The following is an 80937-nucleotide window of genomic DNA, read 5'->3' as shown; positions in this document are numbered from 1 at the left end:
GACAAGCAAATTAAAACAGCTCATGCCTGAACTGTATTAGTATTGTATCCTATTGGACTATAAATTGCAAGAGGATTTTTAATTATTTTTGGTAGTCGTCTCTGTAGTAATCAAACATTTGTGACACATAAGACGGAAAATAACATCGCAGTGCGTAGCTATAAAGTATTTTGATGTCAAAATACTTTATAGCCACGCAAGACTGTATGGTATCAACAAAAATAAGGGGTTACAGAATTATCTGTAACCCCTATTTAATCAACTTGGTGCGAATTGAGTGTTTACACTATAAATTTAGCACTATTGCTATATCATTTAACCTCTACATAAGAAAAGGGGCAGATAAGGGACAAACTATTATTTATAATTTATCGAACACAATGTAAAATTTCCTTACAAAAAGGACTATCATATTCGATAATCCTTTTGTAATTATTATTTTTCTAGTTTCCCATATAACCGTTCCATGCCTTGGCGTGTTACTAACCACATTTTACCTGATTTTCTACATTCTACATCTATTTCTAATCGTGGTGGGCGTCCTTGAACGCCCGTACATAGTCCCTTTAGTGTACTAGCTGATAGATTCCACTGTTCTCCTGCTTCTTGTGTTGTCATAATATCTTCTATTTTCATTTTTTCATAACCTTTATAACTGCCATTAATACTAATGTAGTCGCTAATACACCTGTTACAATTGATAAAACAAGTAAGCCTTGCATATTGCCTCCTTATATTTTAAAATATTATTAGAAAAGCGGAGGGGCTTTCACCCGCCCGCTTTTTAGTCTTTGCTAACAAGTTTTAAAATGATGATTGCTAGTGTCAGTAGCGTTAACTCATTTATTAAGCTTGTTAGCTCTTTTATTATGTCTATCATCATCACCTTCTTACACATATATTATATCGTATATGCGGTATAATATATGTGTTTTTTATTATATTTGCAAAAAAATAAGCCTACTAACATAGTTTTCACTCTATGCTAGTAGGCTCTTTTATTAGAACTAATTCTTTACAACCAAATATATGCCCGTTCACTTAATAAAATAGTAAGTAGTTTACTATTTCTACATTCTCTATTCACTCGTATAATTCTTTTTTTCTCATTTAAGTATGTTTCTGCTTTTATGAATCCGTTTTGTGTTATCGCTGACGATTCTTGTTGCTTTTAAAGTTCTAATTTACTAGTTCTAATTTCCTATTCTATTCGTTTATTATACGCTTCGTATGTATTACCATTAGACCATACCACCTTACGATATAAATTTAGTTTAGACTTGATAGAATCAAAATCTTGTTCACTAATGCATCCAATTGGCGACATATCCGAGACTGCCCATGTAAACTCAACATCATTTTCTTTTAATGACTTTAGCGGTCCTTGTGATTGGTTCAATGTGTCCTTGCTATACTTTACAGCTAGTTCCGCACCAGTATAGGCCAACGAACGAGGAAAGTCTGTTCTATGGCAATAGTCCATGCAATCCAGTACAAACTTTTCAGCAAAGGAAGAAATAAGCTCTAGGCTCTTTTTATCCATGGTCGTATCAAGCATAAACAACATTTGATTAGCTGTATCTGCAATACACTGTACCGTCTCTTCATAACTTATATACTTCACATTTGCCATACCCCACCTCCTTTTGGATATTAAAAAAGCAACCTATGCAGAGTGCTTAAACATATCATGATGTGCATTGTAAAATTGTTTAAATTCCATCGATGTATCTCTTAATAGGTATGCAAAATATTCCACCGCTTGGCTTTCATTATCAAAGTAGCGATTTTCATAAATCTCATTACGTTCAGTCCAGTACACGGATATGCCTCTAGGCGTATAATCTAATGCTATTGTCACTGGTGTAAGCGGTGTTCCATCATCATCTATATTATAAGTATTCTTAGGAATATGGTTCTCCACAAGTAATTGTTTGAGCTCTTTAACATTCATCTTACTATATCTCCTTTAAATACTTATTATCTAAATAATATTGAATACTTTCTTTGGTTTTATGCTGAATTTCTCCGCCAATTTTATTAAATGCTGGTGTAATAACGCTAGTTTGTACTGGTAGTGGCTTAACAACTATACACTGATGTTCATTATCAGTATATTCTGCTTCAGTATAAGGCACAGTTCTATTTACAAACGGTGTTCCTGCTGGTGCAGTATATTTTTCTCTAGTTCTACCATATCGAGTTATTTTAGTTCCTACCAACAAAACTTCAGTCCAAGTTTTACCAATTGCACCGCCATTAGTAGACTAGAGAAGAAACTCTTTCCCGTTTGAATCCGGGTAGGAAAACCATCTTTTTCCCTTATCTTTACCTAAAGTATAACCAAGCTCTTCTAACTCTTCAATAGCTTTTTATGACTTTCTTTTAATGACTTTAACGATCCTTGTGACGGGTTTAATGTGTCCTTGCTATACTTTACAGCTAATTCAGCACCAGCATAGACCAACGAACGGGGGAAGTTCGTTTTATGGCAATAATCTATACAATCTAGTACGAACTTTTCAGCAAAGAAAGAAATAAACTCTAGGTTCTTTTTGTCCATGGTCGTATCAAGCATAAACAATATTCGTTTAGCTGTATCTGCAATACACTGTACCTCCTCTTCATAACTTATATACTTCACATTTGCCATATTCCACCTCCTTTTGGGTATTAAAAAAGCACCCTATGCAAAGTGCTTGTTTTTTAAATAATTTTTGTAATCGGTACTAAGTCCTTCTAATAAATAAAGAAAATATTTGACAGCTGTCTCTTCTTCTTTAAAATATTTTATTTCATAATCTACATATCGTTCTGTATAATATACACAAATCCCTTTAGGAGTACTTTCTAATACAACTCCGCCAGAAGTAACTTCTGACCCATCATGCTCTATATTATATGAAGTTTTAAAAATGCCAATTCTTGGTAACAACTTTTGTAATTCCTTGATATTCATATCAAAATACCTCTTCTAAATATCCAGTGTTTAGATAGTGTAAAATTGGTTTATCAACTTTATACTGTATTCCACCGCCTACTTGATTAAATGCGGGTGCAACAACGCCTACCTTGACCGAGAAAAGCTTTATTACACGATATATATGCTTATTCTTAACATGTGTTTTCTCATCATGAGGCATTCCTCGATATGAGAATTCTGTTTCTAATGGAGCCGCATAACTTCCTGCTACCCCTCCATATCGAGATACACAACATCCGATGGGTAACTTACTATCCCATAACTCGCCTACAGCTCGATTATTTGGTGGATACAAAGGCATCCCCTTATCTGTAAACCATCGATTAACTTCACTTTTACCTATAATATACTCTAGCGGTTTAAACTCTTCAATAGCTTTTTATGACTTTCTTTTAATGACTTTAACGGTCCTTGTAATTGGTTTAATGTGTCCTTGCTATACTTTACAGCTAGTTCAGCACCAGTATACACCAACGAACGAGGGAAGTCTGTTCTATGGCAATAGTCAATGCAGTCCAGTACAAACTTTTCAGCAAAGAAAGAAATAGGCTCTAGGTTCTTTTTGTCCATGGTCGTATCAAGCATAAACAACATTTGATTAGCTGTATCTGCAATACACTGTACCGTCTCTTCATAACTTATATACTTCACATTTGCCATACCCCACCTCCTTTTAGGTACTAAAAAAGCACCCTTTTGATTTGGGTGCTTATGCAACATGATCCGCAGTATATTTTCTGTAAGCTTTAGAACTACCCTCTAGCAAATGCAAGAAATAATTAACCGCTTCTTGTTCATCTGCTATATCTCGCCGTTCAAACACTTCATTTTTTTCAGTCCAATATACCGAAAACCCTTTAGGAATTCTTTCAAAAATGATTGTACCTGGCACAATAGGCGTAGGACTGTTATCAATATTATATGAGCTTTTAGGTACGCTGATTTTAGGCAATAATGCTTTAATTTCTTTAATTGTCATAATAATCAATCTCCTTTAAATAGCCTTCATCTAAATAATACTGAATACTTTCTTTGGTTTTATACTGAATTCCTCCACCAACTTTATTAAATGCTGGTGTAATAACGCTAGTTTGTACTGGTAGTGGCTTAACAACTATATACTGATGTTCATTATCAGTATATTCTGCTTCAGTATAAGGCATAGCTCTATTTACAAACGGTGTTCCTGCCGGTGCAGTATATTTTTCTCTAGTTCTACCATATCGAGTTATTTTAGTTCCTGCCAACAAAACTTCAGTCCAAATTTTACCAATTGCACCGCCATTAGTAGGATAGAGAGGAAACTCTTTCCCGTTTGAATCCGGGTCGGAAAACCATCTTTTTTCCTTATCTTTACCTAAAGTATACCCAAGCTCTTCTAACTCTTCAATAGCTTTTTATGACTTTCTTTTAATGACTTTAACGGTCCTTGTAATTGGTTTAATGTGTCCTTGCTATACTTTACAGCTAGTTCAGCACCAGTATACACCAACGAACGAGGGAAGTCTGTTCTATGGCAATAGTCCATGCAATCCAATATAAACTTTTCAGCAAAGAAAGAAATAAGCTCTAGGTTCTTTTTGTCCATGGTCGTATCAAGCATAAACAATATTCGTTTAGCTGTATCTGCAATACACTGTACCTCCTCTTCATAACTTATATACTTCACATTTGCCATATTCCACCTCCTTTTGGGTATTAAAAAAGCACCCTATGCAGAGTGCTTAATTAATAATTTTATTATTCATTAAATATTGATTTATTTTTTTATTATACTGCATAAACTCCAAGAATTTATCACAAGCATCCTCTTCGTGGGTAAACACATCAAATTTAACAGGAATACCACGCTCTATTACAGAAACTTCAAATTGTTTCCCATTAAAAGCTATAGACACATATACTTCTGCCCAAGGTCCTTTTCCATGGTCCAAAATAAAATATTCATACTTATCTATGTTAAGGTTATCTAAAACCTTTCGTAGGTCGCCAATCTTCATCTACATACATCTCCTCTATATAACTTTCCTTGATTAACTCCCAAATAGACATCTCTAACTTATATTGAACTCCTTTACCTCTTTTAGAAAACCACGGCGAGATTAATGACTTACTCACCTTGATAGGTTTAATAACTTTATATACATGATATTCTATAGGTAATTTAGTGTACAAATCATCCATAGATCTTTTTGTATACGAAATTCCAACAGGGAAAGTATATCGACCAGATTCTTTCCCAATTCTATCAATTTTTGTTCCCACTGGCAAGTTGATGATTTTAGGTGTTCCAACACCGCCATCATTAGGTGTCCAAATAGGTTTTCCATCATCAGAATGATAAGAGTCTCTAGGTATAATATACCCCATACCCCTTTCTTTTGCCAATATTTTTATAAAATCAGCCGATGGCGGAATATAATTTAATCTCATTAATTCTATTTTACTTAATGATTTATGATTATCTACTATATTGATGCCATCATAATATCTTGCATCATGTTTTAATATTTTTTCTATTCTTGCGCCTTGTTTCCACTCATCAAACGTTTTAGATGTATCTACATACACCGCTTTCCAATCGTCATAGTCCATATTGCGAGGCACTTTCTCATATCGCATAGGTTCGCTCTTATTAGCTTTTTCAATTTTACCAATACGATAACCGCTAGTCGCTTTTTTATCTAGCGTACCTGCTATTGTGGATCTACATCGCGGATGCAGAGGCGGAACATTCGTTCCAACTTCGGCATCTGCAACAGAATATATATTGTTATCATGTTGACGGCAAGTCGACGATGTTCGCTTATCGAGCGTTGCTATAGACATGCTTCATTTTAGAATAATGGATATCTACTCATATGTAATACATAAAACGGAAGCTGATATGGCAGCTTATATCTATAAAGTATTTTGATGTCAAAATACTTTATAGCTACGCAAGACTGTATGGTATCAAACAAAAATGAGGGTTTACAGAATTATCTGTAAACCCTTATTTAATTAGCTGGTGCGGTCAGCGGGACTTGAACCCGCACGAGCGTTAGCTCACCACCCCCTCAAGATGGCGTGTCTGCCATTCCACCATGACCGCATGTTTATATGATTAAAGTCGCCAAGACGAGTGTCTCAAGTAAATGGTGCCTCAGGACAGAATCGAACTGTCGACACACGGATTTTCAGTCCGTTGCTCTACCGACTGAGCTACCGAGGCAACTTGGCGACCCCGATCAGATTTGAACTGACGATCTTCGCCGTGACAGGGCGACATGTTAACCGCTACACCACGGGGCCGCATAACAACTCTCGTTGACTACTTTGCTAGTATACCAAAGGTCAGAGATAATTGCAAGTGCCTTTTACATTTTTTTACAAAAAAATTATAAATTCATGCAACGCACTAATCATCTAGTCATAAATGGTTTTCCTATATCTCTTGCGCAGTCTGTTATCATACTAGCTCCTAATCATTGCATCCATATCCTTTCCTTATAGAAACTATTAGAACTATTATTTCTAATATCGAAATAAAATAACCTCACAAATAATAGACTATACCGTTTCTATAGAGCCATGCTACGTCATACACCCGCTCATATATGTATGATACGAAATAGTAACATAATCATGGCATTCACTACTAACTTACAATTGATACTACTAGCTGAAACTATGTAGTATAAACATACATTTTATAGTATAGCTCATTTCTTCAGCACATATGTCATACGTTATATACCAATCACGATACAAGTTAAGTGATCTTTATACTTTCAATACAGTCATCTATCTAATTTACTACCAACTATATACTGTCATATTTGCATATCACGCAATAAAAATCATGTACTAAATCACATAATTACTAATTGTACCTATATTTTAATGGGCCAATGTAAATTACATGTTCCATAACTAGGTTATATCATCAGTGAGTTTTCTTACATCTAAGGCATACGGAACATAACACGGCTATAGATTCCACTATATAATAGTGTTCCTTCTATTCATAACCGCTTCAATAAAAATGATTTCTCTATAAACCTATCCTCTTTTATTAATAAAAAAGCATCCTAATACTACAGAGAAATGAATCTAATCATCAAGCACTAGTCATCCTACTTATGTACTTCACCATATCTCATAAAAGTAAATGATGGTCCATTCCACCCGTTTATAAAGGCATTACATATCTTCTTTATGTGCAGATTCCAAAGCCTGGTTGTCAAGTAGTTGTTGACAGGATGCAACGAATCGATATTTAGCTTCTACTTTGGCCACATCCCAATCCGTCCCTTTAGGACACCATTCAGAAGGTAAGATGCCACACTTAGGAAAGTTAATAACAAATCCCATAGTATCCGCTTCATGACTTCCCCACCACGCACCGATTGCTTCTTCTGGGTCTAAATATACACTATGAAGGCCTGTATCTGCTAACCAGCCTTCAATTGTATCCCATAATTCTTGAGGTATACAACTATTAATTAAATATTCTCGTAAACTTACTTTAGCCACGTCTTGCAACTCAGATTCTACTGCCATGATCATCACCCTTTCTAATAATCAGTATCCTATGCTACGGTTAGTAAAACACATCGATATTTATTTTATCTAGTCCCTATAACACTATTAACTGTATACTTTCTACTATAGGTTATCGCGTGCTATAGTACTATCCCTTACGAGGAATAATAGCATTAACCGCAGTAATATAGGAAATTAATTGATCGTTCTCATCCACCATACGAATAGACCAAACATGTGTCCGTTTACCGTGTTTAATCAATTCACCATAAGCATAGAGATAGCCAGTTGATTGTTTAGAATTTACATGCTGTGCCGTTACTGTTTGTCCTACAGCCATTAATTTTTCATCAGGTCTATGCTGCTCTAAATAAGCAGTCGACATCATGCCACCTACAATTTCAGCAAATGCTAAGGTAGCACCACCGTTTAAATAGCCAAATGGTTGTGCATGAAAGCTTCCTAATTTCATACAACTTTCAAACGCATCATCTTCTAGACGAGCATATTGAATATCTAATCCTTCTAATAAATTCATGATCCATTCCTCATATACATTATATTTGCCACTACATGACTATGCTTCAATCGTCACTATAGCTTGTGCTTGCTCCATCAATATAGATTGATGAATCGACACACCCAATCCTACACCATTGGGGACTTTCATTATACCATCATTAAATACCAGTGCTGGCGTTGTAAGATCATCATAAAAATATCTACTAGAATCTGATAAATCTCCAGGCATATACGAATCGCCTAATGCAGCCAACTGTACATGAAGCATTTTAGAAATACTGCTCTCTACCATGCTGCCAATCCAGTAGTACACATTATGGCGCCGACAATAGTCAATCATTTGCTTAGCAGGGTATAACCCACCTAAACGACCAATTTTAATATTCATCACTTCAATAATGTCATGTTCTACGCCAAACTCCAACTCTGCCAAGGTTGACACCGTTTCATCAAAACAAAGCGGCGTAGTAATCGGCCAGTAATGATTGTATTTCAGATCGAAATAGTCTTCAATAGAAGTTACCTGAAATGGTTCTTCCATACACAATAATCCCAATTCATCAAAACGTGCCACTTCATCTACATCAGTAGGCGAAAAGCTGCGATTCGCATCGACTGATAAAGCTAGTGCAGGATATGCATCACGTACAGCAGCCACTTTTTCATACCCATCACGTGGATTAATCTTAATTTTAATTCGTCTACATTGCTGTTCCACTTGGGTGTTCACAAATTCCATCAATTCATCTAAAGGCATATCGCCAGCAACAACGCCCATAGGAATTATATCTGCCAATGGTTGTCCCATAACATGTGATACCGTATTATAACCATTACGTTCAGCTGCCAAATTAAGCAATGCATTTTCTAGTCCTGCTACAGCCATAGGTGCCTCTACATGTCCATCAGACAAGCGACTGATAATTAAATGCACTTCAAAGCCACTATCAAGTTCCTGTCCCACCACTGCTGGTGCATACTCTTTTGTTAGCTTTTCCCATGACACATCAAATGTTTCATTTGTATAAAAAGGTGTCGGAAAAGCAACTGATTCACCATATCCACGATTTCCCTGTTCATCTTCAGCGCAAATCACAATGGTATGACGATAGTCTACAAGACCTTGTGCTGTTTTAAAAGGAAATTTCATCGGCATTCCCACTTGATATAATGTAATCGATTGTATAAACATATACGACCTCTTTCTCTACAACGCTTTTCTTTATGATCCGCACAAGCCATATCATGTTTGCTATGATACGCTTATATGTCAAGGGCACTACAAATCATAAACACCTATTCATGACTAACTAGTAAGATGCACCTATACATGAAGCTGATTGCGCAAAATCTTACCTGATGCATTTCTTGGTAGGCGATTTCGCTTTACAATATACGTAGGCACTTTATACTTAGCTAGTCGCCCCTCCATATATGTACGAAGCTGTTCTTCGTCTAAAGATGTAACAATAAACAGAGCGGGTACTTGCCCCCATACCTCATTGAGTACAGGTACAACCGCACATTCAACAACATCCTCTAACCGATACAATACATCTTCTATCTCTTTCGGATAAATATTTTCTCCTCCGGAAATAATGATATCTTTCCGTCGATTTAGAATATACAAATATCCATCTTCATCTACATAACCAATATCATCCGTATTAAAGCTCTCACCAATAGGCTCTTTCCCAAGATACCCATCCATCAGCATAGGGCCAGATACATGAATTTCTCCTATGCCCTCTTCATCAGGATTGACAATGTGCACCTTCATAAAAGGTAATGGTTGTCCTACAGAATCCGCCTTATCTAAATGTTCCAATACAGAAAATGTCACATTTTGACTAAAAGTTTCTGTCATACCGTAGGTCTTAAAAATAGGTAACCTTTTTTGAACACAACTACGTATCAATGGCTGGGGAATAAACTCACCACCTAATAAAATCATACGTAACCGATGCCGTTCAATAAAAGGCACTAATTCTTTCAATATGGTTGGCACAAGAGAAACCATCGTGATTGTATTGTTAGTAATCAATCGTACAACTTCATCTCTGTCATATTTAGGGAGAATAGTGATGCGCGTCCCATTATACAAACTTCTCATAACAATGGATAAACCGCTAACATGAAAAATTGGCAATACAATGAGCCAATTATCATCTTCGCATACACCTAACCGCTGCATAGACGCCTTAACATGTGCCTCTATCTGTCGCCAGCGAATAGGCACCGACTTAAATTTTCCCGTAGTGGCACTGGTATTCATGATAACAGCAATTTGTTTTGGATCCATAGACCAATCAAATAAGATTGATGGGTTACTAGGTAATGCTGAAATGGCTGAGAATGACAATACTTGGTATGACCATGGTGTTGCTCCATCCACTCTAGGTCTATAGTGGGTAGTCCCCATTGTGGGATACTGTAACATTGCATGGGCCGTTGGCGCACTATGGTGCTTCTTAGTTGCAGCTACAACTGTTGCGTTCCCTTCCAAATCCGACTCCAGAGATTCTAATATATTCTTGCTTCGTCTGTCAGAAGTCAACACATAGGAAATATCCAGCCCTCTTATTTGTTCCATCATTTCTTTCTGCGTTAAGCGCACATTGAGTAGCAATACTTCTTTACGTAGCAACAATAGGCTAAACAAGACGATAACCATATCGGTCGAGTTATCGGATACTAGAGCGACTCTGGTTTCTTGTTGCAACACATTCGATAATCGCCTTGCTACATTTTCTACCTTCTCATATACATCACCAAATGTTAATTCATTCATATATAACTGATTTGGATTCTTTTTGTATTGCTCTTCTAGCCACTTCATAACTACGCTGTTACCCTTTCATTAAGGAAATTTAGGAAATTGTTTAAAATCCGGTTTACGTTTTTCCTTAAAAGCATCACGGCCTTCTTTTGCTTCATCGGTTGTATAATACATTAATGTTGCATCCCCAGCAAATTGTTGTAATCCGGCCAATCCATCTGTATCTGCATTAAATGATGCTTTCAACATGCGAAGCGCCATAGGAGATAATTGAAGAATTTCCTTACACCAAGAAACAGTTTCCGCTTCCAATTGATCAAAAGGAACTACCGTGTTTACCATGCCCATTTCATAAGCTTGTTGTGCCGTATATTGACGGCATAAGAACCAAACTTCGCGAGCCCTCTTATGGCCAATCATACGTGCTAAAAATCCAGCCCCGTAACCAGCATCAAAAGAACCTACGCGAGGACCTGTTTGACCGAATTTAGCATTTTCAGAAGCAATTGTTAAATCACAAACCACATGTAACACATGACCACCACCAATAGCATAGCCATTAACCATAGCAATGACTGGCTTTGGTGTAATACGAATCAAATGTTGTAAGTCTAATACGTTAAGACGAGGTATATTATCATCACCTACATAACCACCATTACCACGAACACGTTGATCTCCACCAGAGCAAAATGCTTCTTTGTCTTCACCTTGTCCATGATTGGCACCAGTCAATATAATAACACCAATTTCTGCATCATCACGAGCCACGGAAAAAGCGTCAATCAATTCCATAACCGTTTTGGGACGGAACGCATTACGCACTTCTGGACGATTAATGGTAATTTTAGCAATCCCTTCATAGGTTTCATAAATAACATCTTCATAATTACGATCCAATACTTGCCAATTAAATGTAGTAGCCATAATCTTCTCCTTATCTTACTCATAATATCTAAATAATCTCGTACTAACCATACTCAATTGTGTACATCAAACACTAATCGATTATAGTATATCATGTATACTCAATCATCTTCTAACTCATCATGTCTCTATGAGCCATTAGATGGACCTGTCGTAGTATGCAAAAATTGAGCAACTATACGTTCAAACTCTCTTGGTCGCTCCAAATGCGTATTGTGACCTACACCTTGAATTAAGGCCGTCGAAAACGAGCGCGCCTTTTTAAACACTTCTTCACCTAACAAACTATATTTTTTATCTAATGCACCACTAATATATAAACTAGGGCACATAATTTCATCAAGGCGATGGCCCACGTAAGGCATACACCCTTGCCCTGATCCCATCAATGTATGATGTAAGGCATACGGTTCATTATGAAAGCGCCGCCGTCGAATACTATCTTGTACGGATAGGGGTAATGTTTGTTGCGTCTTAAAAATAGGTAGTGCCGACCATGTATCTCTAAACCATGCACGCCCATTACGAACTATTTTTTTAGCTAATGCTTCATCTTGTAAAAACCTAAGTTTTCGTGCCGATGGGTCTTGAATACCCACCGATCCACTTTCTAAGATTAATGCTTCAATATCATGTTGATATTGCAAAGCATATAACAAAGCAATGCGAGCCCCCATCGAATAGCCCATCAAACTATACGATGCACCTACTGCCGCTTGAATCACAATATGTAATTGACGTAACAACTGTGGCAATTGATATATCTGTGTGTCTAGTGGCTTATCTGATTGCCCATGGCCAATAAAATCTAATCGATACATAGCATAGCCAGGAATCTCTATCCCGTCCCAGGTATTTCCCGACTCTGAAAAGCCATGAAAACACACAAGCGGTTTTCCCTGTCCTGTGACATGTATATAGTAAGAAACATCATCCACTACGATTCTCATGATATCACCGTATACTTTCCATATAAGGTAGCACTTGTCTCTTTATCTGTTGGCACTTCAATAATATGAACTTTCTTTGTCGCCATTGCGTCTTCTAACAACCGTTGGTACTCTTCATAGGATGTGGCACGACTATAAGAAAGGCCATACAAAATTTGTAATCCAGAAAAATCAATGCCATGTGGTGTAGAAAATAGTTCATCAAAATAGGGAACATCTTTCTGTGGCAAGCAATGGAAAATACCACCCCCATCATTATTAAATAAAATAATCGTGAGCGGTATATCATATAATTTTCCTAGTAACAAGCCATTGCTATCGTGGAACATAGACAAGTCCCCCGTCACTAGCACCGTAGGCGTCCCTGTACTGGCCAATCCAAAGGCCGTAGAAATAGTGCCATCAATGCCATTTGTTCCGCGATTACCATATATACACGCCTGTGATTTTCCTGCTTTCCAAAAATAATCTATATTGCGAATTGACATACTATTAGCCACTACCAACTGAGCCTCATCAGATATAACATCTTCTAAAATTTGCACACAGCGCCCTTCAAACAGAGATGTTTCTTCTCTTACCTGTTCTAACTGTGCTCGCCCCTTCCGATTCGCCTCAATCCACTCACATACATACGTATCATCATAGGATTGAACATCGATGGCTTTACAAAATTCTTCTATATCAGCCTCAATATATGTACTGGTCGTAGCCGCTGAATTGCGATACAATCCTGTGGCATCCACCTGTATATAAATTGCCTCTCTATGAAAGGCAATATACTGTTGCAACCGTTTCGATATACTCATTTGCCCAAATTGAATAATATAATCTGGCTGCAACCGCTCTATCATAGTAGAAGATTTTAAAAACACGTCGTACGCATCGATTATGAACGGGCTATCGCTCCTTCGCATATTCGACAAAGGATCTGCTAAAATAGGGGCGTATAGTCGCTCTGCCAAAGTAGTAATAGGTGCCATATCTTCTAATCTGTGGTTTGGTCCCACCACTATCACTATACGCCGATTCTGCCATTCTTCTATTCCGTTCAACTGAGATGATACATGAACATCACCTTTTAAAAAGCAAAATGGTTTCTTACTTCTACCCATTTCAAAATGTTTTTTCTCCAATTCTGGTATTAATGGATCGCATAAAGGCACATTAATATGAACTGGACCCGTCAGGCCATGCATAGCATTCATATACGCTTTTTGTGCTATAGTTCTTGGATATTGGTACAAGTCTACCCCATCAGGTTTTGATAATTCTTCATAATAACGAACCATAGAGCCCAATATTTTTTCTTGATCTACCGTTTGTGGGGCTCCCACTTTCTGTAATTTTGCTGGTCGATCCGCGGAAAGAATAAGTAGGGGGACACCTGTATAATACGCTTCCATAACAGCTGGCATATAATGACCTATCGCAGATCCAGAGGTGCACACCAATACGACTGCTTCACCGGTTTTCTTAGCAATTCCTAAGGCAAAAAAGGCGGCACTTCGTTCATCAATATTCATATAGGTTGTAAAGGATCCATAATACTTGAATAATAGTGCTAATGCAGTAGAACGAGATCCTGGACTACATACAACATGTCGTACACCTAATCTATATAATTCGTCCACTAAAGGAGCTAAGTATTCATTCATAAATTGTCCTCCTTTATTTTGACTATGGGCCTATCATCTCTTATAAACTTTCTAATATGGTACGCAATTTACTATTAGACTCTTTATATTCTTCTACGCAATCTGAATCTGCTACAATCCCGCATCCTACGTAGGCATATAAATGAGTATCTACAATAAGGGCAGATCGAATGCCTACTACACAAAGTCCATCACCATTGCCCTCAATTATTCCTAATGGCGATGCATACATACCTCTTTCATGGGATTCATACCGTTTAATCATATCTAGTGCCACAGCTGAAGGTGTTCCTCCCATGGCTGGCGTAGGATGCAACGCATGACACCAATCAACAATAGACGTTGACGCATCATGGGCGTCTATGATTGTTCGCAAGTGATATAAATTAGGTAATGTCATAATATCCATAGGTGCCACTGTCACCTGCGAAGTAATGCCTTGCATGGTATGAATAATCATATCTCGTACTAAGGAATGTTCATACACATTCTTAGGATCTTGTAGTAAGGCTTCTTTTTCCTGGTCATCACAGCCCTCTCTTGCACAAGTGCCAGCTAAGGCATAGCTCATAACATGAGATTGTTTCTTTTCCACTAACACTTCTGGAGATGCACCTAAAAATGTGTTACCTTCTTTCTGATACGCAAAAATAAAGCAACCAGAATTCCTAGTTACTAAATTATGTAGTATGCTTTCCACATGAAATCCCTGTGGCGAAGTAAACTCAACTTCACGAGAGGCTACTACTTTTGATACAGTTCCTTCATGAATCGCCTTTTGAATGGCGTGAAACAAAGATGCCCATTGCTCATAGTCATGACTGCTTTCATAAACGTCATGATGCACTAATTCACTTGTCTTATCATCAATAATCGGTAACGTATCCGCATATAAACAATAAGATTCATTGCCATCAACTACATAATAATAGGTAAACGCAATTAATTCATTTCCCATATGGTTCCAATGAGAAGGACGCGTTGTATCAAAAAAAGTACGTCCATAAAACACATAGGGATAGCGTCCTATTTCTTGTTCTGATGACAGTGCGATAAGTCGTTTCGCACCTATAATAATTCTATCATGTTGTGTATCACACCAATAGATGCGTTCTGTATCAGGAAAAGCATGCCAAAAAGAGAATGGATTCTCTAATCGCATAAATTGTTTTTTATACATCTATTTCACCTTGTATTGCTATTACATATTTTTTATTAACAATTTATTTTATCATTTCTTACGACAAATGCAAAACCTAAGAATCTACACCGTATCATTAATGGCCCTTTCTCTGACCAAGCAATCGATCAATCCATTCCAATCCCATGTGGCGCAACACGAGTATAGGTGAATCAAATAACAATCGTGGTCCGCCCCAACGCATCATTCTTTGAATCTTTTGGCGATATATTGGTTCATAACAATGAGTCTTACAACGAGAGCAAAATGTTTTTGTTGCCATATGTGGGCATTTCCTAATGCGCTGGGCGGCATAATCTCTCACTGCTTGACATTCTGTACACAATGAACCTAATGGTGTACCATGTTTGGCATGACAATATAAATGTATAATTTTTTCCATCGTGGTTAATTCTAATTGTCGCTTTTCTTCACAATTCATACCCACCCTCCTATCTACTATAATTGTATTATACCAAGCATTACTTTGAAATAAAAACAATCCATCAAGTACGCTCTTTCTTCTTTAAGTAATAGCTCTCTTTATTTTTTATGTAATAGCTCTCTTTCTTCTTTAGGTACTACGATTGTTACATCATGTATTGGCATCTCCCTCCTATGATGAAAGATTACAGCACACAACTAACTATATATGATTCCTAAAAATTTTGTTTTTCTAATATTACAAACGTTAATTACACTAGTCATGTATCATATTTATTAAATCGTTAAAAAGACTAAGCACCGATACAATGAAAATGGCCTTTTTTAATTAGCCCTAGAGCTAATCAAAAAAGGTCATTCCATTAATTCTTAGTTCTTACTATTGTCAATGTATTCCCTACACTGCACATATGAGCACAGTATAGGATATATTTCTACCCTCACTATCTATGATATGCCATGCTAAGTGCCATCCATGATACTGTATCTCCAATAGTTACGAGCAAGATACCGTACTGTATGTCCTTTTTCCCACATACCACATATGCATTGTATGATATTGTTACAAACTATCAATGCATGTATGTAACTCATTTCCGACCATCATCGGCTCATATCATCTTATATAGTCATTCTATCTAAAAGCTTTACGTCCAATATCCTTACGATATTGCATGCCAGAAAAACGAATCTTTTCTATGCGATGATACGCGCCTTGTAGCGCCTGTTCTAACCGAGGTGCTATACCGACAACGCCTAACACACGTCCCCCATCAGTAACAAATTCCCCCTTGTCTTTCTTAGTACCTGCATGGAAAATCAGCGTATTCTCTTCATCTGTAAGATTTCCTCTAATCACATCGCCCCGATGAGAGCTAATAGGATACCCCTTAGAGGCCAACACTACACACGCTGCACTTCTATCGTGCCAACTGACCATATCTTCTTGCAACGTTCCCGTCGCACAGGCCCACATAATAGCGCCCAAATCACTCGCTAATAAAGGAAGAATAACTTGCGTTTCTGGATCACCAAATCTAGCATTAAATTCTACTACCTTAGGTCCACTGTTAGTAATCATAAGGCCTACATAAAGACACCCCTTAAAGGGCATACCTTCTTGTGTCATCGCTTGTACAATCGGTAATAAAATTTTCTTCATCGCCTCTTGTTCTAAAGATTTCGTCAATATAGGGGCTGGTGCATACGCTCCCATGCCACCCGTATTAGGTCCTTGATCGCCATCAAAAATTCGCTTATGATCTTGTGCCGCCACCATAGGCACTACCACTTTGCCATCTACAAAGGCGAGTAAACTAACTTCTTCTCCCTCCATAAATTCTTCAACAACTACTGTACTTCCCGCCTTACCAAAGCGATTATCTGACAGCATGTCATCGATTGCTTCATACGCTTCTTCTTTAGTCATCGCCACGACGACACCTTTACCAGCTGCCAAGCCATCCGCTTTAATAACAACTGGAATACCATATGCATCAATACACGCCTTAGCGCTTTGTACATCATGAAACACTTCATACTTAGCAGTAGGAATATGATACCGTTCCATCATTTTCTTAGCGAAAACTTTTGAGCCTTCTAACTGTGCCGCCCGTTTCGATGGTCCAAATACAGCAATGCCTTCTCTTTCTAGTATATCAACTAACCCTTCTACTAACGGTGCTTCAGGGCCTACGACTACGAGATCAACTTGGTGCGCTTTCAAAAAACTGATTAATTCCTCACTATGATGCCAATCCATAGGGACTACCGTAGCAATGTTTGCCATTGCATCATTACCTGGAATAGCATAAATAGACTCTACACTAGCACTTTGTGCTAATTTCCAAACAATGGTATGCTCTCTACCACCCGTACCAATTACGCAAACATTCATGACATCCTCCTGTACTATGCATTGTAATTCTATCTATTATCATAGGTCTATCCATTCCGCAACTTACTACCAAGGCTTGTAAACTATTGGCATAATCACCATGCATCCATCATGACACTCTATAAAGTGCCTATAAAAGTATATACTAATACCTACATGTTAATGTTTAAAATGACGAATATGTGTGAATACCATAGCAATACCTGCTTCATCTGCCGCTTTAATTGATTCTTCATCGCGAATCGATCCACCTGGTTGAATAATAGCACGAATACCATGTGCAGCAGCAGTTTCTACCGTATCGCCAAATGGGAAAAATGCATCCGATGCTAATACAGCCCCTTTCGCCGCTTCCCCCGCCTGTGTTAGGGCAATATGCGCAGAGCCTACTCGATTCATCTGTCCTGCTCCTACGCCTAATGTCTGATGCGATGATGCTACTACTATGGCATTTGATTTAACATGTTTTACTAATTTCCAAGCAAAGCGCAAAGCCTCCCATTGTTCTTTAGTAGGCTCTACCTTCGTAACTACTTCATACGTAGATTCATCTTCTACTATGTTATCTTCTTCCTGTACTAATAATCCACCAGATACTTTTTTTAGTACCATCTGATGCGTATCTGGTTTATCTAACACAATGAGCCTAATATTTTTCTTCTTTTCCAATAACGATAAGGCCGCTTCATCAAAACTTGGTGCCATAATAACCTCTAGAAAAATCTTACTCATTTCTTTGGCCGTATCTATATCCACTGGACGATTTACAGCGACAATGCCACCAAAAGCAGATGTTGAATCGGCTTCATACGCTCGCACATACGCTTCATGTACGTCTACACCTATAGCAGCACCACAAGGGTTTGTATGTTTAATAATACACGCAGCAGGTTCAGAAAATTCCCATACCATATTCCATGCAGCTTCCATATCTACAATATTGTTATAAGATAATTCTTTACCATGTAATTGGTGCATGCCGCCCATTCCACTAGGCTTACCAAAGTCTCTATAAAAAGCTGCTTTTTGATGAGGATTTTCACCATACCGCAAATCACTAACCTTTTCATAGGCCCCTAAAAATTCTTGCGGCAGTGGCTGTTCGCCTACTTGTTTTGCCATATAATTGGCAATGGCTACATCATACGCCGCAGTATGAGAGAATGCTTCTTTTGCTAATTGAAGTCTAACCGATGCTGGTATTTCTCCATGCTCTTGTAGGATATGAATAATTTCATCATACCGATTAGGGTTAACGACAATACCCACATACGCATGATTTTTAGCAGCCGACCGAACCATAGTAGGACCACCAATATCAATATTTTCAATAGCTTCTTCTAAGGTAACATGTTCCTTAGCAATCGTTTCTCGAAAAGGATATAAATTGACGACTACTAGATCAATGGCTTCTATGCCATGGTCTTTCATAGCTTTTTTATGTTCCATATTATCACGGACTGCTAAAATACCGCCATGCACCATGGGATGTAATGTCTTCACGCGACCATTCATCATTTCAGGAAAATGAGTCAGCTCTTCTACACCATGAACCATAATTCCTGCATTTCGAATCACTTCTAAGGTACCACCTGTAGAATAAATGGTAATCCCCAATTTCACTAGTGCTTTAGCAAAATCAACAACTCCTGTTTTATCAGATACACTGATAAGTGCATTTTTTATCATAGATCCTCCTCAATGAATCATCCTATGACTAGTAAAACTACCCTATACACTAGCTAAAGGCATGCTATCCATAAAATAATCAACACTAACATAACGCCTTAGTGCGTACAAAACTATAGCCGTCTTACTAGGCCTTCACATTACCATACCAATCTTAGACCACTTTAACTATACATCAAACTTTCTTACATAGTGTGACTTCATTTTATAAGCCTTAGTTAAGTACTATAATGAACCACATGATTTTTAATGACTAATTTATCCTCACAGAACAAAGCTAACGCCTCTTGATATGTTCTATGCTCTATAGGCAATAATCGTGCTGCCAATGTATCTTCCGTATCAGTAGGTAACACCGGTACTGTATTCTGCATAATAATAGGCCCTGAATCCATACCGCTATCAACAAAATGTACCGTACATCCACTTATTTTAACGCCTGCTTCTATCGCTTGTCGTTGCGCATGGAGTCCTGGAAAAGAAGGTAATAATGCGGGATGAATATTAAGAATACGATGTTCATACGCCTCAATAAATGTAGGGCCTAATAGGCGCATATATCCAGCCAATACAACACCATCTACTTGATATGGTTTAATAGCCTCTAACAGTGCTCTTTCAAAAGCTTCTTTAGATTCATATCGGTTTCGAACCACTGCTATCGTTGGTACATGCCACGTCGCTGCTTTATGAAGTACTGGTGCATCTTCATGGTCACTAACAACAACATCTAGTGTGCCTTTAATATCTCCTCGCTTCATAGCCTCATATAATGCTTGTGCATTAGATCCGCGTCCACTAGCAAAAACAGCCAATCGCTTCACACCTAAGCCCCCTCTCACATACCGTCCTATACATAACCACTACTTGCCACGACTAGTAAATACGTCGCCCTCTAGTAGAACAGGCTGGTCGCCTGCTTCAATTGTGCCAATTGTATAAGCTACTCCACCTGATTCAGCAATCGTCTCTTTCGTTCTATCCACATCTTCTTGATGTACTACCAAAATCATGCCAATTCCCATATTAAAAGTACGATACATTTCACGCCAATCTACTTGTCCCCATTCTTGGAGTTTAGAAAACACGGGTAATCGAGGCCATGCATCCACATCAATGCGTGCAGTAAGACCTTTTGGAAGAATGCGTGGAATATTATCATAAAATCCACCACCCGTAATATGGACGAGTCCTAGCAGTAAATCCTTTTGAATTGCCGGCAATACTAAGCGCGGATATAAGCATGTAGGTCTTAACAATTCCTCACCCAGTGTACAACCAAACGCTTCTACATAATCGTCTAGCTTCATATGTTGTACATCAAAAACAATCTTGCGCACTAAAGAAAATCCATTAGAATGCACACCTGATGATGGCAATCCCAATACTACGTCCCCTACGCGAATCGATTCTCCCGTAATTAATTTCGATCGATCTACTAGTCCTACGGCAAAGCCAGCTACATCATAATCACCTGTATCGTAGAATCCAGCCATTTCAGCTGTTTCACCGCCTAACAAGGCGCATCCTGATTCTTCGCAAGCTCGTGCAACACCTTGCACAATAGTGGCTACTTGTGTAGGCGATAATGTGCCTACTGCAATATAATCTAAAAAGAATAACGGCTTGGCTCCTTGCACAAGAATATCATTTACGCTCATGGCCACACAATCTTGTCCAATCGTATCATGTTTATCCATCATAATAGCCAATCGTAATTTAGTACCTACCCCATCCGTACCAGATACTAACACAGGATCTTGACAGGGATAAGGGGCTAAGGAAAAGAGTCCACCAAATCCACCAATATCGCCTACTACCCCTTTTGTATAGGTTTTCTGCACTGCATGTTTCATTAATTCTACCGCTTGATTACCTGCATCAATGTCGACACCCGCATCACGGTACGTTAACCCCTTATTCAAGCACATATTTAACGCCTCCCTCTTGATCCATAGGAACGGGAACAGAATAGGTTCCATCAAAACAAGCGAAACATAATTCATGTTCTTCTAAATTAGAAATAGCACGACATAATCCTTCATGACTTAAATAATACAATCGATCGGCCTTAATATATTGACGAATTTCTTCTACCGAATGAGTAGCCGCGATTAACTCCTTGCGTACCGATGTGTCAATGCCATAATGACATGGATACAATATGGTAGGACTGCTAACACACATATAGATTTCTTTCGCACCTGCTTCTTTAAGCATCTTAACAATAATGGAACTCGTAGTACCACGAACAATCGAATCATCAACCAATACAATGCGTTTTCCTTTCACCACTTCTGGCACAGCATTTAATTTCATCCGCACCGCTAGATCTCGTTCATCTTGATTCGGCTTAATAAAAGTGCGTCCACTATAGCGATTTTTAATCAACCCTTCTGCAAAAGGAATTCCTGATTCACGAGCATAACCAAGTGCCGCAGTTGTACCAGAATCGGGGACAGACATAACGATATCTGCTTCATATCTCGTTTCTCTCGCCAATTCACGCCCCATATTCAATCGGGCTTCATACACGCTTTGTCCATCAATTTGGCTGTCCGAACGAGCAAAATAAATATACTCAAAAACACATAATTGTTTTTGTATCGATGAAGAATCGGTAATCAATCGGCTCCGCACACCTGTTTCATCAATGATTACCATTTCTCCCGGGTCTAAATGACGAATAAATTCTGCCTTAATCGCATCTAACGCACACGTTTCCGAAGCTAACACATATCCCTGTTTCGTTTTTCCTAAACAAAGTGGTCTAAATCCATGAGGATCACGTATGCCAATTAAAGATTGATTCGTCTGCATCACGATAGAGAACGCCCCTGTAATGCGGTTGACCGCTTCTATAATTCTTTCTTCTACTGTATTTTTTCGTGAACGAGCAATTAAGTTCACAATCACTTCCGAGTCCATCGACGTTTGAAATAACGATCCTGAATTTTCCAGTTCTCGACGAATCTCTAAGGCGTTCGTTAAATTCCCATTATGAGCAACCGCCAACTCACCACATTGATAGTGAATCACCAAGGGTTGTATATTTTTCGGATGATTCGACCCTGTCGTAGAATACCGTACATGGCCAACACCCATGTAGGCACCATCTAAGGTTGGCACAGTCTTAATGGCTTCCGTCAACAATCCCATCTGCTTGTGTAATGCCATCTCTCTACCATTCGAAATAGCAATGCCTGCACTTTCTTGTCCTCGATGTTGCAACGCAAATAATCCCCAATATATATATTTTCCTACCTCTAATGTTCGATCATATATACCAAAAACTCCGCACTCTTCATGCCATTTATCAAACACTGCATCGTAATGCATAGTATCTCCTTACCATCGCCATCATAAATCATCACATGCCATATACGTGATTGTATCATAGGTAGATACACAAATATACCATTGTATCGTACCAGTCTGATTATTTACTACGATGCGAGGCTAGTTCCATTTGCAATGCGTCATTATCTGCACATACAGCTTCTGCCATATGCGTGCGATATGCCTTATAAGCCTCACGGATGCGTTCATCGAGAAGACTACAAATTTGTACCGCCAATAAGGCTGCATTTTTACTTCCATCAATCGCCATCGTTGCCACCGGCATACCAGAAGGCATTTGTACAATGGCCAACAAAGAATCTAATCCTTGCATACCTGTTGCATTTAAGGGGATGCCAATAACTGGCAACGTAGTATAACTAGCAATGACACCTGGTAAATGAGCCGCTGCGCCAGCACCAGCTATAAAGGCAACAGCCCCTTCCTGTTCTAAGCGTGTTACAAATGCCTGTACCGCCGCTGGCGTTCTATGGGCTGATGCAATGACCATCTCATAGGAAATTCCAAAATCATCTAATATAGCGGCTGCTCGTTTCATACTATCCACATCTGATTTACTGCCCATGACAATACCAATTTTCATAATAGCCTCCTCAAATCTTAGACTTCCATAGTAACTAACCCATCATTAATATGATGCCTATCGTCGCAACTTACCCTGATAACGACATGCTATCTCAGAAACGATAAAAAGACCCAGCAAGTTTCTTTAACTGGGTCATATATGCAGACATATCCTGTAAACACATATAGTTATATACGCTTAGGTACACTATAGATTTCACGGATATCACCTCTCCTTTTTATCATAGTAAAATTGTACCAAACCACGCTATATCCGTCAATCTTTTATTTGAATATTTTATTTTTTATTTTCAATATAATTCGTTATATTCCGAACATTAAAACTTTTAACGTCAATATTTTTACATTATTCGCCTATTATCACGAACTTTTTTTTCAACTTGTAACAAGGGTTATACAATTACAACATGCCCCCTACATGCTAATAGAAAGCATCAATGATATCCAGATACAGTGATCAAAACTTCTCCTAAAAAAACAGACAACATGGGACTATTCCATTCCCATATCATCTGTTGTAGTACTATCAATGCATTATGCTACGACAATCATAGTCATTGCACAAAATAGTCATAATTCAGTTCTTAGTAATAGCATCGCTCTATGTATATGGTCATCTATCATACATAATATCACTAGCAATATGCTAGTCATGTCAATGATTGTATACAAACTATACAAATAGAACTAGTTCTTTTTATGCGTTGCCATTTCCGCTTTTACTTCTGCCACTCGCTCTTGAAAATGTTCTTGTGCATGCTGTTCTAAAGGACTCACAAAGCGACCTTCTAAATGAAATGCTTCTTTTAATTCTCCCACCACATGAGGAATATAATCAACCACTTGCGCCATTAATGCATATAATAAACCTGGTTCAAAAGCATCATCTGTACTCATATATACCGTATCCAAATATACACTATGATCGTCTATATCTACATATAGTTTGAAATTTTTGTAACAAGCATTTTCTCGATTTAACAAGCGATTAATGTCCTCCAAATTATCGGCTGTCACGATTTCCGGTCCTAACACGACACGAAGGACACCATAAATGCTGGAATCCAAAATAACAAATAACGGCATGTTGCCAATAGGACTTTGAATATACGAACGATACACTACGGTACCATCTTCATCTTTAAAGTCCTTACGTTCAAAACAATCGACTTGCTCTGATTTTAAAAATTCTTCAAAAGCTTGACTTTTTTGATTCATACTGACTCCTCATCTAGCAACTATTTTCTCGGTTTACGTCCCTTCGCTTTAGGTTTTCCACCTTGTGCTGTACTTTCTGCTGCTTGCGATTTTACTGCATCTCTTTGCGCCTTAGCCTTCGCCGCTTGTGCTTTCGTCATTACTATACTCATAATAGAACGATACATTTCTTCTAAATGAGGAATCGCAATGCCACTAATTAAGTGAAGCACTAAACTGCTATCGAACATTTTTGGCAAGCAAGGCACACTCATATCCATATATAAAATATCATCATAACTACTAATATAGTATTTAGATACTTTATAGCCATCATTTAATTTATTAAGTTTCACTAAAACCTCTTTTTGACGAGTTTTAGCAACAGACGTTTCAGTTACAGCGATACGAATATAGGAAAAGGCACTATCGTCTAATACCACGAATACTGGCAATTTCTGGTCTTCACAATCAATATAGGTTTTATAAAGAACAGTATGTAATTTATCATTTCGTTCCTCTTTAAGAAAACAATGAATATGTTCTTGTTTTAAATACGATTCAAAGGCTTTTGCTTTATCATTCATGACTACTATCCCCTTTATTTACTAGTACTTAATCTTCTACAAATATGCATCGATTATCTTCAAATCGTTCAATACGAATCAACGATTCTACATGATAACCAGCTCGTTCTAATCGTTCACGACCAGGTTGAAAGGACTTTTCGATAACAATGGCAATTCCTTCTACCGTATCACCAGCAGATTCTACCAATTTAGCAAGACCCATAGCCGCTTCCCCACTTGCCAAAAAATCATCAATGATTAACACATGTTCACCGGCTGGCAAAAACCGTTTCGACACAGTTACATCATAATTTTCTTCTTTTGTATACGAATATACTACAGAGTGATACACTTCATCAGTCATAAGAATCGATTTTTTCTTACGAGCAAACACCAATGGCACATTCATTTCAATGGCCGCCATGAGTGCTAACGCAATGCCTGATGCTTCGATGGTAACAATACGATCAATCTGTTTTCCTTCAAACCGTTTCGCAATTTCTTTGCCAATGGCTTGAAATAAAGCAGGATCAATTTGGTGATTTAAAAAGCTATCTACTTTTAACACACGATTATCTAGTACGCGCCCTTCTTCATTAATCCTCTGTTTTAGTATTTCCATTAAATAAATCCTCCAGTATTCTTTATGTGAGTCGCTATAGGATATATAAAAATAGATGTATTACCATCATAGATTAATACATCTATAGACTATTAATTTCTATATCCTTCTACATCATAGATAGTATTATATCATATACATTATACCTTTGTTAACAAATTAATAAAGTCTTCTGCCCCTTGTGATAGCGGTGTTCGCCGTGAACGAACTAACACAATCTGACGTGTTGGTAGGGATACAGTAGTATCAATCATGACTACACTACCATTATTAATTTTTTCTTCTACCATCATTAACGGCAATAAAGCAATGCCCATATTGATTTCAACCAAATCCAATATAACATCTAAGCTTCCTAGTTCAAAAGCCGGCTTATGACATGCGCCATTTGTTAAGTCATCAAAAAAAGTACGGCTAGCAGCCCCTTTTGATAATAACAAGAGAGGTTCTTCTAGTAATGCCTGTAAATCCAAAGTCCCCACATCACGATATGTACTGCCACCTACAAAACAATCTTGCACCGTCAATAAGGGAATTACTTCTAATTGTGGATTAGTAAGAAGTGCATCATAATGATTCACAATCGCCAATTGAGCTTCTTGTTGTAACACCATGTCCACACAATCTGGAGATGGACGATTTGTAATATGCAACCCACTTTTAGGGCTTGCCATTTTCCATTGTTGTAAATAGGGTAATAAAAAATGGCGACATAATGTATCTGGCACCGCTAACTGCAAACTTTCATATTGATTATGAATTCGTTCACGTAATTGAACGATACCATTATCTAATATGGCAAATGCCTGTGCCACCGCATCAAACAATTCTTTTCCCTCAGGCGTAAATGACACCGACTTGGTGGTTCTCACAAACAATTTCATCTCTAATTCGCTTTCCAACTGTTTAATACTTTGACTAATAGCCGATTGCGATACTCCGATTTCTTTAGCCGCCATGGAAAACGATAAATACATACCGACACTAAAAAATGTGCGATACAAATCAGTAGATATAGCCATAATACCTCCCTTACATCAATTCATGCTGCACTCTATATCTATACACGTTAACAAAAAGACCAGTAAAATTATATGCTAGCACATATACTAGCATACCTATAACACAACTTGCCTACTAGTAGGTGTATCGTATCTGTCATACAATAACCATCTAAACCTAGCGATACCCGATGTAGACAAACCATCATCATAGGGTCATACATTATATCCTCCTATGACTCATAGGTCTCTTTTATTATTATTTCTAATCCTTCAATTAACTTGTATTACCTTTACTTATAAGTCTAAACCGTTTATACTAAAATTGTCAATTGTACAGGCTATAATTGTGAGTAGAACCAATATATGCATATCACTACCTATACAATGCCTGTATCTTCATACTTCATTATCCAAAAGCACACTTAGGAGGTACTATGTCTATCTATCGTTTATTTGTTACCAAACGATCCGCCTTTGCCCATGAAGCAAAGCATCTATTAGAAACACTAACAAATGAATTATCCCTACCCGCTACATCTGTTACTATCTACGAACGTTATGATATAGAAGGTGTAACTGCGGATGATATGGATCGTGCTACACAGCTCATTTTCTCTGAACCACCTGTAGATGAAGTATTTCACGAGTTACCAATACCAACGCCATCCTTTGTTCTCGCTACGGAATATGTACCAGGACAATATGACCAACGAGCTGATTCTGCGGAGCAATGTATCAATATGCTCACATTACAGACAGGTCACACAGTCCGTACTGCACGCGTTTTCGTAATTGGTGGTACGTTTACGCCAGACGAAGAAACTACAATTCAGAACTACCTAATCAATCCTATTGATACTCGTCAAGCCTCGTTAGACATACCTACTTCATTAGAATGGCAAGAACTGGCGCCAAAATCTGTAGAAGTGCTACATAATTTTATCAACTATAGTCATAAAGAGTTATCTAGTATGCACGATAACTTACAATTAGCTATGACACTACGTGATCTAGAGGTCATTCAAGAATATTTCAAAGAAGAAGAACAACGAGATCCTTCTATCGCTGAAATTCGCGTTTTAGATACCTATTGGTCTGATCACTGTCGTCATACTACATTTATGACAGAATTAACCTCCATCGACATCGAACAGAAGCGCTTTACCTATCCTATTCAGCAAGCCTTTGATGAATATATGGCAGATAGATCATCTATCTATACAGAAACATCGAAACCTAGATCCTTAATGGACATGGCTACCCTTGCTATGAAAGAATTACGCCATCAAGGAGCGTTACAAGCACTTGATGAATCGGAAGAAATTAACGCTTGCACAATTGTTGTTCCCGTAGATGTGAATGGAGAAGAGGAAGAATGGCTCTTGCTATTTAAAAACGAAACACATAATCATCCTACTGAAATTGAGCCATTTGGTGGTGCTGCCACTTGCCTTGGCGGTTGTATTCGTGACCCATTAAGTGGGCGTGCCTATGTATATCAAGCTATGCGTGTTACTGGTGCAGGAGATCCACGAACACCACTATCGCAAACACTACGTGGAAAACTACCACAACGAAAAATCACACAAGAAGCAGCGCGTGGATATGCATCCTATGGCAATCAAATCGGTTTAGCTACGGGCGAAGTCAAAGAGTATTATCATGATGGCTTTGTGGCAAAACACATGGAAATAGGTGCCGTTATCGGAGCTGTACCACGGGCTAATGTACGCCGTGAAAGTCCTGTGCCAGGCGACGTAATCCTACTCATCGGAGGGAAAACAGGCCGTGATGGTTGTGGTGGTGCTACGGGATCCTCTAAAGAGCATACCCTAACATCGCTCGACACCTGTGGTACAGAAGTACAAAAAGGCAACCCTTTAACGGAACGCAACTTGCAGCGTCTATTCCGCCGCTCTGAAGTGTCCACCTTAATCAAACGTTGTAATGATTTCGGTGCAGGCGGTGTTTCCGTAGCCATTGGCGAATTAACCGATGGAGTCACTATTAATTTAGATGCAGTACCTAAAAAATATGACGGCTTAAATGGCACTGAATTAGCGATTTCAGAATCACAAGAACGCATGGCTGTAGTCATTTCTCCTGACGATGTACCAGCGTTCATCCAGTACTGTGAAGAAGAAAATATAGAGGCTACTGTAGTTGCCACCGTAACTGATACCAACCGATTAGTTATGACTTGGCAAGGTGTTCCTATTGTCGATATTAGTCGTGATTTTCTATCTACCAATGGAGCTAAGCAAACGCAAAATGCTACAATTACCGCTCCTACAGGGACCTATTTCAAAACAGGCCTAGCTAAAATCCAAAATTTTCATGATCAATGGATTGATGCAGTGTCTACTCTATCCGTAGCTTCTCAACAAGGATTACAAGAATGTTTTGACAGCACCATCGGTGCCAATACGGTGCTTATGCCATATAGCGGAAAGTATCAAAAAACACCCGTACAAGGCATGGCTGCCAAATTACCCGTTCTGCACGGTGAAACGACAACCGCTAGTATCATGACCCACGGCTTTGTGCCGGCCTTAGCAAATTGGAGTCCTTTCCATGGTGCACAATACGCCGTCTTACTCTCTGTAGCTAAATTAGTAGCCTTAGGGGGCCATCGTGAAGATGCATACTTAACATTGCAAGAATATTTTGAACGACTCAATGACAATCCACAATCATGGGGTAAACCAGTTAGTGCCTTATTAGGGGCCTACCAAGCGCAAAAGAGTTTATCCATTGCTGCTATTGGTGGTAAAGATTCTATGAGTGGCACCTTCATGGATATGACCGTGCCACCTACATTAGTATCCTTCGCCGTAACTACAGCGCCAGTAGATCGAATTATATCGCCCGATTTAAAAGATGTAAATCACCGTTTAATTTTATTACAAGTTCCTCGCACCTTTGATGATACGCCTGATTGGGAGGCTTTTAAAAAGAATTGTCAAATCTTGCAAAAAGAGATTGATCATGGCCGCGTATACAGTGCCTACGTGGTAGACGAAGGTGGTATTCCTGAAGCGGTTAGTAAAATGGCCTTAGGCAATCGTATTGGCGTTAAATTTGACCAGTATGCGGAAGGCTACTTATTCCAACCATCCTTAGGATCATTCTTGTATGAAGTAGATATTACCGCCATCAATCATTTGCTAGAAATCGATGAAGTGAAAATTATCGGTACCACTATCGACAAACCACATATTGAATGGAAGGATAATATAGTTACCCTCGATGAAATCCAACAGGCGTATGAAAAGCCATTATCATCGATTTTCCCAATTCATGCGCCTAATGGCTCAGGTGAAGCAGTCGCCTATATTCACGATCGTCATAGTAAAAAACTGGCTACCCCTAGTATCGGTAAACCACATGTACTAATCCCCGTATTTCCTGGTACCAATTGCGAATATGACTCTGCTCGCGCCTTTGAACAAGCAGGTGCTCACGTACATACGGTAATAATACGCAACCATACTATCGCTCAATTAGAAGAATCCATTCAAGTGCTAAAAAAACAACTGGACACAAGTCAAATACTCATGTTCCCTGGTGGCTTTAGTGCTGGTGATGAACCTGATGGAGCTGGTAAATTTATGGCCACTCTATTCCGCAACCAATACTTGAGTGAATCCCTAGAAAACTTGCTCTATAAACGAGATGGTTTAGTACTCGGTATTTGCAATGGCTTTCAAGCATTAATCAAATTAGGTTTATTACCAACAGGTCATATACATCCATTAACCGCAAACAGTCCAACCCTTACGTATAATACAATTGGTCGTCACATATCGCGCATGGTACATACTAAAATAATTTCTACCCAATCGCCTTGGATGTGCCAAATGAAAGCAGGAGATATTTACACCGTACCAATCTCCCATGGCGAAGGCCGTTTTATTGCTTCTCCTAAGCAAATTGTCGAATTTAATCGCACAGGTCAAATCGCCACTCAATATGTGGATATGACGGGTGTCGCATCTATGGATGCACAATATAATCCAAATCAATCCGTAGCTGCTATTGAAGGCCTTTTAAGTCCCGATGGCAAAGTATTTGGCAAAATGGCTCATGTAGAGCGCTATGGCTATGGCGTTCACAAAAATATTCCCGGTAATCTAGTGATGCCACTCTTCAGCTCTGGTGTATCCTATTTCAAATAAAACTCCTGACTATCTACTAGGATGAAAATATCCATACTATAATGACTATAGTTATTATCTGATTTCTGTCATGTATTGTACTTTCTTGTATACTGAACGCGAAGGGAGAGGATTTCCTCTCCCTTCACCACGCTCGTATCGTTTTGTTTTCTATGGTATTTGCAATGTAAAGGCTTTTCTTTTGCCTTTTGTGTGATGAATAAAAAAAATAGCCCTATACTGCGGTTCTTTCTCTATCGTTACATAACTCGTAGTTATCTATACAGTATGAAACCGTCATAATTTCGCCAAAATTAATATTGAAATTTTTCGAGAATGTTAGTATCATAAATAACATAGAATGTTACATAATTAGGAGTATTATGTGTTGTATAAGGTATGAGTGACTCTTTCTAAATCTAACTATTTAGCACACTCTACCACTTAACAAAGAGAGGATTATTATAATGCATTGTGCACAAAAAATTTCTGATAACATTTTTTGGATTGGTAGCAACGACTGGACAACACCTCGTTTTGAAAATCTATTTCCTATTCCCCATGGAGTCAGCTATAACTCCTATTTTATTGACGATGAAAAGACCTGCGTCGTTGACACTGTTGATAAAATGATTCGTGATGAATTTTTAAACAACGTACATCATTTATTAAATGGTCGTCAACTTGATTATATCGTAATCAATCACATGGAACCTGATCATTGTGCGGTATTATTGGATTTAGTAAAAGAATACCCTCATGTCACACTAGTTGGTAATGCGACTACTTTCAAAATGTTTGAACAATTCTATGGCACACCATGTCCCGATAATTACCATTTGGTAAAAGAAGGTGATGTACTCGACCTTGGTACTCACAAATTAACCACCTACACTATGCCAATGGTTCACTGGCCAGAAGTAACCGCTACCTATGAATCTACGACAGGCACCTTATTCTCTGCTGATGCCTTTGGTACATTCGGCACGGTTAATGGTAACATCTTTGCCGATCAAGTTGACTATAGTTTGAGCTATGAAGATGAAGCTCGTCGTTACTACGTGAATATTGTTGGTAAATATGGGCCACAAGTGCAAAATGCGTTACGTAAACTCGGCAAATTACCGATTAATATGATCGCTCCACTTCATGGACCTTTATATCGCACTCCAGAAACCATTAACTATATCATTGAAAAATACCAATACTGGAGTACCTATTCTGCAGAAAAACAAGGTGTCGTAATCGCTTTCGCCTCTATGTATGGCCATACTGCTAATATGGCACAACAATTAGCAAAACTACTATCCTCACGCGGTATTACAGATATTAAAATGTATGATGTATCCAAAACACATGCTTCGTATATTATTTCTGATGCGTGGAAATATTCTCACCTAGTATGCTTATCCCCTACCTATAATCTAGGTTTATATCTTGCTATGGATGCGTTTTTACATGAATTAGCAGCCCTTAACTTCTCCAATCATAAAGTATCCATTGTGGGAAATCACACTTGGGCCTCTGCTGCTATGAAGCGTATGACAGCTCTATTCACAGATACTTTTAAAAACATGGAAATCGTCGGCGAACCACTCGATATTAAAAGTGCCTTACACGAAGCACAATTGCCAGCATTTGAAGAATTAGCTGATACAATCGCTACTTCCATTAAAGAAACTGAAATTAAAACTTTCTAGTTATAGGCAATACTATTACTACATCACTGATGCCTAGTTGATTCGACTAGGCAGGCGTAATAAAAAATAACCATTATAACAAATAAACCACCCGTTAAACGGGTGGTTTATTTGTTATGCGTTCTACATAAGACTTAGCCATCAAATGTACATACACTCTATGACAAAATAATTATACGTGTCTAGTAAAACAACAAAATTACTTGCTATACCTCTATCATATCAAACTAATAATACCATCTACGAGAATCATAAAATAACTGCTACACCGCTACCATTACAATAGCAGGTAGAACAACATACCTAAGCTAACAATACAATAAATACGATAAAAATAGAGGAAAATTGATAGGAACTACTTAGTCACATGGTATTCCATGTGTAGTAGCAAATCAAAAAATCCAATCACCTTTCCTCTATTCTATGATGAGTATATTGTAGTATGGTCCTTACTTAACTATAGTACATCTAACATATCGTCTATACCTACTCTTCTTTTTTCTTCCTAGAAAACGGAAGTAGCGTAAGATGTTCAATCTTTTGAATCACTGACCATGATTCATATCGTCTAAACAAACGATATACGATAACACCCATAATAGCGCCCAGTAATAATCCTACTACTACATCTGATGGATAGTGAACGAACGCATAGACGCGAGAAAATCCTACCACCAGTGCAAATATGCCAGCAAGAATGCCCCATTTACGGTGATACATATAGGCCACTGCAGCCATAGCAGCGGTCACAATGGAATGGCCCGATGGAAAGGAAAAACTAGTAGCTTTCGGTAATGGTACGATGGGTAGCACATCTGCACCAGTAAAAATTGGTCGTGTCCGTTGGGCAATATGTTTAAGTATGCCATCACCTACAGCTAACGCTACGGCAGCAGCCAATAATATAACAATGGTCGCCATGCGCGTACGCTTACATACGAGTCCTACCAGAATCAAAATTCCCCAGAATAAAACACTATTAATTAGCTTTGTAAATAAAACCACAAAATTTGTTACTAAAGGATTCACAAGATGATAATGAATCCACCATAATAACTGATGATCAATCGATAATAACGCTTCCAAAACAAACTCCTTTACCAAAAATGCTACTTATATAGGATAGATGCACATAGATGACACGCTCCTAGAGATATGGCTAATCGTTTCCACCTATAGCAATAGTACTAACCACATGAAAATCGTAGACCTGTTCCCTAGTAGATACTATCATCATGCCACTTGCATACTCTCTACTATACCATATATAACCAACTATAGGCAAAATACTATACTCATTGTAACACAGACCTATCATTTCTTAAGCGACTGGTGACGAAAATTATCATACGCTTTTGCAAAAATAGGTGTATCTACGCCTACATTCTTGCCTTTACGCACCAAATCACCTAGTAAAATATCTAATTCCGTATCACGAGGATCCTTTCCGTCCAGCAAATCACGATACAAAGAAGTAATCGTTGTGCCTGGCATAGTATGAAAGGTTTGAATTAATGTGGCAATAAATTCTGGTGGTATAGTAACCCCATAGGCCTTAGCTACATCAACTACCTCTTGATGAGCCTTTTCAACTACAGTTTCATACCCCACTTGGCTCCGAACAAATGCTGTATCCCCCTTATAATAGCAAAAAATAGCGCCCATCGTACCCGTAATAGCAAACTTTTTCCAACTCTGTAACACAATATCATCGACTACAGTAGTTCGTATACCCGCTTCCTGTAGAATACGAGCAATATCATAAAAGATTGGCACCGTACGCCCATCTTTCATGCCGAAATAAATATCACATAGTCCTGCCTCTTGTATAATATACCCAGGAGATACGATATGACTAAAAATACGAATGGTACCGTCCGCTACAATACAAGGGGGGAGCCACTTTTCTAATACATCAGATAGCACTACGCCATTTAACAAGGGAATCACTACCGTAGACGGCGTAATCATGGGTGCTATACTATGACATACCTCCTCTAGTCGATTGCCTTTACAAGCCAATATAATGACATCCATCTTGCCCAATTCATGTACATCATCACTTACCAATTTAGGGTGTACCACCATGTTTCCCAATTTTTTAGAATCTAATCGCAATCCCTTTGTTTGAATCACTCGTTTTGCTTCATTTCGTGCATACAAATAGGTATCTTTGTAAGATCGTGCCAATGCGGCCCCTACGAATCCTCCTACGCCACCGACACCAAATATTAATACTTTCATACACTAACCTCATTTCTACCAAGAATATACCTATCACATACTATCTTAATTCCATTCTACACTATCTAAGGTAATAAGAAAATAACCAATACATCGACCATCCAATCCCCATAATCGCCCCCCCTATCATCATACATACATCAGCATCAATTGGTACGCCGTTTCCAATCCTTATACATACATGTGATTTCTACAAATGAATCCCCATCTCCTACATCGATAACAAATCGATACCCATAGTACGTGCCTGGCAAAATAATCTCTTGAATGATAACCTATTACAATCCGTCCCCACCATATAAACGATATATCCTATCGCCTATAAAATCACCTAGAAAACATATATTGATAAATACTATTAATATGTTATCATATACATATAGTATGATTTCACATGTAGTTCATAAAAAGAATCATATAATAGATTGATAGATTTCAATATTAAAAGAATAACTATGAATCTTCAACCAACATAAAGTATTTCTATAAAGTAACCAAGGAAAGGATGAACCGTATGCCAAAAAAAATTATTGCTGATATATTAGTTGATGTATTAGCCACTGCTGGAGTAGAACGCATTTATGGACTAACTGGTGATAGCTTTAATGCCATCAATGATAGCTTACGCCGCGACGGACGTATCCAATTTCAACATATCCGTCACGAAGAAACAGCCGCCTTTGCAGCAGGAGCCGAAGCAGCGATTACTGGAAAATTAGCAGTCTGCGCTGCCAGTTGTGGGCCTGGCAACTTACATTTGATTAATGGTTTATTTGATTGTCAACGTAATCATGTGCCAGTCTTAGCCATTGCTACCCACATTCCTTCTACGGAAATTGGACTCCACTATTTCCAAGAAACACATCCTCAAGAATTATTCAAAGAATGTAGTGAATTTGTGGAATTAGTGACGAATCCTAAACAAATGCCAGAAATTTTATACCGCGCTATGAACACGGCGATTGGTAAAAAGGGTGTAGCCGTTATCGTTCTTCCTGGAGATGTATCCATTATGGAAATGAAAGCGCCTGATACCGCCTTATGGAAACCACCAGTAGCGCCTCACATTATCCCGCAAGAAGAAGAAATAAACACCTTAGCTAACCATCTACAAACCGCTGATAAAGTAACCTTGTTCTGCGGTGCTGGCTGTGCTGGGGCTCATGATGAAGTAGTAAAATTAGCCTCTTTATTACACGCCCCTGTGGTTCACGCCTTTAGGGGTAAAGAATGGGTGGAATGGGATAATCCCTATAATGCAGGTATGACTGGCCTTCTCGGCTACACATCCGGATATGAAGCAGTAGATAATTGTGACCTATTACTCATGTTGGGCACCGATTTTCCCTATCGACCATTCTATCCAAGCAATGCAAAAGTAATTCAAATTGATCATGATCCAAGTGCCTTAGGCCGTCGTGCTCTATTAACCCAAGGCATTATTGGTGATGTAAAAGATACGTTACAGATACTTCTACCGAAAATCAAACAAAAAGAATCTACTGAATTTTCTGATCGCGTTAAGAAAACTTTCAAAAAATTTAGAAGTGATTTAGATAGCTATGCTGTACCTGCTAAAAGTGGCGATGCCCATCATCCACAATATGTGGTCAATCGCATTAACGCCTTAGCTGACGAAGATGCTATTTTCACCTTTGACGTAGGTACCCCCGTTATATGGTCCGCTCGTCATCTTCACATGAATGGCAAACGTCGCTTGCTCGGCTCCTTTAATCACGGTTCCATGGCCAATGCTATGATGCATGCTATTGGGGCCCAATCGGCTTGTCCTAATCGCCAAGTTATCAGTTTATCTGGAGATGGCGGATTTACCATGATGATGGGCGACGTATTATCCTTAAAACAGCTCAACTTACCTGTAAAAGTAGTGGTCTTTAATAACGGCGATTTAAACTTTATCGCCTTAGAAATGCGTGCGTCTGGCTATCTTGACTATGCTACCAAATTAGATAATCCAAATTTTGCCGACATGGCAGAAGCCATCGGCATCAAAGGTGTTCATATTGATAGCTCTGTAACCGATGTAGATGCAAAATTAAAAGAAGCCTTTCAACATGATGGACCCGTTATCATCGACGTAGCGGTGAATGATCAAGAATTGGCTATGCCACCTAAAATTGATATGAAACAGGCCGCTGGCTTTGGTCGTTTCTTAGTAAAAGCCATGCTTGATGGTCGTGGCACAGAGTTGATTGATCTCGCCAAAACAAATTGGGTTAAATACAAATCCCTCTATTAATAAAAAATAATGTAGTGCCTCTCTAATTTCATACGTTTCGTATACCAAAAGAACCAAGTACACGCTTGTCTATATGATAGACGAGCTATACTTGGTTCTTCTTATATTATGATGTCTACGCCACTATTCACTTTGTAACGAAATGTTTCTAGATTGTCTAACTATAGTATGACGTCTACTCTCCATTCACTTATGATCAATATCTCTACCTATATCGTACGTAGAACTAAACAATCCATATCTATAGGTTATCTCTATACATCATTACCTATCACGTATACTAGGACTTATATAGTTGTAACATTTCCATAAGTAATGATTATCTATCAATCAATTCTTTCCAGTAAGCATTTTATATACCAATCATTTCTTCATATAAGAGTCTCCATGTATTATACCGATTGGTATCAAATGAATAATGTAAGAATCGATACAAAAGGGACTGTTGTGAAAGAAATCATCATTTCACAACAGTCCCTTATTGTCTAATGAAGAGCTTACGATACCATATACCTTAGCCCCGTAGATGCGTATCGTTCACATACACGATACACTCTACGTAGTGGGCAATCGGTCTATTGCATCCTATACTAATCATATAATCGGTCTACACATATCATTATAGTCCCAATTTTTTCATCAACGCATCTAATTTAGCTTTCATTTCTTCATTATCTTGAAGTACTTTATAATAGCTTGCTTTAATTTGTCTATTTTCTGCTTTCAATGCAGTTACTTCATCTTGCATTACATAAACAGAACTAATTGGACCTGCTTTATAACGGTCTGGAACAGCTCGTTCATCAGCAGAAGAACCAAATTTACGTGTAACACCAACACCCATCATATTATTGCCAGCACCAACGGATACACCGACATTGAACATAGTGCTTTCATTTGTATAATGGGACAAACCAATGGCTGCCGCTTGTGTGCCTCGATAAGATCCAATTGCTGCCATAATTTGTGTTGGTTCCAATGGATCATATTGTAATGGTTTAAGCATCGCCATAGCTGCTGCATTGGCACCGACATTTCTAACATTTCTATCAATCTTCATGATAGCAGTATCTGTCTTATTAACAACATCTTGTAAATCGCTAACTAGAGCGACTGTGTCTTTAGGCTTATTATTGTCATCCAAAACGACAAGTCGTCCATTATTAGTGCCCAATGTAACGCCAGGAATTGCTTTACCATCAGTACCTGTAGTGCCAGCAAAAGAAAGTGTACCGTTCTTGCCATTCATAGATACGGTTGTATTTCCTTTATCATCAGTAGCGTTGATCGTCTTAGCAGAAATAGCCCCCAATCCTGTAATGCCTTTGTCCTTCATATCAAGGCCTTTAGCATTTAGGACTGGTCCATTTTCAATTTGAATACCCGCCTCAGCAGCCTTACCAGTCATAGTAATACCATTAGTACCATTAATACCGATCGTACCATCCTTAGCTGGTTGACCATCTTTAGCATCTGTATGTCCAGTTATAGTGATTCCATCAGTACCATCAATACCTACTTTAGATTTACCATCTTTACCATCAACAGCGATTTTGCCATTAATGCCATCTTTACCGATACCAAGATGCAATTCATCACCCACAACCTTACCAGTAGGATCGGTAACTTGAGTGGCTGTCAAAATTGTTTCTTTTGGTTCTTTTTCATCAGTGCCTTTTTGTAAGACTAACCTACCTGTATCATCAGTACTTAAAGTAGTGACATTGCCTTTATCTGGGTCGCCGATAACCACTTTCTTTGTAGACACCTTATCTAATTTCTCAAGCGTTTTTGCTAATTTCACATGTAATTTACCATCATCAGTATTAGCAAAGACACCAATATTACCTTCTGTGAAATCTTTTTCTTTCTTGTCTTTAATATCACCAACGATGTCTACTTGGTTATTTAATTTCTTAGCCAATACTTTAGTGTCAGCATTATCACCAGCATATTTCATGCCGTCATCTAAGTTTGCCACTTGGTGTGTAATCGGTTTACCATCAGCATCTTTTTTATCTTTGCCATCTGGATCCTTTTCAGTGTACACAATGCGAGTTACATCAGTGCCGTCAATACCTGTCTTGCCATTGATGCCATCTTTGCCATCTTTACCATCAATATTTTTGCCAGCTTCACCACGAATACTGATACCATCTTTACCGTTTTCACCATTCAAACCGATGGAACCATCTTTACCATTAAGAACTACTGCCGAACCATCTTTACCATTGACGCCGATTGTACCATTTTGACCTTCCTTACCTGCCTTACCAGCAGATGGTTTTTCCGCTTTTTCTCCAACTGTAATAGAAGAGGATCCGGTTGTCAAAACTTCCTTAGTGTCAGTAGTATTGCCCTCTTTATCCTTAACTTCGAGAACTAATTTACCATCTTTACCTTTAAGTGCTACTGCGCCTTCACCTTTACCTACGGTAATACCGTCTGTTGCAGTAACTGTCTCAACTTTTACATCTTTATGTAACGCTACGGTTAACTTACCATTACCATCTGAGATAACACCAATATTATCGTTAGTGCCAACAAACTTAGTTTTACCATCGGATAATGTGGCTTCACCATCAGCATCATCACTAGCTTTTAAGCCTTGACCTACGATTTGGACAGTACTATTTAAGGTTTGTTTACTTACAGTTTTATTATTGCCTGCAAATTTCAAACCGTCAGTTAAGGTGGCTACTTGATGATCATTACCAGCTTCATCTTTATAGTTCAAGCGAGTCATCTTGTCGTTATCTGGATCACCATTGACATCAGTATTACCGGCAATCACGGTCATGTCCATGCTTGGTGTTTTACCATCATCACCTTTAGCGCCAGTTAAACCTAAATGACCAATGCCATCTTTACCGTTTAAACCGGCTATTGTAGGTGCTGGGTCACCCGGTTTACCAGGTTCGCCCTTGATGGAAAGTCCGTTTTTACCAGCTTCGCCTTCTAAGGTGATACCATCTTTACCGTCAATGCCTACGCCTGGTTTTCCATCTTTACCATTTACACCGATATGACCATTTTTACCATCTTTGCCATTTTCACCAGCTTCACCAAGGATAATGGTCGTTGTATTATTCTTCTCGGTGACTGTTAAGACTTCTCTTGGCGTATCAACACCAGCATTTTGTAACATTAACTTGCCATCATCGCTAGTTGTCAAGGTAGCTACTTTGCCTTGACCTTTGCCATTTTTATCAGGATCGCCCACAACAATTTTATTAGTTGCATTAACTATACCGCTTGTTACACTGTCTAATCCAGTAATATCTTTCGCTAATTTCACATGCAATTTGCCATCATAGGCGAAGACACCAATATTACCTGATATGAAATGGTTTACATCTTTGTCTTTAATATCACCAACGATGTCTACTTGGTTATTTAATTTCTTCTTTAATACGTTAGTGCCATCAGCCTTAGCGTTATCGCCAGCATATTTCATGCCATCCGTTAAGGTTGCCACTTGATGATCCTTACCAGCTTTATCTTTATAGTTCAAACGGGTAATTTTATCTGCCTCTTTAGTCGAATCACCATCGACATCAGTATTGCCTGTAATAGCGGTCATGTCGATGCTTGGTGTACCGTCTTTACCAGCTAATTCTAAATGACCAACACCGTCTTTACCGTTCAAGCCGGCCACTTGTGTTTTCCCGTCTTCGCCTTTGATGGAAACGCCATTTTTACCAGCTTCGCCGGTCATAGATATGCCATCAGTACCATTGATACCGATTGTGCCATCCTTGCCATTGTTACCATCTTCACCATTTGTATGGCCTGTTACCGTGATGCCGTCGGTACCATTAATACCTACAGTACCATTTTTACCGTCCTTGCCATCTTTGCCATTAGTACCAGTGACAGTCACACCTTTTTGACCGTCGATACCAACCTTAGATGTACCATCTTTACCATTAACACCGATGGTGCCATTAACGCCATCTGTACCATTTGGTGTAGTTGGTCCTTCGCCAAGCTTAATGATATCAGTAGGTGTCTTAGTGCCATCGCCATTATCTACCTCTTCTCTAGTGGCTGTCAAAATAGCTTCTTTTGGTGCAGTTTCATCAGTACCTTTTTGTAAGACTAACTTGCCTTCATCGTCAGTACTTAAAGTAGTCACCTTGCCTTTACCTTTGCCACCTTTATCTGGGTCGCCGATAACCACTTTCTTACTACCAATGCTATCGAGGTTTTTAACATTCTTCGACAAGGATACGGTTAATGTATCAGTGCCATTGGAGATAACACCGATATTATCGTCGGTACCTTCAAACTTAGTTTTCTTATCCGACAAGAATGCTTTTTGGTTTTTGTCTGTATCTTTGTCTGTACCTTTACCGTCATAGGTAGCGTCATCTGCACTAACAAGACCTTGACCAACAATCTTAACGGTACTATTTAATTGATGCTTATTTACCGCCGAGTTGTTGCCAGTGAATTTCAAGCCATCCTCCAAGGTTGCTACTTGATGAGGGTTATTATTTTCGTCTACATATTGTAACCGTGTAATACCATCTTTACCATCAACGCCAGCCTTCCCTTTAATAGCGGTCATGTCGATACTTGGTGATTTACCATCATCACCTTTAGCGCCAGTTAAGCCTAAATGACCAATGCCATCTTTACCGTTCAAACCGGCTATTGTAGGTGCTGGTTCACCGTTTTTACCAGGTTCGCCCTTGATAGAAACGCCGTTTTTACCAGCTTCGCCTTCTAAGGTGATACCATCTTTACCGTCAATACCTACGCCTGGTTTTCCATCTTTACCATTTACACCGATATGACCGTTTTTACCATCTTTACCAGCTTTACCAGCTTCACCAAGGATAATGGTCGTTGTATTATTCGTCTCGGTGACTGTTAAGACTTCTCTTGGCTTATCAGCGTCAGCATTTTGTAACATTAACTTGCCATCATTGCTAGTTGTCAAGGTAGCTACTTTGCCTTTACCTTTGCCACCTTTATCTGGATCGCCCACAACAATTTCATTAGTTGCCTTAACTTTGCCGGCTGTTACACTGTCTAATCCAGTAATATCTTTCGCTAATTTCACATGTAATTTGCCATCAGTAGTATTAGCAAAGACACCAATATTAGCTGATGTGAAGTCAGCTTCTGTTTTAGTAGCGCCAATATCACCAACGATGTCCACTTGGCTATTTAACTTCTTAGCCAATACTTTAGTGTTAGCGTTATCACCAGCATATTTCATGCCGTCATCTAAGGTTGCTACTTGATGATCCTTACCAGCTTTATCTTTATAGTTCAAACGGGTAATTTTATCTGCCTCTTTAGTCGAATCACCATCGACATCAGTATCACCTGTAATCGCGGTCATGTCGATGCTTGGTGTACCGCCTTTACCAGCTAATTCTAAATGACCAATGCCATCCTTACCGTTCAAGCCAGCCACTTGTGTTTTACCGTCTTCGCCTTTGATGGAAACGCCATTTTGAGCAGCTTCGCCGGTCATAGATATGCCATCAGTACCATTGATACCGATTGTGCCATCCTTGCCATTGTTACCATCTTCACCATTTGTATGGCCTGTTACCGTGATGCCGTCGGTACCATTAATACCTACAGTACCATTTTTACCGTCCTTGCCATCTTTGCCATTAGTACCAGTGACAGTCACACCTTTTTGACCGTCGATACCAACCTTAGATGTACCATCTTTACCATTAACACCGATGGTGCCATTAACGCCATCTGTACCATTTGGTGTAGTTGGTCCTTCGCCAAGCTTAATGATATCAGTAGGTGTCTTAGTGCCATCGCCATTATCTACCTCTTCTCTAGTGGCTGTCAAAATAGCTTCTTTTGGTGCAGTTTCATCAGTACCTTTTTGTAAGACTAACTTGCCTTCATCGTCAGTACTTAAAGTAGTCACCTTGCCTTTACCTTTGCCACCTTTATCTGGGTCGCCGATAACCACTTTCTTACTACCAATGCTATCGAGGTTTTTAACATTCTTCGACAAGGATACGGTTAATGTATCAGTGCCATTGGAGATAACACCGATATTATCGTCGGTACCTTCAAACTTAGTTTTCTTATCCGACAAGAATGCTTTTTGGTTTTTGTCTGTATCTGTGTCTGTGCCTTTACCGTCATAGGTAGCGTCATCTGCACTAACAAGGCCTTGACCAACAATCTTAACGGTACTATTTAATTTGTGTGCATTCACCGCCAAGTTGTTGCCAATGAATTTCAAGCCGTCATCCAAGGTTGCTACTTCATGAGCTGTTTTATTTTCGTCTACATATTGTAACCGTGTAATACCATCTTTACCATCAACGCCAGCCTTCCCTTTAATAGCGGTCATGTCGATGCTTGGTGTTTTACCATCTTCACCTTTATCGCCAGTTAAGCCTAAGTGACCAATGCCATCTTTACCGTTCAAGCCAGCCACTTGTGTTTTACCGTCTTCGCCCTTGATGGAAACGCCATTTTGAGCAGCTTCGCCGGTCATAGATATGCCATCAGTACCATTGATACCGATTGTGCCATCCTTGCCATTGTTACCATCTTCACCATTTGTATGGCCTGTTACCGTGATGCCGTCGGTACCATTAATACCTACAGTACCATTTTTACCGTCCTTGCCATCTTTGCCATTAGTACCAGTGACAGTCACACCTTTTTGACCGTCGATACCAACCTTAGATGTACCATCTTTACCATTAACACCGATGGTGCCATTAACGCCATCTGTACCATTTGGTGTAGTTGGTCCTTCGCCAAGCTTAATGATATCAGTAGGTGTCTTAGTGCCATCGCCATTATCTACCTCTTCTCTAGTGGCTGTCAAAATAGCTTCTTTTGGTGCAGTTTCATCAGTACCTTTTTGTAAGACTAACTTGCCTTCATCGTCAGTACTTAAAGTAGTCACCTTGCCTTTACCTTTGCCACCTTTATCTGGGTCGCCGATAACCACTTTCTTACTACCAATGCTATCGAGGTTTTTAACATTCTTCGACAAGGATACGGTTAATGTATCAGTGCCATTGGAGATAACACCGATATTATCGTCGGTACCTTCAAACTTAGTTTTCTTATCCGACAAGAATGCTTTTTGGTTTTTGTCTGTATCTTTGTCTGTACCTTTACCGTCATAGGTAGCGTCATCTGCACTAACAAGACCTTGACCAACAATCTTAACGGTACTATTTAATTCATGCTTATTCACCGCCAAATTGTTGCCAATGAATTTCAAGCCGTCATCCAAGGTTGCTACTTCATGAGTGTTATCATTTTCGTCTTTATATTGTAACCGTGTAATACCATCTTTACCATTAACGCCAGCAGCCCCTTTAATAGCGGTCATGTCGATACTTGGTGCTTTACCGTCAGCACCTTTAGCGCCAGTTAAGCCTAAGTGACCAATGCCGTCTTTACCGTTCAAGCCGGCTATTGTAGGTGCTGGGTCACCCGGTTTACCAGGTTCGCCCTTGATGGAAAGTCCCTTTTCACCAGCTTCGCCTTTTAAGGTGATACCATCTTTACCGTCAATACCTACACCAGACTTACCATCTTTACCATCAACGCCGATATGACCATCTTTACCATCTTTACCTGCTACGCCTACAGTAATTGTATCTGCGCTTTGGTCTCTCGTAGCCGAGATTTTAACTTTGCCACCATCGTTAGCAATTTGTACGTTTTCACCAGCTTCAAATTCAAGGACATTCGCTGCTGTATCAGTATCTGTTGGTTTTTTCAATGTTTTAACATCAGTTCCATCAGCTTTTACTTGAATGGTTTGTAACGCATTTTGACCCGCCTGTGATGAGTTTGATAATTCCGACTGAGTAACTACTTTGTTACCATCGTCTGCTTTTGGGGTACCAATGTAGAGACCACCTTTTTTATTCGTCAAGGTAATTGGTTTCTTCTTATCTGGATCTTGCGGAGTATCGCTATCTTCCAAGGTAAGCGTATTCGCTTTAATATCTTTCGCTAATTTCACATGTAATTTGCCATCAGTAGTGTTAGCAAAGACACCAATATTACCTTCTGTAAAGTCATCTACTGTTTTATTCTCGCCAATATCACCAACGATGTCCACTTGGTTATTTAACTTCTTCTTTAATACGTTAGTGCCATCAGCCTTAGCGTTATCGCCAGCATATTTCATGCCATCCGTTAAGGTTGCCACTTGATGATCCTTACCAGCTTTATCTTTATAGTTCAAACGGGTAATTTTATCTGCCTCTTTAGTCGAATCACCATCGACATCAGTATTGCCTGTAATAGCGGTCATGTCGATGCTTGGTGTACCGTCTTTACCAGCTAATTCTAAATGACCAACACCGTCTTTACCGTTCAAGCCGGCCACTTGTGTTTTCCCGTCTTCGCCTTTGATGGAAACGCCATTTTTACCAGCTTCGCCGGTCATAGATATGCCATCAGTACCATTGATACCGATTGTGCCATCCTTGCCATTGTTACCATCTTCACCATTTGTATGGCCTGTTACCGTGATGCCGTCGGTACCATTAATACCTACAGTACCATTTTTACCGTCCTTGCCATCTTTGCCATTAGTACCAGTGACAGTCACACCTTTTTGACCGTCGATACCAACCTTAGATGTACCATCTTTACCATTAACACCGATGGTGCCATTAACGCCATCTGTACCATTTGGTGTAGTTGGTCCTTCGCCAAGCTTAATGATATCAGTAGGTGTCTTAGTGCCATCGCCATTATCTACCTCTTCTCTAGTGGCTGTCAAAATAGCTTCTTTTGGTGCAGTTTCATCAGTACCTTTTTGTAAGACTAACTTGCCTTCATCGTCAGTACTTAAAGTAGTCACCTTGCCTTTACCTTTGCCACCTTTATCTGGGTCGCCGATAACCACTTTCTTACTACCAATGCTATCGAGGTTTTTAACATTCTTCGACAAGGATACGGTTAATGTATCAGTGCCATTGGAGATAACACCGATATTATCGTCGGTACCTTCAAACTTAGTTTTCTTATCCGACAAGAATGCTTTTTGGTTTTTGTCTGTATCTTTGTCTGTACCTTTACCGTCATAGGTAGCGTCATCTGCACTAACAAGACCTTGACCAACAATCTTAACGGTACTATTTAATTGATGCTTATTTACCGCCGAGTTGTTGCCAGTGAATTTCAAGCCATCCTCCAAGGTTGCTACTTGATGAGGGTTATTATTTTCGTCTACATATTGTAACCGTGTAATACCATCTTTACCATCAACGCCAGCCTTCCCTTTAATAGCGGTCATGTCGATACTTGGTGATTTACCATCATCACCTTTAGCGCCAGTTAAGCCTAAGTGACCAATGCCATCATTACCGTTCAAACCGGCAATGGATTTGCCGTCTTTGCCAGGAATAGAAAGACCATTTTTGGTAATGTTAGTAATTTCAGTATTGATATCTTTAATACTTTTATTATTACTAATATCAAGGTTTTCGCCTAGTTTAGCATTCGCTGTCACGGTAACGGTTGGAGCCGCTGCATCACCGCCTACGGTTACATCGATTTTATCTTTTTCTCCTAAGAATTGAATCGTAGGATGGGATGTTTTGGTTAAGCTTATATTCTTTGTATTCGTATTATCTTTATCACTGATGGAGAAGTTAGCCGATATGTTCTCGATTGGTGTCGAGTTACTATTGATATTACTAATAATGTCTCCTTCGATTGCTTTCGCCAATTCCGCTTTATTAATACCGTAAGTAATCTTGTTACCAGCACGAGTAACGGTTAAGCCTTTTGATGCGTCTGCAGTAGCTACATCAAAGATAACATCGTTATTGGTATTGTCAATGGTTTGACCTTTTTTTGCTTCTTCACTAGCATCTGAAGACGCTTTCAATACCCAGGACGCCATTTTACCATCTAACGCAGTTTTTACGGTAGCGCCAGTTACGAGGTTCGCATTCGTTGCTTTGTCGTCGATAGTACCACCGCCAAGTTTAGCTATCCAGTTTGCTTTCGCTGCATCATCAATGTTCTTTGCATCTTTATCAGCTTTCTTGGAAAGATCACCACCGCTTTGTGCAGTGATATCATCAATTCTACTATTGATATTCGTAATGCTTGTATTACCAGCTAAATCAATTTTACTACCATCAATGCCGTAGGTAATCTTATTGCCAGCTTTACTAACGGTTAAACCTGCATCAGCTTTTTCTACGGCAAATTCAACGGTTGGTGCAGCCTTAGCATTAAGGACTACCGCACTAGAGTCTTCGCCAACTTTTAGATTGAAACCAGCTGTTAAGTTATTATTTAAGTTCGTAACATTTGTTTTAAGAGTAGTAATATCCCCCGCATTTTGTGTCACTTGCTCTGCTATCGGATGTACATAGTTGTATACAGTTTCACCAGTGACAATGCCTGTGTCCTTATCAGCAATTTTACCATCTTTTGCAACTGTTACTGTGAATGTTTTGATATGGCTATCTTTATCCGTTGCAGATGTTACGGTAGCGCCACCTGCACCTGTTACATCTACTAAGCCCGTAATGACATCTTTACCAGCATCATCAATATTGCTTAATGTAGTATTCGCCTTACCAGCCATATCGGTAGTATAGGTCACAGTATCTACTTTACCAGCCATGCCGGTAGTGTAGGTAGTCGTATCTACTTTTTTATCTAACGCAGCTTTTACGGTAGCGCCAGTTACAAGGTTCGCATTCGTTGCTTTCTCGTCGATGGTACCATCGCCAAGTTTAGCTATCCAGCTTGCTTTCGCTTTATCATCAATGTTGGTTGCATTTTTATCAGCTTTATTGGAAAGTGCGCCATCAGTCTTGGTAATGTTAGTAATTGCAGTATTGATATCTTTAACACTTTTATTATTACTAATATCAAGGTTTTCGCCTAGTTTAGCATTCGCTGTCACGGTAACGGTTGGAGCCGCTGCATCACCGCCTACGGTTACATCGATTTTATCTTTTTCTCCTAAGAATTGAATCGTAGGATGGGATGTTTTGGTTAAGCTTATATTCTTTGTATTCGTATTATCTTTATCACTGATGGAGAAGTTAGCCGATATGTTCTCGATTGGTGTCGAGTTACTATTGATATTACTAATAATGTCTCCTTCGATTGCTTTCGCCAATTCCGCTTTATTAATACCGTAAGTAATCTTGTTACCAGCACGAGTAACGGTTAAGCCTTTTGATGCGTCTGCAGTAGCTACATCAAAGATAACATCGTTATTGGTATTGTCAATGGTTTGACCTTTTTTTGCTTCTTCACTAGCATCTGAAGACGCTTTCAATACCCAGGACGCCATTTTACCATCTAACGCAGTTTTTACGGTAGCGCCAGTTACGAGGTTCGCATTCGTTGCTTTGTCGTCGATAGTACCACCGCCAAGTTTAGCTATCCAGTTTGCTTTCGCTGCATCATCAATGTTCTTTGCATCTTTATCAGCTTTCTTGGAAAGATCACCACCGCTTTGTGCAGTGATATCATCAATTCTACTATTGATATTCGTAATGCTTGTATTACCAGCTAAATCAATTTTACTACCATCAATGCCGTAGGTAATCTTATTGCCAGCTTTACTAACGGTTAAACCTGCATCAGCTTTTTCTACGGCAAATTCAACGGTTGGTGCAGCCTTAGCATTAAGGACTACCGCACTAGAGTCTTCGCCAACTTTTAGATTGAAACCAGCTGTTAAGTTATTATTTAAGTTCGTAACATTTGTTTTAAGAGTAGTAATATCCCCCGCATTTTGTGTCACTTGCTCTGCTATCGGATGTACATAGTTGTATACAGTTTCACCAGTGACAATGCCTGTGTCCTTATCAGCAATTTTACCATCTTTTGCAACTGTTACTGTGAATGTTTTGATATGGCTATCTTTATCCGTTGCAGATGTTACGGTAGCGCCACCTGCACCTGTTACATCTACTAAGCCCGTAATGACATCTTTACCAGCATCATCAATATTGCTTAATGTAGTATTCGCCTTACCAGCCATATCGGTAGTATAGGTCACAGTATCTACTTTACCAGCCATGCCGGTAGTGTAGGTAGTCGTATCTACTTTTTTATCTAACGCAGCTTTTACGGTAGCGCCAGTTACAAGGTTCGCATTCGTTGCTTTCTCGTCGATGGTACCATCGCCAAGTTTAGCTATCCAGCTTGCTTTCGCTTTATCATCAATGTTGGTTGCATTTTTATCAGCTTTATTGGAAAGTGCGCCATCAGTCTTGGTAATGTTAGTAATTGCAGTATTGATATCTTTAACACTTTTATTATTACTAATATCAAGGTTTTCGCCTAGTTTAGCATTCGCTGTCACGGTAACGGTTGGAGCCGCTGCATCACCGCCTACGGTTACATCGATTTTATCTTTTTCTCCTAAGAATTGAATCGTAGGATGGGATGTTTTGGTTAAGCTTATATTCTTTGTATTCGTATTATCTTTATCACTGATGGAGAAGTTAGCCGATATGTTCTCGATTGGTGTCGAGTTACTATTGATATTACTAATAATGTCTCCTTCGATTGCTTTCGCCAATTCCCCTTTATTAATACCGTAAGTAATCTTGTTACCAGCACGAGTAACGGTCAAGCCTTTTGATGCGTCTTCAGTAGCTACATCAAAGATAACATCGTTATTGGTATTATCAATTGTTTTACCTTTTTTTGCTTCTTCATCTTTTGCATTAGCATCCGAAGACGCTTTCAATACCCAAGATGCCATTTTACCATCTAACTCGCTAGATAGGGTTGAATCCAATTTAGCTTTTGTAATGCTTTGATCTTTAATGTTGATAGTAAGATTGTCACCTACAAGTTTTCCAGCACCTTGAATGTCAAGGGTGGTAGAAGTAAGGTTGCCCTTTTTCACTTTACCAGTTACATAGGTTTCATTAACAGTCGTATTAATTTGTTCTCCTGCTAAATTCTTGATTACAGTTTTACCCGCATCATCAATATTGTCCAATGCAATATTCGCTTTACCAGTCATACCAGTAGTATAAGTAGTCGTATCTACTTTACCAGCCATGCCAGTAGTGTAGGTAGTCGTATCTACTTTATCATCTAATGCTTTTTTTACAGTGCCACCAGTGACAATGCCTGTGTCATCATCAGCGATTTTACCATCTTTTGCGACTGTTACAGTGAATGTTTTCTTGCGTCCAGTTGTATCCACAGCAGATGTTACGGTAGCGCCACCTGCGCCTTTGACGTCCACTAAGCCCGTAATGACATCTTTACCAGCATCAGTAATATTATCCAATGCAGTATTCGCCTTACCAGTCATACCAGTATTGTAGGTCGCAGTATCTACTTTACCAGCCATACCAGTAGTGTAGGTCGAAGTATCTACTTTACTAGCCATGCCAGTATTGTAGGTAGTCGTATCTACTTTTTTATCTAACGCAGCTTTTACGGTAGCGCCAGTTACGAGGTTCGCATCGTTTTTACCGCCGATGGTACCTGTACCGAGTGCTGTAGTCCAGTTAGCCACATTAATATTGCTAGCATTTTCTTGCAAGCCGTACAGTTGTTTACCTGTAACAGCGTCGGTGCTATCAGCACTCAATGCACCATCCGCCATGCCAGTAATCGATTGGCTACCCATCGTGATGCCTGTATTCGAAAGAGTAACAGTTTTATTATCTTTAGAAAGTTTGATTTCTTCTAAATTAGCTAATTTCTTAGCGAGTTTTACGTTCAATGTAGGTGGATTACCATCTTTAGCACTAGCTGCAACGACACCAATATTACCTTCCGACAACTCAGCATCTTTCGCCGTATTCCCCTTAATGTTCAATTGAACACCTTTTGGGCTTGGTGTAACGGCAATTTTGGGTTGGCTGCCAGTGTCACCAGCAATATTAAAACCAACGCTATCTAAGGCCGCTTTTACGGTACCACCAGTTACAAGGCCTGTATTATTATCAGCAATTTGCCCATCTTTCGCCACGTTAACGGTAAAAGTTTTCGTACGAGTATTGTTATCAGTTGTCGGTGTTACAGTCACTGCCCCCGTGCCGACTACATTCGTTAAGCCAGTAATTACATCTTTAGCGCCATTTGTGATATTTGTTAATCCTGTATCCGCCTTGCCATCTACTGTTTGCTGTAATTCGTACAGTTGTTTACCTGTCACGGCGTCGTTACTTGTCGCACTCAAGGTAGCATCTGCCATGTTGGTAATCTTGTTTTGGCCCATATCGATGCCATTACCCTTCAACTGGACTGTATAATCTTTCCCATCAATATTCTTCTTGAGTCCGATGCTTTCTAGGTTTGTAAGATTTTTTGCCAACCGCACTTGTGTAATTATCTTATCGTCATTTTGGTGTGGATCGTTATTCTTTTCACGACTTACAATGACACCGATATTCTTATCCTCCTTGGTGGTCAATTTGCTTGTATCAGATTCCCCACCTTGTACACCAAAGGCGATGATACCACGTTGGTTTGTCTTAGTGCCAATACCGACCCATGGATCTCCTCCACCGTCAGCAGTAATATTAAGCCCTAATTGAGTATTTACAGTAGTTTCCAAGTTTTCTGACTGTGTTTTCACCGCATATAGTTGTTTACCTGTTACGGCATCGGTACTATTAGCATTTAATGCACCTTCCGCCATGCCAGTAATCTTTTGACCACCCATATTGATGCCTGAACTACCCAATCTTACCGTATTACCATCTTTCGATAATTCGATGCTTTCTAGGCCCGTCATATTCTTCTTAAGTGTAAGAATAAGACCTTTTTCCTTCGTGCCCTTTTTCTTATCTATGTCAAAATCGTGTCCAAAAACGCCGATATTCCCTTCAGCGAATTCACTCCTTGGATCACTGTTATAGCCTTCAGATTTTCCTTTAATAAGTATCCGTGCTGAATCATCTTGTTTTACACCCACTGTAGGCGTACCGCCCCACTCAGGATCGAAATGGAATTTAAGCCCTTTATTAAGTACATCGTTTAATTTAGTATCCACCTTGGTGTCAACGCTAGCACCCAATCGTTTTAATTGTGCCACGTTCACCGCATCGGTGTCTTCTGTACCGCCAGCAACGTTGATGATTTGGCGTGCTACCTTTCCATTACCGATGGATAGAGCGGCACCGCTCGATTTCATAGCTCGTAAGCCACCTTCTGCCTGTTTCGCTTCACCATCATTAGCAAAGGCTCTATTTGTTTTTGGGTCGTAGGCAAATTGTCCCTTATCGCGATCGGCTAGTGCATCGGTACCGAGGGCAATACCGCCCTTAATGTTTTGTGGTACATGGCTGTTCTTGCCGATGGCAATACCGTCATCCCCTAATGCCAATGCTTTATATCCGATAGCGATAGCATCCTTACCTTGGGCCCCGTCATTTAAATAGTTCGTAGCACCCAACTTTTTCAAGTCATCTGGACTCAATGATTTTTTCAAGGTATCCTTTAAGAGTTCTTTTTTACGGGTGGACAACACGGTCAACGCCTGTTCGATATTGGTTTTATCTTTAAACTTAGGGTCTATCTTCTGTAACTCTGCCAACAAGGCATCTACATCGTTAATACCAGCTAGTCCAGTCGATTGAATGCCGTATGCATTCTCTCTATTATCCGCTAATTTTTTAACCTCATTCTGGATACGTTGTTTGAAGTCGTTATCGATGCGTTCGCCGCCTCTTTCCTTCAACATGATTTCCAATTGTTTTGTGCGGTAATGAACGTATTTACGATAGTCGATATCTTTTCGTTGCAATGGAAGTACATCCTTTGCATCGCCCTTATTTTTTTCGATGGATGTGTAGGCAAATGGATTGGCCACATCATCATTGGGTAGGTTATTGGTAAAGCGATCTTCGATACTCCGCAATTGGGATACGTTAACTGCATCGGTATCACGATACCCGGCCGCTACGTTGGCGATACGACGTTCTTGTCCAACGGAACCAACGGATACGATGCCCACTTGTGTGGACGATGGAAAGGAAATTGCCCCACGTGGTACCCAGCCATCTTTTTCTAGATCTTCCTTCGTATAGTCCGTACGGCTGTTAACACCGATGGCGATGGAGTTTTCTAGGTTTGCATAAGATTTGACACCGATGGCCATACTATTTTTAGCTGTTGCAATCGCTTCCATACCGATGGCGGTGGCGTTATCCCCCGATGTATAGGTCATATGACCAATACCGAGAGAATTGGTTCCCATTCCTAGGGACAAAGACCCCATTACCATGGAATTATCCCCCTCAGCATAGGCCCGTCGACCGATGGCGATGGCGTTAGTGGCCCCTTCTTGTTTGCCATTAATCATAACGGTGGATTGCTTTTTTGCATATTCCACATGACGTTGTAAGTCAGCACCAACGACTTCGCCTATTTGACGGTTCTGGTTCTCCGCCCATTCTTCCTTCAATTTATCTAAATAGGTAAGCCGATCTTCTGTCGTCTCTAGCGATGTACCAGACACTCTAGTAGGGTTCGTTGCCACACGATAGGTTAGTACCTTTTCTAATATATTCTTAGAATCTTGGGTCAATTCGACGTTCGCACCAACAGAGTGCCCAATAGCGATGGAATTATCCCCCACCGCTTTTGCGTCATACCCGTAGGCAACAGATCCTTGTTTATCGGAATAGGATAGATTACCAACGGCTAGACCGTTTTTCGCCATAACACGGCTTAACTCGCCCAGGGCCATCCCACCTGGTGCATGATAGGATACGTAGGAACGCACACCAATTGCTGTGGAGTGTTCACCCAAGGCAAAGGCCAATGCCCCTACTGCGGTAGACGCATTACCATACCCAACCGCACGGGCACCGATAGCGATGGATACTTGTCCACGTGCATAGTTTGGTGACCATACGCGGCGGTCAACGACACCTGGGGTGAGCGCATATTTACTATCAAATAGTTCGGCATCACTCTTCGTCTTACGCAAATCTGCAAATATTTTATTGATAGTTTCTATCGGATATCTATCGGCAAACTCTCCGCCTTTCATGGCATCTGGCTGTCCATCATCACTACCGATAGCAATCGATGCATACCCAGTAGCCTTTGAGTCTGTCCCGACGGCAGTTGCTTGATTACCAGCAATGGTATTAGCGCCAATAGCTACCCCTTGATCCGCTGTTACCTTTGCAAGTCCACCAACTGCTAGCGCATCAGCTCCCTTTGCATAGGATCCATACCCCAAAGCAGTTGCCTTTGACCCATCAGCCGTGGATCCATAACCAAACGTACTGGCACCAAATCCAAGATTGTAAAATTTAGCACCCAGTGACGTTCTAAATTTTAGACCATCATCTATTTGTCTTCCAAACGTATCCACCCCAGTAATAAGCCCAAATCGTTTATCGATGCGGCCCCAACTAGACATAAGCCCAAAGGTCCCATAGTCCATATTAGTCGGTTTTGGCTGATCATTATCATTACCCCATTGTTTCCTATTATTACGCATATCCTCTTCGAGAGCCTGTGGGTCGTAGACTGCCATGTAGCGATCAGCCGCCTCTACCGTCTGCAACGCGCCTCCTCCAACGAGGCACAAAGTGGCCACTGCCAAGATAGCCGCACGATGGCGTGCTAGACCAGTCGTATTCGTACTTTTCCCCTCTCGTTTTGCAATTTCTGACACGACCACATAACAATGTTTTACGCGACTCCAGATAACTTTATAAATCTTATTCATGTTTCATACTCTTTTATTCTGTATGAGAATTGACCACAACGTTTATATGTCTTCATCAGTGGCGGTCACCACGGATGTTAAATACTCTTTAAAACTTGGTCCAAGGATTTCATTGCGCAATCCGTATTCTACGGTAGCTTTTAAAAATCCTAGTCGATCGCCGATATCGTAACGCACGCCTTCATAGGCCATGGCATACATGGGTGTATCCATCGCCGCCAGCGCATCGGTTAATTGAATTTCATTGCCCGCGCCCGGTTCTGTTACCGCTAATCGATCAAACACATCGGGGGTCAGTATATAGCGACCCACCACCGCCAAGTTCGACGGTGCTGATTCGGCAGGCGGTTTTTCCACCAAGCCTTCTACGCGATACACCGTTTCGCTAATCGGTGTCCCCGACACGATACCGTAGGAGCTCACTTTATCAGGCGGTACAAACTGTGCCCCCAACACGCTCCCCTCATGGGTATGAGCGCATTCAATCAATTGTTGTAAACACGGTTTTTCCGGATGGTAGACAATGTCATCACCGAGTAATACGGCAAATGGTTCATCGCCTACAAAGGCCTTCGCACATAGTACGGCGTCGCCGAGTCCTTTTGGTGCTTTTTGGCGAATAAAATGGACCTTCACGTCCGCCAAGCCACGCACCATGGCCAGTTGTGTTTTTTTGCCTTGCCCTTGCAAGAGTTGTTCTAGTTCTACACTGGTATCAAAATGATCCTCGATGGCCCGCTTATTACGGCCCGTAATAATCAAGATGTCTTCAATCCCCGAGGCTAAGGCTTCCTCAATGATGAATTGAATGGCCGGCGTATCTACAATGGGCAACATTTCTTTCGGTTGCGCCTTGGTGGCTGGTAGAAAACGCGTACCAAAACCTGCGGCGGGAATCACTGCTTTTCTAATCGGTTTCATATGTCATCCTATTCTATTCATAGTATACTTTTTCACTACACATTCATTGTCTAGATATCCTCTTACTAACGATGTCCCTATGTACCACCCTTTCCCGTCTAGCAAGGGCACATCTAGTAGGTGGTTTCCCAACACCTACTAGTGCGCCTTACATGTCGTCACATAATTAAACACTAATATTATATATATATATATATATACGTCAATTACACTATTTATATTAATTTAGCAATGTACTATATCAATATTGCATAAATCGAGATTCTATCCATCATGGTATACAACGCACATATGGCACAGCAGTTACAAGCTGTGCCATATGTGTGCCTCCTTATGATGTAATTTCATATGACACCATTAAATTTCACAATCTCTTCATGTTCCTACTAACTATACTATAGGGTGCGAGAAATTGCAACACGTTTATATCATTTTCATATGCCGAATTGTAATGGGACGTTAGAAATCTTTCAAACGAATGGTACATTTCCATTTTTTCTGTTTCTCGCGATAGGTTAAAAAGGCCTTTAAGGAATGTAAATCTCGCTCCCACGTCCAGTCACGATATACCATCTTACCCGTTTGTGCATCCGTTTGGGTGTTTAGGGACATGCGATCGAGGCGTGTCAACTGATAGGACGTGCCGACCACGATATTTCGAGGAATCTCGATGCGGTCAAATAGATAGGGCGAGATTTCGCTCTTTGTTACATAGCGATGTTCGTAAGCGGCCCACACTTGCCACTTATCCGTTATGTGGCTCGTCTGTTTCACGCCCCAGTACGGCATACGTCGCACTGTACGAGTCGCCCCGTACGCATCATGTTGGTATCCACCATAGAAACGGCAACTGTACTTTCCATGCGACCAGGTGATGGCGTCATGGCTTAGCTCGATGTGTTCTTTATGGTGCGAACCTTTTACATCGCCTTCCGTCCAATAACCGATGCTAGCACTACCACGTACGGTTATCGGTGTACGACCTATATGATAGGTGTGCGTGTCTATGGCAAGTTCCGGCCGTTTGGTAACCCACACACTGTGATCCCAGAAGGTGTTTTCCTCTTTACTATAGGATACGCTGGCCACGCCCCATGGCACATAGTGACGATAGCCTATGGCTGGCACTAGACCGTTGCGGGTTGACCAGGTATAGTCGACGTAGGTTTCTCCCCTTGTGCCTATGGGATAGGTAAGGCGTCCATGTAACGACAACCCATTCGAATTATAGGACGGTACCGGGATCAAGCTAAATAGACTTATCGTCCCTTTCTTATCATTCCTAAGAGATATGGTATATTTAGGCAAGCTAAGTATTTTCGTGTTCTTAATCCAAAACGATGGTCTATGTATAATCATTTTATCGTTCGGATGCACTTCAATTTGCTCGCCCCTAATATGATAATCCGGTGTATGGGTAAAGGCCATGGCGTGTTTCGACGTAATCCATCCATCTTGTATATACCCCACGCCATCGGTGTAGCGAATCTGGTGCGCCTTAAAATAGTAGGGTTCTACATAGCCATGCGCCGACTGGCTCGTCATATTCCCCGTTTCCATCTGGTATGTCAAAACTTGTCCTTCTACCTCTTTTGGCGCTTGTCCCGTTTCTCGTAAGGTGTATCCAGATTTGATTTCATAGGTGCCCGTTTTCGTATTCCCCGTAACAAGCTCCGTTGTTACCGTCTGATTAGCGCGACGAATGACGACGTTGCCGTCTGCCGTTACATACCCGGTGGTATCGTAATATTTCATATGGTTCGCATCAATGCGCGTTGGCAATCCGTCCTTCACATCGCCATCATAAATGGATTTTTCATCTCGCAAAACTCGTATGGACGCCGGTTTTACCTCTAACACGTCATGATCCGTATCTGACCGCCTAGAAATTTGACCTGGGTACGCATCAAGGGCTCTATCTAACCGTTCTTGATAGATGGGACGGGTATGTTCCGTCATGGTCACGGACCCTTTCGTTTGTGCCCCTTCAGGCGCTTGTATCGTATTGTTTTCTACATTTGCCCCATGGCTCACAAAGGGATAGGCCCCCATTAGCAAGGTCAAGCATATCACGCGACGAACCGTCTTATCAATCATCTAACTAACTCCTTTATACGATTAATCTCGTTTTACTACTACAATCGGTTGTGACACACCATCATCACTTGTTGTGTCTTCTTGTACTTCATCAGTAGAGGCACTCACCTCAGCGGTTTCACCACCTTGAATGGCATCTGTAACCGGTTCTTCTTTAGGGCTTGAGGTTTCTTGTGGCAAAGCAGCTTCTACGGCTTTTGTAAGGTCCTTGCTATGATCACGACCATCACCGCCAATCACGACACCTTGTACGGTTACCACATCTTGTGGTTGAATATAGATAGTGGTGCCCTCTGGCCATTCGATAGGCTTACCTTTTACAAAGAGTCCCCCCACTAGGCCCACAGGACCAAGTAGAACAGCACCCGCTACGGAAGCACCCGCCGCTTTGAGTTCGCCCTTAGTTTTTTCTTGTGCTTCTGGTCCTTGTACACCCGTAATATGAGTACCATCCATGGCTGGTATGTCAAAGCTCATGGTCAAGCTGCCGTTACGGCCAAAGGATCTCGATTTTTGTAAGCTTTCAACGGTAGCCACCCCAACCGTACCAGCTGGCACTAGCAAAATATCGCCATCCATCAAATCTTCTCCCATTTCAAAGGAGATGGTATCGCCCACGTGATTTAATTTTGTACTCACCGGTTCTCGTAAGGTTACTTGAAATACATGATCTGCTGGCACTGTGCCAATTTGATGGGTTAGCTTGGTGTGAGAACCATTGATTTTTACTTGTAACGCTTGTATGCGACTATTGATTGATCCTGTACTAACGCTACCGCTAACACTGCGTTCCAAACGGTCCAAGCGTGCCAATAATGACCCTTCTGTCACATGGTTCTGATAGGTATATTCGAGTACATCCACTTCTTGCCGTAGGGATACGCTATCGCCTTCGCCTTCAACGGATGTGTAGAGTTGGTTCACTCTATCAACGAGGTTTCCCGTTGTGTTCTTGCCGTACACAGTATCTGACAGTTGATTAATGCGATCGATAACGGCCCCCGCTTGTGTATCACCGTATACAATGGTTTCCATGGCATTGGTTTTTTCTACTACCGTTGTTGGTGTAGCCGCCATAGCACTCATCGTCATAAGTGCGGCTATAGCGGTCATGGTTACTTCTTTTTTCATAACAATCTCCTCCCGTGTACATCGATTATCTTAGTGCATCCTACTGGTGCTACTATATATCTATTATTCTATTCCTATGAAAGTATTGGTCTATCGCAATACTACCGTAAGCATCGCTGTACTGTATGTAAGTACACTTTCAAGCATGCTATCACCCTCTTACGTGCCTATATATTGTCCACAGTGATACTAATAGGGTATTACGATTACGTGTAAACCTACAGTGCCTACGCCAGCGTGTCAGGTAGCACCTTACAATCGTCCACCATCGTATTGGACCCATATACATTCGCTACCACTACAAGAAGTAACTGTACTAGGTACTAATCGATTTCTATCTATCCTAGCGTGAAAGCACCTGTCTGTGAACATGCCAGTAAGTCATCCACACTCAAATTTTCACACTATAATCTACTACTAGGATGGATACTCTCACGGTACATGCAACGATAACCACAAAAAGCACGGACCAAAAACGCCCGTGCTTATGTATGTATTATATCTTCAAATCAACTAGCGCCGATATACCAACGCCTTGGATTCGATTTGCACCAACTGGATTCATGCTATCGATTGGCACGAGTCCTTTTACACGAGCTATTCCGTTAAAACTAGCTTCTAGTTGAGCTACTGCTTTCACCCGTTCAATTTCTGATGCAGGACCCGTAATCTGAGCGGCCCCAATATAGGCATTGTTGCCCACGCTAACGATAGGAACTACTTTCGTGGTATACGTAGTGGATAGATTATTTTGTCGTAATAGGGTGTTTAAGAAATTATCAATAGAATCACTGTAGCGATCCACTAAAAATCCTACGCCACCGACTTTGGCTACGCCACCTAACAAACTGCCCAAGTTAAAGGCATTGGCTGTCATCATACCTCCGAACGTAGATACCGTTATGCACGCTGCCACCATGAAAGGAATTAATTTCTTTTTCATCTCATTTCCTCCTTGCGTATATCTATTATTGTATCAAACATAACTTACTCTATTTAGTATATTCTATTATTTTATATTATACCACATATGAATGTTTTTTCTATGATTATTTGGCATAGGAGATCCATTTTCATAATGCATCGCAAAGTGCGTCGCACATATCCTCATCGTTCATGACACGTTTGCCTCCGCTAGTGGTCTAATGTATAGGCAACTCTCTTTGTAGTTGCTAAACGATTCGTTTCGTTGCGGTTTACCAGATGACTCATCTCTCCTAGTGATTTAGAAGATACTCAATCTCCATCGGGTTTACTTAGGCTCCACCCTACTTGATAGCAAGTCATATTCATCAAACACTGGCAACGCTTGGTATCTATCTACTAAAGGCGTGGTACTTCTACTTTTACAGTCATAGGATATCTGTTCTTCACCATAGCCACTGGAAACCATTTGCTATCACATCAAACACCAAGTATTTAGTGTTCATTACTAGAAATGCGAATGATGTAATCGTGCTTAACAAATGCGTGGCACTTGGTCTTCGCCGAGCATATCCAAAAGGCGTACGCCTCCTAAGGCCGTTTGTAATCCTACTTTTCCCGTATTATGCGCCAATGTTTTACCGATGAGGGTCGCTTCTTTTCCTTCTTCAAAGGAGTGAAGAATGGAGAGTACTGTATCGGTAACTTCTGGATTTACCACGAATAGGGCTTTTCCTTCATTGGCCAAGTAGAGTGGATCATAACCAAGAATATCGCATACGCCTTGTACTTCTTCATGCACCACAATCGCCTCTTCAAAGACGCTAATGCCCACTTGTGCTTGATCGGCGATTTCTTTCAGTACGGTCCCTACACCGCCACGGGTAGGATCACGCAAGAGAGCCACGTTTGATCCCACTTCCTGTAGTACGGCTTGTACCATGTGGTTAAGCGGTGCACAATCTGTGCGAATCGAGTCCGACAAGGAAAGTCCAAAACGTGTTCCCATAACGGAAATGGCATGGTCGCCTACGGATCCGCTCAAGATGATATCCATACCGGCTTTCACGCGATCCGTACTAATCATAACCCCTTCTGGGATATAGCCGATGCCTGCCGTATTGATATAGATGCCATCCACCGCCCCTTGTTGCACCACTTTCGTATCTCCTGTCACAATTTGTACGTTAGCACGCTCTGCCATGTCTTGCATGGTAGCGAGAATCGTATCTAGCGTATCAAAGGGCAAGCCTTCTTCTAAAATAAGGCCGCAACTGATGTATTGAGGTACGGCCCCATTCATGGCCAAGTCGTTAACGGTGCCACAGACCGCAAGCTTACCAATGTTACCGCCAGGAAAAAAGGTCGGTTGTACCACGTAGGAATCGGTGGTAAACGCCATTCGTCCTTTGGATACTTCAAATTGTGCCCCATCGTGAAGAGGGGCGAGTAGTGTATTGTTAAAATGGGGTAGAATATATTGTTCTGTCAATTCACGACTAAATCGTCCCCCATTGCCATGTACTAAGCGCACTCGTTTCATTCTATACTCCTATTTATTCTTCCCATGATAGACCACCGCTAGCATAGCCATATTTATACCAAGCGGCACAACTGCCTTCTACCGATACCATGCAAGCACCTACCGCATGTTCTGGTACACAGGCGTGTCCAAACAAGGGACATTCATTCGGTTTAATCAATCCTTGTAATACGTCACCGCAACGACATCCTTTAATGGGTACTGTCGGTTCTGTAACGGTCAGTGGCAACGCCACTTGTGCATCAAGATGTTCATAGGCCTTGGTGAGTCGTAGACCCGATTTAGGAATCATACCGATGCCACGCCACACATCATCGCACACTTCATAGACGGTACGCATCATCTCTTGCGCCACTGGATTGCCCGTTTTCATGACTACCGATTTATAGGTGTTTCCTACGTAGTACTTCTTAGATTGTCGTTGCTCTAATATATCCACAATGGCGGATAGAATTTCGCACCCATCAAAGCCGGCTACACAAGACGGTATATGATATTCGGTAGGCAAGAATTGATACGGTTCTTCTCCGATAATAACGCTCACGTGACCAGGTAGGATAAATCCGTCAATATGACCACGTTGACTATCTAGCAAAGCCCGTAAGGCTGGTGGCACTAATTTGTGTGATACCAAGAAGAATACATTCGTAAGTCCACTGGCATCAACGGCTTGTACGGTAGCACCGATAGCGGCTATCGTCGTTTCAAAGCCGATCGCCAACATGATAATCTTCTTGTCTTTATGTTGTTTTCCTAGTTCTATCACCTCTAACGGGCTATAGATGATATGGATATGAGCGCCTTCGGCTTGCGCTTGACTCAAGCTGCTATGGGTACCGGGAATTTTGAGCATATCCCCGAAGGTGGCGATGATTACATCATCTTGTGCCGCATAGGAAAGGGCTATATCCATATACGCCTGATCGGTAACACATACGGGGCATCCAGGGCCACTGACGAGTTCAATTTCTTTCGGTAGCAATTGACGGATGCCTTCTCGAAAGATGGCGACCGTATGGGTACCGCATACTTCCATGAGGCGAATTTCTTCGCCCGGCGTATGTAATGTATTAATTTTCCGTATGAGCGCTTCGGCTGTTAGCTTCTTGCTCTTTAAAGTAAGTTTGTTCAAGTTCTTCTAATTCGCGAAAAGCATCCATTGTTGCTTTTGCTTCCTCCTCATCTACAATTTGTACGGCGAAACCTGCATGGACTAATACCCAGTCCCCGATTTTCGCCTCTGGTACCAATAGCAAGCTACAATCACGTGTAACGCCAGATACTTCAATGGTGCCAAGGGATTCATTTATTTTTACCAGTTGTGCTGGTACTGCTAAACACATAGTAACTCCTTTCTATCTATTCGCTATCATATGTTCTCTATTTCTGTATATTCTCTATATAGCACGTTCTATCTTCACATAGACTTTGCATCATTTGTTGTGCTAACCACCATTGCCCGAGGGCAAGACCTCCATCGTTACAAGGCACGCGTTGGCTGATATAAAAGGGATCTAATCGCCATACTTTTGTCAACTCTTGTAGCAAGCGGCGATTTTGAAAGACCCCACCGCTTAGCACGATGTGATCCACATGGCAGCGTTCACTTATGTCTAATGCGATTTCAGAGGTGGCATAGGCCAAGGTACGGTGAAAGGAAGCGGCCAGTTGGTATTTAGACATACCGGCTACATAGTTTTCGATAATGTCCGCTACTAACGGCGTCGTATCGAGTATGTGTCCGTCATAGTGATAGTCTAATAACTTACCTTTTTCTCCATAGGCGAGTTGTTCCAAGGCCATGGCAATTTGTCCATCAAAGGTATGCACATTCCCTAGGCCGAGTAAGGTGCCGACTGCATCAAAGAGTCTACCTACGCCACAGGACTTACAAAATGGCATGCCTTTTTGTAGGGCTTGGTCTAAAAGCTCCCACCCTTTTGGTAACGTGGTAAGCCAGCTTTCATATAAAGGGGGAAACGTATCGCCATAGGTATGGCGCAAGTACCACAATGCTTGGCGCCACGGTTCAGATACGGCCCGTTCTCCGCCCGGCAAAGGCACATAGGCAGTATGGGCGACACGTTTCATCTCTGTCCCATGGCACAGTAAAAATTCACCGCCCCACAGAGAGCCGTCTGTGCCATAACCTGTACCATCATAGCAAATACCGAGTGTGGTGCCTTGTAAATTATATTCACTGATAACGGCTGCCACATGGGCATGATGGTGTTGTACGGTCAATAGAGGAATATGGTATGTTTCTCCGTAATCGGTGCCCAGTCGTGTAGAATAGTAGCCTGGATGGGCATCTACTACGATGGCCTGTGGCACTAAATCAAACAGTTCTTGATAATGTGCCAGTGTCCATTCCAGTGTGCTATGCGTGCTTTCATGTGCTAAGTCTCCAATGTGAGGACCTAGTAATACATGGAGGTCACGATTGATGGCGAAAGCATTTTTCATATCCCCACCCATAGCGACGATGGTCGGTAGGGTCGATTGTTGATGCGTGGATGGTTCCATGCCCTCTATGTAGATAGGTTCTGGTACAAAGCCACGACTACGCCGATATATGAGCTGTTTTCCCTCTACTACGGCCATCACGGAGTCGTCTACGGGAGCGCAAATGGAGCGATTGTGGACGAGGAAATAATCTGCAATCCCCTGTAGTTCACTAAGTGCTTGTTCGTCTTTGAACAAAACGGGGTCTCCGCTTTTGTTACCACTGGTCATGACCCACAAAGCGTCCTTTGGTAGTAGCAAGTGGTGTACTGGAGCATAGGGTAACATAATCCCCCAATAGTGGTTATGGGGCGCTACGGGATTCGTACAACTCGTTCCCTTGCCAGACGGTTCTCGTGAAGCAAGTAGTACAATAGGATGCACGGGGCTCAGTAAGAGTCGTTTTTCTTCATCGCTAACGTAGGCAATCTGTTCGATGCGCTCTAAGGATCCAGCCATCATAGCCAGTGGCTTATGGGGTCTTCCTTTTCGTTGGCGCAACCGTTTTACCGCCTCATGATTGGTAGCATCACATAGTAAATGGTAACCGCCGATACCTTTCATGGCGATGATAGCCCCCTCAGCAACGCGTTGGCGCACCATGTGGAATATACGATTTTCTCTAGCGCTAGGTGTATCTTCATCGGCGTCAAGCCTTATCGTTCGTCCACTACTATCGAGTAAGGTATAGCAAGGACCACAGTCACCGCATGCGGTTGGTTCTGCATGATACCGTCGACCGTTCAGATTCGTATAATCTGCATAGCAATCATCGCACATGGTAAAGTCTTTCATAGTGGTACGTTTGCGGTCATAGGGAACACTTTCAATAATCGTGTAGCGTGGACCACAGTTGGTACAATTGATAAAACTATAGCCATATCGTGGATCCTTAGGATTTTCTAGTTCATCTAAGCAATCATCACAGGGGGCCGTATCGGCGCTAATAAATGTATTCGCCAAGCCGTGAAGTGGCGATGGTGCTATGATAAATTTATGTTCTTGTATCTCGTCATCAGTCTCTACAGAAGATATCGGTAATTCTTTAACAACCATATTTTCTATCCGTGCTAAGGGCGGACATTCTTGTTGTATCCGACAAAGCCATTGATGCAATACATCAACGGGGCCCTCAATTTCTACATATACGCCTTGCGTATCGTTATAGACAAATCCATCTAATTGTAATTCATGAGCTACTACGGATACGAATGGACGAAATCCTACGCCCTGAACGATACCCGTAAAGCGCACCCCCCAACGGGTCATATCTTGTTTCATACCTACTCCATTAGCGTTATTATACTGTAATCATTAGACTAATTGCCTTGATTTTCATGTTAAGAATAACGTCGCCTTTGTCATTAGCGTTATTATACTGTACTCGTTAGACCAGGGTAGCAATTGTATCTTATTATACCTATGTGGACTACAAAGGAGGGACTATTGAATGATACTTCATTCAGACAGTCCCCCAATTCGTATCCTCTATAAACTCTTAGTATCCGTGATACGCCCCTTACTACCACGATACTATTGTTATATGACTAGTAGAAGTATTTGTACATTCTTTTGAGAATACTTCTATTAGCGATCATCGCCCACAACTCGTGGAATACTGCCATCAATACCAGCTTCATCTAGTTCTGCTTGAATCATGATAGCACATTCAATACGTTTTTTCTGTAATCGACACCCAAATTCATAGGGCGTATTCATATCACCGCCGAGTGTCACATTATTGGCATGACAACCGCCAGAGCAGAAAAATTTCGCCCAGCAAGCTGCACATGTTGGCTTGGAAAATACGTGGGTATGGCGCATTTGTTTAGGAATATCTTGGTTTTTAATGCCTTCAAACACATTGCCGAGTACATATTCGTCCTTGCCTACAAATTGATGACATGGGTATATATCGCCATTTGGTACGATGGCCATATATTCATGCCCAGCCCCACAACCACGTAAGCGTTTTGCCATACATGGGCCGCGATATAAATCCATGCGGAAATGGAAAAAGTTAAACGTTTCGCCCCATCCGTCTAATTGACGTTGTAAGTATAGATCTGCCAAGGTTTCATATTCTTTATTGATCGTTGGCCAATCTTCTTCACGAAGTACGTATTCCCCTTCTTCGCCTACCACTGGTTCCATGGATAAATGTTCAAATCCTAAATCGGACATGGCGATTACATCTTTTGTAAAATCTAAGTTATTATGGGTAAATGTACCTCGTACAAAGTATTCTCTACCTTCCCGTTGTTGTACGGCGTTGACTAAATTTTTTGCAACCAAGTCATAGGATGGTGCCTGTCCTTTGCCAGCACAAGGGCGCATACTATTATGTACTTCTTTGCGTCCATCCAAAGATAGAACAAGACTTACATTATACTTATTGAGATAATCAATTTTATCCTGGGTAAGTAGCATACCGTTTGTGGTCATGGTCAATTTAAAGATTTTATTTTTCTTTTTTTCAATGTCTTGAATGTATTCAATACACTGCTTCACCACGGACCAATTCATAAGTGGTTCGCCACCGAAGAAGTCAATTTCACAATGTTGTCTAGATCCGCTCGCTTCTACGAGAAAATCGATGGCACGTTTGGCAATATCAAAGCTCATTAACTCACGTTTTACGCCACCATAATCGCCTTGACTAGCAAAGCAATATTTACATGCCAAGTTACAATCATGGGCAATATTCAAGCACAGTGATTTAACAATCGGTTTTTCGTCAATCACTAATTGAAAATCTTTCGACATAGGCGTAAATAGTTGTCCTTCGTGGATAAGTTCATCGATTTCATCCAATAGTTCATCTAATTCACGAGCATCTTCCGTCGCATCTAGTGCATCATGAACAGCTCGGCGATTTGCCCCGTCATATATATCTAATACTTTGTCCGTCAATGCATCGATAACATGGATTGTGCCACTATTCACATCAAGACAATAACATTTATTTTTCATCCAAAACTTATGGATCATAGGTTGTAATTCTGTCATGGTACCTCCAAACAATTATTTATTTATACCATATATATTGTATCACAAAATATTCGATATAGCACCTATATAAACGGGCCGTTTATTACTTTTATCAATGAATAAAATAACTCTATAGCAATCGCTATCTTAAGGCGAAATATATGTTACTAGATGGCTCTACTAGATGCCTATACATACCATTAGGCACAACCTAGACGCTGCTCTTAAAATTATCTTTTCTGGACTGGTTCATCCCTATGTAGCTATCAAGCATAGCCGATACATCGCCCGTATTGATATGCCCACTTTATCCCATAGGTAGCTATCAAGAAAACGACAATAAAATACCCTTTCAGTGCCTGATTTATTCCATAGATAGTTATCAAGTTGATGAAATTACATGGTGTTTCTGCTATTTCTGATTTGTCCCATACATAGCTATCAGCCGTCTAATAGTCATAGCCTATGTATGTTATGTCGCTGTATCTCATAGGCACCTATCAACTCACACTCACCTAGGTATGAAATTCATATCTACGTATACTCACACTCATATGGATATAAGAGTCATATCTACGTATACCTAACTTATGTGACGTCCACCTATAGGGCTAAGAGATCCATAGTTTCTTATAGCGCTATTTATGTTACGCACCTATAACGCAGAAATACATATATTCTTATATCGCTGATAGAGGTCACTATATTCTATACCGTTTCACAAGTTACGAGTCTTCTGGCACATAAAAATAGCGCCAATTACACGTGTAATTGACGCTATTTTATTAATCAATACGATGCACCTATCGGGAACATTCTTATTTTTGTTTGCAAACTTGATTACCTACTGTGCAACTTGTTTTGCAAGCAGATTGACAAGAAGTTTGACATTCTCCACAACCGCCATGTTTTGCAGTGCTTTGTAACGATTCACTTTTTACTGTACGAATATGTTTCATACTAATTCCTCCTTCATACAATATGATAGTAATTTGATTGTATCATAGGTAGATATATTTGACAAATAGATACTAGTAGATTATTTATCTTTACCTAAGGTTTTACGCAAGGCAATAGCGATAGGTGTTACGATAACAGCAGCGGCTATGGCTTCTGGCAATCCGTGGCTCACACTAAGTCCTAAAATTACCATACCTACATTTTCCATGGTAGCATGCGTTAGTTGGGCAAAGGTCTGTCCAAAGAGGAAGAAAATCGTTCCCATAACAAGAGCTGTATGTATACAGGTGCCAAGAAAGGCGGCTACTAATAAACGGAATTTTACGTCTTTAAAAAAGATACTTTTAAAAATCAAAAATGCGAGTAAAGGGAATATCACACGAGGCACAACGGATACTAAGGGATTTAAAAAGATGGGGGATAAAATATTCGGTGCCGTAAAGTTGGCATATAGGCTGTAGCAACCAAACACAAAGCCCACGAGCATTCCCACTTTAGGGCCTTCTACTAAGGCGGCAATCAATGTAGGAATGTGCAGCGTAGTAACACTCAATGGGGGAATATTGATGATACCGTATCCAGTCAACCCCAGTACGATGGTAATAGCTGATAATAATGCGATAATTGTCATTTCACGCACGGTTAATCGCCCTACCGTTTTGGATCCCATCGATTGGTGTGCATCCGTATCTTCTATTGGTCTATTTCCCTCATCATGGTGTGGCATATCCATATCATCTGCTGTTATATGCGAGGTAGTGCTATCATCCATTGCCAGTTTCTGTGCATCCTCCACCGCAATATCCATGGTGTTACAACTTTTTGTTACCGATTGTTCTTCATTCATGTGTACATCCTCCGCTCTCATTTACTATGAATATGAGTCGAATCATTCTAATCAATCTATCTATTTCGTTCTGTTTCCTTGCCGAATACAGACGAATAATCTTTTTGTATCATATATGTTTATCTACTATCTGTCAATAGACGTCATATTCATACGCCGTTTATGACGGTATTTCAACAAATAGTATTCACTGTAGAGGCCTGCTCCTACAGCAACCGCCAAAATGATAAGCAATATAATTGCTGGTGTCACATAGACTAATAGGCTTCCTTGGTATACGGGAAATACAACCTTAACTGCTTGTAATACAAATTGTGGCATCCATCCAAACATTACATGTCCAACAATCGCCAACCATACTAGCGCCGTTACAAAAATGCGAACAAATCGTATTTTTTTAGGTGTTTCCCCGCGAGGATATAGATAGATTGCCATGGCAGCCATGGTGATTACCAATAAGAGTAGTAAACAAAGTTTAATGTAATCGTACATAAATGACATATAGGCTTGTACTAACAGGGGATTATTAATATATAGCACACCGCCCATAAGTAAAATTGGTAGTGGCAACGTAACTGCCGCGATGTCAACGGTGGTGTGAAACCATTCATGGCGTTTTTGCCGTTCAAAGAATCGAGTTAGTACGACGCCACTTAAAATAATAATGGTCATAACACAGGAAAGAACTACTACCCACAAAGCTCCAATTAAGGCAATATTTTTTACGGGAATCACTAGATGCATTGTGCCAGAGCCTAAAAAGAAAAAAACTGTCCACAATAACCACGCGTATGCATGATAGTATAATCGCATATGAAACCCTGTGGCAAACCGTAATCGTTCTACTTTTTTCATCATTAACGGGATGATTAACGACAATAGCGTAAACATTTCTACGCCATAAATCGTCAAATGTCCCTTTCCAATAATCACCGTGGGTATGACCGTAAATAGTATACACATACCGATAAATTGCCACATAATTTTGTTCATCTTAATCACCTACTATACTTATATCGATTACCTACAACTACCTATGATCATACTAGAAATCTTCAGATATCTTTCTTATGAAGCATACTTAGTAGTTATCCTTGTTATCATCATTGTACTATACAGTGAATAATTAAACAAATCAAACTGAAACTATATACCGATTAGAAACTATGTGAATCGAAAAAATCTCCTTATCCTACATTATCTGCAGGATAAGGAGATTTTAAAATTAAGTGCTTACGCCGATACAACTTCGGCTTCAACCACATCTTCTGATTGATGTTCTTTTGGTTGTTCTAATAATGGAGTCATACTCTTCAAGCTAACACCTAAGGTATATAGATTGTGGAACCACGCTGCATTAGCAGGAGTCAATACACCTAATACACCAGCGCCAACTAAACCGCCATTAACAGCTACAATACCATTATAGTTTTTCTTAATACGCGTCATTAACTTCATCGCAATGCGGCGTAAGTCAACCAAGGATTGCAAGTTATCTGAAGAAATCGTAACGTTAGCAATTTTTTGAGCAATTGGTGCGCCTTCATTCATAGCGATACCAACATGCGCTTCCGATAAAGCTGGAGAATCGTTAATGCCATCTCCTACCATCATTACTGTGTATCCTTCATCTTTAGCTTGTTTTACATACGTTGCTTTATCTTCAGGTAATACACCTGCATGAACTTCATCAATACCAAGTTCATCAGCGACACGTTTCGCATTCCGTTCACTATCACCAGTCATCATAACAACTTTTTTAATGCCCAATTCATGAAGTTGGTCAATTACAGTATGCGCTTCTTCACGAACTGGATCTTTGATGCAAATAACGGCTGCTAATGTACCACCGATTGCCATATATAAATGGGAGGAAGAATTTGGTAAGTTATCAAATTTTTCCTGTTCCTCTTGTGGAATTTTAGTCTTTTCATCATCGAATATAAAATGCGCACTACCGATACGGCAACGATAGCGACCCACTTTAGATGCAATGCCATGAGCCACAATATATTCTACTTCTGAATGCATTTCTTTATGTGGTAGTTCATGAGCTTTTGCTGCATTAACGACAGCTTTTGCCATAGAATGAGGGAAATGTTCTTCCAAACAAGCTGCCAATGTTAGCATTTCATCAGCATCATGCCCATTAAATGGAATAATTTGTTCAAATTCTGGTTCCGCTTTTGTTAATGTCCCTGTTTTATCAAAGACGATTAAGTCAGCAGCGGCAATCTGTTCTAAGAACTTACCACCTTTAACAGTGACGCCTAATTTAGAGGCTTCATCCATAGCAGATAATACCGACAATGGAATTGCTAATTTTAAGGCACACGAGAAGTCTACCATAATAAAGGATAGAGCTTTTGTTAAATTCCGTGTTAATAGGTAGGTGACAGCAGATCCAATAAAGCTAATTGGAACAAGTTTATCCGCCATACGGTATGCTTGTTGTTCCATACCAGATTTCATTTGTTCAGATTCTTCAATTAAGTTAACGATTTTTTCATAACGAGAATCTTTTGCTGTACCACGTACACAGATGGTTGCTTGTCCTTCTTCAACAACAGTACCAGCATAGACAGACGTACCTTCATCACGACGAACCGGTTCAGCTTCACCCGTCATAGACGATTCATTAACTTGGATAATACCATCCACCACTTCACCATCTAATGGAATTACTTCACCTTGTCGCAATACTACATGATCGCCTTCATTAACAGCTGATAATGGTTTGCTGATTTCTATACCATCTTGTAATACCCATACTTTATCTACATGCAAGGACATACTTTCAGCAAGGTTTAATACGGAACGACGATGTGTCCATTCTTCTAATATTTCACCGATACCTAACAAGTACATAACGGCGCCTGCAGTAGAATAATCTTTTTGGAGTAAAGATACGCCGATGGCTACACCATCAAGTACCTCTACCGTTAATTTGCGTTTCCACAAAGTTTTTATAGCAGTACCAATAAACTTCGCTGCATTTACCCATGACCATATAGCAGCCACTGGTGCTGGCAAGAACAAACGTTTACCAATATACACCAATGTATCTTTTATCATTTGTTCTCTATATTTTTTATTTACCAAACGAGGTGAGTATTCTGTCAACGCTGGCACATTAGAGAAATCAAGATCACGCAATGCTAACACACTATTGCGTACAGCTATTTCATCGCCATTATGAGAAATAGCTATTTCAGATGTTCTAGTGTAAAAAGTTACTTTTTTAATCGCTTCATTTGATTTTAATGTACTTTCTACAAATGCTGCATCAGCCTCTGTAAAACGGCGACCTGTAATGCTTATACGCATTCTATATTTAAGTCTGCTAACTACAGAAAACTGTAACATATCACTAGTTTCCTTTCTTATTTAGCTTCTTTTTCAAAAATTTCTTCATGACGAGCTTCGTTGATTTCTTGTGCTTCTGCTAAGATATCAGAAGTGCTAGCTTGTACTTTATCAGCAGTTGCCAACACGCTGTCTTTTACACGAATACCTGCAGCTACTACATTAGCGTATACTTTTTTAGCATCTTTGCTTGTTAACACTTTTAATCCTACTGTACCTAGTGCTAAACCAGCAGCAAATAGATTAGCAGATTTTAAATTTTCGTTTGTTTGTTGATTTTTGAATTTGAACATAATATTACATCCTTTCTTGATGACTGCATATAACATATGCGAAACCTATGTAACTAACACTTATAATAAACTGCCTAAGATAGTAGTTTATTTACATCCACAATCAGAACTACTTCCATTTGAGGAGTTAGATCCTTTTTTCTTCTTGCTACTACAACCGCAGCCACAGCCACAACCACCTTTACCGCTGGCGGACTGATAAAACTTATAGCCAAAATATGCTACGGCACATAATACCAATACATATATGATTGCTGTTTGTATATCCATAGTATACCCCTTTCCATTATCATTATCAAATACAAAAAACTCATAATTGTATTCTCAATACGAATACGCATTATAAAAGGGATTTTTAATAGATTTCTCATTATCATTTAACTAATAACCTTTATCAAAGAAATCTATAAAAGTAACAAGTCACTCTATAGGTTGACCAAGAATATCGTCAATATATATGGGGGTTTTGCTACTTTCATGGTATTGTAGCAACACTATAAAAGAATAACTAAGAAATAATTATTCTTAATTACTGATGTAAGGAATGCGTATCAATGATACCGACATTCCTCTAATCAAGGCATCGTATGCACATACGATGCCTTGATTACTACATCAGAATAATTGATACGCATCAATTTCTTACATATACATCAAACTTTCATAGTCACTATGTCACTATTCTATCAATTAAAATCCTAACGCCATACCAATTTGGTGGATAAGTAAGGCTACTACGTAAGCGAGTAATATACCATAACCGACAGAGAATCCTAACCATTTCCAAGAGTTAGTTTCACGTTTTACTACCGCCATAGCTGCAAAGCAAGGTGGGTAGATAACGATGAATGCAAGGAATCCAACTGCTACAAGTGGTGTGAAGGATTCATCAGCTTGTAAACGTTCTACCAAAGAGGAATCATCATCTTTATCAGCAGCTACTGCATAGGTAGTACCCAATGTAGAGATAATAACTTCTTTTGCTGTAAAGCCTGCAAGTAAGGAAACGCCCATTTTACCATTAAATCCTAATGGTCTAAGCACTGGGTCCATAATTGTACCTAATTGGCCTAAGTAGGAGTGAGCTTGGTCTTCGGAAGCTTGTTCATTATCAAGATCTTCATCAGCGGCATCCTTAGCCAAATCGTTTTGGAATACGGCCCATGCAACAGGGAATTCTTTTTCATGAGCAGATTTTAAATCATTAAACACATCAGGTGCTTCATTAGGATCTTCTACTTCTACATCTGGTGCATCTTCTCCAGCTTCTTCTGCATCAGCGTCTGCTTTTTCTTTCGTATTTTGAATTTCTTCTACTAACGCATCAATTTGTTCTTTTTGTTCATCAGTAGCATAACCAGCTGATGTTTTAATTGCATCACCTTGTGCTTGGAATGTAGTTTCTACTGCATCATGTGCTGCATCATAGTCTTGTGTATACACTGTATCTTTTGGATAGGAACTTAAGAACCAAATCAAGATAGTGGCACCCAAAATAAATGTACCAGCTTTTTTAATATATGCCCATGCACGTTCCCACATATGCATTAATACAGATTTAGCTGTAGGCATATGATATGGTGGCAATTCCATAACGAATGGTTCTGCTTCACCACTAAATAGGAATCTGCGGAAAATCTTAGCCATGATTACAGCCATGATTACACCAAATAGATATGTTAAGAATAAAACTGTACCACTATATTCTACTGGGAAGAATGCACTCGCCATTAACACATATACTGGCAAACGAGCACCACAACTCATAAATGGAGTAACTAAGATTGTTACCATACGGTCTTTGTAGTTATCCAAAATACGAGATCCCATGATGGATGGGATGGAGCAACCAAAACCTAATAGTAATGGAATGAAGGATTTACCATGTAAACCGCAAGCTCTCATGGCACGGTCCATCAAGAAAGCAGCACGCGCCATATAGCCACTGTCTTCCATGAAGGAAATACCTAAGAATAATAGAATGATTAATGGTAAGAAGGAAATAACCGCTCCTACACCAGCGATAATACCATCTACTACAAGGGATTGTAGATTGCCTTCTGGGATTGTATTCGTTGCAAAATCACTTAATGCAGTTACACCAGTATTTAGCCAATCTTGTGGATAGGCACCAACATTAATAACTATATTAAATAATAACCACATGAAGAATAAGAAGATTGGTAAGCCTAAAATACGATGTGTCAAAATTTTGTCGATGCGATCTGATTTAGTTTCTATAGCATCAGTTGTTTTAGTAACAAATGCATTAAAGAGTTTAACGGCGAAGGCATGACGTTTTTCTTGGAATACTGATTCTAAATCAACTTCTTTTGCAAGTTCTTGACGCATAGATTCACGTTTCGCAAGTAATGCTTCTGTATTCTTTTCACGCATAATTTTGCCAATAACATCTGCGTCGCCTTCTAATAATTTAGCGGCTACCCAACGTGGTGGATATTCCACACTAGCGGTGCGTACGTCTTTAGTAAGTTCGTCAACAATGTCATTAATTTCTTCATAATCTACCACAGCTGTAGTGGAAATGCCTTTATCTTTAGCGTGTACAATCGCTTCTAGTACTTCCATAGTACCGACATTATTACGGCCTACTGTTTCAACAACAGTGGCACCTGTTAAAGATGCCAATTTCTCTTTGTCGATAACAAGTCCCATATCATGAGCTACGTCAATCATATTTAACACAATAACCATAGGTCGTTCTAGCTCTAATAGTTGTGTAGTCAAATATAAGTTACGTTCCAGATTCGATGCATCTACTACGTTAACGATAACATCTGGTTTGTCATTAATGATTTCATTTCTAGCTACCAATTCATCTAATGAACGAGCTGTCAAACTGTACGTTCCAGGTAAATCAACGAATAATAGTTCTTGTCCATTATAGTTGTATTCCCCTTCTTTCTTTTCAACAGTTACCCCTGCATAGTTCCCCACATGTTGCTTAGCGCCTGTAATATTATTAAAAATGGTAGTTTTACCACAGTTTGGGTTACCAGCCAAGGCAATTTTAATTTGCTTATCCTTTGCCATACATAGTCTCCTATTTAACTTCTACATCAATCGTTTTTGCTTCACTCACTCGAAGAGATAATTCAAAATTTTTCACTTTAATTTCGATAGGATCTGCTAAAGGCGCATATTTTACCAAGCGAACCTCAGTTCCTTTTACAATTCCCATGTCAATCAAGCGATGTTTGATATTACCCGAGCCGTGTAAGGCCACTACTGTACCCACTTCACCTGGTTTCATATCTGCCATCGTTTTAACACTCACGTGTGACACCTCCTAATACCAATAATCATTTTAAATATACATCTTAATGTATTATAACAATAATAGCTTTCAATATCAACAATAATTATCATAATAGAGTACGAATAGGTACAATATGAAATAATGATATCTATAATATTTTTTTATTATTTATAGTATAAGTAGCACAGTATATGCTCATTCTTATATACTTAAGATTATAGTATTTATGCGTATTTCTCAATTATATTATTTAATATTCATATAATCATATACTTTTTTATGATTTTTATTAATATAACTGTCGATTATATAACAGGATACTGTTCCTTATCTATTTTTGCTTTTTATTCTCATTTAAACCATCTAATGTGAAAAAAATCACTCTATAACACTGTATAATCAACATTTTTATTTCTCAAAGCCAAATAGTGTGATATTATAAGTAACAAATTTTGTGTAAAATCTATATTATAAATGTTTCGCAACTACAGCTCTATTTTTCTATCATCCAGGTTATCTTCAAAAAATATAATCAAAATGCTATAATAGATAAACATATAAACGCCATTTACATAGTAATTTATAGAGGAGACTCATGAAATCATTTAAAACACTTGGTATAACAGAAGATATTTCTACTATTTTACAAAAGCAAGGTATTAAAGAACCTACGCCGATTCAAGAGCAAGCCGTTCCCATGATATTTAAAGGAAATGATATCATCGGTCATGCTCAGACCGGCACGGGTAAAACATTAGCTTTTTTATTGCCTATTCTTCAAAGAGTGCATACAGATGTGCATCAAGAACAAGCGCTAATTATTGCACCTACGCGCGAACTGGTACAACAAATTGCGCAACAGGCCAAGCGTATTGGTCAACAGATTGATGTTGACGTATTGCCACTCATTGGCGGAAAAACAGTGGAGCATCAATTGCAACAATTAGGCAGACGTCCTCACGTGATTATTGGTACACCGGGTCGTTTACTAGATCATGCCGACCGTGGTTCATTGCATCTTAGCACCATTCGCCGCATTGTCCTTGATGAAGCCGACCAAATGCTCCATATGGGATTTTTGCCTACGGTAGAAACATTAATTCATCGCACAGATAAGAAACGTCAGTTACTACTATTTTCTGCCACTATGCCCGATAAAATTCGCAAGCTCGCTAAATCCTATATGCATGCTCCTATGTCGATTACGATTGAAAGTAAGCATGTCACATTAGATGCGATTGAACAAACAGTCTATATGATGAATAGTTCTGAAAAAACTAAGCGTCTCATCGAGATGATTCAACAAGACAATCCGTTTCTAGGCATCGTATTTTGTAATACCCGTGATAGTGCAATTCGCTTATCCTATGAATTAACCGCCGCTGGATTATCTATTGCAGAAATGCACGGTGATTTAACGCAAGGGCGGCGTACTCAAATTTTAAAAGAGTTCGCAAAAGCCAGAACACAGATATTAGTAGCTACCGATATTGCTGCTCGTGGTATCGATATTGAAGGCATCACACACATATATAATTATGATGTACCACATGATGTAGACTATTATATCCATCGCATTGGGCGAACTGGTCGTGCTGGTAATTCAGGTGTAGCGATTACATTGGCAACGCCTGCTGATGAAAGCTGGCTACGCCGTATTGAACGCGCTATTAAGGCTACGTTAACCAAATATACTGCAGATGGGCAAATCAAGGTGAAAGGCGCTAAGGATATGGCTCCTAAACGGGTAAAGAAATATAAATCTACCGGCCCTACTAGTTCCTACCAAGCCACTAAATCGAAAGCTCACAAAGCAACTGGTCATGGTGGCACCAATAATAGACGGCGAAGAAAATCTACATCACAAACCAAGCGTAGTCGGCGCAAATAATTACATACCTAACCCTATATAAAACGGTGACTCATCAATTTCTATGCTATGAAATAAGGCCCTTAGTACGTATCAATTAGGTGATGATTGCTGCACTTGCTATCATTCAATGTAAGTGGTTAGTGCACCTTTCCTTGTAATAGTGTGTCAACAAGTAAATCATGGGACTAAAAAGAGTCTATGCTTAGATATATATCATATGCATAGACTCTTTTTAGTCCTTTATTTTTTTGAATACACTACCATCCGACAGAGTTTATTCATCTATAAACAATTTATTCTTACTAGGTAAATTATATGTTTCTACTCCATCTCATTTAAACAGACTGGGCTTGCCATTTACATCAGCACATTGGGTGCGACATTCATTACGATTACTACAAATCCAGGTAGTTTTACCGCGCACCACCTGTTTTACGAAATATCCTGTATGGCAACGTGGACATTTGTATTGTTTTGATTCTTCTGGTACTTCTAGTCTTTTATGTGCTTCATCTATTTGTGTATTACGGTTCATTTTTTCTGTATATGTACAAGCAGGATAGTTACTACACCCCAAGAAGATACCAAACTTGCCATGTTTCTGCACCATGTGTCCTGCATTACATTGAGGACATAGCTTATGTGTATCGCTTGGTGTATATGATTTTATAGTGGATACATCGCTATCCGATCCATCATATTTTTTTTCGCCTTGTCCTCGATGAATCGTACGCACGATATTGGCTCTCATACCACCGTAATACGTATCATCATGAGAAAATCCTAATTTGTTAATTAACGTAGTTAAAAATACAACTTGATCTGACAAAAAGCTTTCCAATGTATCACCGCCATCACTCATACGAGCCAACCGTTCTTCCCATACTGCCGTTTCATCAGGATAGAGTAATTCATCTGGTAAGGCATCTACCAACACATAGCCGTTTTCCGTTGGCTGTAATACTTTCTTTTTACCTACACTTTTAATGAATTGACGTTGTATTAATTCATCAATAATCGTTGCACGTGTGGCTTCTGTGCCAATACCGGATACTGCTTTTAATTGTTTTTTTAGATCCTCATTCTTTACGAATTTATGTATTTCTTTCATGGCTTGCAATAAGGTAGCTGCCGTAAATCGCGTAGGTGGTTTCGTTGCTTTTTTATCAATCTTACATTCGTTGGATGTTAAGGAGTCCCCTTTTTTGACAGGTGGCAATAGATTCGTTGTTGTTTTCTCCTCTCCATCATCATTCACTTCACTACCATCATCCTGCGTGCTACGGGAGGATCTTTGATACAATTCTTTCCATCCTAATACAGTAACCATACGACCGTGAGCTACAAAATTTTCCTCACACTGCGTCACTATTAACTTTGTTTGCTTATATTCATGTTCTGGATAGAATTGAGCTATATAGGCCTTTGCAATCAAGTGATATATATTTCGTTCTCTTTCAGACAAACTCTGTGTCGGACACGCTACGGTAGTTGGAATAATCGCATGATGGGCCGTAATTTTTTTATCGTTCCACGCCCGCGATTGAATCGATTGATCTGCATGGCTGACCCACGTGGATAGGCGACGATCGCCACAGTTTTGTAAATTGTTTAAAATCGCTGTTTTGTCTGATAATTGATTGGTAGGGATATAGTCACAATCTGAGCGGGGATAGGTGGTCAGTTTTTTCTCATACAATTGTTGCGCTGTATCTAACACAGTTTGTGGATCGTAGGAAAATAATTTACCTGCAGCCACCTGCAATGCCGATAAGGATAAAGGCAACAGTTGTGGTTCTTTTTTCTTAGTAGTGGTAGCTTTCGTAACAATGCCTGTAGTCGCTTTTTTGATTTCCTCTGCTAGCGTTTCAGCTACTTCGCGCACTAATAATCGGCCCTCTGAGTCTAACCCTTTTTGCTCATCCTTAGGCTGCCAAGTAGCCCAAAAAGTTCCTTTCTCATGAGCATATAATACTTTCAACGTATAATAATCTATGGGAGTAAACGATTGAAGTTCCCGTTCTCTACGCACCACTAGTGCCAAGGTTGGTGTTTTTACGCGTCCAATAGGTAACGTAATGCGATGTCCTTTCCGTTGTTCGGCTATCGTATAAGCGCGCGATAGATTCATGCCAATCAACCAATCTGCTCGTGAACGCGCTAAGGCAGATTGTTTTAAATTAAAAAAGTCACGATTATCTCGCAAATCACCTAGCGCTGCACGAATTGATTTTTCATCAAGGGCATTCAACAAAATCCGTTGTACTGGTTTTGTATTGCCTACATAATCTAAAATCTCGTCGATAAGTAGCTGCCCTTCTCTGTCTGGGTCACCAGCATTAACGATAGTATCTGCTTTTTCTATTAATTCTCTAATGAGGTGAAACTGTTTTTCACTATTTTTACTAATTAACAACTTCCATGCATCAGGTACAATCGGCAAGTCATGGGCGTTCCATTTTTTATAGCGTCCATCATATTCTGCTGGTTCTGCTTGCTCTAATACATGACCAAACGCCCAAGTAACCACATCATCGCCATGTATAATATAACCATCTCGTCGTTCTATATGCTGTTGTTCTGGCAGATATTTACTGATTTCTCGCCCCATACTCGGTTTTTCTGCAATAAATAATCTCATAACCTCTCCTAATTATACCTAAGGCATTAACCCAGCCACCGCTATCTACTCATGTGTATACGCATCCATCTCGCACTGTCCCATTATCGTATCTACCTATTATGCATAGGTTTCTAGAATATCTACTAGTCGCTTATATACTAAAGAGGATACGTTTACAAGTCCCTTTCACTATCATCAATGCTATATACACCCAGCCATTTCTATCTTATTATGCTAACATACTCTCTAGGTCGGTCGCAACTAAATCGAGATAATCCATCTATATGTCTATCCATCTATGAATCGTAAAAACTAGAATTTCTTGTATCCCTTATATAGTAAAAATAGTATATCTAGTATATAATTATGAAGATATAATTTTTAAATTAAAGAGGTATGATAATGACATTTTTAGAAGAAGTTGAGCGCAGACGGACGTTTGCTATTATTTCTCACCCTGATGCTGGTAAAACTACATTGACAGAAAAGCTTTTATTATATGGTGGTGCTATCCATTTAGCTGGGTCGGTTAAGTCTCGAAAGACGCAAAAACACGCCGTATCAGATTGGATGGAAATCGAAAAACAACGCGGTATTTCTGTAACGAGTTCCGTATTACAATTTGACTATGATGGGTGTCGCATTAACATTC

The 80937-nt window shown here is 39.9% G+C and carries 58 protein-coding genes and 3 tRNA genes (1 of these 61 cut by a window edge); 5 read left to right on the top strand and 56 right to left on the bottom strand.

All coding sequences use genetic code 11. From position 1 onward, the window contains the following. Positions 1-435: 435 nt before the first annotated feature. The 35 genes from P6940_RS04580 to P6940_RS04410 form a co-directional block, all read right to left on the bottom strand. The gene (locus P6940_RS04580; RefSeq protein ID WP_277293342.1) at positions 436-636 is read right to left on the bottom strand and encodes a helix-turn-helix domain-containing protein; all 201 of its coding nucleotides are present in this window, start codon (positions 634-636) and stop codon (positions 436-438) included. A 565-nt stretch (positions 637-1201) separates the two neighbouring features. Next, complete coding sequence (locus P6940_RS04575) at positions 1202-1633, bottom strand: hypothetical protein (protein WP_277293341.1); 432 nt, start codon at positions 1631-1633, stop codon at positions 1202-1204. A gap of 33 nt (positions 1634-1666) precedes the next feature. After that, complete coding sequence (locus P6940_RS04570) at positions 1667-1954, bottom strand: hypothetical protein (protein WP_277293340.1); 288 nt, start codon at positions 1952-1954, stop codon at positions 1667-1669. 4 nt (positions 1955-1958) lie between these two features. Then, positions 1959-2225, bottom strand: a complete 267-nt coding sequence (locus tag P6940_RS04565; RefSeq protein ID WP_277293339.1) for a TNT domain-containing protein — start codon at positions 2223-2225, stop codon at positions 1959-1961. 128 nt (positions 2226-2353) lie between these two features. Further along, the gene (locus P6940_RS04560) at positions 2354-2653 is read right to left on the bottom strand and encodes a hypothetical protein (protein ID WP_277293338.1); all 300 of its coding nucleotides are present in this window, start codon (positions 2651-2653) and stop codon (positions 2354-2356) included. 33 nt (positions 2654-2686) lie between these two features. Then, a complete protein-coding gene (locus tag P6940_RS04555) occupies positions 2687-2959 on the bottom strand; it encodes a hypothetical protein (protein ID WP_277293337.1) in 273 nt (90 codons plus the stop codon). A gap of 1 nt (position 2960) precedes the next feature. Continuing rightward, positions 2961-3278 (bottom strand): TNT domain-containing protein, encoded by a 318-nt coding sequence (locus P6940_RS04550; protein WP_277293336.1) that lies wholly within the window; start codon positions 3276-3278, stop codon positions 2961-2963. A gap of 56 nt (positions 3279-3334) precedes the next feature. Next, positions 3335-3643 (bottom strand): hypothetical protein, encoded by a 309-nt coding sequence (locus P6940_RS04545; protein ID WP_277293335.1) that lies wholly within the window; start codon positions 3641-3643, stop codon positions 3335-3337. 49 nt (positions 3644-3692) lie between these two features. Next, positions 3693-3962 (bottom strand): hypothetical protein, encoded by a 270-nt coding sequence (locus P6940_RS04540; protein ID WP_277293334.1) that lies wholly within the window; start codon positions 3960-3962, stop codon positions 3693-3695. After that, positions 3952-4233 carry a TNT domain-containing protein gene (locus P6940_RS04535; protein ID WP_277293333.1) on the bottom strand — a complete coding sequence of 94 codons (282 nt, stop codon included), beginning with the start codon at positions 4231-4233 and terminating at the stop codon, positions 3952-3954. Before P6940_RS04535 ends, P6940_RS04540 begins: the two co-directional genes overlap by 11 nt. Positions 4234-4361: 128 nt before the next feature. Further along, positions 4362-4661, bottom strand: coding sequence for a hypothetical protein (locus P6940_RS04530; RefSeq protein ID WP_277293332.1), 300 nt, complete (start codon positions 4659-4661; stop codon positions 4362-4364). Between the two features lie 46 nt (positions 4662-4707). Then, positions 4708-4983, bottom strand: a complete 276-nt coding sequence (locus P6940_RS04525) for a hypothetical protein (RefSeq protein WP_028257813.1) — start codon at positions 4981-4983, stop codon at positions 4708-4710. Continuing rightward, on the bottom strand, positions 4949-5812 hold the full coding sequence (locus P6940_RS04520) for a glycohydrolase toxin TNT-related protein (protein ID WP_277293331.1): 864 nt from the start codon (positions 5810-5812) through the stop codon (positions 4949-4951). The genes P6940_RS04525 and P6940_RS04520 overlap by 35 nt, the downstream gene beginning before the upstream one ends. Before the next feature lie 179 nt (positions 5813-5991). Further along, positions 5992-6077 (bottom strand) — tRNA-Leu (locus tag P6940_RS04515). 44 nt (positions 6078-6121) lie between these two features. Continuing rightward, positions 6122-6197 (bottom strand) — tRNA-Phe (locus P6940_RS04510). 4 nt (positions 6198-6201) lie between these two features. Then, a tRNA-Asp gene (locus tag P6940_RS04505) sits at positions 6202-6277 on the bottom strand. Positions 6278-7168: 891 nt separating this feature from the next. Beyond that, positions 7169-7528, bottom strand: coding sequence for a hypothetical protein (locus P6940_RS04500; protein ID WP_277293330.1), 360 nt, complete (start codon positions 7526-7528; stop codon positions 7169-7171). A gap of 130 nt (positions 7529-7658) precedes the next feature. Next, the gene (locus P6940_RS04495) at positions 7659-8048 is read right to left on the bottom strand and encodes a PaaI family thioesterase (protein ID WP_277293329.1); all 390 of its coding nucleotides are present in this window, start codon (positions 8046-8048) and stop codon (positions 7659-7661) included. 39 nt (positions 8049-8087) lie between these two features. Further along, complete coding sequence (gene menC / locus P6940_RS04490; protein ID WP_277293328.1) at positions 8088-9224, bottom strand: o-succinylbenzoate synthase; 1137 nt, start codon at positions 9222-9224, stop codon at positions 8088-8090. Between the two features lie 132 nt (positions 9225-9356). After that, the gene (menE, locus tag P6940_RS04485) at positions 9357-10871 is read right to left on the bottom strand and encodes an o-succinylbenzoate--CoA ligase (RefSeq protein ID WP_277293327.1); all 1515 of its coding nucleotides are present in this window, start codon (positions 10869-10871) and stop codon (positions 9357-9359) included. A 21-nt stretch (positions 10872-10892) separates the two neighbouring features. Next, a complete protein-coding gene (menB, locus tag P6940_RS04480; protein ID WP_277293326.1) occupies positions 10893-11738 on the bottom strand; it encodes a 1,4-dihydroxy-2-naphthoyl-CoA synthase in 846 nt (281 codons plus the stop codon). 128 nt (positions 11739-11866) lie between these two features. Continuing rightward, positions 11867-12688, bottom strand: a complete 822-nt coding sequence (menH, locus tag P6940_RS04475) for a 2-succinyl-6-hydroxy-2,4-cyclohexadiene-1-carboxylate synthase (RefSeq protein ID WP_277293325.1) — start codon at positions 12686-12688, stop codon at positions 11867-11869. After that, the gene (gene menD, locus P6940_RS04470) at positions 12685-14346 is read right to left on the bottom strand and encodes a 2-succinyl-5-enolpyruvyl-6-hydroxy-3-cyclohexene-1-carboxylic-acid synthase (RefSeq protein WP_277293324.1); all 1662 of its coding nucleotides are present in this window, start codon (positions 14344-14346) and stop codon (positions 12685-12687) included. The genes menH and menD overlap by 4 nt, the downstream gene beginning before the upstream one ends. A 40-nt stretch (positions 14347-14386) precedes the next feature. Beyond that, the gene (locus P6940_RS04465) at positions 14387-15526 is read right to left on the bottom strand and encodes an isochorismate synthase (protein WP_277293323.1); all 1140 of its coding nucleotides are present in this window, start codon (positions 15524-15526) and stop codon (positions 14387-14389) included. Positions 15527-15623: 97 nt separating this feature from the next. After that, entirely contained in the window at positions 15624-15968 is a 345-nt protein-coding gene (locus P6940_RS04460; protein ID WP_028257803.1) for a nitrous oxide-stimulated promoter family protein, read from the bottom strand. A gap of 636 nt (positions 15969-16604) precedes the next feature. After that, positions 16605-17867, bottom strand: coding sequence for a phosphoribosylamine--glycine ligase (purD, locus tag P6940_RS04455; protein WP_277293322.1), 1263 nt, complete (start codon positions 17865-17867; stop codon positions 16605-16607). 159 nt (positions 17868-18026) lie between these two features. Beyond that, positions 18027-19556: a bifunctional phosphoribosylaminoimidazolecarboxamide formyltransferase/IMP cyclohydrolase gene (purH, locus tag P6940_RS04450; protein WP_277293321.1), complete on the bottom strand. Its 1530-nt coding sequence runs from the start codon at positions 19554-19556 to the stop codon at positions 18027-18029. Between the two features lie 218 nt (positions 19557-19774). Next, complete coding sequence (gene purN / locus P6940_RS04445; RefSeq protein ID WP_423839110.1) at positions 19775-20398, bottom strand: phosphoribosylglycinamide formyltransferase; 624 nt, start codon at positions 20396-20398, stop codon at positions 19775-19777. A gap of 21 nt (positions 20399-20419) precedes the next feature. Next, positions 20420-21487, bottom strand: a complete 1068-nt coding sequence (gene purM, locus P6940_RS04440; RefSeq protein WP_277293319.1) for a phosphoribosylformylglycinamidine cyclo-ligase — start codon at positions 21485-21487, stop codon at positions 20420-20422. Further along, entirely contained in the window at positions 21474-22895 is a 1422-nt protein-coding gene (gene purF / locus P6940_RS04435; protein WP_277293318.1) for an amidophosphoribosyltransferase, read from the bottom strand. Before purF ends, purM begins: the two co-directional genes overlap by 14 nt. Before the next feature lie 100 nt (positions 22896-22995). After that, positions 22996-23499 carry a 5-(carboxyamino)imidazole ribonucleotide mutase gene (gene purE, locus P6940_RS04430; RefSeq protein ID WP_277293317.1) on the bottom strand — a complete coding sequence of 168 codons (504 nt, stop codon included), beginning with the start codon at positions 23497-23499 and terminating at the stop codon, positions 22996-22998. 689 nt (positions 23500-24188) lie between these two features. After that, entirely contained in the window at positions 24189-24719 is a 531-nt protein-coding gene (locus P6940_RS04425; RefSeq protein ID WP_277293316.1) for a hypothetical protein, read from the bottom strand. Positions 24720-24739: 20 nt separating this feature from the next. Further along, complete coding sequence (locus P6940_RS04420) at positions 24740-25285, bottom strand: hypothetical protein (protein ID WP_277293315.1); 546 nt, start codon at positions 25283-25285, stop codon at positions 24740-24742. A 28-nt stretch (positions 25286-25313) separates the two neighbouring features. Beyond that, positions 25314-25889 carry a xanthine phosphoribosyltransferase gene (locus tag P6940_RS04415; RefSeq protein WP_028257796.1) on the bottom strand — a complete coding sequence of 192 codons (576 nt, stop codon included), beginning with the start codon at positions 25887-25889 and terminating at the stop codon, positions 25314-25316. Positions 25890-26029: 140 nt separating this feature from the next. Beyond that, positions 26030-26911, bottom strand: a complete 882-nt coding sequence (locus P6940_RS04410) for a LysR family transcriptional regulator (RefSeq protein ID WP_277293314.1) — start codon at positions 26909-26911, stop codon at positions 26030-26032. Positions 26912-27327: 416 nt separating this feature from the next. Here P6940_RS04410 and P6940_RS04405 point away from each other — a divergent pair, with 416 nt between their 5' ends. Then, positions 27328-31071 (top strand): phosphoribosylformylglycinamidine synthase, encoded by a 3744-nt coding sequence (locus tag P6940_RS04405; protein WP_277293313.1) that lies wholly within the window; start codon positions 27328-27330, stop codon positions 31069-31071. A 446-nt stretch (positions 31072-31517) separates the two neighbouring features. Next, a complete protein-coding gene (locus P6940_RS04400; RefSeq protein WP_277293312.1) occupies positions 31518-32750 on the top strand; it encodes an FprA family A-type flavoprotein in 1233 nt (410 codons plus the stop codon). 486 nt (positions 32751-33236) lie between these two features. Here the strand turns inward: P6940_RS04400 and P6940_RS04395 are convergent, their stop codons facing one another. Together P6940_RS04395 and P6940_RS04390 are read right to left on the bottom strand one after the other, a co-directional pair. Then, positions 33237-33836: a phosphatase PAP2 family protein gene (locus P6940_RS04395; protein WP_277293311.1), complete on the bottom strand. Its 600-nt coding sequence runs from the start codon at positions 33834-33836 to the stop codon at positions 33237-33239. Between the two features lie 228 nt (positions 33837-34064). After that, positions 34065-34994 carry a ketopantoate reductase family protein gene (locus tag P6940_RS04390; RefSeq protein WP_277293310.1) on the bottom strand — a complete coding sequence of 310 codons (930 nt, stop codon included), beginning with the start codon at positions 34992-34994 and terminating at the stop codon, positions 34065-34067. Between the two features lie 514 nt (positions 34995-35508). Here P6940_RS04390 and poxB point away from each other — a divergent pair. After that, complete coding sequence (gene poxB, locus P6940_RS04385) at positions 35509-37254, top strand: ubiquinone-dependent pyruvate dehydrogenase (RefSeq protein ID WP_277293309.1); 1746 nt, start codon at positions 35509-35511, stop codon at positions 37252-37254. Between the two features lie 619 nt (positions 37255-37873). On the opposite strand, the gene P6940_RS04380 is transcribed toward poxB, so the two are convergent. The 18 genes from P6940_RS04380 to P6940_RS04295 form a co-directional block, all read right to left on the bottom strand. After that, on the bottom strand, positions 37874-54931 hold the full coding sequence (locus P6940_RS04380; RefSeq protein ID WP_277293308.1) for an ESPR-type extended signal peptide-containing protein: 17058 nt from the start codon (positions 54929-54931) through the stop codon (positions 37874-37876). 42 nt (positions 54932-54973) lie between these two features. Further along, the gene (galU, locus tag P6940_RS04375; protein ID WP_277293307.1) at positions 54974-55852 is read right to left on the bottom strand and encodes a UTP--glucose-1-phosphate uridylyltransferase GalU; all 879 of its coding nucleotides are present in this window, start codon (positions 55850-55852) and stop codon (positions 54974-54976) included. Positions 55853-56311: 459 nt separating this feature from the next. Then, positions 56312-57949 (bottom strand): organic solvent tolerance protein OstA, encoded by a 1638-nt coding sequence (locus P6940_RS04370; RefSeq protein ID WP_277293306.1) that lies wholly within the window; start codon positions 57947-57949, stop codon positions 56312-56314. Between the two features lie 21 nt (positions 57950-57970). After that, a complete protein-coding gene (locus P6940_RS04365; protein WP_277293305.1) occupies positions 57971-59080 on the bottom strand; it encodes a hypothetical protein in 1110 nt (369 codons plus the stop codon). A gap of 496 nt (positions 59081-59576) precedes the next feature. Beyond that, entirely contained in the window at positions 59577-60023 is a 447-nt protein-coding gene (locus tag P6940_RS04360; protein WP_277293304.1) for a hypothetical protein, read from the bottom strand. Positions 60024-60539: 516 nt separating this feature from the next. Then, positions 60540-61547 carry a hydrogenase expression/formation protein HypE gene (hypE, locus tag P6940_RS04355; RefSeq protein WP_277288174.1) on the bottom strand — a complete coding sequence of 336 codons (1008 nt, stop codon included), beginning with the start codon at positions 61545-61547 and terminating at the stop codon, positions 60540-60542. A 13-nt stretch (positions 61548-61560) separates the two neighbouring features. Further along, a complete protein-coding gene (hypD, locus tag P6940_RS04350; RefSeq protein ID WP_277293303.1) occupies positions 61561-62679 on the bottom strand; it encodes a hydrogenase formation protein HypD in 1119 nt (372 codons plus the stop codon). After that, positions 62618-62890 (bottom strand): HypC/HybG/HupF family hydrogenase formation chaperone, encoded by a 273-nt coding sequence (locus tag P6940_RS04345; RefSeq protein WP_028257645.1) that lies wholly within the window; start codon positions 62888-62890, stop codon positions 62618-62620. The genes hypD and P6940_RS04345 overlap by 62 nt, the downstream gene beginning before the upstream one ends. Positions 62891-62927: 37 nt before the next feature. Further along, on the bottom strand, positions 62928-65333 hold the full coding sequence (hypF, locus tag P6940_RS04340) for a carbamoyltransferase HypF (protein ID WP_277293302.1): 2406 nt from the start codon (positions 65331-65333) through the stop codon (positions 62928-62930). 306 nt (positions 65334-65639) lie between these two features. Then, positions 65640-67061 carry a thioether cross-link-forming SCIFF peptide maturase gene (scfB, locus tag P6940_RS04335; protein WP_038152883.1) on the bottom strand — a complete coding sequence of 474 codons (1422 nt, stop codon included), beginning with the start codon at positions 67059-67061 and terminating at the stop codon, positions 65640-65642. Between the two features lie 800 nt (positions 67062-67861). Then, positions 67862-68002: a six-cysteine ranthipeptide SCIFF gene (gene scfA / locus P6940_RS04330; protein WP_071838034.1), complete on the bottom strand. Its 141-nt coding sequence runs from the start codon at positions 68000-68002 to the stop codon at positions 67862-67864. 80 nt (positions 68003-68082) lie between these two features. Further along, entirely contained in the window at positions 68083-68850 is a 768-nt protein-coding gene (locus P6940_RS04325; protein WP_277293301.1) for an ECF transporter S component, read from the bottom strand. 126 nt (positions 68851-68976) lie between these two features. Then, positions 68977-69843 (bottom strand): hypothetical protein, encoded by an 867-nt coding sequence (locus P6940_RS04320; protein ID WP_038152885.1) that lies wholly within the window; start codon positions 69841-69843, stop codon positions 68977-68979. A gap of 240 nt (positions 69844-70083) precedes the next feature. Beyond that, complete coding sequence (locus P6940_RS04315; RefSeq protein WP_277293300.1) at positions 70084-72216, bottom strand: heavy metal translocating P-type ATPase; 2133 nt, start codon at positions 72214-72216, stop codon at positions 70084-70086. Between the two features lie 17 nt (positions 72217-72233). Beyond that, positions 72234-72509, bottom strand: coding sequence for a DUF6110 family protein (locus tag P6940_RS04310; RefSeq protein ID WP_028257640.1), 276 nt, complete (start codon positions 72507-72509; stop codon positions 72234-72236). An 87-nt stretch (positions 72510-72596) separates the two neighbouring features. After that, positions 72597-72779: a hypothetical protein gene (locus tag P6940_RS04305; protein ID WP_038113590.1), complete on the bottom strand. Its 183-nt coding sequence runs from the start codon at positions 72777-72779 to the stop codon at positions 72597-72599. A 420-nt stretch (positions 72780-73199) separates the two neighbouring features. Continuing rightward, positions 73200-75563, bottom strand: coding sequence for a ferrous iron transport protein B (feoB, locus tag P6940_RS04300; RefSeq protein ID WP_277293299.1), 2364 nt, complete (start codon positions 75561-75563; stop codon positions 73200-73202). 10 nt (positions 75564-75573) lie between these two features. Further along, a complete protein-coding gene (locus tag P6940_RS04295) occupies positions 75574-75792 on the bottom strand; it encodes a FeoA family protein (RefSeq protein WP_423839112.1) in 219 nt (72 codons plus the stop codon). Between the two features lie 592 nt (positions 75793-76384). Between P6940_RS04295 and P6940_RS04290 the strand changes: the two genes are divergently transcribed. Continuing rightward, entirely contained in the window at positions 76385-77680 is a 1296-nt protein-coding gene (locus P6940_RS04290) for a DEAD/DEAH box helicase (RefSeq protein WP_277293297.1), read from the top strand. A gap of 313 nt (positions 77681-77993) precedes the next feature. Here the strand turns inward: P6940_RS04290 and P6940_RS04285 are convergent, their stop codons facing one another. After that, complete coding sequence (locus P6940_RS04285) at positions 77994-80303, bottom strand: DNA topoisomerase 3 (protein ID WP_277293296.1); 2310 nt, start codon at positions 80301-80303, stop codon at positions 77994-77996. Between the two features lie 384 nt (positions 80304-80687). Here P6940_RS04285 and P6940_RS04280 point away from each other — a divergent pair, with 384 nt between their 5' ends. Then, positions 80688-80937, top strand: the start of a protein-coding gene (locus P6940_RS04280) for a peptide chain release factor 3 (RefSeq protein ID WP_277293295.1). It continues 1343 nt past the right edge of the window; the window shows 250 of its 1593 coding nt (coding positions 1-250); the start codon lies at positions 80688-80690; its stop codon lies beyond the right edge, outside the window.

Origin of the sequence: Veillonella montpellierensis (assembly GCF_947090115.1) — a bacterium.
Taxonomy (GTDB): Bacteria; Bacillota; Negativicutes; order Veillonellales; family Veillonellaceae; genus Veillonella; species Veillonella montpellierensis.
Note: the sequence above shows the minus strand (reverse complement) of the source record. Positions and strands in the feature narration are given on the sequence as shown.

Bases quoted from the DNA above. Each gene is read 5' to 3' on its own strand.
- P6940_RS04580 (WP_277293342.1), bottom strand. From the start codon at position 636: ATGAAAATAGAAGATATTATGACAACACAAGAAGCAGGAGAACAGTGG.
- P6940_RS04575 (WP_277293341.1), bottom strand. From the start codon at position 1,633: ATGGCAAATGTGAAGTATATAAGTTATGAAGAGACGGTACAGTGTATT.
- P6940_RS04570 (WP_277293340.1), bottom strand. From the start codon at position 1,954: ATGAATGTTAAAGAGCTCAAACAATTACTTGTGGAGAACCATATTCCT.
- P6940_RS04560 (WP_277293338.1), bottom strand. From the start codon at position 2,653: ATGGCAAATGTGAAGTATATAAGTTATGAAGAGGAGGTACAGTGTATT.
- P6940_RS04555 (WP_277293337.1), bottom strand. From the start codon at position 2,959: ATGAATATCAAGGAATTACAAAAGTTGTTACCAAGAATTGGCATTTTT.
- P6940_RS04545 (WP_277293335.1), bottom strand. From the start codon at position 3,643: ATGGCAAATGTGAAGTATATAAGTTATGAAGAGACGGTACAGTGTATT.
- P6940_RS04540 (WP_277293334.1), bottom strand. From the start codon at position 3,962: ATGACAATTAAAGAAATTAAAGCATTATTGCCTAAAATCAGCGTACCT.
- P6940_RS04530 (WP_277293332.1), bottom strand. From the start codon at position 4,661: ATGGCAAATGTGAAGTATATAAGTTATGAAGAGGAGGTACAGTGTATT.
- P6940_RS04525 (WP_028257813.1), bottom strand. From the start codon at position 4,983: ATGAAGATTGGCGACCTACGAAAGGTTTTAGATAACCTTAACATAGAT.
- P6940_RS04520 (WP_277293331.1), bottom strand. From the start codon at position 5,812: ATGTCTATAGCAACGCTCGATAAGCGAACATCGTCGACTTGCCGTCAA.
- P6940_RS04500 (WP_277293330.1), bottom strand. From the start codon at position 7,528: ATGGCAGTAGAATCTGAGTTGCAAGACGTGGCTAAAGTAAGTTTACGA.
- P6940_RS04495 (WP_277293329.1), bottom strand. From the start codon at position 8,048: ATGAATTTATTAGAAGGATTAGATATTCAATATGCTCGTCTAGAAGAT.
- menC (WP_277293328.1), bottom strand. From the start codon at position 9,224: ATGTTTATACAATCGATTACATTATATCAAGTGGGAATGCCGATGAAA.
- menE (WP_277293327.1), bottom strand. From the start codon at position 10,871: ATGAAGTGGCTAGAAGAGCAATACAAAAAGAATCCAAATCAGTTATAT.
- menB (WP_277293326.1), bottom strand. From the start codon at position 11,738: ATGGCTACTACATTTAATTGGCAAGTATTGGATCGTAATTATGAAGAT.
- menH (WP_277293325.1), bottom strand. From the start codon at position 12,688: ATGAGAATCGTAGTGGATGATGTTTCTTACTATATACATGTCACAGGA.
- menD (WP_277293324.1), bottom strand. From the start codon at position 14,346: ATGAATGAATACTTAGCTCCTTTAGTGGACGAATTATATAGATTAGGT.
- P6940_RS04465 (WP_277293323.1), bottom strand. From the start codon at position 15,526: ATGTATAAAAAACAATTTATGCGATTAGAGAATCCATTCTCTTTTTGG.
- P6940_RS04460 (WP_028257803.1), bottom strand. From the start codon at position 15,968: ATGAATTGTGAAGAAAAGCGACAATTAGAATTAACCACGATGGAAAAA.
- purD (WP_277293322.1), bottom strand. From the start codon at position 17,867: ATGAATGTTTGCGTAATTGGTACGGGTGGTAGAGAGCATACCATTGTT.
- purH (WP_277293321.1), bottom strand. From the start codon at position 19,556: ATGATAAAAAATGCACTTATCAGTGTATCTGATAAAACAGGAGTTGTT.
- purM (WP_277293319.1), bottom strand. From the start codon at position 21,487: ATGTGCTTGAATAAGGGGTTAACGTACCGTGATGCGGGTGTCGACATT.
- purF (WP_277293318.1), bottom strand. From the start codon at position 22,895: ATGCATTACGATGCAGTGTTTGATAAATGGCATGAAGAGTGCGGAGTT.
- purE (WP_277293317.1), bottom strand. From the start codon at position 23,499: ATGAAAATTGGTATTGTCATGGGCAGTAAATCAGATGTGGATAGTATG.
- P6940_RS04425 (WP_277293316.1), bottom strand. From the start codon at position 24,719: ATGAATCAAAAAAGTCAAGCTTTTGAAGAATTTTTAAAATCAGAGCAA.
- P6940_RS04420 (WP_277293315.1), bottom strand. From the start codon at position 25,285: ATGAATGATAAAGCAAAAGCCTTTGAATCGTATTTAAAACAAGAACAT.
- P6940_RS04415 (WP_028257796.1), bottom strand. From the start codon at position 25,889: ATGGAAATACTAAAACAGAGGATTAATGAAGAAGGGCGCGTACTAGAT.
- P6940_RS04410 (WP_277293314.1), bottom strand. From the start codon at position 26,911: ATGGCTATATCTACTGATTTGTATCGCACATTTTTTAGTGTCGGTATG.
- P6940_RS04405 (WP_277293313.1), top strand. From the start codon at position 27,328: ATGTCTATCTATCGTTTATTTGTTACCAAACGATCCGCCTTTGCCCAT.
- P6940_RS04400 (WP_277293312.1), top strand. From the start codon at position 31,518: ATGCATTGTGCACAAAAAATTTCTGATAACATTTTTTGGATTGGTAGC.
- P6940_RS04390 (WP_277293310.1), bottom strand. From the start codon at position 34,994: ATGAAAGTATTAATATTTGGTGTCGGTGGCGTAGGAGGATTCGTAGGG.
- poxB (WP_277293309.1), top strand. From the start codon at position 35,509: ATGCCAAAAAAAATTATTGCTGATATATTAGTTGATGTATTAGCCACT.
- P6940_RS04380 (WP_277293308.1), bottom strand. From the start codon at position 54,931: ATGAATAAGATTTATAAAGTTATCTGGAGTCGCGTAAAACATTGTTAT.
- galU (WP_277293307.1), bottom strand. From the start codon at position 55,852: ATGAAACCGATTAGAAAAGCAGTGATTCCCGCCGCAGGTTTTGGTACG.
- P6940_RS04370 (WP_277293306.1), bottom strand. From the start codon at position 57,949: ATGATTGATAAGACGGTTCGTCGCGTGATATGCTTGACCTTGCTAATG.
- P6940_RS04365 (WP_277293305.1), bottom strand. From the start codon at position 59,080: ATGAAAAAAGAAGTAACCATGACCGCTATAGCCGCACTTATGACGATG.
- P6940_RS04360 (WP_277293304.1), bottom strand. From the start codon at position 60,023: ATGAAAAAGAAATTAATTCCTTTCATGGTGGCAGCGTGCATAACGGTA.
- hypE (WP_277288174.1), bottom strand. From the start codon at position 61,547: ATGAAACGAGTGCGCTTAGTACATGGCAATGGGGGACGATTTAGTCGT.
- P6940_RS04345 (WP_028257645.1), bottom strand. From the start codon at position 62,890: ATGTGTTTAGCAGTACCAGCACAACTGGTAAAAATAAATGAATCCCTT.
- hypF (WP_277293302.1), bottom strand. From the start codon at position 65,333: ATGAAACAAGATATGACCCGTTGGGGGGTGCGCTTTACGGGTATCGTT.
- scfB (WP_038152883.1), bottom strand. From the start codon at position 67,061: ATGACAGAATTACAACCTATGATCCATAAGTTTTGGATGAAAAATAAA.
- scfA (WP_071838034.1), bottom strand. From the start codon at position 68,002: ATGAAACATATTCGTACAGTAAAAAGTGAATCGTTACAAAGCACTGCA.
- P6940_RS04325 (WP_277293301.1), bottom strand. From the start codon at position 68,850: ATGAATGAAGAACAATCGGTAACAAAAAGTTGTAACACCATGGATATT.
- P6940_RS04320 (WP_038152885.1), bottom strand. From the start codon at position 69,843: ATGAACAAAATTATGTGGCAATTTATCGGTATGTGTATACTATTTACG.
- P6940_RS04315 (WP_277293300.1), bottom strand. From the start codon at position 72,216: ATGTTACAGTTTTCTGTAGTTAGCAGACTTAAATATAGAATGCGTATA.
- P6940_RS04310 (WP_028257640.1), bottom strand. From the start codon at position 72,509: ATGTTCAAATTCAAAAATCAACAAACAAACGAAAATTTAAAATCTGCT.
- P6940_RS04305 (WP_038113590.1), bottom strand. From the start codon at position 72,779: ATGGATATACAAACAGCAATCATATATGTATTGGTATTATGTGCCGTA.
- feoB (WP_277293299.1), bottom strand. From the start codon at position 75,563: ATGGCAAAGGATAAGCAAATTAAAATTGCCTTGGCTGGTAACCCAAAC.
- P6940_RS04295 (WP_423839112.1), bottom strand. From the start codon at position 75,792: ATGGCAGATATGAAACCAGGTGAAGTGGGTACAGTAGTGGCCTTACAC.
- P6940_RS04290 (WP_277293297.1), top strand. From the start codon at position 76,385: ATGAAATCATTTAAAACACTTGGTATAACAGAAGATATTTCTACTATT.
- P6940_RS04285 (WP_277293296.1), bottom strand. From the start codon at position 80,303: ATGAGATTATTTATTGCAGAAAAACCGAGTATGGGGCGAGAAATCAGT.